This is a genomic window from Pedobacter nototheniae, assembly GCF_004335085.1.
GTDB lineage: Bacteria > Bacteroidota > Bacteroidia > Sphingobacteriales > Sphingobacteriaceae > Pedobacter > Pedobacter nototheniae.
On record NZ_RQRS01000003.1, the window covers coordinates 57,672 to 173,014 of the forward strand.

Consider the following 115,343-nt stretch of genomic DNA (forward strand, 5'->3'; position numbering starts at 1 on the left):
CTGGTTGGCATTGCTTTCATCATAATATTTAATGATGAACCTGAAGGCATTGCAGGCGTAATACCTACAATTTTTTTATTTGCTTCAGCCAATTCAACCATAGTATGGCCAAATACATCCTGGTATTTTGGTGGTTGTGGCTTATCTGGAATACTTTTTTTAATCTCGCCGGTAATTTTATCAAATAAACCTGGGGCGTGCCATTTGGTTTGATCTTTTTCTGCTAAAGCAAAGCCCTTTCCTTTTACGGTAACGCAATGTAATAGTTTTGGACCTGGAATGGCCGAAAGATCTTTTATAACTGAAGCCAGACGTTTTACATCATGTCCATCAACTGGACCAAAATATCTAAAGTTTAGTGCTTCAAATAAATTGCTTTGTTTTAAAAGTGTTCCTTTTATACTTTTCTCTATCTTTTTAACATACTTATGCGCATTAGGTCCTAATTTAGAAAGGCTTGTTAATACATTTGATATGTCATCCCGAAAACGGTTATAAGATTTAGAGGTTGTAATATTGGTTAAATATTCTTTTAATGCACCAACATTTGGATCGATAGACATGCAGTTATCATTTAAGATAACTAAAACATTGCTATTCTCGATTCCTGCGTGATTTAAGCCTTCAAAAGCTAATCCTGCCGTCATTGCACCATCGCCAATTACGGCAACATGCTGGCGATCGGTTTCGCCTTTAAGTTGCGACGCCACAGCCATACCCAATGCAGCAGAAATAGAAGTAGATGAGTGCCCTACGCCAAAAGTATCATATTCACTTTCAGAAATTTTCGGAAAGCCACTAATACCTTTATAAATGCGGTTTGTATGGAAAAGATCTCTTCTTCCTGTTAGGATTTTATGACCATAAGCTTGGTGCCCTACATCCCATACTAATTTATCATATGGAGTGTTTAAAGCATAGTGTAAAGCAACAGTAAGCTCTACAACGCCTAGGCTGGAGCCAAAATGCCCGCCATTTATACTTACTACATCAATAATGTATTGTCGTAATTCCTGGCTTATTTGCTCTAAGTCAGTTTCGCTAAACTGCTTTAAATCAGCAGGGTAGTTAATTTTAGATAATAGTGGACCAGCTTTTACTTGCATGCGGTATTTTGGTAAAAAACAAGGTACAAATTACGGTATTTTAGATTTAATATTGAAGAAAAATCGTCTAATAAGTGTAAAGTGATTATCAAAGTAAACAATTGTTTACGAGTAAAGTTGTTAAATAATACTATTTAAAATCAATATAAATCATTTAAGGCAGAAGATTATCTCTTGTTAAAAATTACTATGTTTGTTTTGACTGATGCAAGCTGAAAATTTTGAAATAAAACTTCCGGTATTCGAGGGCCCCTTCGATTTGTTGCTGTTTTTTATAGAACGGGACGAGCTTAATATTCAAGATGTTGAAATTGCAAAAATTACAAATGATTTTCTGGCGTATATCCATCGTTTATTGGCCTTAAATGTAGAAGTGGCGAGTGAATTTATTTTAGTGGCTGCTACTTTAATGCGCATTAAATCAAAAATGCTGCTACCAAGGATAGAAATTGATGAGGCAGGAAATGAAATTAATCCTGAATTAGATTTAATTGCTCGACTGATTGCCTATAAACAATTTAAATCCGCTGCTGAAGAACTTAAGGTTTTTGAAGATGCGAGGATGCAACAGGAACGCAGAGGAAATATTGAACATGATTTATCGCTTGCTGCAGAGTCATCTACCCACCAGGATGAGCTTTTATCTTTAGATTTGTACAAACTTTTGGTCGTTTATCATCGCACGATGCAAAAATATGAATTGCGAAGCGAAGAAGTAAAGCATACTGTTGTGCAATATCCATACACTATTGAGCAGCAAAAACACTTTATTGCGAACTTGCTGGATATTAATAAACAGATTGATTTTGCTCTGGTACTGAAAAACTCTGAAAATAAGGTTCATTTCGTGTATAATTTCCTGGCAATTTTAGAAATGCTGCAACAACAAATAGTAGAAATTACAATTGGTAGTGGTTATAATAACTTTAATGTAAAAGCTGTACATTAATTTTATAAAGTTTTATTCAAAATGTTGAATAGTAATAGTATTGTTTAATTCTATTGTCTATTCTTCTAATGGGTCTCTCAATAAAATTCTTTACTTTTGCCAAAAAATTAGAAACCAATATAGGATGAAACGCGACACCCAAATTTTTGAACTTATTGATAAAGAATTAAGCAGACAAGAGCACGGCTTAGAACTTATCGCATCAGAAAATTTTGTAAGCAAGCAGGTTATGGAAGCTGCTGGTTCAGTACTTACCAATAAATATGCAGAAGGCTTACCAGGAAAACGCTATTATGGTGGTTGCCAGGTGGTAGATGTGGTAGAGCAAATTGCAATTGATAGAGCTAAAGAATTATTTGGCGCTGCGTGGGTAAACGTTCAGCCACACTCAGGTGCACAAGCAAATGCGGCAGTTATGTTAGCAATTTTGCAACCTGGAGATAAAATTTTAGGATTTGATCTTTCTCATGGCGGACACTTAACGCACGGTTCTCCTGTTAATTTTTCTGGTAAACTTTATCAGCCTCTTTTTTATGGTGTAGAAAAAGAAACCGGACTTATTGATTATAAAAAATTAGAAGAAGTAGCTCTTGCTGAAAAACCAAAATTAATTATTTGTGGTGCTTCTGCTTATTCTCGTGAGTGGGATTATGCTTTTATTCGTTCAGTTGCTGATAAAATTGGTGCTTTAGTTTTAGCAGATATTTCTCACCCAGCTGGTTTAATTGCAAAAGGATTATTGGCTAACCCACTTCCTCATTGTCATATTGTAACTACTACTACCCACAAAACTTTACGTGGTCCACGTGGTGGGATGATTATGATGGGAAAAGATTTTGAAAATCCATGGGGATTAAAAACTCCAAAAGGCGAAACCCGTATGATGAGTAATTTACTTGATATGGCTGTTTTTCCAGGTACTCAAGGTGGTCCTTTAGAGCATATTATTGCAGCTAAGGCAATTGCTTTTGGCGAAGCTTTAACTGAGGAGTACGGAACTTATATTAAACAAGTTGCTGCAAATGCTCAGGCTATGGCTAAAGCTTTTGTTGCTAAAGGATACGGTATAATTTCTGGTGGCACCGATAACCACTTGATGTTGATCGATCTTCGTAATAAAAATATCACGGGTAAGGTTGCAGAAAATGCTTTAGAGAAAGCCGAAATTACCGTTAACAAAAACATGGTTCCTTTTGATGATAAATCACCATTTGTTACTTCGGGTATTCGTGTTGGTACTGCAGCAATTACAACTCGTGGTTTAAAAGAAGCTGAAATGGAAAAAATTGTTGAACTTATAGATCAGGTTTTAACAAACCCAGAAGATGAATCAAATTTAAACGCAGTTAAAGCTGAAGTTATTAAGTTGGTTAGTGCTTTTCCTTTATATAAATAGATTTTAAACTCCTTAGGGATATAATTGAAAAGAGCCTTGCATTAATTTGTAAGGCTCTTTTTGTGTAATAATTATCTGATAATTTTTTTGAACTTCTAGAAAGTAAAGGGCCGACAATCCTTTTCAGTATATGTCGACCCTTACCATCTAAATTAACGCTCTCGAATATATAAACGTAATTTGGCAGAAATAGTTTTTTAAAAATTGAAAAAAGTTAATAATTCTCGTAACAGCCTAAAGATGAGGGAAAAATTCTTGCTTTATCCAGTATGTCTTTGTTTAGGTGAAGATTAAAATAAGAATCAGAAGTTAAGTTAATACCCTTTTTTGAGGCAGGACTAGAATTTGATAATAGGAAATTATTATTTTTTGGGTTGACAAAAAGCGGATCATTGTTTAATATGTTGGCATTTGAACCAAAGCTGGTTGTACTCGTTTTAATTAGGTTATTAGCAATGTTTGTCTGTATAATCGTTTTTGATTTTTGTTGAATATCAATTTCGTTCACTAAACTTCCCCAAATAATATTATTCGTTAAGTTTATTTGCATTTTATTGTAAACCGAAGCCGATAAATAATCGGAAAAAGTTAATGCAGCCGTTTTCCGTGGTAAAGTTGGGTTATACCCTGCGAAAGTGTTTTGTTTTAAATTGTAGTTTCCGCCACCAATGCCATAAATAATATAATTACCGCAATTATATATCAGGTTATTAAACGCAATTAATTCAGAATGATAACCTATGTAGGCAGCCACTTGCATGTTTTTAATAATGCTATTGGTAATAATTAGTTTTGGGCTTGAATTTCCTGATAAAGAATCTGAAGTAATACCAACAGAGGCATTTTTAATAATTGCGTTTTTAATTAAGCCATTACCATTCGCTTTCAGGTATAAACCACTCCATTGGCCTGGTTCATCATTGTAAATATCTTCCAACCTATCACTGCAAAAAAGAATTGGTTCATTTAAAGTGCCTGAAGCATTTAAAAAGCCCTCTACATTCATTCTGCTATCTTTATGAAAGAAAATTTTAGTACCTGGAGCGATATTCAGAGTTGCACCGTTTTTAATAGTAAGTACATCATTTACAACATAAGGCAAAGTATTTGTCCAAGTCGTATTTGTATTTATAACCCCATTATTAATAAAAACTGCATTTTGTCCATAGGCTAAAAGCTGTATTACTTTTCGGTTTCCGTTAGTATTTAAAATTATAGAATCCTGAACCAAAAAGGGTAAGTTCGTTGCGTTTGGATTAATAGTTACCTTAATGAAAAGATTTAAAGAATCTTTACCATTAATTACTAGATTCATTTTTAGTGAAGTGTTTTCGCCGTTAATATTGATTTTGAATGGAGAATTCGTTCCTCCGGCAAGTTTAATTTCAGAAATGTTTAAGGCATCACTGTTTCGATTAAAAATTTTAATTCTAGATGTTGTAGAGCCAATTGAAGTAAAAACGGTATCAAAAAGAACGGTATCCTTTGAAAAGCTTAACCTGGCATTTGGATCAGAAGTAATGCGTTCATCTTTCCGGCAAGCCAGAATAAAAGTTGAAATAATTAACAAGCTACAAATTAACAAACGCATAAATCAAACTTAGATAAAATTGCGGAAGAGAACAATTATGCCATGAGTTATTAATCAGCAAAGGCTATAGCTGCAATACTTACTTTGGCTGCACCATTTGTTAATAAAATATTGGCACAAGCTTCTAAAGTTGCCCCGGTTGTAATTACATCATCAATTAGTAAAACATGTTTATTCAAAATATCTTTTGGGTTGCTAATGCTAAAAACCTCAAGCATATTTTCGTAACGGGAATAACGTCCTTTTTTTGTTTGACTTTCTGTTGCTACATTTCTTAATAACGCATTTTCTGTAAACGAGATATTCATTGTTTGAGATATACCTTCCGCGATAAATGTACATTGGTTATATCCTCTTAAACGAATTTTTTTACGATGTAAGGGAACGGGAATAATTAAATCTACATCCTGATAAATGGGGCTGGATTTTAACCTTTCTCCTAGCAAGTTTCCTAAAATAATGCCCACTTCAGTTTTGCTGTTATACTTTAAATTGTGGATTAAATTTTGAACTTTAGCTCCTTTTTTAAAATAGAGCATCGCCATTGCTGCGTGCAGAGGCACTCTACCCCAAAGCTGCCGGGCAACACGGTTTTCTGCGTGAATGTGGTAATCAGTAAAAGGTAAATCGTAAAGGCACTTAATGCAGATTTGGTTTTCGCTATGAACGAGCGGATTACCACAGGCATTGCATAAGTGCGGAAATAAAAGTCCGATTAAATCATCAAGCCATCGTTTTGCAGTAATCATTTTTGGAGCGTTTAGGCTAAGCTAAACAATTAATTCTGGTTTCGAATTGTATTTATTTTTTAGCCAAATATCAATAGCCCAAAGAATTAGTCCATAAATAATCCAAAATATTGGTAGCGTGAAAATGAAGAGGAATATATAGCCATGTTTATTTAACGAAATGTCGCCAAGTATCCAATCTATTAGCGAAAATGAAGAAAAGTAAACGGTGTAAAACAGAACAGGGACAAGGAATATTCCGATTGCTAAGGCCCAATTATATTTCTTTTTTAACGATTGCCTGTGGTTTTTTATCTGCTTGTAATGAAAAAAAGCAGTGGCTAAAGTAAAAATTAGAGCAATACCTAAAGGATCAATCGTTAGAAGTATTTTGGTAAAGAAAGGTAACTTTGGGTTTAATGAAATTTTAAGATCTTCATCAGGAATCTGGTTTAAAGTCCACGAGTATTTATTTTCATTTCGCTTTGGATTAGGTAGAGAAGAAGACCGCATTCTTAATTCCTCGGGTAAGTTAAGTTCTATTTGAATCGGACCAAAAGATTTCCAATATTTTGAAGGGAATAGTGCGTATTCCAGATCAAAATCTCTAACAAAACCAAAATTATTGCTTCCTAAAGCCGCATTATATTCTACAGTGATAAGGTTTTTGCCTGAAATAAGATTGGCATTGAAGTAAACTAAATCATCAAGGCTAACAATTTGAGATTCATCTTTTTTATAAAAAATGCGGACTTGATTTTTTTCATAAGGCTTTATAAAAGAATATTGTTCTAATGGATCTTTGCCATAATTTTTTTTAAGGTCTTCAATTTTAACAATTTTGCCGTTCAGTTTAATAATAGGATTACTTTCTAGATTTATGGCAATAAATAATAGTGGGAGAGATTGATTTTTACTTGCGTTAATCTCGTAGAAAATAGCGTAATGCGCTGAATAGTAATTGTATCCGTTGGTTGTATCTCTTAATATATTAATTTTAATAAACTCTTTAGTTACTTTAATTTCCTTATTAAAAAGAAGCATTGAGTGTTCTGAACCTTCATTATAAGGTTTAGCCATGTTTGCATGGCTGGCAATAAAGCTTATCGAAAAAATAATAATTAATAAGGTTTTAAGGCAGAAGAATCGTGATTTTAAACTGATCCTATTATTTATTGTTTTTATCATAAAACTCGAAAAAATCATTCAGCCTAAAAATTTTGGTTAAGAAGGAATAATCCTGATTCATGCTATTGTAGCTTTCTATGGATGGTTCTTTATCGTCTATATTACCCTTTCCTAAAGTTCTATCAGGAATAAATAAATCTGTAGTAACCTCTGGTGCGCCTAACAAAGAATAAATTTCGCGACCTTCTACTTGATAGGGTTTGAATTTTGATTTGAGGTCTTTTTCGGTGTAAATGATGTTGTAAATAACATATTTAGATTTGGTTGGATTAATTACGCCATACATCGTTGGATCCAATATTAATTTCTGATCTTTTAAATTGTATTTTTCGCAAGTTAATTTATGATCGCCTTCTGTTAATTCTACCTTTAAAAACTGTGCAGCCGGAATTTGATATAGCTTACCATCAATTGATACACTTATGGCTTCATTTGTAGGGTTATCAATAAGTGTGGAGCCATTAATTTTATTTTTTAGCACCAGTTCATAGTAACCGTAGCCTAACATGATTACTAGTAGGACGATAATTGGCAAAAATTTTTTCATCACTTTTGGCGGTTAATCCAAGCTTTCTTTTTAATTCATTTATTAGGAAATAAGCAATTTTGGCAACATTATTTATGCCTGAGATAAAACATATTTGGGCGTTAATATCCTTTGCGTTTAATTTCTTATTTCTAAATTAAGAAAAAAATAGTCATAACACTTCGATATAAACGAATGTTTTTCGGGTAATAAACTAATAAGGGGAAGTGAAATTTAATTTTTAGCTTCTTCTTTTACGGCTAGTTGTCCACAGGCTGCATCAATATCCTTACCTCTGCTGCGGCGAATGTTGGTGGTAATCCCCTGACCTTTCAAATAATTTGCAAAAGCATCAATTTTATCACCCTCAGCGTTTGTAAAATCAGCAAAGGAAATTGGATTATATTCAATCAGATTAACTTTACAAGGAATGTGTTTACAGAATTTTGCTAAATCCATCGCATCAGAAATCTCATCGTTAAAGTGATTGAAAACAATGTATTCGTACGTTACAGGATTTTTAGTTTTAGCGAAATAATATTTAAGCGCATCAGCCAATGCTTTTAATGAGTTTGCTTCGTTAATAGGCATAATTTCATTACGCTTTTTATCATCAGCAGCATGAAGGGAAAGGGCAAGGTTAAATTTTGCGCCATCATCTCCAAGTTTTTTAATCATTTTAGCAATTCCAGCTGTAGAAACCGTAATGCGTTTATAGCTCATGTTTAATCCATCAGGAGCAGTAATGCGTTCGATAGATTTTAAAACATTGGCATAATTTAATAAAGGCTCGCCCATACCCATATACACAATATTGGTTAATGGGTTATTGTAATTTTGCTTAGCTTGCTTATCAATTAAAACAACTTGATCATAAATCTCATCAGCATTTAAGTTGCGTTTGCGATCCATATAACCAGTAGCACAGAATTTACATGTTAAACTGCAGCCTACCTGAGAACTTACGCAGGCAGTCATTCTATCTTCCAAAGGAATTAAAACGCCTTCAACAATGTTTCCATCTGCTAAACGGAAGGTATTTTTAATGGTATGATCGTTACTAAATTGCGAATTATTAACTTGTACAGCATTAATGGCGAAACTTTCGTCTAAAGCTTTGCGCAAATCTTTTGATAGATTGCTCATATCCTCAAAACTCGTTGCCGATTTTTCCCAAAGCCATTGATACACCTGTTTAGCCCTATACGCGGGTTGTTGCATAGCAGTAAAATGCTGTTGCAGTTGCGGCAGATCTAATGCACGGATATCGGTTTTTTTTGCTGTTACCATTTGCCGCAAAGATACTTAAAAAAGGTGTAAGCCGAAAGATTGAAAGCTAATGTGTTGTTATGCAGTGTGTAAGATTACAATTGTTAAACAACTTAACGCTAAGTAAAGGCAAAGTGGACTATAAATTTTGCTATCGTTTTTGGCGAAAACAGTATCATGCACCTTTTTAAAAAAGCCAACGTACTTAAAATCACCAACTGACCTTAATAAAAATATACCAGCAATAAAGAAAACCATGTATTTTAAATATTGAACTGGAATGGAAAAAGAGATCAAATGATTTTGTAAATAAATAGTAAGTGCAAAAAATAATAAAACCAAGGCTACAATTGAAGTAGATAATTTACTTGGATTAAGCATGCACTTACCTTCTAAAGATGTTGGGATTACTTTTTCTGCTGCCCATTTACCGCCAAATACCCAATAAAAATGTAAAGCGGATAAAAACAGAAATATTATTGTATTAATGTAAATTAAGGTACTTTGCATGGCTACCTTTTATTGCGTGAATTCGGTTTGCCTGTTGGTTTGCCCTTTGCCGGTCTGGAATTTCTGCTATTGGAGTTTCCTTTTCCAGTAGGTTTTGTGGAATTTCCTGAAGATTTTTTGGCGCCACTTTTATGTGGAGCAGGTTTAGAAGGACGGAAAGATTTTTTAGGTTGCTCTTGCTTTAATTCAGGAATTTCTTCCCAAGAGTTTCCTTTTTTCTTGGCTGGCTTTTTAGCTTTGGTAACGCTTTCTGCTGAAGACGATTTTTCAATCATTTTCATTATACTTTCCATCTCCTCAGGATTAAATTCTCTCCATTCGCCCAAAGGAATACCTTTTAAATTAATGTTCATAATCCTAATGCGTTCCAATTTGGTTACTTCATAGCCAAAGTGCTCACACATACGACGAATTTGCCTATTTAAACCCTGAATTAACGTGATGTTAAAAACAAAGGTGCTAATTTGTTTCACCTTACATTTACGGGTATTTACACCTAAAATAGGCACTCCATTTGCCATTCCGTTAATAAAATCTTCTGTAATGGGCTTGTTGACAGAAACTATATATTCTTTTTCGTGCTTATTGCCAGCTCTTAAAATTTTGTTGACAATATCACCATTATTGGTTAGGAAAATTAATCCAGATGAATCTTTATCTAAACGGCCAATAGGAAAAATACGTTCGCTATGGTTTACATAATCAACAATATTATCTTTCACGTTGGATTCTGTTGTACTGGTGATGCCTACGGGTTTGTTAAAAGCTAACAATACAAAGTTTTCTTCTTCTTTGGGCTCAATGTTATGCCCGTTAACCATTACACGATCTCCTGCAAAAACCTGATCTCCAATTTTGGCCTTTTTGCCATTAATAAACACACTTCCACGCTCAATAAATTTATCTGCTTCACGACGGGAGCATAATCCACTTTCGCTAATGAATTTATTTAAACGGGTTGCAGAAGAGTTATTCATGCTGCAATTTTACGGAAATAAATTGTTTTTAGTTGTTAGTTATCTTTACCGCTTCAACAAAAAGGGCAATTTGAGTATTAAGTATTTCTAAGGTAGCTGCATCAGTTAGGTTAAACTGATCGTTTATTTTAGTTTTAGCGAAAGAAATTAATTGTGGAAATACTTCGGCCTCTATAACTGTTAAAATATCCTGTAAGGATTGAAATGCTTTTTCGCCTTGCGATGATGCTACAATGGCAAGGACAGGTTTTTTAGAGAAAGATGCACTGCTAACTGTCCAATCCAATAGATTTTTTAAAGAGCCCGGTAAACCCATTGCATATTCTGGTGTGCAGATTAAAATGCCTGGTGCCTGTTCAATTTTGGTTCTTAAATCTGTTATGCTTTGCGGAAAAGGCTCCAAATCTAAATCAGGATTAAAATGTGGAATGTCGGCAATTGAGGAAAGTATCTCGATTTTAAAACCAGCGGGAAGTAATTTAGCTACTGCTTTAATATATTGCTTGTTGGTTGAGGTTGCTTTGGTGCTGCCACAAATTGCAAAAATGGTTTTCATTTGCTAAAAGTAACAAAGCAATTGTAAAGGGAGAAGACACAAATTACATGCAGAATAGATTTTACATCTACATGTTGTTTGTGCCTTCAGTTTTTTAATTAAAATGATGGATCGTCAGCACTTGGGCCATAACTTCCAGGAATTGGGATGTTTAGCAAGCGCAAATAAACTCCAAGTTGTGCCCTGTGATGTGTAATTTGGCTAAAAACCTGACGGATCATTTCGTATTTTGTAACATCAGCCAGTATTTGCTCGCCATGCCTTAAAATCCATGATTTATTGAAATTTGAATCGGAAGCTTTTTCTAGATGTGATTTTCCATCTTCATAGCTTTTTTCAAAAAGAGCAATTAAGTCCTCATTATTTTCAACCTTAGCCTCTTCATAAGGTGTTGTTGCAAAATCCAACCCATCAGTGGTTAAAACTAGCGTAATCCAGGTTGATAATTCGGCAATATGAGAAGCAAGAGATTTCATTTTCATGCTTTTTTCATGGGGAGCCCAATCAAATTTCTCAGTAGGTACCAAGGCTAAAAACTTTTTAGTTGTTTTAGATTCTGCCTCTAATTCGGTCAATAATAATTTAATAATGTCCATATTTTCGTTTTGTTTTTATTCATTTATTAATGTTTAACAAAGAAAATAGGAGCGAGTGACAACCCTATGGCAGTCTAAAAAATAAGATGAAAATAAATTTAATAATTTACAGGAAGTACCTTCATATATTCGCTCAACGGCATGTGTTCGGGTTTCTTAAAAGGCATTCCTAAATTTTTGAGGCAAATAATTCGGGTAAGATTAAAATCACGGTATTGGTTACGAACATGGCACCAAGCAATAAGGTGCCAGCTAAAAGCATAAAAAATTAAGCCAATCGGTTCTACCTCACGCTTACTCACCTCTTCCTTTACATTTTTGTAATCGATTTCAATCAGGTTTTTTTCTGAAATGGCGTGCTGAATTAGAGAAATATATTCAAAATTGAAAGTCATCCGTTCAGGAATCTGAAGTTTAATATGCTGATTTAAACTTTCTAACTTTTCTTTCTGACTGGCCTTTAAAACAGCCTTTACTTTAGTTAATGCAGTTGCATAATGCTCATTAATAGATCGATCTGCAAAGCCAGAAACCAAACTTTCTACCAGTAATAAAGCATTTGCCTCTTCCATATTGAAAGAAACTGGTGGTAAAAAATAACCCTGCACAAGAAAATAGCCTTTATGCTGCTCAAAACTAACCGGGATTCCTTGTTCCTGGAGCGCTTTAATATCACGGTAAACGGTACGAACACTCATATTGAAACGTTCCGAAATTTTATCGGCAGTAATGTACTTTTTTGATTGTAACAGTGTTAAAATCCCAAAAAGACGGTCGATACGGTTCATAATGTTTGTTAAGCTGAGGGGGTAAAATTAAACAATTAATCCATCAATAAAATTTACTTCTGCGGACATAATATATGATGAGCTTTTCTAAAAATGTTTGGGTAGGAAGTTTATAAAAACTATGTGGTACGTTATTTGCGAACTATAAGCACATCCTTTTTCTTCAAAACTATCGTTAATAAATACTGTAAAGGGTGCACAATCAGAATTTAAATGGCGGCTGTAATTCAAAAGCGTTTTTTCAGGGCGGTAAAAAGTAAGGTAATTTTAGGGTTCCTATTTGCTTGTTTGGCACTACTGCTGGCTTGGGGAATCAGTAAATTCGCTTTTACACGCATGTTAAATACCGTTGAAGAAATTTCTGCACCAAATGATCGATTGAGAATTGTTAATGATTTATCGCATAAAATAGCCCGGTTGGATCAGCTGCAACGCGATGAAGCTTTTAATAAGCAAGGTGATTATAGTTTTTTAAGAGAATCAAGAAGATTAAGATCCAGTTTGGATACCCTTCGTAAACTATACGTTGGCGATTCTGCGCAGCTAGCGAGGATTAAATCAATAAAAAGTTTGTTGTTAGATCGTGATAAACAGTTTGTAAACTATTTAAAGGTTAGAGAAACACTGGTAAATACGAAATCATTTTCTGATGAGGTGCAGAAACTAAATGAGCTGGTTACTAAAAGATCAATGCAAACAGATAGTGCCGTTCTTACCACCGAGACTACAACATCAACCACAACTGTTGCGCCAGATGAAGAAGCAAAATCAAGAGGCTTTTTAAGTAAGCTTTTTGGCAAGAAAAAGGCTGATGTTTACAAAATTATTAATGAAGAATTTAAAGTAAAACGAGATACTCTAAATGCAAAGGCCGAGGATAGCATTATGAAAAGCATGACGGGTTCTTTGAAAAATATTGAACACGAACAACGACAAAAAAGCCAGAAATTTTTAAAGAAAGAAGCCGATTTATCGAGTGCTAGTAATGCATTAACGGCTCAAATGCTTCAAATTTTGCGTGAAGTAGAGGGCGAAGCCGTTGCACAAGTAGATTTAAACGGAATACAGGCCAAAGAAGTTGTAAACGATGGTATTACTCAAATTACAACTATTTTAATCGCATTTTTTTTATTGACTGTGATTTTGCTGTACTTAATATTATCCGATATTACCAAAAGTAACAAATATAGAAAAGAGCTTGAGGCCGCTAAGGATGAAGCAGAATATCATGGTAAGGCAAAACAGCGTTTTCTTTCTAATATGAGTCATGAAATACGAACGCCTTTGCAATCTATTTTAGGCTATGCAGAGCTGATTGCCCAACAAAATTCGCCGAGTAAAAAAGATGTAAATGCCATTTACCAATCGTCCATTCATTTATTGCAGATTGTAAATGAGGTTTTAGATTATAACCGGATTATATCAGGCGAATTTAGCTTTAATAATCAGGTTTTTGATGTGAAAAAGGTTCTTGATGAAGTGGTTTCAGTTATGCGCCCATTGGCAGAACAGAAATCACTTGCCTTAATTGTAGATTTAGATTTATCAGGAATTGAATTTGTAAGAGGAGACGCATTCCGATTGAAGCAAATTCTTTTTAATTTATTAGGCAACGCAGTAAAATTCACGTTGAAGGGCGAAATTACGCTCATGGCATCCTGCAAACGACAAGAAAATGATTTAAACTTTAATTTCACTATAAAGGATACGGGCATAGGTTTTGCCGAAACCGATATTAATAAAATATTTAAAGAGTTTGAGCAGATAGAAACACCCGAAAAACATTTAATTAATCAAACAGGAACAGGCTTAGGCTTAACAATTGTTAAATCTCTTATCGAAAACCAAGGTGGAAGGATTTATGTGAAAAGTAAACCAAGCGTTGGAACATCTTTTAATATTTACCTTAAATATGAATATACCGACGAAAAAGTAAATGATGCGCTTGATTTGGAACATTATGCTATTGTAAAACCTGGCGAAGTGTGGGTTATTGATGATGATAAGCTAATTTTAGATTTGTGTAGTTTGATTTTTGAAAAGAATAAAATTCCTTTTAAAAGTTTCAATCAAGTTGCGGGTATTCTGGGTGAAGAACCGAATGAAAATTTAAAATATGTTTTAATAGATATGCGCATGCCTGAAATGTCGGGTATTGAACTTTGCCATATTTTAAAGAAGAAATTGCCTGTAGATGTTAAGTTTTTTGCCATTACAGCTCAGGTTTTGCCGGAGGAAAGAGCAATTGTATTAAGCGAAGGTTTTGATGGGTTGATTATGAAGCCTTTCCGTATGGTTGATTTGCTCTCCATTTTTGAAAGGACTGAAATTTTAGCGGAGCAACCAGAGTTTGACTTTTCTTCTATTGAGAAAATGACTTTTGGAGATCAGCAATTGCTGGATAAAATATTGAATAGATTTAAATTGGATTGTAGAACGGATACAGTTGAGCTAAAAGAATCTGTGAATGAAAATGATGCAGAAAAAAGCCGTTTGCTGGTGCATCGCCTTGCGGGAAGAACTGCACAAATGGGTGCCAAAACATTAGCCGCTGCATTTAGAAATTTGGAAATTGAAATTGATGGCAACGGATTAACTACAGAAAATAGGCATAATGTTTCACTGGAACTTAAAAAACTTGAAAACCTAATTAATTTTATAGAAAAAATGGATCAGGTTTCTGTTTAGCTACCGTTAAAATTACACTTCTGGCATAAATTACTATTCAATACCGTAGCGTTCCATTTTGCTATATAAAGTCTTTCTATCGATATTTAAAAGTTTTGCAGCTTTGGATTTGTTATGTTTCACTTTAATCAGCGTTTCGGTAATTAAAGCTTTCTCATTAGATTCATTAACTGCTTTTAAATCTGAAGAACTGTTTTTAGGTGCTTGCTGATTGATGGAAATCATCATTTCATCTGGCAAAGCTTCAATTTGGGCAACTTCTCCAGGGCTTAGCAATACCATTCTTTTAACTACATTGCTTAACTCACGTAAGTTTCCGGGCCAATCGTATTGTAATAATAAAGCTTTGGCATCGGCCGAAATGCTTTTTACATTTCTACCTAAATCTCGGTTAGATAGTTGTACAAAATGATTTATAAATAATTCTAAATCGCCACCACGGTCTCTTAAAGCTGGCAGCTGTATTTTAAATTCGTTTAAACGGTGGTATAAATCTTCTCTAAATTCGCCCTGTTGCATGCTGTTGGCTAAATCATCATTTGTAGCCGTTATAATTCTAACATTAACAGGAATTTGCTTAGTGCTGCCAAGGGGCTGTATAACTCTTTCTTGTAGCGCACGTAGCAATTTAATTTGCACCTCATAACTCAGGTTACCAACTTCATCCAAAAATAAAGTGCCGCCATCAGCAGCCTCAAACTGACCTTTTTTATCATTTAAAGCGCCAGTAAAAGCACCTTTAACGTGCCCGAAAAGTTCGCTAGCGGCCAAATCTTTTGATAAGGCACCACAATCTATCGCAATAAAAGGTTTATTGGCTCTTTTGCTTTGTTTATGCAAGGTTCGGGCTGCATATTCTTTTCCAGTTCCACTTTCGCCTTGGATAATTACAGACATATCTGTTGGAGCTACCAAATTAATATGCTCATATAATTTATCCGCTATTGCGCTTTTACCTTTAATAAAATCGGTGTCCGTATCTTTCTGTTCGGTGGTTTTGCCCTCTTTTTTTAATAAGGAATTTTTAATCACCATTAAAAGTTCGTCGGGGTTTACCGGTTTGGTAATGTAATCAAAAGCACCAAGCTGAATGGATTTTACAGCAGTTCTAACATCGTTAAAACTGGTCATAATAATAATGGGAATAGATAAACCAAGATCTCTGGTATGCGTTAAAACCTCAAAGCCAGTTCCATCAGGTAGGCGGTAATCGATTAATAGTAAATCGAATTCCTGATTTTCAATCAATTTAAATGATTGACGGATGTGAGTTACAAGTGTAATCTCATGCTTGTTTTTAATTAAAAAACCTTCTAATAATTGAGCAAAAGTTGTATCGTCTTCTAAAATCAGGATTCTCGCCATATACAAAAATAACAAAAGCCAGATAAAATCCGGCTTTTGTTATTAAGGTAGATGTAATATTTAAGGGTTATTGTACTGGCTTACCATCTTTGTCAATTTTAACTGAACCTGTTTCAGCCTCTTTTTTAACATTGATGATGTAATATTCTTTAGTTCCTTCTTTAGCTAACCAAGCTTCAGTAGGCGTCCATCCTTTATAAGTATCACCTTTTAAGGCAGTTGTAACTGGCTCAGGTAATTCTTCCAATTTAACTGGAGTTTTGGTAACGCTATCTTGAACTGCAACAATTGCAGTAGTTTTAAAATCTTTAACTTCACTTGCTTGTACTGCTGTAAATCCTGCTACAGCTAATGCTGCTGATAAAATGAACTTTTTCATAACTTTATTTTTTTATTGCTCTCTTTTAAAGAGCTGTGAATAATTAATTTTTGTTAGAATAAAGCCGGTTTTACCCGACTTTATTTAATAAATAGATGATATTTAGTTTATTGAACTGGTTTTCCGTCTTTGTCAATTTTAACTGAACCTGTTTCAGCTTCTTTTTTAACGTTAATTAAATAATATTCCGCTGTTCCATCTTTTACTAGCCAAGCTTCAGTAGCTGTCCAACCTTTATAGGCATCACCTTTTAATGCGGTTGTAACTGGCTCAGGTAGCTCTTCTAATTTAACTGGAGTTTTAGTAACGCTATCTTGAACTGCTACAATTGCAGTAGTTTTAAAATCTTTAACTTCACTTGCCTGTACTGCTGTTAATCCTGCTACAGCTAATGCTGCTGATAAAATGAACTTTTTCATAGTATGATTTTTAAAATTTATATGTGTAACAATACTTGCTAAGGTTACATAATGATGCCAAAGCAGCATTTTTTATTTAAATGTTTAATTTTCAGTATTTTATATTTTTAGCGCCTAAAACAAATGTGTGGAGTTTCTCCACAAAATGGGGGTAAGGGCAACAGAAAAGCAGCTGAAAAAGGTTTGGTTTAAAAATGAGGAGATGGAGTGTGCCAAAAATTAGAAGCAATTCTTTTATTTAAAAACTTGAAATTTTATACAAGTCGCCTTATTAAATAAAATTGATATTCAATTATTTAGCGCTTTAAAGTAGGTTAACTGCGTTTATTGAGTAATAATAGGGGCGTAAAAATTTTAAATTTGAGTTTTAAAAAAGAAGTTTTTTTTCTATCATTGCAGAAAATTAAAAGCCTCCTTAGCTCAGCTGGTAGAGCAACTGACTTGTAATCAGTAGGTCATTGGTTCGATTCCGATAGGAGGCTCTTTTTTTCTTACAAAATCTCTTATTCTTTTCAATAATCCTCAGGAGATTCTTCAATAATATTTCAAGCAAAATACAGTACTCAAAAAATAAATTTTTTTGCTTGCCCTTATTCCCCTTAATTTGTGATTATGCTAAAATACTTTTCTGCCGATTGGGTTTTCCCCGTAAATCAGCCGCCAATTAAAAATGGAGTTGTAGTTGTAACTGCAGATGGGGAAATTAAAGAAGTTCTTACTGAAGACGAAGCTGTGAATCTCGATTTGCAAGGTATTACTAAACTTAAAGGTGCTTTAATACCAGGATTTATCAATACGCATTGCCATTTAGAACTATCAAACATGCTTGGGTTAATACCAGAGCGTACTGGTTTGGTAGAATTTGTACAATCTATTATAAAGAATAGGCAGGCTGATACAGATTTAATTGTAACTGCAATGGAAAGGGCAGATGAGCAAATGTTTGAAAATGGAATTGTTGCTGTTGGCGATATTTCTAACCAACCCATTTCTAAATCAATAAAGCAGAACAGTAAAATTTATTACTATACTTTTATTGAGGCGATGGGTTTTAATCCTGAAAGGGCAGAAGCAATTATGGATTATGCCAAAGGCGTAAAAGCACAGTTTGCACCGTTGCCATGTTCTATTGTTCCTCACGCACCTTATTCGGTATCCGAAAAACTATTTCAGCTTATTGATGATTATGCTCAAGATTCTTTTTTAAGTATCCATAATCAGGAAACAGCAGAGGAAAATACCTTTTTCGAAACAAAAACTGGTGGTTTCTTAAAGCTTTATGAATTTTTAAATCTCAATATAGATTTCTTTCAACCATCTGGTAAAACATCCCTACAAACATGGTTGCCTCATCTAAACCAAAAAACATTATTGGTTCATAATACATTTACCAATAAAACGGATTTGGAGTTTGCACAACAAAATAAAGCCGATTTGTATTGGTGCCTTTGTCCGCAAGCTAACCTTTATATAGAAAATAAACTTCCAAATGTAGATTTGTTAATGGATGAAAGTGTCAAAATAACGCTAGGAACGGATAGCTTAGCGAGTAATCATCAATTAAATATTTTGGCAGAAATGAAAATACTGCAAATTGAAAAGCACATTGGTTTTAATGATCTTTTGAAATGGGCTACAATAAATGGTGCCGAATTTTTAGAGCTAGATAAACAACTTGGAACTTTGGAGCCAGGCAAAAGACCAGGAATAAATTTAATTAACCTTTCGGATGATTTTATTATTGAAAATGATAATGTTCAAAGGATAATTTAATATGTAACGTAATGAAAATAGCCACATTAGTTGATTATCAGGATGCTGTAAAAACATTAAACTGCCTTCAGCAAATTAAAAATCATGATGTTTTAGTATTAAATAAAACGGAAAAAAATAACATTGCAAACCCCGAAACCATATCATAAACATGAACGCAATTTGTAAGCTATTCAATATTAAATATCCAATTATACAAGCTGGAATGATTTGGTGTAGCGGCTGGCGCTTGGCTTCAGCTGTATCCAACGCTGGTGGCTTAGGCATTATTGGTGCTGGCTCTATGTATCCTGAAGTGTTGCGCACTCATATTCAAAAGTGCAAGCAGGCAACTAATTTCCCTTTTGCGGTTAATGTTCCACTACTTTACCCAAATATTAGCGAGATTATAGATATTATAATAAAAGAAGACGTTAAAATTGTTTTCACCTCTGCAGGAAATCCTGCCACATGGACGGGCATTTTAAAAGAGCATGGAATTACAGTTGTCCATGTAATTGCAAATACAAAGTTTGCCCTAAAAGCTCAGGAGGCAGGCGCTGATGCTGTTGTAGCCGAAGGTTTTGAAGCTGGTGGGCATAATGGAAGAGAAGAAACCACTACGCTTTGCTTAATTCCGATGATTGCTGAAGCCTTAAAAATTCCAGTTATTGCAGCTGGAGGTATTGGTGGCGGTAAAGCAATGCTTGCGGCTTTTGCGCTTGGAGCCAAAGGTGTTCAAGTTGGGTCGGCCTTTGCCGTTGCTGAAGAATCATCAGCACACCCTGCATTTAAAAATAAAATAATTTCATCAGTTGAAGGCGATACCAAACTTGCCATGAAAAAATTGGTTCCTGTACGGTTATTAAAAAATGAATTTGCTAATGCTATTGCCCTAGCAGAAGCTGATGGCGCAGACAGAGAAAAATTAATGGAACTTTTAGGCAGGGCACGGGCAAAGTTGGGCATGTTTGAAGGCGATTTGGAAAATGGCGAACTTGAGATTGGGCAAGTAAGTACCATGCTTAAAGGAATAAAACCCGCAGCGGAGATTTTGAAAGATATTTGGAATGAATTTCTGGTTGAAAAGGAAAAAATTGCCGCGTTAAGTTTCTAAAAATTGTAGATTATATTTCAATATAAACTAAAAGATAGCCTAATTATTGGCTCAACTTATAACTTTGCATCATAACTAGCAAAAATGAGTGATCAATCATCAAAGGTAAAACACATTAATATAGTCGTTTCGGGCAAGGTTCAGGGCGTATTTTTTAGGGCAAGCACCAAGGCTGTTGCCGATCAAATGGGCATTAAAGGCTTTGTTAAAAATGAAAAAGATGGGTCGGTATATATTGAAGCAGAGGCAGAGCAATTTATATTAGATGCTTTTATAGACTGGTGTAAAGAAGGTCCAGAAAAATCTAAAGTAGAAAATGTGGAGGTAACTGATGGCGAATTTAAGAACTACCGCAATTTCGAGGTTGTAAAAAAGAATTTGTTATGGTAAACGGCATCATTAAACATTTTACCTTACCAATTTTACACTAAAATATGTCAGTATATAAAAAGTTTGCAGGTCAAACCTTAGTTTATGGGTTAAGCACTATTTTTTCAAGGCTCTTTAACTTTATTTTAACTCCAATTTATACAAGGGTTTATCCAACAAGTGTTTATGGTATTTTTACAAAGATGTTTAGCTATGCATCTATAATAAATCCCATTTTGGCGTTTGGAATGGAAACCACCTTTTTTAGGTATCTAAATAAACATGAAGATCGAAAGCAAGAAGTTTATAACAATAGCTTTTTAGTAATCGGTTTTATTTCTGTTTTATTCCTAATTACTGGGCATGTTTTTTCAGATTATCTTGCTCGTTTCACCTTAAACGGAAGCCTGGATCAACTAAACGATCAGAAATTATACATTAAGTTTTTCGTTTGGATTTTGTTTGTAGATGCCATTAGCGTAATTCCCTTTGCAAAGCTACGTGCTGATGGAAAGCCGATGAGATATAGTGTAATCCGTTTTTTAAATATTGGTGTATTTGTAGGCTTCAACCTGATTTTTATTTTCGTAATACCTTTTCTTATAAAACATCATGTAGTTAGCGATTGGTTATCATCGTGGTATAAAGGCCGTTGGGTTGGTTATGTTTTTGTATCTAATTTAATTGCAAGCGTTGTTACGCTGTTAATGCTTATTCCGCAGTTTCTCGAAATTCGTTTCAAGTTTAATAAAGCCTTATTTAGCAACATGTTTGGCTACAGTTGGCCCGTGCTAGTAGCAAATTTATCGTTTATTATTAACGAAAACCTTGATAAAATTTTATTAAGCAAGTACCTTCCTACAAACATCGCCGATCATGATATTGGTATTTACGGAGCTGTTTGTAAGCTGGCTATTTTTATCAGTATTTTTAATACGGCGTTTCGTTTAGGGGCAGAACCGTTTTTCTTTAGTCATGCTAAAAATAAAAATGCCAAAACAACTTACGCAACAATCTTATACTATTTTGTATTAGCCTTAACTATTTTATTCGTCGGTTTAACCGCTAATATTGAGATTATTAAACACTTTATATCAGATAAATATTGGGTTGGATTACCAGCGGTACCCTATTTACTGTTTGGATATGTTTGTTTAGGTATTTACATGAACTTGTCTATCTGGTATCGTTTATCAGATCAAACTAGGTATGGATTATACATTTCTTTAGTGGGCGCCATATTTACCATTGTAATGAACATTATTTTAATTCCGAAATTCAGCTACATGGGCTCAGCATGGGTATCAATGCTTGCTTATTTTATTATAATGGTTATTTCGTACGTTCTGGGGCAAAAGCATTATCCTATTCCATATAACTTAAAACGGATGGTAACTTACCTAATTGTTTCTATAGTATTGGTTTATCTATCTTTTGGAGTCTTCAAACAAAATATTTACATTGGTAATGGTCTGTTGATCGTATTTTTGATTGGTATATTTTACTTCGAGAAGGATAACCTGATGAAAATGCTGAAAAGGAATTAAGAATATGGAAATCAAAATTATTAATAAATCTGAACACCCATTACCACAATATGAAACTGCACATGCCGCAGGAATGGATTTGCGTGCTTTTACTGCAGAAGAAATTACCTTAAAACCTTTACAGCGTAAGCTTGTTCCCACAGGTTTACATATAGAGTTACCTATAGGTTACGAAGCCCAAATACGCCCCAGAAGTGGGTTGGCTTATAAACATGGAATTAGCATTGTAAACTCTCCAGGTACAATTGATGCCGATTACCGTGGTGAAATTAAGGTTTTGCTCGTTAATTTATCCGAAGCAGATTTTAAGATCAATAACGGAGATAGAATTGCACAAATGGTTATCGCAAAACATGAAACCGTTAGTTGGAATACTGTTGATGAGTTAACCGAAACCTCAAGAGGAGAAGGTGGTTATGGGCATACTGGAAAAGCCTAGTTTTGCGTTATTTGTGGAGCATATATCATGAAGTTTAAAAATAAATATTCCCTTTTGGCATTAAGTTTCATTAGTGTAAATGCTTTTGGACAAATAAATTCTGCAACTGGTGCAGCCGATAGCAATGTGGTAAAGCAACTGTTTTTTGCTGGCTTAAAGGAGAAAATGTCTGAAAACTATCCACTAGCTTCAACCAACTTTAATAAAATAGTAAATCTCGACCCTAATAATCACGCTGCTTACTTTGAATTAGCCAATGCAAATTACCGCATGGATAAACTTACCGATGCGGAGCAAAATATTAAGCAAGCCTTAAAAATAAATCCTGATAACCAATGGTATTGGCGTTTGCTAAGCGAAATTTATAAGCGCACAAACAAAATGACGGAGCTGGTTAATGTTTTTAACCAGTTAATTCGGATTCAGCCCGATAATGATGCCTATTATTTTGATAAAGCCAACGCACAATATTTAGCAAATCAACCCGAAGAATCAAAAAAAACTTATAACGATATTGAGCAAAAGTTTGGCCTATCGAAAGAATTAACAAGCGCCAGGCAGCGTTTCCAGCAAAGTGGAAGTGCTACAGAAAGTGATATTGTAAAGTTATTGGAAGGCAACCAGGCCGATGTTAAAAATTATTTATACGCTGCAGGTTTATTGTTGCAAAAAGATAATGATGTAGAAGCATTAAAGGTTTTAGAAAAAGCACAAAAATTAGAGCCGAATAACTATGAGGTTAATCTCGGTTTAGCCGATATTTATCGCAAGCAGAAAAAGGATGACGAAGCTTTCTCCGCCTTAAAACAGGCCTTTTTGAGTGATGAAATGCCACATAATGAAAAGGTGAAAATAATTGCCGCATTATTCTCTAAATTAAGTCAGCCGGTTGTAGCTAAAAATATAACAGAACTAAGCAGAATTGTTGCAGAAAAAAATCCAAATGATGTTAAAGCACTTTCACTTTATGGAGATGTTTTATATCAGCAAAATAAATTGAAAGAAGCATTGGTTCAATATCAGGCCGCTTTAAAACAAAGCCAGCAAATTTATGCAGTTTGGGAACAGGTAATTAACATTCAAACTTTGCTTGGCCATTATGAAGATGCTGTAAAAGTTGGTGATGAAGCGTTAAATATTTACCCAAATCAAGCCGGATTATATTATTACTTGGCTTATGCCTTATTTAAAACCGGAAAGCTGGATTTGGCTCAAAACAACCTGAAAACTGCTTTACAACTGGATGTGGATAATAAAAGTTTACAAGCCCAGGTTTATGCACTTCAGGGTGATATTTACATTAACCAAAATAATTTTAGTGCCGCAAAAGGCGCTTTTGAAAAGGCAATTGCTATGGAGCCAGATAATTATTTGATTATGAATAATTATGCCTATTACCTCGCTTTAAAAAACGATGACCTGAGTAAGGCTGCGAAATATGCAGAAACGGCAGCCAATGCAATGCCCAATAACTCATCAATAACAGATACCTATGCCTTTATTTTGTTTAAGCAACAAAAATATGCCTTAGCACAAACCTGGATAGAGAAAGCCTTGCAAAACAATAGTAACCGTAATGGTGTTTATTTGGAGCGTTACGGAGATATCCTTTATATGAAAGGCGAAAAGGATGCTGCATTATTACAGTGGCAAAAAGCTAAGGAAGCCGGTAATGGTTCTGAGATATTAAATAAGAAGATAAATGAAAAGAAATATTTTAAATAGCCTATTTGTAATTGCTGCAATAACTTTAGTTTCTGCATGTAAGCCAAAACGTGAAATTGTAGTTGCCCCACCAACTAAAGCAGAAATTAAAACCGACCACTCCAAAGAAGAGGCGCTAACACTGTTAAACAGCAAACAGCTTAAATTTAATACCTTATCATTAAAGGCTAAAGCTAATTTAGATATTGCAGGTGATGCTAATGATGTAACCATGAACTTTAGAATGAAAGATAAGGAAGTAATTTGGGTAAGTATTACAGCCTTAGGGGGCGCTTACGAACCTGCAAGAGCATTAATTACGCCAGATAGTATTAAAATTATGAATAGAGCCAAAAGTGAATACATTAAAAAACCTTTTAGCTACATTTATAATTTCACCAATAAGCAGATTAATTTTAATACCCTACAAGCCATTTTAACAGGTAACGCAATCGGCGATTATTTAAACAACCAATCTAATTTAAAAATGGATAATGGAGTATGGTCAGTTGCGGGTAGCAAAGATAATTTAGACTATAACTTTTTATTCAACACGTTATTTAAATTGTCTGAAACTAATTTAAATGATGCTAAAGCTGGTCAGGCATTAAAGGTAACTTATGATGGATATCAAAAAGTAAACGAATATTTGTTTCCAAGCGCTTTAAAAATCAACACCTTATCTAACGGAAAAAAGATTAATATCAATTTAGAATTTACAAAGATTGATGGCAATGTTCCTGTAGAATTTCCGTTTAATGTACCAAAGAGGTTTACAGTAGTAAAATAAGATTACACCAAATATTTACAAAATATTCAGCACCGTTTCTCCCTAAAAAAGATAGAGTTATGGTGCTGTTTGCTGTAATAAATTTTTCTTCGAGCATGAAGATTAAGTGAAGATGTTTTTACTATTGGCGCTTAAGTGCCCTGTATATCAATTTTAATATATTTTACTGTAAAATTTTTATACTTTTGGCTTAATGAAGCTACACAGACTCGTATTTATTCTTGTTTTTTGTGTTTTTGGTCTTTCGGCTACTGCACAAACCGCAAATGAACTTAAAAGGAAAAAGGAAGCTATTCAGCGTGAAATTGAGCAGTTGCAAAAAAACCTTAGCAAAACCGCTAATGGAAAAAAACTTACGTTACAGCAAATAAATGCCTTAAATGCTCAAATTCGCTTACGTCAGGATAAGATTGGAACCATCAATTCTGAAATAAAAAATTTAGATAACCAAATCTCTCAGAACACAAATACCGTACATACGTTGCAAGGTCAGTTAGGTGATCTTAAAAAAGAGTATGCAGCAATGATTCGTTTTGCACAACGCAACCGAAACTCGTACGATAAAATGATGTTTATTTTTGCAGCCCGAGATTTTAATCAGGCTTATAAAAGAATCAAATATTTACAACAATTTAGCCAATACCGTAAAAAACAAGCGGGTTATATAGAAAATACACAAAGAGACCTTAACGGTAAAATAGTGATTCTGGATAGAACACTGAAAGAAAAAAGTTCACTTTTAAAAGATCAGGAAAAAGAGAAAGAAAAGCTTGGTAAAGATAAAAATGAGCAATCTGTAGCCTTAAATCAACTTAGTAAGCAAGAAAAGCAGTTTAAAAGAGATATTGCAACTAAGAAAAAGCAAGAAGCGCAAATGGATAGAGCAATTAAACTAGCTATTCAAAAAGCAATTGAAGATGAAAGAAGGAGAGTGGCAGAAGAAGCTAGGAAAAAAGCAGCAGAAGAAGCTAGAATAGCCGCGGCAAAAGCTAAGGCAGAAAATAGACCAGCTCCAGTTGCTGCACCTGCTGCAAAAGCTAAATCAAATAGCGAATTGCTTACCGCTACGCCAGAATCTGCTAAACTATCAGCAGGTTTTGAAAATAATAGAGGACGTTTGCCTTATCCGGTTGCCACAGGAACAATTACACAGCGTTTTGGTGTATATAAAGTGGATCAGGCTTCAATGAATAACGAAGGCATTGACATTACAACTGCTGAAGGTTCTTCTGTTCGTGCGGTTTTTGAAGGCGATGTGTTTATGGTGAGTTTGATTTATGGGCAATATTTTATAGTAATTAAACATGGAGATTACTTCACTGTTTATAAAAATTTAAGGTCAGTAAGTGTAAATAAAGGCGACAAAGTAAGCACTAAACAAACCATAGGTACAGTAGCAAATACTGGTGATGTAGCAGAACTACATTTTGAGGTGATGAGAGGAATGAATAAGCTTAACCCGGAAGCTTGGATTAGTAAATAAAGAAGAGAGTTTTAAATTGTTTATATTTGTATAAATTATATTAGTGATGTATCAAGGCACGTTATTAGAGTTTTTGAACATGGGTGGGTCAGAGATCATACTCATTTTAGTAGTAGTACTTTTGTTATTCGGAGGTAAAAAATTACCAGAATTAGCAAGAGGATTGGGCAAGGGAATCAGGGAGTTTAAAGATGCTTCCGACGGAGTAAAGCGAGAGATTCACAGAAATATTAATGCCATGGATTTAGATAAAGAAATGGCAGAAGAAACAGTAAACAACAACAACAACGAACGTCATCACCCAACTGAAACAAGTCCGGTTGATGAAAAAGTATCATCAGATGTTCCTCATCCCTCGAGTACGCCCATAGATGAAAAAATTGTAACTGATAGTCAAAAAGTTTAAACAAAAAGTTATGTTAAATACAACAATAGCAGCAATGCTCGGTACACCTGAAATTGTGATTATTTTAGTCGTTGTGCTATTACTTTTCGGAGGTAAAAAAATCCCTGAACTTATGCGTGGTTTAGGTAAAGGTGTAAAAGAATTTAAAGATGGTAAAGACGGAACTGACGGAGATCAAGTAGATCCATCAAACAGAGATAAAACCGTTTAATCGTAATTAATTTTAAGTTTTGAAGAAATACAGCTCTCTCAAGGAGATACAAACGCTCATTTCGCAAAAGCAACTAACTTTACCGGATTTATTGGCTTATTATTTTAAGCAAATTAAGGATAATGAACACCTCAATGCATTTAATGAGGTGTTTTTTTATACGGCAGAAGTTCAGGCAAAAGCGGTACAACAAAAGATAGAAGAAGGTACTTCCGGTAAATTGGCCGGTATGGTTATCGGTATTAAAGATAATATCTGTTATCAGGATCATATTGTTACAGCATCATCAAAAATGCTCGATGGTTTTGTATCCCCTTATTCATCAACCGTTGTTAAACGCTTATTACAGGAAGATGCCGTAATTATCGGTCGTTTAAACTGTGATGAATTTGCAATGGGCGGTTCTAATGAAACTTCATACTTTGGTGCCGCAAAAAATGCAGCCAATCCAGAATTAGTTCCCGGAGGTTCTTCTGGCGGTTCGGCTGTAGCTGTACAGGCAGATATGTGTCTATCCGCCTTAGGTACAGATACTGGCGGTTCGGTTAGGCAACCAGCGGCTTTTTGTGGTCAAATTGGGCTAAAACCAACTTACGGTCGCATTTCCCGCTACGGTGTCATTGCGTATGCCTCTTCTTTCGATCAAGTTGGCCCCATTACCTCATCGGTAGAAGATGCCGCTCTATTGCTGCAGGTTTTAGCAGGAGCAGATGAAAATGATAGTACGGTTTCTCCATTGGCAGTGCCAGATTATCCTGCACATCTTCATAACCATTCAAAACAAAAAATTGCCGTATTAAAGGAAACTATAGAAAGTGATGCCCTTGACCCAGAAATTAAAGAGGCAATTTTAAAATCAATAGAAGATTTAAAAGCAAAAGGACATACAGTAGAATATGTATCGTTCGATTTGCTGGATTATCTTGTTCCTGCATATTATATTTTAACCACTGCTGAAGCTTCATCCAATCTATCCCGCTATGATGGCGTGCACTATGGGCATCGCAATACGGAAGCAAAATCTTTAAACGAACTGTATAAATTATCACGAGCTGAGGGCTTTGGCGAAGAAGTTAAACGCAGAATTTTACTTGGTACTTTTGTTTTAAGTGCAGGTTATTATGATGCTTATTACCAAAAAGCACAACAGGTGAGGCGGTTGATTAGAGAAAAATTAGATGAACTATTTCATAATTACGATTTGATTTTATCTCCGGTAGCACCTACGCCAGCATTTAAAATAGGCGATAATATGCAAGATCCGTTAGTAATGTACATGGCAGATATTTTTACTGTGCTACCATCATTGAGTGGAAACCCAGCCATTGCCTTGCCTTTGGGCAATAATGCCGAAGGTTTGCCGTTAAGTATTCAATTTACAGCCAAACATTTTGAGGAAGATAAGCTGCTGGCTTTTTCTCAGGCATTTTTATCATAAGTATTACCGTCATTGTAAGGTAGAGAACAATTTCTAAACGCGAAAGCAGGAAATTGTTGTACTCCGACCCATTTAATATGGGTTAATGGCATTTTTTAACTTACGGTCCAGTTAAATCCAATAGATGTTTTAAAGAAAATCTATAAATTTAACATGGCGGATTATTAAACAAATAGCCCATGATTAAAAAATTACTTTTTGTAACTCTTTGCGCATTATCAGGATTAATTACTCCAACCTTTGCACAACAAATTCTAAAATTAGACAGTCTTCATAAAGTTCAAAACAACATTTTCATTAACACAGATACAGTTGCAGTTCCGTTGCCAATTGAAAATCCGTTAATGTTAAACCAGAACTACATTTATAAACTCAGGTTAGATTCTATCGTTAAAACTATTCCATTGCCTTACAATGAATATGTGCAGCAGTACATTGATATTTATGCCAAGCGGAAGGATATGTTTGGTAAAATGTTGGGCTTATCTGGTTATTACTTTCCGATTTTTGATAAGGCATTAAAAGATTATAACCTGCCAACAGAAATAAAGTATTTAACGATTGTAGAATCTCAAATGAATCCACATGCTATTTCCAGGGTGGGCGCAACTGGTATTTGGCAATTTATGTTTGGCACGGGTAAGGCCTACGGCTTAAAGATGGATAATTTTGTTGATGAACGTAAAGATCCTATTCAGGCTAGTTATGCTGCTGCGGCTTATTTTAGAGATGCTTTTGATGAACTTGGCGATTGGCTACTGGCCATTGCAGCTTACAATTGTGGTAAAGGGAATGTAACCCGTGCAATGGATAAGGCAGGTTCCAGAGATTTTTGGGTAATTAGACAGTTTCTTCCAAAGGAAACCCGTAATTATGTGCCAGCTTTTATTGCTGCCATTTATGTAATGAATTACTCTAGCAAGCATCAAATAACGGCCCAGGCTTCTAACCTGTTTTTAAAAACGGATACCGTTCAGGTTAATCGCTTCGTTTCTTTGCCGCTACTGGCGAAAGCTTTAAATGTAGATGAAGAAATGTTGTGTGCCTTAAATCCATCGTATAAGAAAAAGATTGTAAACGGTACTGATGATGTACCTAGAAGGATTGTAATGCCTAAACTTAGGGATGTAGATTATGCTGGTATTTATGAGGTTTTAAACGCAGATTTAGATATTGATACCAGAGTTTATGAAGCCAGTACAGATGATGTACGAGATTTAAGAAAAAAGAAAACCGCAACTGTAGCGTCAAATAATGTGCTTTATCATAAAGTTACATCAGGACAAAGTTTAAATACAGTAGCCGATAAGTATGGTGTAGAAGTACAGGATTTAAGGGTTTGGAATGGTTTGAAAAGTAAAACCATTGTACCCGGACAAAAATTAAAGATTTATACTAAAACCCGTACAGTTTTAAAAGCTCCATCTTCTTACCTCAGTTATAAGGTTAAAATTGGCGATACCTTATCAGAAATTGCCGAAAAATTTGAAGGTGCAACCGTTTATCAAATTAAAAGAGATAATCGTTTAGCTAAAGCAGGGTTACAACCAGGTATGATTTTAAGAATTAGCAAAGGATAGGTTTTTGTCCCCAGCTTAAGAACGGCCTATTTACCCAACGAGGAGCATCATTTAACTGACGAGGAGCATCATTTACCCAACGAGGAGCATCATTTACCCAACGAGGAGCATCATTTAACTGACGAGGAGCATCATTTACCTAACGAGGAGCATCATTTAACTAACGAGGAGCATCATTTAACTAACGAGGGGCATCATTTAACTAATGAGGGGCATCATTTAACTAACGAGGAGCGTTATATAAGCGTCTGTTCAATAAACTGTGTAATTGCTTCAATTTTCAAGAATAAACTTCCAATCCAAACCCCATTCAATACCTTAAAAAGGATTTCTTAACATGTAACAATGCTGTAGATTAACATTTAGTTAATCTTAATTTTATTTGGATGAAATTATTTTGGACTAAACTTGTCTTAAATATTTTCTATACAAAACATGGATACCAGAAGAGAATTTCTCCGTAAATCTTTACTTCTTTCGGGCGCTGCAGGAGTAGCAACTGTAATGCCTTCATCAATACAAAAAGCGCTGGCTATAAACCCTGCGCCGGGCAGCACCTTTCTTGATGCAGAACATGTGGTTATCCTGATGCAAGAAAACCGCTCTTTCGATCACGCTTTTGGTACTTTGCAAGGGGTAAGAGGATTTAATGATCCACGAGCCATTCAGCTACCAAATAAAAAACCCGTTTGGTTTCAAACAGATGCTGTTGGCAATACATATGCGCCATTCAGATTAAATATAAAAGATTCTAAAGTTACCTGGATGGGCGATTTGCCACATTCACGTGCCAGCCAGGTTGATGCCTATAATAAAGGTAAACATGATAAATGGTTGCCGGCAAAACAATCTACCCATAGCAACTATGCTCACTTACCCTTAACATTAGGCCATTATACCCGAGAAGATCTTCCTTTTAATTACGCCCTAGCCGATGCATTTACGGTTTGCGATCAGAATTTTTGTTCGGCCATGACGAGTACAACACCTAATCGTTCTTTCTTCTGGACTGGAAAAATAACCCATCAGGAAGATGATTTGCCTAAGGCAAACATTAGAAATGATGATTATTCTTATGGTAAGCATACTTGGAAAACTTTTCCGGAGTTATTGGAAGAAAACAAAATCAACTGGAAATTTTATCAGAATGAAATTAGTTGTGGCGGTGGTTTTAAAGGAGAAGAACGTGCATGGCTTTCTAATTTTGGATGCAATCTGCTCGAATTTTTTAAAGCTTACAACGTCAAGTTTAAGGATACATATGTAGAAAATCTTCAAAAACAGGTAGAAACCTTACCTGGTGAGATTAATAAACTTCAGGAAGCAAAACCACTTACCGATGAAGCAGCAAAGAAAATCCAAAAAGACCTTAAAAATAAAATAAAAGCACTTGATACCGCTGCGGTGGAGCTTGAAGCCTGGAGTCAAAAAAACTTCGATAAGCTATCAGATCAGGAAAAGAATTTATTTTACCATGCCTTTGTTATCAATAAAAACGACCTTGATTATAGAAATATCTCCTCTTTGAAATATAATGATGAAGGTACGGAACGAGAAATGACGGTACCCCAGGGAGATGTTTTGCACCAATTTAGGGCTGATGTAAATAGCGGTAATTTGCCTACTGTTTCATGGCTTGCCGGGCCACAAAACTTTTCAGATCACCCGAGTGCACCGTGGTATGGCGCCTGGTATGTTTCTGAAGTGATGGATATTTTAACTAAAAATCCAGAAGTGTGGAAGAAAACCATTTTTATTGTTACTTATGATGAAAATGATGGTTATTACGATCACGTTCCGCCGTTTTCTATTCCAGATAATAAGCGGCCAGAAACAGGGAAAGTTTCAGATGGTATTGAAACGGAAATTGAGCACGTTAGGTTGGCGAACGAATTGAAGCAGGGTATTGCCGAAAAGCAAGCTCGTGAAGCACCAATTGGTTTAGGTTTTCGGGTACCAATGTTAATCGCCTCTCCGTGGAGCCGTGGTGGAAAGGTTTGCTCGCAAGTATTTGATCATACCTCAACACTACAGTTTTTAGAAGAATTTGTAAATAAGAAGTATAATAAAAAGCTGAAACTGGAGAATATTAGCCAATGGAGAAGAACAATTGCAGGAAATTTAACTTCAGCTTTTGCTCCATTTGATTCAAATGTAGATCCGCTTCCATTTTTAAAACGTAATCCCTTTGTGGAAACCATTTATAACGCCAAGTTTAAAGAGGAACCCGCAAGTTTTAAACAGATTACCGATGGTGATTTGAAAAATGCTGAAGGGGCTTATTCAAGTTTATTACCGCAACAAGAAAAGGGAATCCGGAAAGCATGTGCCCTGCCTTATCAATTAATAGCAGGTGGTATGCTATCTGATGATAAACAGAACTTCGAAATTAATATGGCTGCCCGCAATCAAATTTTTAATGAACAAACCGCCGGATCACCTTTTACTGTTTATGCACCAGGAAGTTTTAAAGCCGAAAAAGGTGCCGCAGAAGTGTGCAGAAACTGGTCGTTTGCCGTTAAAGCCAATGATGAACTTCGTTATAACTGGCCATTAAATGCTTTTGAGGATGGTAAATATCATTTGCGGTTAAATGGTCCTAACGGTTTTTATCGAGAATTTACTGGTACAGCCAACGATCCCCTTTTAACCATCATCGCCGAAACAGAAATAAACAGGTTAACTAAAGTTGCCACTGGAAATATAAAACTAACTGTAAAAAATGAAGGCAGTAGCACGTTAAATCTTCAATTGAGCGATTTGGGCTACAAAACAAATAACCTGCAGAAAATAATTAAGCCAAAAACAGAAGAAGTTCTTATACTCAATCTACAATCAAGTTATGGCTGGTACGATTTCGAAATTAAAACCATTACCAACAATGTATTTGCACAACGATTTGCAGGTAGGATAGAAACAGGTAAAGAAAGTTTTACAGATCCGGTAATGGGCAGGGTTTAAAATTTATAAGGTAAATGGGGCAAAATGAAAACTATTGAGCGATAAAAATTTGTTCAGTTTAGCCATTTTGCAAAATTTTTAATACTCGGTAATAAACATTTACCAACTTTAAGTGATGTTTTTGATAGGTATATTTATTTTCTGCCTCGTAAAAGAATTGTACCTTTGCGCCGTCACTAATAAGTTACGAAATGAGCAAAACCAATAGAAAGCAAGATGCGCTGGATTACCACTCGCAAGGCCGCCCGGGAAAGATACAAGTTGTACCGACTAAACCGACAAACTCGCAACGCGATTTAACCTTGGCTTATTCGCCAGGTGTAGCTGAGCCATGCTTAAAAATTGCAGAAAATAAAGAAGATGTTTATAAATATACCGCAAAAGGTAACCTTGTTGCGGTAATTAGTAATGGTACGGCCGTTTTAGGTTTAGGAGATATAGGTCCTGAAGCTGGTAAACCCGTAATGGAAGGTAAAGGATTACTTTTCAAAATTTTCGCCGATATCGATGTATTCGATTTAGAGCTGGATACTAAAAACGTTGATGATTTTGTTAAAATCGTTAAAGCTTTAGAGCCAACATTTGGTGGTGTAAACCTGGAAGATATTAAAGCTCCAGAGTGTTTCGAAATTGAGCGTCGCTTAAAAGAGGAGATGAACATTCCTGTAATGCACGACGATCAGCATGGTACCGCAATTATATCTGCAGCAGCATTAATAAATGCTTGCGAAATCCAGAAAAAGAAAATGGATAAGGTTAAAATTGTGGTTAATGGTGCTGGTGCTGCAGCAATTTCTTGTACCAAACTATACGTTTCTTTAGGTGCTAAGAAAGAAAACATCATCATGTGCGATCGTTCCGGCGTGATCCGTAAAGATCGTGAAGTACTAGATGATATTAAAGCTGAGTTTGCTACAGATAGAAAAATAAGCACGTTGGAAGAAGCATTGAAAGATGCAGATGTGTTTATTGGTTTATCATCTGCAGATTGTGTTACTGCACCAATGTTAAGCTCAATGGCTAAAAACCCTATCGTTTTTGCGATGGCAAACCCTAATCCGGAAATTGCTTATGAGCTAGCCATCAGTACCCGTAAGGATATTATTATGGCAACAGGCCGTTCTGATTATCCTAACCAGGTAAATAATGTTTTAGGTTTCCCGTATATTTTCCGTGGGGCTTTGGATGTTCGTGCAACTGGTATTAATGAGCCAATGAAAATTGCTGCGGTTAAAGCTATTGCAGAATTGGCCAAAAAATCAGTTCCTGAGGCTGTAAACTTGGCTTACAATGCACGTAACTTAAAATTTGGTAAAGATTATATCATTCCTAAACCAGTAGATTTTAGGCTAATAACCGAAGTATCAATCGCGGTTGCAAAAGCAGCTATTGAAAGTGGCGTTGCCCGTAAAATTATTACCGATTGGGATGCATATTCAGAAGAATTAAGAAAAAGATTAGGCTTAGATGATGCCATTATGCGTGCCATCACCATTAAAGCGAAATCTGACCCTAAACGTGTAGTTTTTGCTGAAGCTGATAATTACAAAATTTTAAAAGCTGCACAAATTGTAAATGACGATAATATCGCTATTCCTATCCTTTTAGGTAATAAAGAGAAAATTCAGGCCATTATAAATGAGCATGGATTAGAATTGGAAGGTGTTCAAATCATCGACCAAATGCAGGAGCCAGAAAAAACAAAGAAATATGCTGAGGCATTATTCAAAAAACGTCAACGCAAAGGAGTTTCATTAAATGATGCGACTAAATTATTGCGAGATCGTAACTATTTTGGCGCTTCAATGGTAGAGTTTGGCGAGGCTGATGCAATGATTTCTGGTTTAACTAAAAATTATGGCTCAACAATTAAACCAGCATTACATGTTATTGGTGTAGAACCTGGGGTTAAGCGTGTTGCAGGTATGTACATGATGATGACCAAAAAGGGGCCTGTTTTCTTTGGTGATACTACTGTAAACGTAGATCCAACTGCAGAGGAGCTGGTAGATATTACTTTATTGGTTGATAAATCTGTAAAGCAATTTAACATTAAGCCACGTATTGCATTGCTTTCTTATTCAAACTTTGGCTCAAACGATGGTGTAACGCCAAATAAAGTAAGAGAAACTGTAAAGCTTTTACACAAAAATCATCCTGAAGTAGTAGTAGATGGAGAAATGCAAGGAAACTTTGCCATTAATAACGAATTGTTAAAAGATAATTTTCCTTTTAGCACTTTGGCAGATGCACCTGCAAATACATTAATTTTTCCTAACTTAGAATCAGGCAATATTGCATACAAACTTTTACAAGAACTTGGCGGGGCAGAAGCTGTTGGTCCAATTTTATTGGGATTAAACAAACCTGTACATATAGTTCAGTTAGGAAGTTCGGTACGTGAAATTGTAAATATGGTTACCATTGCTGTTGTTGATGTACAAGCAAAAGAAGAAATTGCTGGAACATCAAAACGAAACGGTATATTTGGAAAAACAACTAAGAAATAATACAACATGTACGCCTATATCGATGGTAAATTAGTCTTCAAAAACCCTGCTTATGTTGTGGTGGAGGCCGGAGGTATAGGTTATCACATAAACATCTCTTTAAATACATATAGCAACCTTGGCGAATCAGAAAGGTGTAAGTTATATACTTGGTTGCATGTAAAAGAGGATGGACATACATTATATGGGTTCGCCGATGAGGGCGAACGCCGTTTATTTTTACATCTGATTTCGGTTTCGGGCATTGGCCCGAACACCGGTCGGATGATTTTATCATCAATTACCCCTGTAGAAATACAAAGTGCAATTGTGCATGCAGATCTTCCTTTAATTCAACGGATTAAGGGCTTGGGAGCAAAAACCGCACAACGCCTAGTTTTAGAGCTACAGGATAAGCTTAAAAAAGAGGGTGTGGATTCATTAATTTCTATGCCTCAACACAATACAATTAAAGACGAAGCGTTATCAGCACTGGTAATGCTCGGATTTGCCAAACAAACTGCCGAAAAAACTATAGACCAAATATTAAAAGTAACAGAAGGAACGCTTTCGGTAGAGCAACTAATAAAACAAGCTTTAAAAAAATTATAGAATTAACGGCCTTTGAAGAGAATATTTACACACCTATTTCTCATCCCAATTTTCTTATTTGCTACTCTCAACGCCCTCTCACAGGTTGTTCCCAGCAAAGCGGATACTACTATATCCAAAAATAACTTCAGTTTACGCGAAAAACAGCTTCTTGGGATAAGCTCATCTGCAAATGGATTTTACCCTTTGCCCAGCAACATGAAAAGAGTTGTTGAATATGATGCAAAAAATAAACGCTACGTTGTTAAAGAGTTAATCGGCGATAAATACGTAACCAAAACTCAATATTTAACTATTGATGAGTATCAACGCTTGGTTAATAGTGAAATTAAAAGAGAAAATTGGAGAAACATTTCCAATGCCGAGCTAAGTGATATTAGAACCACTGGCGTAATTCCTCAAATTCAGGTAAATAGTAAGTCTTTTGAAAAACTATTTGGTGGCACAACAATAGATATTCAACCTCGTGGCGAAGCTGAACTAACCTTTTTGGGAAGGGTTAATAAAAATGAAAATCCACTTTTTAATGAACGTCAGCGAGTACAAACCAATTTCGATTTTAATCAAAGGATTCAAATGGATTTGGTGGGTAATATTGGTACCAAATTAAAAATTAAGAGTAATTACAATACCGAAGCGCAGTTTGATTTCGAAAACCAGATTAAGTTAGAATACACTGGATCGCCTGATGAAATTATAAAGAAAATTGAAGTTGGTAATGTAAGTATGCCTTTAAACACCAGCTTAATTACTGGTACGCAGGCATTATTTGGTGTTAAAACACAATTGCAATTTGGTAAACTTAATGTAACAAGTGTTTACACGCAACAGAAATCACAATCGAAGCAAATTAACATCACAAATGGTTCTCAGCAAAATGATTTCAGAATTAGCGCCGATACCTACGAAGCAAATAGGCATTATTTCTTAGCTCAATATTTTCGCAACAACTATAATAAAAACCTAATTAATGCGCCAATCATAACCTCACCAATTCAAATTACAAAAATTGAGGTTTGGATTACTAATAAATCAGGAAGTACTACAGATTCTCGTGATGTATTGGGTTTATTGGATTTAGGAGAAAATGCACCATATAATCCAGGTATTCTTGGTGGTACATCCGTTTTACCTGCAGGAACAACCGTAACCGGATTTGGGCAACAATCTAATAACTTGATTCAAAACCTACCTGCAAATGCGAGATTTACAAATGATAATGCAATTATCTCTTACTTCCAGGCAACTGGTGGAGCAAGAGCTGGTACAGATAACTACGCAAAATTAACTTACGCCCGTAAACTAACAGAGCGTGAATATACATACCAACCGCAGTTGGGTTATATTTCATTAAATAATCCATTAAATGCTGATGAGGTTTTAGCCGTAGCCTATAGCTATACTTACAACGGTAAAGAATATCAAGTTGGGGAGTTTTCAACTGATATTACTTTTGATGCCAACAACCCAAAGGTTTTGTATGCTAAGTTGTTGAAAAACGAAACAACAAAAGTGAATTTGCCAACCTGGAATTTGATGATGAAAAATATCTATTCTATTGGCGGATATCAAATTAGCAGTCAGAATTTTAAATTGGACATTTATAGAATAGACAACCAAACGGGTGTTGAAACTCCAATTATGAACGAAGGGCAAAATATTGCCAATAAACAATGGATAAGTATTACCGAACTGGATCGTTTAAATCAACAAAATGAAAGAAAGCCCGATGGTGTTTTCGATTTTGTAACGGCAGGTAATGCCTTTGGTTCATTCTTTTCTTCTACCAATTCAAGTACAAATAATAATAACCTAAGCTCTGGTTTTTCTTCAAACGGTGTTTCTAATTTAATTAACAATACCAATACAGGGTATGTTACGATTGACCCAACAAGGGGCCGTATTATTTTTCCAATAATTGAGCCTTTTGGAAGAGATTTAGCATCCAAGTTTTTACCAAGTGAGCAGGCATTAATTGATAAGTATACTTTTACTGCCTTATACGATTCAACTCAAACAATAGCAAGACAGCTATTCCAAAACCAAAATAGATACGTTCTTAAAGGGAATTATCAATCTGAATTTTCTTCGGAGTTTAGCTTAAACTCAATCAATGTTCCGGCAGGATCTGTTAAGGTTTCAGCAGGAACCATTCCTTTAATTGAAGGAGTAGATTTTACTGTAGATTATCAGGGTGGTAGAGTAAGTATTATTAATCAAGCGCTTTTAAGTTCGGGCCAGCCCATTAATATTACAACAGAAAACAACGAACTTTTCGGTTTACAACAGCGATCTTTATTTGGAACACGATTGGATTATCGGGTAAATAATAAACTGAATATAGGTGGTACTATTATGAACTTAACGGAAAAACCACTTACTCAGAAAGTAAATTTAGGAGAAGAGCCAATTTCAAATACCATCTGGGGAGCAGATATAAACTATAGTTCTCCATCAAGATTTTTAACTAAGTTAGTTGATAAAATTCCTTTAATTTCAACTAAAGCGCCATCAAGTGTTACTTTTTATGGAGAATTTGCACAGCTTATTCCAGGGCACCCGAATGCATTGAATTTTGCAGGAAGTAAAAATGGAGTAAGTTATTTGGATGACTTTGAAGCCTCAAGATCTGTAATAGATTTGAAGAGTGCAATTTCGTGGCAGTTATCAGGTACTCCACAATTATTTGGAGAGTCAGCATTGGTAAATGATCTTGCCTATGGGTATAATCGTGCAAGAATTGCATTTTATAATATCGATCCAACGTTTTATAATTCATCAGCATCAACTACGCCGGCAAATATCAGAAACAATAAGAACGAATTATCAAACCATTACGTAAGGGAAGTAATAGAGCAAGAGGTTTTTCCATTTAAGGAAACTGCAACTGGGCAAGCCTTAAATATTACAACGCTAGATGTGGCCTATTACCCAACAGTTCGTGGTCCTTATAATTACCGTCCTTTTGGTTTCAAACCTGATGGTTCTCTTTTACAACCACAAAATAATTGGGGAGGTTTCCAACGTAAAATTGAAACCAACGATTTCGAGGCACTAAATATTGGCTTTATAGAATTTTGGGTGATGGACCCTTTTATCTACAAACAAAATTCTGCTGGTGGTGATGTTTACTTCAATCTTGGAAATATATCAGAAGATATTTTAAAAGATGGGCGTAAATCTTTAGAAAATGGATTGCCGGGTAACGATGATCCAAGTCAATATGATGAAACAAACTGGGGGCGTGTACCAAAATTACAACCCGTTGTACAAGCTTTTGATAATAATCCAAATACAAGAAAAGCACAAGATGTTGGTTTAGATGGTTTATCAGATGCTAATGAAAGGACAAAATTTGCTGCACAAATTAACCAAATCAAAGGGCAGTTAAATGCAACGGCAGCATCTGCCTTGGATGCCGATCCATCATCTGATAATTATTCTTATTTCAGAGGACCAGCCTTAGATCAAATTAATGCAGGCATTTTAAAACGTTACGAACGTTATAATGGAACAGAAGGTAACTCTAAAACATCGCAACAATCACAAGATGAATTAGGGATTGAAAATTCGGCCTCCACTTCACTGCCAGATGGTGAAGACATTAACCGCGATAATAACATGACGCAGAGCGATGAATACTTCCAGTATAAAGTATCTATGCGCCCAGCTGATTTAGTGGTTGGTCAAAATTTTATTACCGATAAAGTTACTTCACAAGTTAAATTAGCTAACGGAAATACACAGGCCGTTTCTTGGTATCAATTTAGGGTGCCAATTGGTTCTTACCAACAAAAGGTAGGGAATATTCAGGATTTTAAGTCGATCCGTTTTTTCAGAATGTTTATGACCAATTTTGCTGATACAGCTGTAATGCGTTTTGCAAAATTACAATTGATTAGAGGAGAGTGGAGAGAGTATAACGTAAAAAATGTAGCTCAAGAAATTATCGTTGATCCTGCTTTGCCAGTTTTAACACCAGATAATTCAACAATTGAAGTAGCAACAGTAAACATTGAAGAAAACGGAAAAAGAAGTCCTATTCCATATGTAACCCCTCCAGGAATTTTAAGAGAGAGAGATTACAGTAACTATCGTGGAGATACCCGATTAAATGAACAATCTTTATCGGTAACGGTCAAAAACCTGAGAGATGGTTACGGTAGAGCAGCTTTTAAAACGGCTTATAGTGATTTTAGGTCGTACAAGCACCTAGAAATGTTTATCCACGCTGAGGCTGTAAATAATTTGGTAATTAATAACAATGATGTTGCCGCATTTTTAAGGATAGGAACGGATAATCAGGATAACTATTACGAATATAATTTACCGCTAAAAATAACACCGCCAGGAACAAGTGATCCTGATGCCATTTGGCCTGAGGATAACAGAATGGATATTGAACTAAAACTTTTCCAGAATGCTAAACTTGCCCGTAATGTTGCCAAACTTCCTAACGGACAACCTTGGCCAATAAATATTCCATTTACATATTCTGATGGGGTTAGAACCATTATTGTAAAAGGACAGCCAGATATGAGTAAGGTTAGGGTGTACATGCTTGGGGTTAAAAATCAATTACGAGATTTAACCAATCCAGAATCTGAAGCACAGGATAAAAGTGTTACAGTTTGGTTTAATGAGTTGCGCTTAACAGAGTTTGATGAAAGAGGCGGTTGGGCGGCAACAGGAAGATTAAACCTTAAACTGGCAGATTTTGCAGATGTAAATATTTCAGCAAGTAAATCTACAATCGGTTTTGGTTCGATAGATTCAAAAGTTAGTGAAAGAAACCGTGCCGATAATGTATTGTTTGATGTTTCATCAGCAGTGGAATTAGGTAAGTTTTTGCCGCAAAAATCTGGTGTTAAAATCCCAATGTTTGTAAGTTACTCAAAGCAGGTTTCTACACCACAGTACAACCCACGTACGCCTGATATTGAGTTAAAAAATGCATTGGATCAATCCACCAAAGCACAAAAGGATTCTATCTTAAACTTCGCTCAAGATTATACCGTTAGAAGAAGTATAAACTTTACCAACGTAAGGAAAGAGCGCACAAATAATACGAAGCCCGTACATTTGTGGGATATAGAAAACTTTGCCGCTAGTTATGCTTATACGCAATACAACCACCGCGATTTTATAAATCAAAGCAGTATACAAAATACTTACAGGGCATCTTTACAATATAATTATTCAAAAGAAGCCAAATCGATCGCACCTTTCGAGAAGATTATTAAATCTAACATGCTTGCCCTGTTAAAGGATTTTAACATCAGTTTGTTTCCAAGTGCCATTAACTTTAGAGTGGATGTAGATCGTTTATATTCTGAAAATACATTGAGGAATAATGATCCATTGAATACGCTTCCGCAATACCGAAACGGATACGGAACTACGTATAACAAAAACTTTAGAATGAGCAGAATTTATGGCGTAGCCTGGAATTTAACACGCTCACTACAGCTGGATTTTAATGCTACAAATTATTCCATTATTGATGAACCAGATGGAAGAATCCAAGGTTCTAAACGGGATACCGTTTGGCAAAATTTAATTCGTTTAGGTCGTACAACAGATTATAACCATAACCTTAACGTTACTTATAATTTGCCAATTGATAAAATACCAGGCTTAAACTGGATTAATGTAAAAACCAGATACGGAACAAACTTTAACTGGCAAACAGAACCGCTTTCTACTCTTTTGGATCCTACAATTAATTTAGGAAATACAATACAAAATAGTAGAAACCTTCAAATTAATCCAACTTTAAACTTAACAACACTTTACAATAAGTTTGGGTTTATTAGAAATGCAGGCAATAACCAGGACGGAGGCAAAGCGAAGAATTTCTTTATTAATTTATTAACCAGCTTAAAGAATATTAATGCTGCTTATACGCAAACAAAAGGTATTTACTTGCCAGGTTATTTACCTAAAACAAGATTCTTTGGTCTTGATAATTTCGGTGCACCCGGTTTAGGTTTTGTATTTGGAAGCCAAAGGGATATTAGAGAAATAGCAGTAAGCAATGGTTGGCTAACTACAGATACCTTGCAAACCAATTTGTATATAAATACAATGCGTGAGGATTTAAATATTACTGGCCAACTAGAACCAATCCGCGATTTAAGAATTACGTTACGAGCAAATAAAATACAGTCTAAAAATTATTCTTCAAACTTTAGATATATTTCCAGTGCTGCATCTTTTGAGAATCTGAGTGGAGTTACCACCGGAGATTACAGTGTATCTTATATTGCAATTGGTACTTCTTTTAAAGAAAATAATTCGAGCGTAATCTCAACTTTGTTTAACCAGTTTATGGCAAACAGAATTATCATATCTAAAAGGTTGGGTGCAAGAAACCCCAACTCTTCAGGTATTGGCGCAGGTGGTTATGCCGATGGTTACGGTAAGGAAAGCCAGGATGTTTTAGTTGCCGCTTTTATGGCAGCTTATACTGGAAAAGATGCTAATTCATCGAAATTAAGCTCATTTCCTAGCATTCCTTTGCCAAACTGGAATTTAACTTATAGCGGCTTAACACGCATTCCGTTTATTGCCGATAAATTATCATCAGTTGATATTAGACATGGCTACCGTTCTACCTATAACATTAATGGCTTTAGATCTTTATTGCGTTATGATGAAAATAACGGTTTTGCAAACATCAGGGACCCTAACCAAAACTTTTTACCAGAATACCAGTTTGCGCAAGTAACCATATCAGAGTATTTTTCGCCTTTAATTGGAATTGATACCAGGTTTAAAAATAACATTACCGCAACTTTCGAGTTAAATAGATCGAGATTGTTGGGTTTAAGTTTAGCAAATAGTCAGCTGGCTCAGTTATCAGAAAATAATATGGTATTTGGTTTAGGTTATCGTACTAATAAATTCCGTTTCCCATTTGGATGGTTTAAAAGCGTAAAAATGGATAACAATATGGACTTTAAATTAGATGTGGCTATCCGTGATAATAAAACGGTTATTTACCGTGCCGATGTAACAACATCGGAAGTATCATCAGGGGCTAAAAACATTACATTAAGGCCAAGTGTTGATTATGTACTGAATCAGAAATTCAATATTAAATTGTTTTATGATTCTAATATCACTAAGCCATATACATCGCAAACATTTAATACATCATTTAGCAATTTTGGATTTAGTTTAAGATTTACCTTTAATTAAGGAGATAAAGAAGGGTGGAAAAAAGAAGAATCTTAAATCCAATTCAAAATATTATTTAACTTTGGCATAAAACTAATAAAGAACAAATGAATTTTCCATCAGAATTAAAATACACTAAAGACCACGAATGGGTTAAGGTAGAAGGTAACGAAGCATTTATTGGCATTACTGATTTTGCACAACGCGAATTAGGCGATATCGTTTACATCGACATTAACTCGGTTGGTGAAGAAGTAGCTAAAGAAGAAGTTTTTGGAACAGTTGAAGCTGTAAAAACTGTATCTGATTTATTTATGCCTGTTACAGGAAGTATATTAGAGGTTAATTCAGAATTGAATGATAACCCTGAATTGGTAAACTCTGATCCATACGGTAAAGGCTGGATGGTAAAAGTATCATTAAGCGATTTAGCTGAAGTTGAAGGCCTACTAACTGCTGAAGCTTACCAAGCTTTAGTTGGCGCATAAAAATACATGTACAAAGCACTAAAACAACAAAAGTGGGCTATATTTTGGACCATAGTTATTTTAGTGCTTTGTAATATGAAAATGCCTGAAACCAAAGGCAGCGGTTTTTTCTTTCAGGGATTTGATAAGATGGCCCATTTGGGTTTCTTTTTTATACTTTCAGTGCTGCTTTTTTATGGTAAGATAAATTATCAGCATAGTTTTGGTTTTAGAACTTTAACGATTTTTAAAATATTACTCATCAATGCCTTAATTGGCGGAGGAATAGAATTATTACAATGGAAGGTTTTTACCTACCGATCTGCCGAGTGGTGGGATTTTGCATGTGATATGATTGGTGCCTGCATGGCCGTTTTTAGTTACGTTTTATTGCATAAATTAAATTTTAATGAGAAAAATACTTAGTTTAATTTGCTTAATTATAGTAATTGGCCTTAGTGGATGCGGTATTTTTAAAAAAGGCTGTAACTGCCCCAAGGTATATTACCAAAGCTATCCTGCTCAACGCAAATAACAAACTTTAAACCTCCTATTTTCTACAGATGCAGCCATCCCAATAAGCTGTATTTAAAATGTTACCTTACTTTTAACATTCGCCACCAAACCTTTATGCTTTATAGCAGTCTGATAGCATAGTTTTGTAAATAGTATATCTAAATTTTTTTGATGAAAAAGAACTTTCAAAGAGCAATATTACTTGTTCTTATATTTTGTGGCTATGTAGCGCACGCTCAAAATACTGGTGCCGTAAGTGGTAGATTAGTAAACGCTAAAGATAAAAAGCCAATAGATTTTGCCACCGTGGCTGTTAAAAGCTTAAAGGATTCTAGTGTGGTAGCTTCAGGACAAACAAATCCTGATGGAACTTTTTCATTTAAAAGTATTCCTACTGGTAGATATAGAATTATTGGAGCCTACCTGGGTTTAAAAACTACAACAAAAGATGTTGAAGTAGCTAAAACTGCTGTTAATGTTGGCGATATAGTTATGGCTGATGATGGTGTAGATTTAAACACAGTAAACGTAGTTGGGCAAGTGCCAACTGTAGTGGTTAAAAAAGATACCTTGGAATATGATGCGAAATCTGTTAAGGTAAGAGAAAATGCAGTTGTTGAAGATGTTTTAAAGAAGTTACCTGGTGTAGAAGTTGCAAAAGATGGTAGCATTAAAGCGCAGGGCGAAACCATTACTAAAGTTAAGGTAGATGGTAAAGAGTTTTTTGGAAGCGACCCTTTATTGGCAACCAAGAATTTGCCAGCTGATATGGTAGATAAAATTCAGGTGGTTGATGAGCTTTCTGATCAAGCGCAATTTACAGGTATAGATGATGGTACAAGAACCAAAATTTTAAATATCACTACAAAAAGTGGTATGAAAAAAGGTTATTTTGGAAATAGTACTGTCGGTTATGGTTCTAATGATCGTTATGATGCCAGTTTAAACGTAAATAAATTTAATAACGATCAGCAATTTAGTTTTATTGGACAGTTTAACAACGTAAACAAACAAAACTTTGGAGGTGGCGGCGGTGCAGGCAATGGTTTTGGAGGTGGTGGCGGCGGCGGTCGTGGCGGCTTTGGTGGTGGTGGAGGAAACTCCAGTTCAGCAAGTGGCGGTATTACCACAACTAATGCTGCAGGTTTAAACTTTGGCGATACTTATAAAGATGGAACTCAAATTCAAGGCAGTTATTTCTTTAATAAATCTTCTGTTTTTAACGAGCAAACCAGTTTAACTCAAACCTTATTGGGTGGTAACACTCAAAATGTAAACAATTACTTAAACAGCAATACCGATAAAACCAATCATAGATTAAACTTTATGATTGATACCAAATTGGATTCTACTACAAGCATTAAAATACAGCCAAACATTGCTTATACAGAAAATAGCGGTTTAAGCTTAAATAGCTACACCAGGAACAACATTGTAGCGGCAGGGGTTTCGAGTACAGTTGGTAATCAAAGTTACACCACAAATAGTTCTACCCCGGTTATTAGCAACAATATTTTGGTTAGAAAGAAATTTAAACGTAGAGGGCGTACTTTATCATTAAATATAAATACATCAATTAATGATAGCGATGCATCCAATCTGAATTACATTTTAGATAAGAACACCGTTAATGGGGTAACTACACCAAAATTAACAAATCAGTTAAATGATTTAAACAGCAACAGCATTGTAAACAATACAAGAGTGGTGTATACTGAGCCCTTATCTAAAACCACAAGTTTAGAGTTTAACTATCAAAACGGAATTAACAATAGTAACTCTGAACGTAACATTTATAATTTTAACAGTGCAACAGGTGAGTTTGATATAAAAGATAATACCTACTCAAACAGTTTTGAAAACCAAACTTTAACCAATGCAGTAGGAATGAGCTTTACAACCAATGAGAAGAAATACAACTGGAACATTGGTATAGCCGGACAACAAACTCACAGAGAAAATACCAATTTAACTACTGGTAATGTGTTCACTCAAAACTTTGTGAATTTAACACCATCAGCACAATTTAGATATAACTTTAGCAACAGTAAAAGATTGGTTATTAATTATAGAGGAACAACACAACAGCCAACAATTGATCAAATTCAACCTATTCTGGATAATACCAATACACAATCGGTTATTTTAGGTAATCCTGATTTAAAGCCTGCATTTAATAATACTTTAACGGTAAGGTATAATAATTTTGCCTTCGCGAAAATGCGCTTCTTTGCGGTGTTTCTTAATTTAACACAAACATTTAACGCATTTGCATCAAGCCAAAGTCCAATTTCAGATCCAAATGATATTAATTATGGTAAAATTGCCTCAAAATACATTAACGTAGATGGTAACTATAGCGGTAATGCAAACATTGTTTTAGGTCAACCAATTTTACCAAACAATAAATTAAACTTAAATGCAAGTTTAAGCGGTAGCTACTCAAAAGGAACAAATATTACCAGCAATATTACTAATATTACCAACAACTGGAGTTTAACCAATACCTATAAATTTGTAACCAATTTAGATAAGTTGGATTTAACTGCAGGTATCAGCGGTTCTATTAGTAGAGCTACATATTCTGCACAAACAGATTTAAATACGAGATATTTTACGGTAAACCCTAGCTTTGATGTAAGTTATATGTTTCCAGGAAATATCCGTTTAGCAATTGATTTAGATTATATTAAAAATACCGGTAGAGGTGATGATTTTAACACAGATTATACCTTAATTAATTCTTACATCAGTCGTCAATTCTTTAAAAATCGTGGAACCTTTAAAATTGCTGTTAATGATGCATTAAATCAAAATCAAGGAATTAGCCGTACATCAACAAGCAATACCATCGCCGATTTAAATTACAACGTACTTAAACGATACTATATGTTCTCGTTCACTTATTCGTTAACCCGCATTGGCGGTCGTAACATAGGTAATGATGTTCAAATGCCTAATCAGCCAGGTGGCGGTGGTATGCGCATGAGAATGTAATCACGAACATTAAAAGATTAAAAGGTCTCGATTTTATCGGGACCTTTTTTTTGCCCCATTAATTTTTGTATTCCAAATGTTACTTCATAAAAACAAACCTTTTATTTAACATCAAGTCATAAATACCAACACGCATTAATTAACCAAATGAAGAAACTTTTTACGCTCCTGCTTGTCCTGTCATGTTTTGTTGTTTACGCTCAGAAAACAGGGTCGGTTACTGGACGAATTATTCAATCAAAAGATAAGCAACCTATAGATTATGCCTCGGTAGCTTTAAAAAACATGAAAGACTCTAGTGTGGTTAGCGCAAATACTACTGCAGCAGACGGAAAATTTATTTTTAAAAATTTACTTCCCGGAAATTACCGTTTATATGCAGCTTTTATAGGGTTAAAAAATGCCAACAAAGATTTCGCCATTACAGCAGATAAAACCGAAATTAACGTGGGAGATATTGTTCTTGATGGTGAAAGTATAGATTTACAAACAGTAGAAATAAAAGCAGAAGCAGCACCAATTATTGTTAAAAAAGATACTTTAGAATTTAATGCAAGTTCTTTTAAAGTAGTCGAAAATGCAGTTGTAGAAGATTTGTTGAAAAAATTACCCGGCGTAGAAGTTGATAAAGCAGGTACGGTAAAAGCGCAAGGCGAAACCATTACTAAAGTTAAAGTGGATGGGAAAGAATTTTTTAGTAACGATCCGTTGCTAGCTACAAAAAACTTACCGGCTGATATGATCGATAAAATTCAAATTATTGATGAGCTTTCTGATCAAGCAAAATTTACTGGAATTGATGATGGAACAAGAACAAAAATCATCAACATTACCACAAAAAAAGATAAGAAAAACGGCTATTTCGGTAATACCAGTGTTGGTTATGGATCAGATGATCGCTATGACGTAAATGCAAATATTAATCGCTTTAACCAAGACCAGCAAATGAGCGTAGTTGCTCAGTTTAACAATGTAAATAAACAAAACTTTGGCGGCGGTTTGGCAGGTAACTCAGGAGGAAATACAAGTAAACTGGGGATTACCAATACAAATGCTGGTGGTTTTAATTTTGCCGATCGCTATGCAGATGAAACTGAAATTAACATGAGTTATTTTTATAACAAATCAGAAAATTTGATTTTAAAAAATAGTGTAACTCAAAATCTACTAGGTTCTACAACAACGATTTTTACCAACAACCAAAACAATACTTCAGAGAGGTTAAACCACCGACTTAATTTTATGGTCGATACTAAAATCGATTCATTAATATCGTTACGTGTGCAGCCAACATTAAGTTACACCGATAACGAAAGTATTAACAATAGCGTTTATACAAGAGATTATAACTTGTACAAAGTTGATGGAAACCAGCAATTAAATAATCATAATACAGCGCCATCTATAAATAATAATATTCTTTTACGTAAAAAGTTTATGCGCAGAGGGAGAACTTTATCCTTTAATTTTAATACCAGCATAAACAATAATGATGCTAATAACTATAATAACATTACCGATAATAACACTGAAGATGGGGTAAAAACTCAAAAGATTACCAATCAGTTTAACGATCAGCAAAGCGAATCACTAAACCAGGTAACCAGAATTGTTTATACTGAACCGATTTCCAATACATTAAGTATTGAGCTTAATTACCAAAATGGATATAACCACAATAAATCAAATCGCTTTACTTATAACTTTAATCCATTAACATTGGCATATGACCTACTGGATTTAACATTTAGTAATGCTTATGAAAATACGATATTAACCAATGCCGCCGGATTTAGCTTTACTAAAACTGCAAAAAAATACAATTGGAATGTGGGTTTGGCCTTTCAAAATACCGATAGAACCAATGATAATATAAGCAGGGGTATTTTATTAAAACAAAATATTAATAATTATACGCCTTCAGCAATGTTTAGGTACAATTTTAGTAATAGCAAACGCCTTGTTATTAATTATAGAGGGAGTACTAACCAGCCTACAATACAGCAGCTGCAACCTATACCGAATAATACCAATACACAAAGCATTCCTGTGGGTAATCCAGATTTAAAGCCAGAGTTTAACAATACTTTGCGCATTGCTTACAACACGTTCACCGTAGGTAAAAACAGATCTTTATTCGTGAATTTAAATTTAAGACAAACCACAAATAAAATTGCCAATAGTAGTAGTTTAATCCAAAGTGGAAAGGATGAAGGGAAGCTAGCTATTTTACCAGTGAATGTAAATGGATCTTATTCCGGTTCAATTTCCTCATCCTTAAGCTTGCCCCTTATGCCCGAAAATAAACTTAATTTTCACATCAATTTAAGTGGTAATTACGATAGAGATGTAAACTTTACAAACTCCTTAAAAAATATCACAAACAGCTGGTCTATCAGCAATGGCTATAGATTGGTATCGAATTTGGATAAGCTTGATTTAGTAGCAGGAATAAACGGATCTATTAATCGGGCAACCTATTCAGTGCTGCCAAATTCAAACACTCAATATTATACCTTTAGTCCAAATGTTAGTGTAAGCTATTTATTCCCAGGAGAAATAAGATGGGCGGTAGATGTAGATTACAATCAAAATACTGGTAGGGGTGAAGGTTTTAATACTCATTTTACGCTTATAAACTCTTACCTGAGCAAACAGTTTTTTAAAAATCGTGGAACTTTTAAAGCTGCCGTAAACGATCTTTTGAACGAAAATCAAGGAGTAACGAGAACAGCAGATAACAATACCATACAAGATATTAATTATAATGTTTTGCAAAGATATTTCATGTTTTCTTTCACCTATTCTCTAAATAGAATGGGTGGCAAAAATAGAATTATGCAAGGAGAAGGTAGACAAAGAAATGGTGGAGGCTTTGGCGGAGGGAGAAAAAATAACTAGCTGGCGACAACAAATTCTTCCGCTTTTAAGGAAATCTTAATTTAAGATGATTTATCTTATTTGGAATAAATCTAAAGAAAGGTTAACTTGCGCCAAATTTAGCACATGAAACTTTCGCATTTAAAGGTTGGGCAAAAAGGAACAATAGTGGCATTTACAGATTTGGAAATGTCTGTTAAGCTTATGGAAATGGGCTGCTTACCTGGCGAAATTGTAGAAGTAGAGCGTTTCGCTCCACTCGGCGACCCAATGGCTATTCGTGTAGCAGGTTATCAGCTTTGTTTACGTAAAAGTGAAGCTGAAGTTATTATCATTCAATAAATAAGCTGGTTTGGATATTAAAGTTGCGTTAGTTGGAAATCCCAATACAGGTAAATCTACTCTTTTTAACCGTTTAACAGGGTTAAATCAAAAAATTGGAAACTTTCCGGGAATTACTGTAGATAAGAAAACAGGTTTTGCCAAACTTGTAGAAGGTAGAGAAGCAGAAATTATAGATTTACCTGGTACATACAGTTTGTATCCTAAAAGTAATGATGAGAGCATTGTTTTTCAGGTTTTAGCTGATAAAAACAATAACAGCCATCCTGATGTAATCGTATTGGTTACAGATGCATCCAACCTAAAGCGTAACATGCTTTTGTATTCTCAGGTTGCAGATTTAGGTATTCCAATGATTTTAGCCTTAAACATGGTCGATTTGTCGGCAAAGCAAGGTATTGAAATTGATGCTAATAAATTGGCAACAAAATTAGGTATTCAGGTTGTTTCTATTTCAGCACGTAATAATATTGGCATTGATAAATTAAAAAGTGCCGTTGCCAATACTACAAAAATAGCAACTCAAGTTAATGATGTAGATCTTCACTTCCTTGCCCCGGATGCAATTGAGGCTATAAAACAAAGAATAAATACCGATAATAATTACTATGCTTTACAGGTTTTGCACCAACATGAGCATTTAACATTTTTTAGCGAACAAGATCAAATTGAAATTGAAGAAATAGAACAATCCAATAAATTTGAATCTTCAAAAGCTCAGGCGGCAGAAACCATTGCCCGATATAAACATTTAAGTACAATTCTATCAGATGTTGTAGTAGATACAGGAACAGCCCAAAAGTTCTCTTTCAGCGATAAGCTTGATTCTATTTTAACGCATAAAATTTGGGGTTTTGGTATTTTCCTACTGATACTATTTGTAATCTTTAACGCCATATTTGCTTGGTCATCATATCCCATGGCATGGATTGAAACCACATTTGGCTGGATTACAGAATATGGACATGAATATTTGCCTGCTGGAATGTTAACCGATCTTTTGTTGGACGGTGTGGTAGCCGGTTTAGGTGGTATTTTCGTGTTTATCCCCCAAATTGCCATATTATTTGCCTTTATTTCAATTCTGGAAGATACTGGTTATATGGCAAGGGTTACCTTTATGATGGATAAAATCATGAGTAAGGTTGGTTTAAACGGTAAATCTGTAGTGCCTATGATTGGCGGTTTAGCTTGTGCTGTGCCATCTATTATGGCTGCCAGAAATATCGAAAACTGGAAAGACAGGATGATTACCATAATGGTTACACCTTTAATAAGCTGCTCTGCACGATTACCAGTTTATATTTTACTGATTTCGATTATTATCCCCTCAAAAAATGTACTAGGGATCATTAATATGCAAGGTTTAGCATTAATGGTTATGTACATAATTAGTTTTGTGGCAGCAGTTGTTGTGGCTTGGGTAATGAAAATTATAATTAAATCAAAAGAGAAATCATATTTCATCATGGAGCTACCAGTATATCGTATGCCAAGATGGAAAAACGTGCTCTATACCATGTACGAAAAATCAAAAACATTTGTTTTCGAAGCTGGTAAGGTTATTATTGCCATCTCAATTATCCTTTGGGTAATGGCATCATTCGGTCCTGGAAACCGCTTTGAAAATATTGACAAGAAATATGAGTCTGCTTTGGCTGATACCACAAAAAATACAGATCACATTAAAACTTTGGTAGCAACAGAGAAATTAGAAAACTCTTATGTAGGTATTCTAGGGCATTTTATTGAGCCTGCAATTCGTCCATTAGGATACGATTGGAAAATAGGTATCGGCTTAATAACCTCATTTGCTGCCCGCGAAGCCTTTGTAGGTACAATGGCGACCATTTACAGTGTAGATGGTGGCGAAGAAGATAGTAGTACCATAAGAGAGCGGATGAGTGCTTCTATCAATAGCAAAACGGGTTTGCCTGTTTATACATTTGCGACAGGTATTTCACTTATGCTTTTTTATGCCTTCGCCATGCAATGTATGAGTACCGTTGCAATTGTATATCGTGAAACAAAAGGATGGAAATGGCCAGTTATTCAGCTTGGATATATGACGGCTATGGCTTATGTAGCAGCGCTGATTGCCTATCAGTTGCTAAAATAATCCATCAAAATAATTGCAAATTACATTTAACGCAGATACTTAATAAGAGAGTATAATACTCCAATTATTAATGTTTGTTACTATTTCATACTATATCCCCGATTAAAAAATCGGGGAATGCCATTTCAATTAGGTTTAAAAGCTAGAATGTTATCTGCAGGGCATCAACCTTTAGTAATTAACCCAGTTCTATTTGCCTTTTAATACTTTCTTCTAGTGAAATTAAGGTTTCAGTACGCTGAATGCCATTAACAGCTTGTATTTCCTCATTTAGTACATGGCGTAAATGGTTTGTATCTCTACAAATAATTTTAGCAAACATACTATATGCTCCAGTGGTGTAATGTAATTCTACTACTTCTTTAATTTTACTTAATTGAGCAACCGCATCTTTATATTGAATTCCTTTTTCTAAATAAATGCCCAAAAAGGCACAAATATCATAACCAGCCTTTTGTGGATCAATTATTAAATGCGAACCTTTTATAATGCCCATTTCTTGCAATTTTTTCATTCTTACGTGAATTGTACCACCCGAAACAATCAAATCTTTTGCTATTTCTGTATAAGGTTTAGTGGCATCCTGCATTAATTGTTTCAATATGTCAATGTCTAGGTTGTCAATTTCTAAATTGGAATTGTCTTTTTTAAGCATATTTTTTGATTTTGATAATCAAATTTAAAATAATTTATTAATATTACAAAAATAAAATTAAATGTTTAAAATATTTGTAAGATAATGCTTGTTCCTTTACATTTGTATTAAGCAAATAACAAAAAGGAACGTTCTTTTAAATGCTGAACATACTGTAGGGTGGTGAAACAGGCAGACACACCTCCTTGTCTCGGTGGCGGAGAATATGGGAAACCAGTAATGGCTAACCACTCCTTGAAGGTTCGATTCCTTCCCCTACAGCTGTTTAATTTGCAGTTTCAAGTATACAGTAGTAACTGAAAATTGGAAACTGCTTATTAACACTAATTGAAATGTTGGGTGGTGAAATTGGCAGACACGCCTCCTTGTCTCGGTGGTGGGGAATAATGGGACAAACGCAGTTTATTGGGTTGACCACAATTAATTTTTTGAACTGTAGCTAACTACCCCTTGAAGGTTCGACTCCTTCCCCAACAGCATTTTTTATGAATAATAAGTTAGTTAATCGAGCAATCTGGATGGGTTGCTCTTTTTATTTCCGTCATTTATTCTGTAAAAACTATTTAACTTTTCTTAGCAATGCAATTAGGCACTGCAAATAAATCATTATATTTCCCTCCAAATCCATTAAAATTCTGGATCAGTAGTAAATGAAAGAGAAAATTCTAATTAAAGATATAGCAAGTCAGTTAAATGTTTCTATCACCACGGTATCTTTTGTGATTAATGGAAAAGCGAAGGAAAAGAACATTAGTGATGCCTTGGCAAAAAGAGTTATGGATTTGGTGGAGAAACTCGATTATCAGCCAAATGCGCTTGCAAAGAGTTTAAGAACTGGTAAAACAAAGATTTTAGGTTTCTTAGTAGATGATATTTCTGAGCCCTTTTTCTCCGGAATTGCACGTTTTATTGATGAAAAGGCTTCGGAAATGGGCTATAAAATTCTATTTAGCAGCACCAGAAACGATAAAAAAAAGGCTATTGAATTACTTCAAATTTTTAAAGACAGGCATGTTGATGGTTATATTATAGCATTGCCAGAAGGATTAGAAGAGGAGATTAGTAAACTAATTCAATCCAATCACCCTGTTGTATTATTTGATCGCTACGTACCCGAATTAAAAAGCGATTATGTGGTAATTGATAATCAAGGGAGCACTTACGAAGCTACTCAGCATTTGATATTTAACGGCTATAAAAATATTGGCTTTATTACCATTGATACTGAACAACAGCAAATGATTGATCGCCTGGCAGGCTACGAACAGGCAATTAATGAGAATAAATTAACTCTACATACTAAAAAGTTAAATTATGTAGATTCTGCTGATTCAATTAAGCAAATGACACAGTTTTTTAATACTGAAGAAGGGTTGGACGCCGTTATTTTTGCCGCTAACTACATTTGCATGGATGGGTTGAGAACCTTTAAACAAATGGAAATTAATATTCTGGAAGATCTTGCAGTTGTATCTTTTGATGATTTTGAATTACTTGAATTTTGCAATCCACCGGTTACGGCAATAGCTCAGCCTGTAAAGGCCATTGCAGAAAGGATTATGAAAACGTTATTGTCAAAACTCAATGCAGAAAAACGGAGCACTGATTATATGGAATCTGTTTTGCCAGCTATCCTGAATATTAGAGGATCTAGTGCCAGAAAAATAAATTAATATAAAATAAAAAAAGGGATCAAATTAATCTGATCCCTTTCAAAATATTTAGTTTTCTGTTGATTTAAACAGTCATAACATCTTTTTCTTTCGCTTCTGCGTGCTTATCAACCTTAATAATGTAGGCATCAGTTAATTTTTGTACTTCAGCTTCTCCTGTCTTAATTTCATCATCAGAAACGCTTTCGCCTTTTAACTTTTTAATCTTTTCGTTGGCATCTTTACGGATATTACGAACAGTAATTCGGCCGCGTTCTGCTTCTTCCTTAACTTTTTTAACTAAATCTTTACGACGTTCTTCTGTTAAAGGAGGTACAACCAAACGGATTACAATACCATCATTTTGAGGATTGATTCCAATATTAGCCTCTTGTATTGCTCTTTCAATAGGCACTAAAAGAGATTTTTCCCAAGGTTGGATAATTAATGTTCTAGCATCAGGCGTGTTAATACTTGCCACTTGAGAAAGGGCAGTAGATGCACCGTAATAATCTACAAAAATGCCATCAAGCATTCCTGCAGAAGCTTTTCCAGCTCTAATTTTAGTTAATTCAGATTCACAATGATCAATAGCTTTATCCATTGAAGATTGAGCATCCAGTAATTGTAACTTTATGAGGTCATTCATAATTGCGTGTATTTCTACAAAAATATAAATATTATTTATCTATTTCGATAGGTGTATAGGCTTGTAAACAGGTTTATGATAAAATAGAAAAATGATCGTTTTTAAATTTATCTTACTAAAGTTCCGATAGGTTCTCCGTTGGCAATTTTCATGAAATTACCATGTTTATTCATGTCGAATACAATTATTGGAACCTGATTTTCTTCACAAAGAGTAAAAGCGGTCATATCCATTACATTTAAACCTTTAGCATAAACTTCTTTAAAAGAAATTTGCTCGTATTTAGTTGCATTTGGGTCTTTTTCAGGGTCAGCAGTATAAATACCATCAACACGTGTGCCTTTTAAAACTGCATCAGCTTTAATTTCAATTGCACGTAATGCTGCGGCAGAATCTGTTGTAAAATATGGATTACCAGTACCTGCACCAAAAATAACAATACGACCTTTTTCTAAGTGACGAACAGCTCTTCTACGTATAAATGGCTCACAAATTTGCTCCATTTTAATAGCAGTTAGTAATCTTGTTTTTAAACCTACTTTCTCCAAAGCATCTTGTAAAGCCATTGAATTGATTACGGTAGCAAGCATTCCCATGTAATCTGCCTGTGCTCTGTCCATTCCACTTTTTTCAGCACTTAAACCTCTGAAAATATTTCCACCGCCAATTACGATTGCGATTTCAAGGCCTTTGTCGTGTACGGCTTTTATGTCTTCAGCATATTGCTTAACACGCTCATTATCAATCCCATATTGTTTCTCGCCCATTAGCGACTCGCCGCTAAGTTTTAGTAGAATGCGTTTGTACTTCATGACCTCAAAAATATTAACAATTTTTTACTTACAGGCTATGGTTTTTAACAATTGATGTAAATATTTAATTAGGTTAATTTTGAACAATAAAAAGGGGTTTAGCATAAACAATTTTATTTATGCTAAACCCCACATTAAATTGTTTATTGAGCTTTAGCAAGCCATAATGATGCATTTAAATGCAAGGCTGGATGAGAAGTATACCCGGATGGGACATCGCCAGACCAGCCATTAAATAAATTATCATTGGTATCCCCAGTTCCATCATCGGATGCCGAACTATCTCCAACAAATGCTACTCTACCACTACCATAAGTCGAAATTAATGCCATAACACCATTATTGCCACCTAATGTGCTACTCATTTTCCAAAATAATCCTTGAACAGCAGCATTTTGCAGTGGAAATAAGGTTGCGGTTGTGCCATTATAGAAGGCTAACTTTGAAGCATTTCCAGCAGCTCCATTTAAAACTATATTGGCACTAGTATTTGTTCCAGTATAAACGTTGGTACTTGGCTTTTCGCTGATGTCAACATAATCCACATTAAAACCGAAAGGTTTATTATTGTTAATGCCGTTATTGCTCATTAAATCATTCCAAACTCTTGGGGAATCGTAACCATCTCCATCTCTATCTGAAGGATTATATCCATTGGCATCTGCTCCAGCAGTACTTGCAGCAGTATGATCGGCTACCATCATTAAGCCACCACCATTAGCCACAAAATTCATAATAGCAGCTTTTTCTGAGGTAGTGAATAGTTTATTTGGTTCGATAACAACATAAACGTCGTAATTTTTTAAATCCTGTGGATTAGATGTATCGCCATAAGTGATGGCGGTACCAACAGGTAATGTTTCTACTAATTCGCCGCGTTTTACCAGTTCTACTGCCCAGGCAGACATGGCGCCTTTCCAATATGTTTCTGGAGTTGATGCAGTTATGCCTGTGTATGATGGAGTTGGAAATCTTTGTGCCGCAAGTTCAGAAGTTGTTCCACCGGTGTAGCTTGGTACCTTTTCTGTTCCATCCGCGTCTATTTGCCAATCTGCGCTACCTGCATTTTCCAGTTTTGAAGCATCAAATAGAAACTTTTTTCCAGTAATTACAGGATTTGTTCCGGGATTAGTGCCACCATCACTATTTCCAATGGTAATATCATCAAAGTTAATCCTGTTTGAGGCACCAGAAAGTTTTCTAATTTCTAAACGAACATTTCCGGTAAGGTTTAAAGTGAATAATTGAGTTTGCATGGTTGATGTACTGGTTATATTAACGCCAGATTGTGTCCAGCTACTTCCGCTGTTGGTTGAGTACCATAAACCCCATTGGCTATCAGTATTGTTGCCATAAGTAGCGTGTTGGATACTTACTGTATTAATGCCTGTTGTGATGTCAAATTGCATGGTAATTTTTCCAGAGTTGCGAACACGGGCAGACCATGAGCCATTTTTTTTATCTGCATCAAGATTTCCAATTAACGCATCGAATAAATTCCATGATTTGCCGTTAAGTGTAACGTCATCTCCACCTGCCGAGCCTGCCGGAGAAACATCATAAGCAGTTTTTGGGCTGATTGCGCCAACTTCAAAATTTTCTACAGTTTGTACCGTTAGTGCTACATTGGTAGATGTAAGTCCTAGTGATTTTGCCTTTAGGGAAGCGCTTTGAGTAGTTTCAACTTCTTGTTTTTTACAGCTATTAAAACTTAGTAATGTTACAAATACAGTTACCGCTGTGACCGTAAATTTTAATTGGTTTTTCATAATAATTGGTAGGTTTAAAATGTTTTTCTTAAACCTACCTTAACTATGTTAAACAATTGTTGCCCTCTCATTACTTTTTAGATTAAGCTTTTTAATAAAAAAATAGCTAGGTTAATTGTGTTAACCTAGCTATTTCTAATTGCTTATTTTGTTTTAAAAGATTATTGATTAAATCTATATTTTAATCCTAATTGAATTCTCCAGCGAGCAGTTTCATCAATGCTACTTGAAAATGTATTCACTAAAGGCACATTGTTTTCTGCATTTAAATAAGGGAAAGAAAATGTAGGTTTACCTGATGCGGCATCCACTCCCTTAAAATTAAGAAGCCCATTGCTTCTGTTGCTAATTTTCGGAACTCCCCATGTTTTATTAATCATGTTTCCGAAGTTGAAAATATCAAAAGTAAATTGAAGAGAGTGTTTTTTGTTTTTTACATTAGCGAACAAATCCTGTGCAAGGCGAATATCGAGTGTGCCAATTACATTTCCAACAAGGCCATTTCTTTCTGCATATTTACCCCTTCTTTTATTCAAATAGCTATCTTGAGAAATATAGCTATTTAACTGCGCCCAAAGCTGATCAGGTGTGCGGGTATCGCCTGTATTTTCTGGAACTAAGATAATATCAGATTTGTTTTCTGGAACAAAAATTAAGTCGTTACCACTTAAACCATCATTATTTAAATCGCTTCCATAGGTATAAGAATATCTAAGCCCATCTTGTAATTGGTAGAACATAGAGAATGTTGTGCCTAGGTGGTTGATGTATTCTTTTCTATAAACAACGGATGCAATAAAACGATTTTTAACCATGTAACTCGAATATGAAAGTGCATCTGTGTTTGGACTACCTGAAACCTGACGATCTCTCCACATAGATTGAGCAATAGAGCCACCATCATTAACCGATCTAGAATCTGTATAAGTGTAGCCCATGGTTGCAAAAAGACCACCAGCAAATTCTTTTGATAATGTTCCAGTGATGGATAAGCTATGCCCTTTATTGGTATTGGTCATTACAATTGCGTCAGAAATATTTGGATTTGCTGGGGTAGGTGTTGCAGATCCATAAATTTTCGTGCTGGTGTATCTCGGGCGATTATCTGCGCCTTTTAACAGCGTATATGACGAAGTATTTAAGTTCGCATTGCGGAAATAGACAGAATTAATATCTTTTGAATATAGTGCTTCGATGGTTCCAGTAACACCGCCAGGTAATTTCTGATCGATAGCTAAATTAGAGCGCCAAACTTGCATAAATTTAAAATCCTGTTGAGTTACAGCAAGATTGTACGCTGTGTTATTTGCTGCAGTTGCTTTGTTTACGTTTCTATAAGCATCAACATTAGGATTAAATGGTCTGTTTGTTGGGCTGTTTATAGATTCTGCACCAAACTGAACTCCATTATTACTAGCTTGGTTTGATATCCACACCAAAGGAGGTCTGCCGGTAAATAATCCTGTACCACCGCGTACCTGTGTTTTTCCAGCATTATTTACATCCCAGTTAAAGCCTAAGCGTGGCGACCATAAAATAGAACTTTTAGGAAATCTGCCAACGTCGATTTTTTCTCCATTTTCGAAAGTCAAATTTGCCACATTTGGATTGCTTAATAATGCTGGCGAAGAAACATTAGTTAAATCGGCACGTAAACCAGCTGTTATTTTTAACTGATCGCTAACGGTAAAAGCGTCCTGTACATACAAACCATACATATTCGATTGAATTTCTGCATATGGGAATGATCCATCAGGCATAACCGAGTATTGAATCTGATATTTTGTTGCATTGGATACACCGTTTTGCGCACTATTATAAAAATCGGCAAGATTGTTAAAGGTATAGGCACCATAATAGTTAGGCGCAAAACCATTAAGCGTTCTGTAGCCTTCATAATTGGCTCCCAATGTTATTTCATGGCGACCTGCATAAATATTAAAGTTGTCTGTAATCTGATAAACTTTTGTTTTTAAGGTGTTAAAAGCGGTAAAAGGCTCATAACCAAAAGCGGTGTAAGAACTTCCATCAGGATTCATAATATCAACAAGGGGAAATGGTTTATTTCCTTTAGATTCCCTGAAATCGTTCATATTATTATAACCAACGGTTAATTGATTAGAGAATTTATTGTTAAAACGCGTTCTGAATTCCAGGTTAACATTGTCCATGTTGTTATTAATACCGTATCCAGCTGATTGAAACGGAAGTCCAAGTTGCGAAGGCTGACGGTTGGCTTTTGGTGCACCGCTATTACTTGGTAAAATATCTTTATAGGATCTGAAATAGAAATATTTTAAACTTAATGTGTTTTTATCATCAATGTTATAATCTAATTTGGCTGATAATTTATCACTTCTCGTTTTTAAAGCGTAGTTTTCATAAGCACCTGGCTCATAACCAATGGTTTGTAAGAAAGAACTTAATTTGTCTAAGTCTTCTCCTTTTGCCTGAGAAATATTTGGACCCGTGCTTCCACCTCTTGAGGCTGAAAAACCTGTACCAGGATCTGATCTTCTTTCCAATTCTCCACTAACAAAAAAGAATAATTTATTTTTAATAATTGGACCACCCAATGTAAAGCCATATCCCTTAAGGCTAAAATTATTTACAGGTACTTTTAACCCTGCATAATTGTAGTCACTTACCAAATCTTGATCTCTATAGTAAGTATTTAATGAACCTTGAAATTCATTTGTGCCACTTCTGGTTACTGCATTTATTGCTGCGCCTGTAAAACCACTTTGACGAATATCATATGGAGCAATATTTACAGTAATTTCTTCAAAAGCATCCATGTTAATTGGTTGAGAATTTGTTTGACTACCAATTGTGCCTTGTAAACCAAAAGCATTGTTAAATAAGGCTCCATCTACAGTAAAATTGTTCGCCAAATTACTTCTACCAGCAAAACTCGGACTTCCAAATTGTAAAGAGAATTGGGGAGTAAGTTTAACAAAATCAGTAAAACTCCTATTTAAAGTTGGTAAATTTTGAATTGCTGTTCTGGAAATATTTTGAGAAGCCCCTGTTCTACCAGAGTTAAAAACTTTGCTCTGCTTTCCTGATACGGTAACCTCTGATAAATTATTGGCATCTTCATTAAGCATTACATTTAAAGTGGAGTTTTGGCCAAGGGCTAATTTTTCAATACGCTGTGTTTGATTTTTAAATCCAATAAATGATACAGTAATTGAATATGGTCCACCGATGCGCATAGCTGGTAAATTGTAACGACCATCCAATCGGGTAGAGGTGGCATATCTTGATCCTGATGGTTCATGTATGGCAATAACAGTAGCACCGCTAATTGATCCTTTTGAATCAGTAACCATTCCATTTATAGAAGCTGTTGTTTCGTTTTGTGCTACGGCATCTATCTTTAAGAGAATTAAAAATAGAAAGAGTATAAGCAGATGTAAGTTTTTTTTCATAAGTAGTTTTTTAGTAAAAGTACTCTGCCTTACAGTAGAAAATGTTCTGCTTATATTAATTTATTGTTAACTGTTTCCCCTGAACAGGGAATACCAAATTTAAATTTAATGTATTTTCCGAAACCAGTTGTTGTTTTATTTTCTCAGCATTCTGCTGCGGAGGTTTAATGTGGGTTATGATAAAAGAAACTTTTTTAAAGGCTTTTGCATTTGTTAAATCCTTAAGCTTGCTAAGCTCATTGAAAAAAAGTTTTGGAGTAAGATGACCGAATAATTGATTTTCAGGTTGCTCATTTGGAAAAGATACTTCAAGGAATATTGCTTTCAGCTGGCCTGCATTGATAAGTGGAGCCACCGTTTGCCACAATTTTATCAGTTTATCAGATTTCTCAATTTCGTCTGCACCTGTATCTCCAAGGTACAAAATATAACTATTGCCTGCTTGAACTAAAAAGGCTGTGCTTTTATAAGGCTTACTATGGCTAAGCTCGTAAGCTTGCACTTTCATTTCTGTTTCTGCTAGCGGATAAACAATTCCTTCTTCAAGCGAAGTATAAGTGTATTTTTTTAATTGTGGTTTTTCGCCTTCGTTTCCAAAGTTTGCCCATGCATCCCAAGTAAAATATTTATCTCTAAGAATATTTAATACTGATGACATGCCGTAGATGTTTTTAGCAGTATCTGCCGGGGAATTGATAATTAATCCTGCAACGTGATCTAGGTGTGCGTGTGATATTAAATAACCTTTTATTTGCTTACGTTGAATTTCTTCGCTAATGCCTTTAAATGTTTTTTGTTCAATCGCTTTCTGGATCCCTGCATTTATAGTGCCTGCATCTAAACAAATATAGTTTTCGCTACCTTTTGGAGCAATCATATAGGCTGATAAATTACTTTCATCATCTCCGCCTTTAACTCCAAGTGGGATTATTTTAAATGCAGTACTGCTTTGTTGCGACCAGCCTTGGGTGATACAAATAAATATTAGAAGAATAATTGAACTAATCTTTTTTAACATGATCAATTTGGTTTGAGTATTACTTTTAAATTATTTTACCCTTAAAAATTACCTTTTTTAAATTCAATTGCTCATCCAAAATAACAAGATTAGCCTGATGCCCTGTTTCAATGATTCCTGTTAAATTTTCTATTCCAATTAGTTTTGCCGGGTAAAGAGTCCCCATCTTTAATGCTGTAGGTAATGCGATATCGCATTTGGTAACACAGTTTTTAATAGCTTGTGGCATCGTTAAAGACGATCCTGAGAGTGTTCCGTCTGGCATTACATATTTGTCGCCTTTGCGAATATGTTGATATGGGCCAGAAAAACATTCGGTAACAGCATCAGTAACTATGAATAGTCGTTCCTTTAAAAGCTTTTGGGCAAACTTAACAACTTCGAAATCCACATGTTGTCCATCAGGGATAATACTAGCCATTGCTTTATCGTGATTAAAAACTGCAGTAGGGATACCGGGTTCGCGATGATGAATAGGACTCATTGCATTAAATAAATGAGTGGTGGTTTGAACGCCTTTATTATAGGCTGTGGTAGCTTCATTAAAATTAGCATTGCTATGGCCTAAAGAAACTACTACGCCATTATCAAGTAAATATTGAATTACGTTATCATCGTTTACCTCAGGTGCAATTGTCATCATTTTAATTACGCCATCGCCAAAGTCTATTAATTCTTTAATTTCATCCAATGTTGCTTTGCGAACAAACTCAGGAATGTGTGCACCCAAACGTTTTGGATTTAAAAAAGGACCTTCAAGGTGTAAACCTAAGCAGTTTTTTGCATTTGAACGATGTTCCTTTGCCGCTTTTATGCAAGCATTAAAAACTTGGGGAGTATTTGTTGCTATGCATGCAAGGAAACCAGTTGTTCCTTTTTTAAGCAAATCATCTTCAATTAATGTTAATGATTCTATAGTAGGCTCAGCAGAAAATAACCGATCACCAGCGCCATAAATTTGAAGGTCTATAAAGCCTGGGACTAAAAAACCATTGTCAGCACTGATAACATCGAAATTATCATTTGGGTTATCTGTAATGGAAGATATCTTATCCTGATCGATTAGAATTGTTTTTCCTTCGATAAGTGTTTCGTCCTGATAAAATCTAGAGTTAATAATTGCTAACATATGCGTTTAAATTAAAAATATACTTAACGAGGGCAAATATAAGGCAAAAAAAAAGGTCCCTTTTGCAAGGAACCTTTTTTAATATTTAATAATGCTTATGCACCTAATTGTACACGTTTGAAAGCAGATACTGTTAAGCCTTTAGAAGTGTTATCTAAAAATTTACGAACATCTACTGAACTATCTTTAACAAACTCTTGGTTTAATAAAGTACTGTCTTTGTAGAATTTATTCAATTTACCAGCAGCAATTTTTTCAACCATTTCTTCTGGTTTGCCTTCTTGACGGATTACATCTTTAGCAATTTCGATTTCACGTTCAATAGTAGCAGGATCAACACCATCTTTATCAACAGCAACAGGATTCATTGCTGCAATTTGCATTGCAACATCTTTACCAGCTTCAGTAATATCAGCGCCATTAGCACCTTCAAATACCACTAAAACGCCCATTTTACCATTTGAGTGGATGTAAGAAACGATTTTTTCGCCAGATACATTTGCGTACTCTTGAATAACTATTTTCTCACCGATTTTACCAGTTAGTTCAGTTATGGTTTCTGCAACAGTGCGTCCGTCTTCCAAAACAATTGCAGATAATTCTTCGATAGAAGCTGGATTGTTTGCAACCGCAGCTGCTAAAACAGCTTGTGCTAGATTACGGAAATCTTCAACTTTAGAAACTGGCTCAGTTTCACAAGCTAAAGCAACTAATTTACCGTTTGTACCATCAGCTGATACATTGATTGATACAAGACCTTCAGAAGTAGCATTTCCAGAACGGGCAGCAGATACTTTTTGACCTTTTTTGCGCAATAAATCAACCGCAGCTTCGAAATCGCCGTTAGCTTCTACTAAAGCTTTTTTGCAATCCATCATACCAGCACCAGTTTGTTGGCGTAGTTTATTTACATCTGCGGCAGTAATTTGTACTGTAGACATTTTATTTCCTTTTTAAATTTTATAATCTTGTTTATAACAATTACAGGTTACAAGTTACAAGCCGAAAGTTAAACTCATGTTAAGCCAACTTAAAACCTGAAACCAGTAACCTGCAATAAAAAATATTACTATTCTTCTGTTTTAGTTTCTTCTGATGAAGATGCTTCAACTTCAGCTTCAGCAGTTTTTTTACGTCTTGGTTCTTTAACCTCTGGCGCATCAGCTGCAGCTTTAACAGCTACTGCTTCTTTTTCTGCTTCATCATCTTTTTCGCGTTTGCGCTCATCTAAACCTTCTTCAATAGCTTTGATAATTACATCAGTAATTAAAGAGATTGATTTTGTAGCATCATCATTCGCTGGGATAGGGAAATCGATGTTAGAAGGATCAGAGTTTGTATCAACCATCGCAAAAGTTGGGATGTTTAATTTTAATGCTTCAGTTACAGCTATGTGTTCTTTCTTAACATCAATTAAGAATAAAGCTGCTGGTAAACGGTTTAAATCAGCGATACCACCTAAAAGTGATTCTAATTTAATACGCTCACGTTGAATCATTAAACGCTCTTTTTTAGATAAAATCGCATAAGTACCGTCTTTAGTCATTTTATCGATGTTAGACATCTTTTTGATTGACTTACGAACAGTAGCAAAGTTAGTTAACATACCACCTAACCAACGCTCGGTTACGAAAGGCATATTTACTTTTTTAGCTTGTTCAGCTACGATTCCTTTAGCTTGTTTCTTTGTAGAAACGAATAAAACTTTACGTCCTGATTTCACGATTTGTTTAATCGCAGCCGCAGCTTCTTCAGTTTTAGTTAAAGTTTTATTTAAATCTATAATGTGAATTCCATTACGCTCCATGAAAATGTAAGGAGCCATTTTTGGATTCCATTTACGGGTAAGGTGACCAAAGTGTACACCTGCATCCAATAAGTCTTGATAAGTTGTTCTTGCCATTGTCTTTGCCTCCTGTGATTAACGTTTACTGAATTGGAATTTCTTACGAGCTTTAGCACGTCCTGGTTTCTTACGCTCAACCATACGCATATCACGCGTCATTAGGCCTTTAGCACGTAATGCAGGTTTTTTCTCCGCATCTAGTTCAACAATCGCTTTAGCAATAGCTAAACGAACAGCTTCTGCTTGTCCTTTGATACCACCACCTTGTACATTTACATTGATATCATAACGACCAACAAGCTCAGAAACTTCTAAACTTTGGTTTACGATATATTGTAGAGGTAAAGTAGGGAAATATACTTTGTGATCTTTTCCGTTAACGGTAATTGCGCCAGCACCATCTTTTAAGTAGATACGTGCAACAGCTGTTTTTCTTCTTCCTGAAGTGTTAGTAACTGACATTTCTTAAAGTTTAATGGTTTTTGGAGATTGAGCTGCATGCGGATGAGTTTCACCAGCATAAACAAAAAGATTGGTGTACAATTTTTTGCCCAATTTAGTTTTAGGTAACATACCTCTTACTGCTTTTTCAATTACACGTTGAGGGTGTTTCGCCATTAACTCCTTAGGAGAAATAAAACGTTGACCACCTGGATAACCAGTATAAGAAACATATTGCTTTTCGCTGAATTTGTTTCCTGTCAATTTAACCTTGTCTGCATTAATAACGATAACGTTATCTCCGCAATCTACGTGTGGGGTGTACTCAGGCTTGTTTTTACCACGGATGATCATAGCGATCTTCGATGACAAGCGCCCCAAAATCTCGCCTTGCGCATCAACAACAATCCACTGTTTGTTTACAGTTTTAGCATTGGCCGAGACAGTTTTGTAACTTAACGTATTCACTTGCTTGTATTTAATTTATTAAACAATTATTTATTACCCCGCAAAATTCGGGACTGCAAAGATAGATAGAATACTTTTATTATCAAATAGTTGATTGAAAAAAGTTTACAGTTTAAGATTACCAGTCATGTAGTTTTAAAAATAACCTTAATTACTAGTGGATAGTACAAGCGAAGTTAAGTGTGCATCTGTATAATGTTGACTAAAAAAATGCGATCAATAAATAAATATAATTCGTCAACTTGGGTTGTTTTTAGTGTTTATTTAGTTGTAATTCATGCGGTTATATGAAAATTAATTCCTTTTTATGCTAGGTTTATCCAATTAGATTTATTAAATTTAATTATGAAGAAATTAGTTATATTTCTTGGTTTTCTATTTATAACTATTTATTCTGTACAGGCGCAAACTTATACGGGTTGTGTACTTGTAAATAATGGAGGTTTGGAACTTCCACTAATTACGCCAGTATATAGCACACCTACTGGTGCAACTGTTCCTAATACAACATTATACTGTAATCCTAATAATACTGTAGGCACAACAATACCTGTATATGGTTCGCCAATTGCCGGCTCTATTCCTGGCTTAAGGTGTTTCAGTACATCAATAAACCCACCATATACCTATAGAAATTGTTATGTTAGTGGTTCTTGTGGTATTATTATGTCGGTAACAATTATAAGTTGCCCAATTGATAGTTATGTATGGCTGATCTGTTTTATTATAGGAATAATTGGTTTCATATCTATTAAAAAGGAAATAACCTAAATTATCGGCCTTATTTAAGGGGCTTAACAAAACCCTTCAGCTTCTAGTATCAAACAATCCTAATGAGCATTTGTTAATAAAAGGTCTATAGTCATTTCTATTTTTTACCAACCCTTTTATTGATGCAGTATTTAGATCAAGCTTTTGGTTACACAATTCCTTTGTTTTTAAAGAATTTTCTTATAGCAGGTATTGCCGTTTTTGCTGGGATTTTGATAACCTATATTATTCATAAAATCTTTCTTGTTCTTTCTAAATGGTGGGATTTCATTCTTATTAAATCTACTATTAAACATTTGAGAGGGCCATTTAGCATTTTTATTCCACTGTTATTACTCAACTTTTCTCTATCATTTATGGATCTGCAAACTATTTTTAGAAATCCGCTTTCGAAAATAGTTGAGGTGGCGCTTACCATTACGTTTGCTTATATTTTGATTCGCATTATTAATGTTTTTGAGGATTATTTTTATCTCAAATATGATTTGAATAAGGAGAATAATTTGAAGGAACGTAAAATAAGGACGCAAATGCAGTTTATCCGCAGAATTATTGTTTCGTTAATTATTCTGGTTACCATTTCTATTATTTTATTAAGCTTTGAAAGTATGCGTAAAATAGGCGCAGGCTTGCTAACTGGAGTGGGTATAGGTGGAATTATTATCGGTTTCGCTGCCCAAAAATCATTGGGTAATTTGCTAGCTGGCTTTCAGATCGCTTTTACACAACCAATACGAATTGACGATGTTTTAATCGTTGAAGGAGAATGGGGGAGGGTGGAAGAAATTACATTAACATACGTTGTTGTAAGTATTTGGGACCAAAGAAGGTTAATTTTGCCTATAACTTATTTTATAGAAAAACCTTTTCAAAATTGGACGCGTGTATCTGCGGATTTGTTGGGTACTGTATTTCTATATCTGGATTATACCATTCCGATAGAGCCTTTAAGGCAAGAGTTAACCCGATTGCTTACTACAAATTCACTTTGGGATAAAAGAGTAAATGTAGTTCAGGTTACGGATAGCAATAAAGATGGATCAATTGAAGTGCGTTTTTTGATGAGTGCGGCAAACTCATCAAGGGCTTTTGATTTACGCTGTTATGTTAGAGAGCAGATGATTGCTTTTATTCAAACCAATTATCCTCAGGGTTTACCAAAGAAAAGATTGGAGTTTAAAGAAAATATCCAGTCACCAAATATGTTTTAGTGACTGGATATTTATTTTATTTAAACATTCCTTTAAGCTTAGCTAGTTTTTCTTGCAAATCGCCATCTGCATCTTTAGTTTCGTGTTTAGGCTTAAAGTTTGATTTATTGTTGTTTTTAAAATCTTGTTTAGGTCTATTATCTCTTTGTTTTTCTCTTTCAGCCTTTGGTTTAGGAGTTTCTTCAGTTTTCATTGATAAAGAAATTCGCTTACGAGCCTCGTCAACTTCCATAACGGTTACCTCTACTTTTTGGTGCACCTTAACCACATCATTTGGGTTTGCAATAAAGCGATTGGCTAGCTGGCTTGTGTGTACAAGGCCATCCTGATGAACGCCTATATCAACAAAGGCACCAAAATTGGTGATATTGGTTACAATACCAGGTAATTTCATTCCTATTCTTAAATCCGAAATCGCATTTACACCATCAGTAAAGCTGAAAGCTTCAAACTGCTCACGGGGATCTCGACCTGGTTTTGCAAGTTCTTTTAAAATATCTGTTAAGGTTGGCAAACCAATCTCGCTCGTTACATACTGCTGAGGCTTAATTTGTTTTTGCAGTTGTGTATCTTTCATTAAAGCAGAAACAGTTGTGCCTAAATCTTTCGCCATTTTATCTACTACAGCATAGCGCTCTGGGTGAACTCCACTAGTATCTAAAACATTTTCTGCATTGCGAATACGTAAGAAGCCTGCCGCTTGTTCATATGCTTTATCCCCTAGACGAGGAACTTTTTTCAAGCTTTCACGGTTTTTAAATGCTCCGTTTGTGTTTCTGTAATCCACAATATTTTGCGCCAATGTTGGTCCTAAGCCAGAAACGTAAGCTAAAATTTGCTTCGATGCTGTGTTTAATTCCACACCAACTGCATTTACAGCACTAATAACTGTATCATCCAAACTCTGTTGTAATTTATTTTGATCCACATCATGCTGATATTGACCTACACCAATAGATTTCGGATCAATTTTTACCAATTCGGCTAATGGATCCATTAAACGGCGACCAATAGAAACCGCACCACGAACGGTAATATCTTGAGTTGGGAATTCTTCGCGGGCAACTTCCGAAGCTGAATAAATTGATGCACCACTTTCATTTACCATTACGATGGTAACATTAGGCAAATTTAAACTGCGTACAAAAGATTCTGTTTCTCTACCTGCAGTTCCATTTCCGATGGCAATGGCTTCCACATCATATTTTTTGCAAAGTTCCTCTATCGTAAATTCAGCATTTTTAACGTTGCCTTGTCCGGTATGCGGATAAATGGCAGTGTTTTCTAAAAGCTGACCTTGTTTATCCAAACAAACTACTTTGCAGCCTGTACGGAAACCTGGATCTATTGCCAACACATTTTTTTGTCCCATGGGAGCTGCTAACAATAGCTGGCGGGCATTTTCAGCGAAGACACGAATAGCTTCTTCATCTGCCTTTTGTTTAGTTAAAACACGAAGCTCTGTTTCCATTGCAGGTTCTAGCAAACGTTTATAACCATCTTCTAAAGCCTGCTGAACTTGTTTTGATGCAGCATTGTTAGCTGTAATGAATTGGTTTTCTAAAATAGCAATTGCATCTTCTTGCGGAGGTAAGGCATCAAGACGTAAAATTAATTCCTTTTCGCCGCGGCGCATGGCCAAAACACGGTGTGAAGCAGCCGTTTTTACAGGCTCATTCCATTCAAAGTAATCCTTGTATTTTATGCCCTCTTCTTCTTTGCCTTTAATTACTTCGGCCTTAAACTCTGCCTTTTCCTGAAAATAATGGCGCATTTTGGTACGAGCTTCAGCATTTTCTGAAATCATTTCGGCAATAATATCTCTGGCACCGGCCAATGCTTCATCAAAAGAATTTACACCTTTTTCAGTATCAATAAATTTATCAGCTGCAGCTTCCAGATCGAAACCATTTTGCTCAAAAATTTGTAAAGCCAAAGGTTCCAGTCCTTTTTCTTTCGCCATACTTGCTCTTGTTTTGCGCTTTGGCTTGTATGGTAAATAAATATCTTCAAGCAGCGAAATAGTTTCTGCTTCGTTTATTTGTTTTTCTAATTCTGGGGTTAATTTACCCAAATCGGTCATAGATTTTAAAATCGCTTCGCGGCGTTTATCTAAGTCCCGTAGTTGCTGCATTCTATCACGGATTGCGGCAACTTGTACTTCATCCAAACTTCCTGTTAACTCTTTACGGTAGCGGGAAATGAAAGGCACAGTTGCACCTTCATCTAATAAATCGATGGTTGCGGTTACTTGTTTTTCCGCAACTTTTAATTCAGATGCGATGGTTTTATGGTGAGCTTGCATTTTTCTTTTCTAAAATTAAGGGAGGCAAATCTAATCAGGATTTATGATAATTAGGGATTTTTAAAATGAAGTTTTCCACCGATTTTTGTGAGTAAATTGTTAAACTAAATAAAGTTGATAACAAGGTTTTGCTATAGGTTATTGACTCTTTTAGCTTCTTTAGTTAGGTCTTCTTTCATTCTGAACTTAACAATTTTAGCAATTAAGGCTAATGGCATTGGTTTATCTATTGGGAATTGTACTGCTCCTTTTGATGATTTATAATTAGAAAGATCTTCTTTAAAAGCAATTAATGAAGCGGGCATCGGATAGAAACCTATGTGTTTTTTATAAGCTGCGAAATAGACTAAAATTCCATTTTGTTTAAAAGCTGGCATGCCATAACTGATTACTTCTTCGGCATTTGGAGCAGCTTTTTTAATCGCTGTACGCACTTGATCCAATATAACCTGAGTTTCTATTGGAAACTGGAAAACGTATTCTTCAAAATTTTTAGGCTTTGCAGCAAGCATTTTGTTCTGTTTTTTATCTAATATAAAATATTTGCCTGAGATCTGGGTTATGGGAAGAAGCCGAATTAACTAAACCCGACAGAAATGGAAATCCTTTTTGGTAATTTTTCAGAAATAAATTAGAGGTGATTACCAAAAAGATTGCAGTGTACGGCGGGACTAACCGACGCTAAAAATCACTGAAAGTGCTTTACTGATTAATAATAGAAAGATTGCCAACAGCTAACTTACCTGTGTTAACGAAAAAATCCTCTAAGATTTAACTTAGAGGATTTTTAATATTTAAGTCTTAGACAAGCTTAGACTGACAGTCGAATTAATGACAATTATTTTTTAACGTACATAGATTCTTTTACAGCTTTAACTACACGCTCTGCATTTGGTAAACTTGCTGCAATTAAAGTTGGAGAATATGGAAGTGGTACATCTGCACAAGTGATACGCAATACCGGTGCATCTAAATAATCGAATGCATTTTTTTGTACGTTGAAAGCGATTTCACCAGAAAGTGAAGCCAATGGCCATGCTTCTTCAACAACAACTAAACGGTTGGTTTTCTTAACAGATTCGATAATTGTTGCATAATCAATAGGACGTACGGTACGTAAATCGATTACTTCAACGTTGATTCCTTCTTTAGCTAATTCTTCAACCGCTGGATTTACAACACGGGTTAACATTTTACCGAAAGTTACAATTGTAACGTCAGTTCCTTGTTTTACAACGTTTGCTTTACCTAACTCGATGTAGTATTCGCCTTCAGGTACATCACCTTTATCGCCATACATTACCTCAGATTCCATGAAAATAACTGGATCTGGATCAATGATAGATTGTTTTAATAAACCTTTTGCATCGTAAGGAGTAGCTGGAACAACAACTTTTAATCCTGGAGTATTTGCATACCAGTTTTCGAAGTTTTGTGAGTGTTGCGCACCTAACTGGCCTGCGTTACCTGTTGGGCCACGAAATACCATAGGGCAAGAAAACTGACCGCCACTCATTGATAAAATTTTAGCTGCACCATTGATAATCTGATCGATAGCTACCAATGAGAAGTTAAATGTCATAAACTCTACAATTGGAATAAGGCCAGCTGTTGCGGCACCAGTTGCTATACCTGCAAAACCTAATTCGGCAATTGGGGTATCAATAATTCGTTTAGCACCAAATTCATCAAGCATGCCTTGACTTACTTTGTATGCTCCGTTATATTCTGCTACTTCTTCACCTAATAAAAAAACGCGGTCATCTTTGCGCATTTCTTCACTCATGGCTTCGCGTAGTGCTTCTCTAAATTGGATTTCTCTCATTGTAAATTTTAATAACAGCGGCAAATATAATTATTAATCGCTTTGAAACCAAAGGCAATAATGCGTGTGTTTTGTAATAATTATGCTTAGTTAAAAAGATTTTTGGTTGGTTTTAAGAGTGATAATTGTTGAATATTTAGTGAACTGTAAAATTAAATTGGGAAATTATATTTTTGAAGTAGCGTTTGTATTAAAGCTTAAGCTTTTTGCGAAATATCTTCTCCAAAATGGATAATATTACCATTGTTATCTAAAATAGAAAACTGACGCATTCCCCAAGGCATATCTTTTAATTTTCCGTTGGGATGTACCACCTCTTGTTTTTGATATTCAACATAAAGTTTATTCACTTCGGTTACATAAATGTAGCACCCAGTATTTTTAGGTACAGTTTCATCATCGGTTGGCCAAAGGTGAATGCCAATTTCATCTTTACTAAAAATTAAATAACCATCCCAATTATTGTGAAAAGTGAAACCTAGTTTCTCGGTATAAAATTTAATAGTTTCTTCGGCATTTAGCGAGGCGAGAATTGGTGTTGCAGTTTTAAGCATAGTTTTAAATCTTATTCTAAATTTAGTGATTTGGATTTAACAAGCCATAAATTTCACTATCTAAAAATTGTCCTCTAAAATAAAAATCCTCTTTAAAATAAGCTTCCTTAACAAAGCCGTGTTTCTTTAAAATTTGTCTGGATGCATCATTTTCAGGGTTAATATTCGCTTTTATAGAATGGAGATTAATATTTTCAAAGCCAAAGGCGATTGTTTTAATAAGTGCTTCTGATATGATTCCTTTTCTCCAATAATCAGGTTGTAACATATAACCAATTTCTGCCCTGTGGTTGGCGTAATCTGTTCTCCAATAGCCTATAGAGCCAATCATTTGCTCGGGGTTTTCTTTTAAAGCAATTACCCAAGCCAAATTTTCTCCCTTTTCAAAACCTTCATTAAATGAGGTAATAAAAGTTTTTATTTCAAAGAGATCTTTTGGTCTTTCTCTATCAATATACTGCATTATGGTTTCGTTTGTTCGCATTGCAAATAGCATATCGGCATCTGTTAGTGCATGCTCACGAAGTATTAATCTGTCGGTTTCTAAGTGTGGAAACTTGGTGAAATTAAGGTTTAGCATAATGAATCTTTTATAAGCACAAATTTATATTTATCTACTTCGATTTTGATATTGTAAAGCTTACTTTCCAAACAAGGTTTTATAGATAGAATATTTATAATTATCAGGCACCTCGCTAGCTTTGAAATATGGCGAGCCAAAAAGTTCGGCTAGTTTTTCTCTTAGTCGAGTTAAAAATTGAGGTTTAATTTCTTCAAGGAAATCTCCCGATAAATTCTGTCTACCAGTTTTAAACCAAATACCATCTTTATTCATTGTTTTCACAATATATAAGTTTGGTTCTACACAGGTTTTGCCCGAAAATTGTTCGTAAGCATAGGTATATAGAAGCGTTTGAATTAATGCCTTATTAATATGTTTTCCGTCCGAATTAAATAGCTCATCTATGTCTTTAAAAGCCAATTTATCGCTTCCGGTTTTATAATCAATAATTTTTGTAATGCCATCTTTAACATCTACTCTATCAATATAGCCGAATATTTTTACACTTTCTTCCTTACCATTTAATGGAAAACTGATTTCTGCTTCCACTTTTTGTTCCAAACTAATAATATTAAATGGCGTTTGTGAAATATCCTGATTCAGAATAATATTTACATAGGCATCCACAATTGATAGAATAACCTTTTGCATGCCTTTATACTCAATAACTTTGTTTGGATTATTAAACATAACCGAGTTAAAAGCTTTCTGAATTAATTCAGGTACTTTTTTCTTGTGCTCTTTTATTTTTTCTGCAGTAATTTCAGCAGCTCTTAAATCCTGATAGAAATATTCCATCACTTTGTGTAAAATAGAGCCAATTTCATTTGCTTCTACAACGGCGCTAATTTCTTTGGGTTCCTTAATTCCGGCGATATAATTGAAGAAAAAATCAATGGGATTTGAAATGTATTGTGTTAAAGCCGATGGTGAAAGTATTTTTTTCTTATCAAGGTATTTTTGTAAAGTTTCCTGAATAAAAGCATTTCCAGTTTTCTCAATTTGAACATCTCTGAATTGTTCCGTTTTAATATCAAGGCTCAACTCATTATACGTAAAATCAAAGCCACTTTCATATTCCAATTGCTTTAAAATTCTACTGGCCTCGCCAGATGTTGATTCGTCGGTTAAACTATTGTAAACGAAGTTGATATTTTTTGCCCGTTGCATTAAGCGGTAAACCATGTAGGCCGAAATGGCATCGAGATTTTCTAAAACAGGTAAGCCATAAACACGGCGAATGGAATCGGGAATAAAGCTATTGCCAATAGATGATTTTGGAATAATCCCTTCATTAAAGCCTAAAATAACAACCTTATTGAAGTTTAAATTTCTGGTTTCAAGCAAACCCATTACTTGAATGCCATTAAGTGGATCGCCAGAAAGTGGGACTGCAATAGCTTGCAACGATTTTTGAACAAGATAAATTACAAATGGAATTTCTTCTTTACCAATGTGTTTACCAAAAGTATCGTGCAATCGGTTTAATTCCTGGATGGTTTTTACAAACAATTCAGCATCGATTTTTTTAAGTGTTTTCGCATTCGATAATCTTGTTAAAACGAAATCGAGAATATCTGATAAGTAGGTAACAACATTTTCTGGTTGATCTATTTTTTTATAGAAAACCTCAAATAATCCGCTTTGTCTTAGTAACCTTTGATGATCAATTTCTACTTCATTTTCATTTAGCAGGGCGGTTTGAATTTTATCCCGCATCTTTTGGCTTAACCCAGCTAATGGATGCGTTAAAAAAGCTTCCACATTTTTATATGAAACCTTATCGTGGTGTAGAATTTCGAGCTGGCTACTTAACCATAAATCTGCGAGGCCGAAAATACTCGATGTTCCTAATGCAAAACCCATGGTTACATTTAAATCAATCTCTTTGCCTTTGTACGAAGTTGGAATGGTTTGCAAAGTTGGGATTAGCAAACTTTCATCTGCTAGCACAACCACCGTTTTTCCAATAGTTTCGGCATCAGTATAATCTTCTTCTAAAATATTGTTGAGGATTTTTGCTTGTGCAGATTGTCCTTGTACCTTAAAAACATTTACATGGTGTGGAGCAGATTTAATTAAGCTTTCATGCCCTTCAAACACGTTTTTTAAGCCAAGCTGATTAATGTTTTTTCTTAAGAATAAACCAGCTTCCTGCGCCAAATCATCTAGGTAATAACTGTCGGTATCAAAATAGAAAATTGCTTTACCGGCTTCCTGTAATTGAGTAAATATTTTTGCTTCGGCACTACTCAAAGCATTAAAACCAACGAAAATTATTTTGCCTTTATCAAAATTTGAAAGAAACTCCTGGTGATTGTTAATATCATCAGCCAAATGGCGATAAACAGAACCGTTAGTTAAATACCCTTGCTCTTTTAATGCTGAGTGAAATTTATGGTAAAGTTTGGGCATCCGGCGCCACATTTTTATAAATAATTCTTGCTGTTTTTTGTGCTTCCCTTCAGAATAGGAGGTCCAAAATTGAGAAAGAAATTCATACTGTTCGGGGCTTAGGTAGTCAAATTCGTTATTGATAACAGAAATATCTTCTAAATCGCGATACAGTTTTCCCGCATCAACCAAATCGCTATCAATTTGATTAAAATCGCTTAGAATAATTTTAGCAAGTGGAAAAAATTTATGACTTGAAATGGTTTCTAATTTCTCTTCTGTTAAAAGCTGATTATAAATTTTGTGCAGCGTGAAAAACTGAAGATAGAAATCAGCAATTTTAAAATGTGTTGAATTGGCAAAAAACTCTTGTATGGTATAAATAGATGGACTGAAAAAGGGTTTCTGTATAATATCAGCCAAGTGCTTTTGTAAATATGCAGAAGGGCGTTTATTATTAAAAACAATGGCACAGTTTTGTAATTGACCACTAAATTTGGCTATTAAATCTTCAGCAACTTCTTGTAAAAATGGTTTCATGTTTAGATTAAGGAATTTGAGTCGTTATCTTTTCGTTGCAATTCAATAATTGCTTTATCGTGTTCAATCCAATCTGCCAATTGTTTTTCTGTAGGTAAATACATTTGATATTTAGATGCGAATAATTGTTTACTATCTTTCAACATCGAATATTTAACAACCGTTTCTTCTTTATCGGTACAAAGTATAATGCCAATTGTTGGATTGTCGCTTTCTTGTTTTTTTAAATCATCAAACATTTTAATATACATATCCATTTGACCAATATCTTGGTGAGATAGTTTAGTGGTTTTTAAATCAAATAGAACAAAACATTTTAGGATATAATTATAAAAAACCAAATCAATATAAAAGTGACTCGTTTCTGTACTTATTCTAAACTGTCTTCCAACAAATGAAAACCCTTTTCCCAGTTCTAGTAAAAATTGTTGTAAATGATCAATTATTCTAGCTTCTATTTCTTTCTCATTTAATGTGAATGGTTGTTCAACATTGAGGAATTCTAAAACATAAGGGTCTTTAATGAAATTATGTGAATGTTGATCGACACTATCTAATTCTTTCAATTCTTTTTGATTAGACAAGACTCTTTGAAAATATGATGAATTAATATTTCTTTCTAGTTCTCTTGAACTCCATTGCTGGTTTTCTGCTTCACTCAAATAATATGCCCTCGCCTGTATATCATCAACCCTCATAATCAAGCGGTGATGTGTCCAGCTCAAATTGCTACGCAGTGCATACGATATTTCATTTGATTGATTATCAGTTGTTTCCAATTTCCTACGCAGTGCGTAGGAAATTGGATTATTGATGTTTTCAATATCTGAATAGATAATATAAAATTTCCTAAAACTTTCTAGAGTTGCCACAGAGAAGCCTTTGCCAAATTCTGAAGATAATTTTTTTGACAATGTTTTAATAACTTCTTTTCCATAAGTCGCTTTTACATTTCCTCCCTGCTCGTTTTCAACTATTTCTTTGCCGATTTGCCAATAAGAAATTACCATAGCTGTGTTAACTGCTTTGTAAGCATCGGCTCTATATCTTTTCAGTATATTTAATACGTTGCCGTATAAATCGTTTGCTTTTTCCATATTATACTAATTTCAACCTCCCGCTAACTGCATAAAACAAATAAGATTTTATATTGCTATAACCCATTTCGGCCAATAGGTTTTTATAATTTTCAACCTGCTCAATGTGTTTTTTACTTTCTTCCAGTGTAAATTTATAATCCAGAATAATCACTTCATCAGCATTAATTAAAACCCGGTCTGGACGGTGTAATTTGCCTTGAGTATCAATTATGCTTTTTTCGGTAATACTTTCTGTTGCACTTTGCAAAATCACTTTTAAATCTTCGTGGTTTAGCACTTCCATTACAGATTCCTTTAAAGCAGATTTCTCCTCCTCTTTTATAATTCCTTGTAAAACCAGATTGATAATGTAATCATCTACTTCTTTTTCAGTACTGGCATTTGCTAAAATATCATGAAGTAAAGAACCCTTTCTTCCAGATTTTTCGATGTTAACCAAATGTTTTAAATGCTTTTCTTCTGATGGAATATAAAGCTCGGATAAACGCGTAGTTGTGGGGTAACTTTTTAAATTAATGAAATTCGAATCCTCGGTTTTACTGTCAACAGCAACATAATCAACAATTTCGTAAACGCCATTTTCATCAAATTCATTATCGAAAGTTAAATTAATTACATCGCCCATGTTTGATAATTTCAGCTCTTTTTTGCCCATTGTAGCAATGTATAAATAATCTTTAGAGCGTGTGGTTGCTACGTAAAGCATATTTAAGGCATCCATATTATTGTAAAGCAATTCTTCATAATACGCTTTTGCAATTGCAGAATCTGCCAATTCTTCATTGTATTTTAATGGTATCCCCCTAAGTTCTTTATAAACTGTATCTTCTGATGAAACCCAAAATGTTGAATTTGCTTTCCCTTTAATTTCCCAATTACAAAAAGGAACAAAAACAGCTCTAAAAGCTAGTCCTTTGGATTTGTGAATGGTTATAATTTGAATAGCATCAGCTCCTTCGGGCGAGGGCAATGATTTTCTCACTCCATCTTCATCCCACCAGGTTAGGAAAGCAATAATGCCTTTTTCTCCAAGTTTTCCGGCATTGGCGGTTAAATCTCTAAAAGCTAATAAATATGGTAAGTGCTGGGTAAGTTCTTTCAAGCCATATACTTCAATTAAAATTTCAACCAATTCTGGTAATGGCAATTGCAACCATGATTGCCAGTTTTCGCAAAGCGATTGTGGTAATACAGCTATTAAAGTGCTTAAAGAAACATTATTAAGGTTTAAATAATGATTTGCGTTTGCCTCTTTATTGTGAAGTGAGTGATATAATGCAATACAATTTGCTTTATAAAGTGCTGTTTGCGCATCTAAACCGATTAAGGTTTTTAAAGTATTTATAATTAATTGAACGGCAGAATTATTTGATATAAGTAAGGCATCTCCAGATAATACGGGTAACTTTTGCTCCATTAATTTTTGTACCGTCAATAATGCCTCACTGTTTGAACGAACCAAAATTGCAATATCTTTCAATGCATAGTTTTGTTGATCCTTTAAGTAAAAAATTTCTTTTATAAGGTCATCTAAAGCAATATCTCTGAAAACCGTTTCGGTAAAACGAGCTTCGTTTGGTGCATGCTCTTTACCAAATTTCTTGATTTTTATAGTTCCGCCCTTTAATGTGTTTGTAGCAAAATTTTGTGTTGAACCTGCATAAATATCGGTGATTATCTGTTCATAATTTTGCTCATTCCACCAGTTAGAAATGCTTTCTGGCTTACCTGCTAAATTTTGATTTAACTCATTTTGCAAGGTGAGAGGAATAGAGCGATAAAGGAAATTGTTAAAAGTGATGATATTTTCAGCACTGCGATAATTTTCTTCCAAACTTTCTTCAACAACATTATGTGCTCCAACATCAAGCTTGGCATGTTTGTGCAAAATATTCCAATCGCCATTGCGCCATCTGTAAATAGATTGTTTGGTGTCGCCCACGATTAAATGGTCTATTAAATCCTGGCTTGGTGTTGCAATAGCGTTGGTTAAAAGTGATTTGAAACTTCCCCATTGACTGGTTGAAGTATCTTGAAATTCATCAAATAAAAAATTGCGGTATCGGTTGCCAACTTTTTCCCATATAAAAGATGGATTATCTCCAGCATCATCAGTAATTCCGGAAATTAATTTTTGTGCATCGCTGATTAAAAGATTATCATTTTCTGCTCTATATTCTTTTAATAATACAGCAATTTCCTGCATTAACCTTAAATAATATAGGTTTTTGTTAAAAGCAATGGCTAAACTATAATTTGGCAGATAATCTAAATAATGGGTTTTTATCTGTTTTAAAATAGGATTTACAATTTCGAAAGCTTCAGGAAAGCTTACGTTTTTTTGGAACCATTCTTCAGGTTCATCAATGTAATTAAAGAGTGGTTCAATTTTCGAAAAATCTCCTCGTGCAACTAAAATAATCTTTGCTAAGGCACTTCTTGATTTTCCTTTTAGATGTTCATTTTCTACACCTAAAACACTTAATGCATCATGTGCATCAGTTGCTAACTGGATAATTTTTTCTTCGAAATTTTTAATCTCATCTTTTGTAACACTGATGTATTTCTTAAAAAGTTCATCTATATTTTCAAGTCCCAATTCTTCCACCGCGGATTCAAAAACCTGAAAGCGTTCTGAAAAAATTTCTCCAATTAAGTTATAAAGTTCAATTTTATAGTTCCAACTTTTATTATCGCCAATGCGCTCAATGGCTAAATCAATAATCCATTGTAAAAGCTGCTTATTATCGTTAAGTGCTTCATCAAGTTTATTAACCAAATCATCCTTAACCTTGTCATAATTCATTTCTAAATTATAATCAGCATTTAAGCCCAGTTCAAAGGCAAAGCCACGAATTACTTTTTGTACAAAACCATCAATAGTACTTACGGAGAAACGGCTATAATCGTGAAGGATTTTACGGTAAATTTTATCTGCTTTAAATTGCAATTCCTGTGCGCTTAAATTAGGATATGCAATTAGGATTAATTTCCTATAATCATCTATTTTTTTTGAAGGATTTCCTTTTGCTAAGCCTACTAAAACCTCTAAAATTCGTGATTTCATTTCTTCGGTAGCCTTATTGGTAAAGGTTACGGCTAAAATTTCTCGGTATTTATTTTCTCCACTAAAAAGCAAAGTAAGGTAATGTGCGGTAAGACTGAATGTTTTACCTGAACCGGCAGAAGCTTGAAGAATTTTTAGGGGTTGGGGCATAAAATGATTTCGTTTCGGAAATTTAAACTTACAACAATTTAAAATTTTCCCGAAATCATGATTTCAACAATGTGTTGATGAACTTAAGTGCTCTTCTTTTTCTTTTTGGCTAAAACTTTATGACTAATCCGGGCTGGGCGTTCGGCCATTTCAATGGGTAAGCCCAATAAATCTCGCACAACAACAGATGCGCAAGCACCACCAAATGCAGCAGGCAAATAAGAAACCGTGCCATAAGCAGAACGTTTAAAATTACTACCATCGGTCATAATCATAGAATTTTTATCCATTTCCTCCGTAGAAAATACTGCTTTAATTTTTCCGGCATTTGCTAATTTATTTAACCTTTTACGCACATAACTTGCAAAAACACATTGATAGGTATCAGGAAGTAAGGTAATACGTAATCTGGTTGGATCCATTTTACCACCAGCGCCCATAGAACTTACAATTGGAATATTTTTTTCTAATGCTGTTGAAAGTAGTGTGATTTTTGGCATCACACTGTCAATACAATCCATCACATAATCGTATTTGGTTTCTAAAATTTCCCTGCATTTTTCGGGAGTAAGAAAGGCATTTACCACATGTAATTTCAATTCTGGGTTAATGGCCAATAAACGTTCCTGCATAATCTGTGCTTTGCTAACACCATGATTGGTTGCAAGCGCAGGTAATTGCCTATTTCTGTTACTTGGATCAACAACATCGCCATCAACAATTGTCATTTCTCCAATCCCTGAGCGACAAATAAATTCGGCGGCAAAAGAACCTACACCACCTAATCCAATCACTAAAACGTGTTTGCCTTGTAATTTTTCAATTCCGGCGTCGCCAATAAGTAGGGCAGAGCGTGATAGCCAGCTAACATCAGACATAAAATATTTTGGGTATTTTGATTATCCTTCGACGGGCTCAGGATCACATAAAACTTAAATTAACTTTTTCCAGTCGGCAAAAATACGAGCTTTCAGTGCTTCTACACTACACTTTTTTAAATTTGCGGCAGTTTCATAAATTTCTTCAATAGAAATTTCTTCATCATCTGTTTCTAAAAAGAAATAATCTGTATTGGCAACAATTTGTGCTGCTCCTGATTCGGGATTTAAAATTGCTTTACCAAATGATAGAAAAAAGCCCTTAGCAATTAACTGTTTACCCATTTCTTCATTTTTATTGAACCCGTGAATAATCATTGGCACTTTTACTTTAAGCCTATCTTTAATTTCTATTAACTCGGCAAAAGATTTCACACAATGAAGAATAATCGGTTTATTTAACATTTGCGCAATGGCAATTTGTTGTTCCAAAATTAGAATTTGGCTTTCCAGACTTTCCCCTCTCAGTTTATCCAAACCGCATTCGCCAATCATTTTTACATTGCTTTGTTTTGCTAAAACCATCAAATACTTAAGTTGTGTTTCCATTTTATCAATTGTTGCATACCACGGATGCAAACCGATGGAAATTGGTTTAGTTTTGGGCATCGCAAGAAATATATCGCTGGTTAGCGACAGGCTTTGAATGCTGATTACGCCTTTTTTTTGAGCAGATTTATGGGTGTGTATATCTAAGAAATCCATTGAGATACAAAGATAAGCTTTTGAAAAAATGTATTCACTCTGTAAAGAATTTGCGAATAATCTATAAAAATAGTGGTCTTTATTACATTTGTATAATCATTTTATAAAATTATGAAAACGATATTAACTTTATTGGCTGCGGTATTTATTTCTACTGCATCATTTGGACAGGCGAAAAAGGATGCCGTTCATATTTATAATCCACAAGCCAATGCCAAAGCTGATATAGCAGCAGCGGTTGCAAAAGCGGCTAAAGAAAACAAGCACGTTTTAGTGCAGGTTGGCGGCAACTGGTGTGTTTGGTGTATTGCTTTCCATAATTTGGTGGATAGTACAGCTACTTTGAAAAAATACATTAACGATAATTTCGAAACCGTTTTAGTAAATTATAGCCCAGAGAATAAAAACGAAAGCGTTTTAGCGGATTTAGGTTATCCTCAACGTTTTGGCTTCCCCGTATTTTTAGTTTTAGATGGCAAAGGAAAAGTGCTGCACATCGAAAATTCATCTTACCTAGAAAGTGAAGAAGTTGCCGCAAATGGCAAAAGAAAAGTTGGGCATGATGTTAAAAAGATTACCGCATTTTTGAAAGGTTGGACAACCACAGCGGTTAATCCTGAAACTTATAAAGCAAAAGCGAGTAAATAGAAATATCAGAAAATAAAAAAGCCGCAGATTAATATTAATCTGCGGCTTTTTTATTAGTCGTTTGAGTCATCATCATCCAAATCTAATTCGTATGATGGTCTGGATGCTTCATCGGCTTGTTCAAGCATATCTTTATCATGTTCTATGCTTACATCATCGCCGCTAATTTCCTCAATCCCATCAACACCATCTTCTCTGCGTAAAGCATCATTCGGATCGTCCGAATAGTTATCTTTTGGGTCTATCATAACATTTATATTTTATTTAACATAAGTGTTTTAAACTCGAAATTGTTTTAGAAAACGTTATAAACCATCACCAAATTTATAATATGGAGCAATACTAACTGGCAACTTTCCTGATGGCACCAATCTATTATTAATTACTGCGGCAGCGGATATTTGCATGTAGTCTTCTTTTTGGTAGGCTACAACCAAGCCTTTACTTTTTTCTAATCCTGGTAAACTCGCTAAATTATAAGGATTAGCAAATAATGCGAAAACAGCTTTTTTTCCTGCTAATTCAGTAATGAAGTTTTTAACCCCAGCGTTTAAAGGGATATTGTTTGCAGGCCTCGATCGGCTATCGTGAATCCCTACGATAACTTGATCAAATGCACCAATTTCTCTTGCTATATTAGAAATTTGGCTTGCGGTAGCATCTTTATCTAATACATAATAAACGGAATTGTAATAACCTTTTGATATTTCTTTCTGGAAAAGCGTTACCGATGGTACACCAATGCTAATAATAGCCGTTCTTCTAATCGGGATCAGGTTTTTAATATAATCCTTACCTTTTAATAAAGTAACAGAAGCATTTGCAAGTTCTTGTACAAGTGCGTTGCTGGCTTTACGATTAACATCTGCAACTACATTTTGTGTAACTACTGTATCTCTTTTGTATAATCCTGCCCAATATTTAGCTGTTAAAATTTTACGTACGCTGGCATCAATCACTTTCATGTCAATTCTATCTTGTCTTACAGCTTTACGCACAAGCTTAATAGCTCTTTCGCTGTTTTCAGAAAGCTCCAAAATATCATTGCCTGCAATAATTCCCATTAAATCCGCTTCGCCATCTTTAAAGTATTTTACTACGCCTTTCATATCCATAGCATCAGAAATAATTAACCCTTTAAAACCTAATTTCTCTTTTAAAATGCCAGTAATAATCGGTTTAGATAGGGTTGAAGGCAAGTTTGGTGTATTATCTAAGGCAGGAATATTCATATGTGCTACCATAATACCTGATGCACCTTGCTTAATTAATTCTTTAAATGGGTACATTTCTAAAGTATCCAAACGGGTTGCACTAAAATTTAGTTGTGGTAAGTCGTAATGCGAATCTACATCTGTATCGCCATGCCCAGGAAAATGTTTAAGAGTGGTTAATAAGCCTCCATCTTGCATGCCTTTCATGTAAGCGCCAACTTTTGCAGCCACATTGTATTTATTTTCTCCGAAAGAGCGGTAGTTAATCACCGGGTTTTTTGGATTATTATTTACATCAGCATCAGGTGCTAAATTCATTTGCATCCCCATACGCTTGTAATCTTTGGCAACTTCAAGCCCCATTTTATAAAGAAGTTCTTTATTTTGAATGGCTCCCAATGTCATTTGGTAAGGAAAAGAAATGGTACTATCCAAACGCATACCCAATCCCCATTCTCCATCATTTGAAATAATTAAGGGCACACGACTTACTTTTTGGTACGCATTTGTTACTGCTGCCTGCCTGCCTGGCCCACCTTGGAAAAATACAACTCCCCCAAGTTGTTCCTTTTTAATAACTAACCCAACGGAGTCAGCGTATTTTTTGCCCAGATTGGTATGCGCTCGTACAAAAAACATTTGTGCAATACGCTCTCTTCGGTTTAATTTATTAAAAACAGAATCAACCCACTTAGGTTGATTGGCTAACATTTCTAAATACGTTTTTTGCTGTGCAATGCCCGAAAAAGCGGCAGAGCATAAAATAACAAGGATAATTAAGTTTTTTCTCACGTGTGTTTTGTTGTCTATCTGATGTGCTAAATTAGTAATCAAAAGCTCAATTAAACAAAAACCAGTCCATGTAATTAATTTTATACATTAAAATCTTGAAATTATAAGCTCAAAAGGTCAGATAAAAGAAAATAAAAACATAATGCTCCAACCTATGGTTGTATAATAAAGCGCTCCTTGTAATTCAGTATTAAATTAAATTATAAAGCCATGAAAAACACAACCACACCAAAAAACAACCCTACAACCCAGGGCAGTTCAATAGCTGATAGAGCCAATCATGATGTAAAAACAGATAAAAAAATTCAGGGTATTACTAATGGCGGCGGACAGCGTTCTGATCAAACTTCGAATAAAGATAACGAGCGGAAACGCGAAAATAAAAATTAGAAAAATTGCCTCCTGAACTTGGTGGATGACTCAGATGATTTCATTTCGACAAGTTCAGGAGATAAAAAACTATTTCAATATTATCTGGCATTTACATTGTAATAATTATAATCCGTCATTGGAGCTCCCACAATGCCTAAATTGTGGCAAATTGTAATAACCTGCCCGCGGTGGTAAGTGCTGTGATTAAAAACCTGCATTACATATTCAAAGTTTTGAAAGTTAGAGTGGAACCAAGGGCTTTGAACAAAAACATTTTCCTCGAGCGCTACGGTTTCCATATCGTGGATATAATTAGCTAATGTTTCGGATTGTTGAAGTAGTAAGTCAAATATTTCTTCCACATCGCATTTGTAATCTATTCTTAAAAAATCTGTTTTACTAATTACAGAAAACCAAAATTCTTGAGTTTGCAAAATATGAATTAAGGTTGCCTTAACGCTTTTAAAACTCGATTTTACTTCTTGTTCTAATAAGACTAAAGATTGCTTTTTAAGCCAATTTACAAGCGTCATATTTGCCCAAAAATTATAATTGGCGTAATTCTTCATTAATTCAGTAATGGCATCTCTTTTAAATAGAGTTGTTGATTGTAATTGTTCCTGTATCATAGTTTTTATTTGTTTCTACAAAATAACTACAGGCAACTGACAACCCTATGGCAGTCTGAAATAGAATAGAAAAATTAATTTTAACTATGCTTTCGCCATTGCAATAATGTCATTCCCTTCTAAAATCCGTCTTTCATTTTTACGGTCAAGTGTATTAATCATTGCTAAACTTAATTCTTCCATGGTACAAAAACCCTTAGGATATATTGCCCTTCCAATAGGAAATAACCAAGTAATATATTTATAGAATTTGTGCGTATGTTTTAATCCTTTAGTAGGTTTAATAAAGCCAGGGCGGAAATTAAATACTTGTTCAAGGGGTAATTTCATTAAATCATTTTCTGTTTTGCCCTTTACGCGTGCCCAGGCAGTTCTTCCTTTTTCGGTACTATCTGTGCCACCTCCGGATATATAACAAAAAGTCATATCTTCATTTAACCTGCTTAAAGTTTTGGCTACATGCATGGTTAAAGTGTAGGTCATTTTATAATATTCATCTTCAGCAACTCCAACGGAGGTTATTCCTAAACAGAAAAAACAGGCATTATATCCAATAAGATCTTTTTCAATGGGTGAAAAATCAAAAAAATCAGCATGAATAACTTCCTTCAATTTGGGGTGGCTATAACCCGAGGGCTTACGATTAATTATTAGAACACTATCTATTTTTGGGTTTTGTAAGCATTCATGAAGCACGCCTTCGCCAACCATTCCAGTGGTGCCGGTAATAATTACATTTTTTCCTGTCATATTCGATTTTAATAACTAATCAGGCTTTTTAAATTCTGTGAAGCTCTGTTTTATATAGGTCATAATTTCATAGTCATTCATTTTCCTGATTTCTGAAACTGTTGGTCTATATTTCTGTATGAAATTTTTGAGTGCATCTCCTTTCAGCCCCGTAATTGAAGTAACGGTTTCTGCCGAAAAATGCTTTTCAATATACTGTTGATCTTCGAGAATTTTTTGAGTTTTTTGAAGAGTTGTAGAGTCCGTTTTTTTAGTTTTAAATAAGTTTACCACTCTTAATAAATCTACAGTAGCAATGCTAGAAGTGGAGTTGGAAACTAGCCCAGCAAAGTCAGACTTATCACGTAATCCCTTTTCAACAAGAACATTTCCAAGGATAGGCTTTTCGTACGTTTCCATATCTGCATATTCTTTTTGCAGTTTCTGGATAGCTTTTGTATAATCCTTGCGTGCGCTAACGGTTACATCACTTAAATCTATAGAAATTGGAGTAAGATAAATCAAAACTGAATCGCCCTGACCAGGCATAATTTCATAAGGTTGATACCCCATATGCCTGATTATAATTTTTTCGGTACCCTTAATTCTGGTTAACTTAAACTTGCCATTCATAGCTGTTTGGGTGCGTTGGTTGCCATAAATAACAACTGCATTTACTGCAGGCTGTTTTGTAAAACGATCCAATGCTTGTCCGTTTAGTTGCTGTGCATAAGCCTGAACAGAAAAGATAGTTATTGCGAGTGATAAAAGATATTTCATGGCGACAAGATGTTAAACGAAGTTACATTATAAAAAATTGGCAATCATAAATTTAACAGAACTTAACGCAATATGTTTTAATGCGATAATGGTATATTCATTAAGTAGCTCGTTAGCTTTGATATTAATCCATTTTCCATTTCAAATACATCGCAAAATACAAGCTTAATTACCTCTCCATCCTTCTTTTTTGTTACAACACGGCCTTCAGCAATTACAACATTATTACTTTCTGTTAATCTGCTTACTGTTATTTCTGGCGGGCTAATAAAAAGTTCATTTTCAATTTCCTGATCGAAGGCTTCTTTACCCGTTTTTAAATAAACCCCCGGGAGTTCCCAAATTACATTATCGGTAAGACAGGCTAAAATTTTTGAGTGATTATTGGTGTTAAATCCATCAATATATTTATTTACTGTTTCCTTATTGGAGCTCATAGCGTGCTGTAATTTAATTCATTATATAAATATATCGTTTTACAAACTAATATTATGCAAGAAACGCTTTACAGTATTTCTATAAATCCATCGGTGCCATTTACCCTGATGTGTTGCCCATCTTTTATAAGTTTTGTTGCATTTTCTACCCCAACAACTGCAGCTAAACCATATTCTCGAGCTATAACCGCACCATGAGTCATCAATCCGCCAACTTCGGTAACCAATCCTTTTATGGATACAAACAAAGGTGTCCAGCTTGGGTCGGTAAATGAAGTAACTAATATATCGCCATGCTCCAAGTTAGCATCTTCCATGTTTAAAATAACACGAGCTCGTCCTTCTATAATTCCTGATGAAACCGCTAAACCTACGAGAGCACCTTCAGGAAGGTTTTCTTTTTTATAACGACCGGTAATAATTTCGCCTTCGGATGTAATTACACGGGGCGGAGTTAATTTTTTATAAAACTTATAATCTTCTTTTCGTTTGTTTATGATGTTATAATCAACTTTTTTCGAGCCCACGGCTGCACGAAACTCCTCAAAAGTGAGGTAGTGGATGTCTTCTTTTTCAATAAGTACATTCGCTGCAACCAAGTTTTCGGCCTCTTTTAATAATGCATGTTTATAAATTAGGTATCGGTTAACTAATCCATATTTCGGATATTCACGATAACCTGAAAAATTACGAATCAGATCTATCTTCTCCTTTGTTTCTTTAACTTTTTGCTCACCATCTGGTAACTGAGCCAACCGATTTAATAAATTTTGCTCTTTTTTGAAAGCCTCCAGTTTACCCTGTTCAAATTTTTTGGTGCTTGTATTCACTTCAAAATTTTTAACATTATTGAGAATTAAAGGCAAGAGTAACGATGGTTTTTCACTCCAACGGGTTTTGGTAATATCAATTTCCCCGGCACACCGCATTCCGTATTTATTTAAATAAGCACGAATGGCATTTTTTGCCGCATGCCCTCCTTCAAATTTATCGAGGTCATTTAAAAAATTATCATCTTTTACATGCTTCAAGTGCTCAACTAATTTAGGGTAGGGGCGAATTACATCAGCCACATCTAAAAGTTGTAACCCCATTTCTGAAGTAATGTTGTTGGCTACAGATTGAGAAAGCGTATCGGCTGCATTTTTTTCGCCCAACCATTCGTTCATCTTTTCATTAACCCATGCCGAAGCATTCATCGCCGCCATAATTACTGCCAAACTTTGTGCATTAAACAAAGCCTTTTTTAACTCCGGAATATCTTCCAGTATAAAGTCAAATACTTCGGGTCCAGTTTTAGTTTGAATATTTTGACGTAAATTTTCTATAGATTTCTGACTATTATTAATTAATTCAGCAATAATTGCCGGATCATTTTCGATTACATTTGGACTTACTTTACTTTCTTTTTTACATTTAACTAAAAAGAAGGGGAAACTATCTTCAATTTCAGCAATTTCAAATAAGCCACTTTTTCCAAATTCAGCGGTAACAGATTCTCGATCATAAAAAAACATTTTTACACCATCTAATATTTCATAACGATCTTTGCTTATAAACTTCCCTTTTCCATAAGTTTCAGCTTTTTTAGAAATCACAGAAAAAATCATGCAACCGCCTTCTGCAAGCTGGTTGTAACAGTTAGCAATAAGCTTCTGCCTTTCGCTACCATCCAACAAATGAATCAGCGCATGGCAAAATATTCCATCATACAGCACCTTATCGAAAGGCATATCCGTTACAGATCCGTGGTAGATAATCATATCCGATCCATAATGCTTTCTTGCCATTTGAATCGCTGTTTTTGAGATCTCAATCCCAGTTACTATTATTCCATTATCTGTAAAAATTTTTGCATTTCGCCCATAACCAAAACCAGGAATAAGAAGGTTTTTTACCTTTTTTTGAATGAAAAAATCTTTAGCTAATACAGCAGAAGCTGATGGCTCAAACCCCCACATTTCTTGTTTTTCAATGAAATTAGTTTCCCAGAATTCTGGTTTTTCCAACTGGTTTATTGCAGTGTTTTTATCATTATCCACGAATGGCTTTATAAAATTTTCTCGCTCTGCGATGGTAATCAGAGCATCTTTTATCAGTAAATCTGAATGTCCGAAAGTTTCTATTAATTTTTTTTTACTCTCCGGAGCGGAAAGTTGCTGGGTTACATCAACAAATAATCTTCCACCTGCAATATGCATTTTGGCGGGCGTAGTGAGCAAGAAAAAAGATAATCCCAATGGTTTCATCGCATCAGTCATCATTTGATTATGGCCAACCGAAACATAAACGTGATTTTCATTATCGTTAGATTCAGGGATTGGAAACAAAGTTGTAATTGGACGGCTTTGCACAATGTAAATTTCATCATCTGCCAAACACCACTCAATATCCTGCGGACAGCCGAAATTTGCTTCAATTTGTTTTCCTATTTGCGCAAGTTTTAAAATTTGAACATCTGTTAATACCTGGTTTGCTTGTTGATTCAATTCAATTTCTTGGGTTATGATGCCTCCATCTTTTACAGGATATATTGCTAGTTTTTTAGAGGCAATTTTCTTTTCAATAATTTTATCATCAATTACTTTATAGAAATCGGTATTTACCAAACCTGAAACCATGGCTTCGCCAAGCCCAAAACCAGCATCAATTGATAATATTTTTCGATTAGAGGTAATTGGATCAGCAGTAAATAAAATTCCTGCCGACTGTGGGAAAACCATTTTTTGAACTATAACAGATAGCTGAACTTTACGATGATCGAAATCGTTTTGAATCCGGTAAGTTATGGCTCGCTCAGTAAATAATGAAGCCCAGCATTTGCTAATATGTTTCAGGATTGATTCTTCGCCAATAATGTTTAAATAAGTGTCTTGTTGACCAGCAAAAGAGGCTGATGGTAAATCTTCTGCAGTAGCACTGGAACGAACCGCAAAGGCATCGTTTTTATTAAATTTTGAGAGGGAAGATCTAATATCTTCTATTATTTCATTAGGGATGAGAGCGTTTTCTATAATTGAACGTATTTTTAAACTTATCTCACTAATGCTTTCCCTATCGTAGACTTTAATATTTGACAGTTTATCCAATAAATCACCAAGCTCAGGCTTATTATTAGTGATTTTCTTGTAGGCATCAATAGTAATGCAAAAACCTTCTGGCACTTGTATCTCTTTAATTTTAGAAAGTTCGCTCAGATTATTGCCTTTACCTCCAACAAGCATAAAGTTAGATTTGTCAATCTCCTGAAAATGGATAGCATAAGGGTTCATATAGATGGCTTTAGCAGATGTGTAAAGCCAAAAGTATATGGATTAAACTATCAAAACAACGTTTTAAAACTATATTTTTCCGTAGATACTAATAGTTTAAAACTGAACGTTATCCATACAATGAATGTCGAATAATTAAATCATTTTCAAACGTTCCTCTTCTAAATCAATCTGGTATAACTGGTTCCTGATTATTTCTTTATTTATAGCCAGATATTAGTAGGTTCTGCGGAGTCGTATAATCATGTCTTCCCAGGAATATAATAACTGGTATGGCAAATTCTTTGTGCTTTTACAATCTATATTTAAAAATTCAGCAATTATTTTTCTAAGATAAAGAGATACCCACTACCTATAGCTTCAGTGATAAGAGCACTAAGGAACAGGCTAACATCCATTATCCCTGTTCTAATCCTCATCTTGTTTAGAAATTATATTTGTTGTATGAAATCCATTTTTTAAATTTGTGAAGTGGTTAACCCAAATTTTTCTTTAAACGAAGTATAGAAATGAGAAATGTTTTCGAAGCCTAAATCCAAATAAAAATTGGTTGGTTTCTGTTTTTTTTGTTTGATTAAATAATGGGCTTCATCCAAACGTTTTGCCAGCAACCATTGTTTTGGCGATATGTTGAATGTTTTAGTAAAATCACGTTTAAAACCCGAAAGACTTCTGCCAGTAAGCTTTGCAAAGGATTCTACCGTTATATTAAACATATAATTTTTGTTCATAAATTCCTCCAAATCCATTTTGTAAGGTTCAGAAAAATCGAATAATATTTGTTTAAAATTAGGATTGTACTGTAGTAATAATTCTATCGCTTCCCTGATTTTTAAATCTGCCAATCTTGCTGTTGCCTCTTTTTTCTTGTTGATGTAGGGTGCTAGTGAAACGAAATAATTTTGCAGAAAATCGTCGGGTTCAAAAATTAATTTCTCTTTATCGACATATTTTTTATCAACCACGATTTTATTTTCCAAGGCATATTGTTGCAAGGTGTCCTTATCTAATGTAATCGATAATAACTGGTATTTCCCTGATTTTGAAGGATATTTAATTGTTCTTACCAATTGATTTTTCTGAACCAATACGATGGTATTTTCAGGAATGACCATATTTCCATCTGCGTTGAAAGCGTGTGTTTCTCCAGACAATTGAAATACTAAAAAATGCTCGGGGGTAAATTCTTCAGTTCCTCTGTGCTTTTCAAAAGCACAGGAATAGACCAACTTATCAAAAATAATTTCACGCATTGTTTCCATATTACAAATATCTTAAATTTTAATTGAGTACAATGGCTCCTGCGGTTGCAATTTCTTTGTCTTGCTCTGGCGAACCGCCCGAAGATCCGATGGCTCCAATGATATTGCCTTCTCTATTTTTAATGACGACACCACCTGCAATGGTCAATAATCCGTCGTTTGAATTTAACATTCCGTAACCGTGCATGTTTGCTCCAGAAACGATGGTTCCCACTATGTCACTATCTGCACCAAACATTACGGCAGTTTTGGCTTTTTTTTCGGCAAATTCTATCACGCCAAAAACGCTGTCTAATCTTGCAAATGCAACCAAATGTCCACCTGCATCTACCACGGCAATGCTTACAGGAATGTTTAACGCTTTTGCTTTTTCTATGGAAGCACTTAATGCTTTTGTTGCTTCGTTATAATTGATGTTCATCTTTTTTTAAATTTTAATTTTACCGATTTCTTGAATTTATTTGAATTAAATTTTTGACAGCAAATTTCTCGCAGCCCGATATGAACGTAGCTCTTTTATGAGGAACCCTTCGACAAGCTCAGGATAAATTCTAGGTGGAAAAGTTGCCCAAATTGCTTGATTAAAAAAAAAGTACAGTCTTCTGAACTGCACTTTCTGAAATTTTATTTAGCTTTTTGCCGTCCAAGCGTCTGCCTGCAAATGTTTTACAAAATCTTCGGTTTCTTTAGGATGTACATTTCTGAAGTTTGGATTTTCGTCCAAAACCACATCAACAATACAATCTGCCATAGATTGTGGGTCTAACTGGTTCGCCAAAGCTTCGGCAGCTCCGTCAAAAACAGACGAGGGAGTGAAATTGATCTCAGGATTGTACCAACGGCTGGCAGTATCCGCACCACGGTCGTTAAAGCCAGTCCCAAAAACGCCCGGATTACAAGTTGCGATCTTGATGTTGAATGATGCTAATTCTGCTTTCAAACCTTCGGCGATTGAACCCATTGCGTGTTTGGATGCACAATAAGCGGCACAATAAGGAACCGTCCATAATTCGCCCATAGAAGTTGTGAATACGATTTTGCCCGGTCTTTTTTCATCAATAAATTTCTTGATGAAACCTTGTGCCAACTGCAATCCACCGAAAACATTTACGTCAAACATCGAACGTATTAAATCTAAAGGTTGCTCCGCAACTGGACCAGCTTCCATAATTCCGGCGTTGCTGATTAGAATATCGATGTCGTATTTTTGGGTGATGTAAGCGATGTCTCTGGCATTGGTTACATCCAATTTATCCACAGTCAATTCTATTCCTTGCTCTTTGGCTTCCCTTATCAAGCCGCTCATTTGCGGATAAACTTGTGCCGTTGCAATTACTTTGTGTCCTCGTTTTGCTAAATCAAAAGCGACGATTTTTCCAAATCCACTTGCAGCTCCTGTAATTAAAATTCTCTTACTCATATTTTTATATTTAAAACTTATAGTACGAATATAGACTATATAGCCATAGAATTAGTTGGTAGGAGGCTCAATTTTAGGTTGGTAGGAGGCTCAGTGTGTTTATTGAATAGGTTGAGATTTGACAGGGTGCATCTTGTCAACTTGTTTTTGGATGAGCGTTTTGTTACAATTACAGCTAACTCGGAAATATACCAAATAAAAAAAATACGTTATTGAAAAACTACATTTATTTGCATTTAAGTAATGTTTGCTAATTTCTAGACTTGCATTTTTAAGTAGGCATTTCGGCAAAAATGACCGCCCACTCCGCATTTAAACTGTCACCCAGTTTCGCTTTAAAGTGACCACCTGTTCCGGGACAAACCGACCGTTCTGATCTTTCGATAAGCTTTTTTCACGACTGGTTTCAGGGACAATTTTTCAATTTCTGCATAAAATTAAGACTCTTGGGAGCATATCTATAATTCGGAGTGGCTATGGTCGTTTCGCTATTTTGTAGGAATTATGGCGTTTTTTTTTGAGCGTTCCAGTACCTGCGAATGGATTTTGATCTTTAGGAAGATCTGAATTATCAGCCTACGGATATTTCATATCAATACTTCGCTAAAACCCTCAAGCTTCAATCTTTCCAAAATCAAGGAATTGCTTTATTTTGCTTAAGTTGCGGGTTTAACGTTACAGGAATGCCTCAATAGTCGACAGTGTTCTTTCCCGTAAAGACCCACGCAAAATCCTTTGGTTTTGCAGACCACAAATGAGTGGGAGAGAAATATGGTAATACTAGATATGAACAATTGGTGTTGTTTCGAGGTTTATTGTGTGAGCAAGAAAGGGCAAACAGAAGAAATTTTCGTTTGCCCTTTCTTTTTTTACCACTAATTGACTGTTAATTAGTATTGGATGTCGTAAATTGATTCTCTTTTGGAGGAAAGATACCTTAAACCAATACGGCGCCACCATCAACAACAATGATTTGACCGGTACTGAATCCTTCGTTCATCAAATAGAGATAGGTTTTCGCAATATCTTCCGCTTCACCTACACGTTGTACAGGAAGCGAGCGAGCTACTTGTTGATACATTGTCTCCCTGTCTCTGGCAGTCATATCCGACCAAAGATTTGTCTTGACAAAACCTGGTGATACCGCATTTACACGTATAGGTGCTAGTTCTACTGCTAAAGCACGGGTTAGCGATTCCATTGCACCACAAATACTGGCACCTACTGCCCAACCCGCCTGCGGCCGCAAACCTGCAATGCCAGTCGTTAGTACCACAGAGCCACCAGGTAATATGTTTTTACTACCATACTTAACAGCATTTAAAGCGCCAAAAAAACGGAGTTGAAAAGCTTCGTTTGCATCATTACTGCTGAGGTCCGCCAATTTCCCTATAAGCAACTTTTCTCCGGCTGTAAATATCAAGTGATCAAAGAAGCCAATCTGCTTAAAGAGATCGCTCACAGCCGTTTCATTGGCCAGATTAATGGCGTAACCTTGCGAGTTACCGGGCAATACTGCTAAGGCTTTATTTACTCTTTTCTGGTTACTGGAAACAACAACTACAGTTGCGCCTTCACTAGCGGCTGCTTTTGCAGTAGCTAGTCCAATACCTGAAGTGCCGCCCAAAACCACTATCTTTTTACCAATTAAATTCGCACTCATAATTAACTATTTTTGAATTACAAAACTCGTTATCAGTTAGGAGTACACATTTACCAAATGGTAAAAAATACTAAACGAAGAAATTTTTCCTGATTCGACTCAATGATTGTTGTGTGACTCCAAGATAAGAAGCTATGTCGCTCAGTGATACACGTAAGGCAATTTCCGGATGATGCAATAAAAAATTCCGATAACGGGCAGTAGCATCCTGACCCATAAAAATATTACGGGTGGTGATTTTATTCAACAGTGCTTGCTGTACGATGTTTCCGATTAGTTGGCGGAGATAAGGTAACTTTTCGTATAAACGGAACAATTTGTCTTTTGTTAATATAATCAAATCTGTATCACAGGCTGCCTGTAAACTTTCTGTAGTAGGTGTGTTATTAGTAAAGCTATCGAGAAAAGTACAGAAGCTATTTTCTTTCAGAAAGAAAATAGTAACATCATTTCCATTTTCAGTATGTTTTATAATACGCAACACACCATTTCGCACGAAAAACATCTCCTTAGCAATTTTACCTGCCTGCAATAATTTCTCACCTTCCTCTACTCTTCGTAAGTCTAGGTTGGCTTTTATCAGCTCCCAGTCCTCTACTGGAATTGAGCGAAATAACTGTAGATAATTATAAAGCGGTTGAAAATCCTCCATATTTGTATTGATTTTTTATTTAGTGTCATCTAGATACTTTTCTGCTATCGCTGCCTTCAACTAGTTACTCGGGTAGCCAGCGAATTGCTCAACTTTTGTTTTTACGTTTTAGTGGCAAAAGCTTTATAAAAATACTATTTCCTTCAATCTTTTTAGCCTTTCTAGTCATTGTTCTAGCTTTTGTAGATGTTTCCGCATAGTCGTTTCCTTCTTACACGAATTGAAGAATAGACTGCTATGTAAAGTGCATAATATTAATTTTCTTTTCAATTTATAGAAGTGCTAAATTTCAAATGACATTACTATTTCGACTATTACTGGGGCACCTTATACTGCGAAAAATTGTAGGATTTTACTAGGGACTATAAACAAAAAACGCCTTAAACATAAGTTTAAAGCGTTTTTATGTATTTTGATTATACATTCGCGGAGAGAGCGGGATTCGAACCCGCGGTACCTTGCAGTACACACGCTTTCCAAGCGTGCTCGATCGACCACTCTGACACCTCTCCGGTTGTGGCTTGCAAAAATATAGTTTTATATCGCTTTAACAACAAAGCCCCTAACAAAAAAGTTAAGGGCTTCTATTTTAATACAGAATAAACTGTTATTAGTCTACTACAGTGATTTTTAACATGTTGGTTTTACCTTTAACTTCCATTGGAATGGCAGCCGTATTGATGATAATATCACCTTGTTTAACCAGTTTTTTGCTTTTTAAGAATTCGTTAACCTCAATAATCGTGTTATCGGTGCTTTCAAATTTATCGTAGAAAAAGCCTCTAACACCCCAAAGTAAACTCACAGTATTTAGTAATGCTCTGTTACTTGTAAAAATAAAAGTTAAAGCTTCAGGTCGGTGACTTGAAATTTCGAAGGCAGTATAACCACTTAAAGTCATTGAAACAATCCCTACAGCATTAGTTTGTTTTGCTAAAAAGCAAGCCGAATCACAAATTGCATCACTTAAGAAAGATGGTGATTTTGGTTTTAAAAACTTATCAGGATTGAAAGGATAGTTGTTTACTTCAATGTTTTGAATAATTTTTTGCATCGTTTCAATAACGATTAAAGGAAATTCTCCAACTGAAGTTTCGCCACTTAACATTACCGCATCAGCACCATCCAAAACAGAGTTGGCTACGTCATTTACCTCAGCACGTGTTGGGCGAGGAGTGGTAATCATACTTTCCAACATCTGTGTAGCAATGATTACTGGTTTAGAAGCCGCACGACATTTAGCAACGATCATTTTTTGTAATAATGGAACCTCTTCCATCGGACATTCAACACCCAAATCACCACGGGCAACCATAATACCATCGGTTACAGCAATAATTTCATCAATGTTTGCAATAGCTTCTGGCTTTTCAATTTTTGCAATTACACGAGCAGTTTTGCCACGCTCAGCAATTATTTTTTTAAGCTCTATAATATCTTCAGCCTTACGAACGAAAGATAAACCAATCCATTCCACATCATTTTGAAGAACAAATTCTAGGTTTTCACGATCTTCTGGAGTTAAAGAAGGGATAGAAACTTTAGTATTTGGAAGATTTACACCTTTTCTTGAAGTTAAAATACCACCGTGAACAATTTCACAAACTACTTCATCTTTTAAGTTAGTTTCTAAAACTTTCATTTGCAGTTTTCCATCATCCAAAAGGATAATTTCACCCGCTTGTACATCCTGAGGGAAGTTTTGGTAAGTGATATAAATACGCTCCTCATTACCAATACATTCTTTGGTGGTAATGATGGTAGTTTTGCCATTAATTAGGTTGATACCGCCTTCTTTTACTAAACCAATACGGATTTTAGGCCCTTGTAAATCGGCAAGGATACCAACATTATAATCGTATTTTTTGTTTAGATCGCGAATAGTATCTAAAACCGCCTGATGATCTGCCTGTGAACCGTGTGAAAAATTTAAACGGCAAACATCCAATCCGGCATTAAACATACTATATAAAACTTCTGGTTTAGCGGAGGCAGGCCCAAGAGTGGCAACAATTTTAGTTCTTGAATGAAAAGGTTTCATTTATTAATTGATTTTAACAATGCAGTTTCGATAACGCTAATTAATTATCTAAATTAATTAAACTGCATCAAATTTTATGTATTAATTGTTTTGTTCTTTTATAACCCTCAAATATAGTGTATTTAATACACCAAGTATATAATTTTTATATTACCAAATTCTCTTTACTCTTAAGTTTGGTAGGTTCTATTCTTGCAGCTACTTGTATATCAGGTAGTTTGTTTAATCCGTTTATTAAATAATTTAGATCTTCTTTATCTATAAACTCTCTTATAATGATAAAAAAGTCTACGTTGCTCATTTCCGGCACCAGTAAACCATCGCTACTTTTGTTACTTAAAAGGTAATATTCCACCTCCCCTTGCTCCACAAAAAAGTAATATTTCGAAAAAGACCAGGCTGGTTCATCGATATTAAAAAAAATTTCATGGTCTTCAACTTTTTCAAATTGCGTACCCAACCTCGTATTAATTTTGTGGCATAACACATAGTCTTTTAGGGGCGCAGTGATCGCAATTAGTATAAAATCAAGGTCTAAGGTTAACTTTAGATAAGTTTTATTCAAAGCAAAATAAATTATTAACAGGGCAAAATTAAAAAACTAATTCTATATTCGCCTTGTTATTTGGATACCGAAATTCAGTGTCGAAATAAAAACATTTGAAAATTGTAAGAATTTATTTTTCTTTGCACAGAATTATTTAACCATTAAATTATAAAATTATGTCTGATATTGCTTCAAGAGTTAAGGCTATTATCGTAGAAAAACTAGGTGTTGACGAAAGTGAAGTTACGCCAGAGGCTTCATTCACTAACGATTTGGGTGCAGATTCTTTAGATACCGTAGAATTAATTATGGAATTTGAAAAAGAATTTAATGTAGCTATTCCTGATGATCAAGCTGAAACCATCGGTACTGTTGGTCAGGCAATCGCTTATTTGGAAAAAAACGTTAAGTAAGAAACACGCTTTCAGTATAAATGGGATTAAAAAGAGTAGTAGTAACAGGGTTGGGTGCGCTCACTCCTATAGGCAATAATGTTCCTGATTTTTGGGAAGGATTGACTAACGGGGTGAGTGGCGCTGCTCCTATTAAGGGTTTTGATACTGAGAAGTTTAAAACCAAATTCGCTTGCGAGGTAAAAAACTTCAATCCGGAAGATTTTTTGGAAAAAAAGGAAGCTCGTAAGCTAGATCCTTTTGTACAATATGCTTTAGTCGCAACAGACGAAGCCGTAAAGGATGGTGGATTTGATTTTTCGAAATTAGACACTAATCGAATCGGTGTAATTTGGGGCGCTGGCATAGGCGGATTGAAAACCTTTTTAGATGAGGTGACCAATTTTGCCAAAGGAGATGGTACCCCACGGTACAATCCGTTTTTTATTCCAAAAATGATTATTGATATCGCTCCAGGGCATATCTCAATCAAGTATGGCTTACGCGGGCCAAATTTTGCAACGGTTTCGGCATGTGCTTCTTCAACAAACGCAATGATCGATGCATTTAACTATATCCGTTTGGGTATGGCCGATGTAATCATCAGCGGTGGTTCTGAAGCAATTATTAACGAAGCTGGAATGGGTGGCTTTAACGCCATGCATGCATTATCTACGCGAAATGATGATCCTTCTACAGCATCTCGTCCTTTTGATAAAGATCGTGATGGTTTTGTTGCAGGTGAGGGTGCAGGAACAATTATTTTGGAAGAGCTTGAACACGCTAAAGCAAGAGGAGCAAAAATTTATGCAGAACTTGTTGGTGGTGGAATGAGTGCCGATGCTAATCACATCACAGCACCACATCCTGAGGGTTTAGGAGCCAGAATGGTTATGACAAATGCCCTTAAAGATGCAGGTTTAAGTACTTCTGATATCGATTATATCAATGTTCACGGAACTTCTACACCGCTTGGTGATATTAGTGAAACCAAGGCCATTGCAGATTTATTCGGAGAAGATGCATATAAACTGAACATCAGCTCAACAAAATCAATGACTGGCCACCTTTTAGGGGCAGCTGGAGCCATTGAAGCGATTGCAGCAATTCTTTCTGTACAAAATGATATTGTTCCTCCAACAATTAATCACTTTACAGATGACCCTGCTTTTGATCCTAAATTGAATTTTACCTTTAATAAAGCTCAAAAACGTACAGTTAGAGCCGCTTTAAGTAATACTTTCGGTTTTGGTGGTCACAATGCTTCAGTGATTTTCAAAAAATACGAAGATTAAAATTAAACAGTCTTGTTATATAATTTTGGATGCTGGTTAAAAATGGATAACTTAGTTAAATATGCTATTTAGCCGTTAATTGTGTTATTTCTTTAATGCCGATATTAAGATTATATAAACTTTATCTTTCTCCTGAAAAGGAGTTTGTTAAAAAGCTGAAAAATATTTTAGGTTTTGTTCCGGGGAATGTTACGCTATATAAAATGGCTTTCAGGCACCGGTCCATGGCTAAAGTTTTAAAGAACGGAAGCCGAAGCAGCAACGAACGCTTAGAATTTTTAGGTGATGCTGTTTTGGGTTCTGTAATTGCCGAATTGCTTTTTAAACATTATCCATATAAGGAAGAAGGCTTTTTGACTGAAATGCGTTCGAAAATAGTAAACCGGGCAAATTTAAATCAACTGGCAAAAAAAATAGGCTTTGATAAATTAATTCAGTTCGATCAACGTTCTGTAAGCATTCAAACTAAGCATAACTCTATGCTTGGCGATGCTTTTGAAGCCATTATAGGTGCTATTTATTTGGATAAGGGTTACAACTTTACCAAAGAATTTTTATTACGTAGAATCGTAAAACCTCATATCGATATTCACACACTTGAGCTTACCGAAACCAATTTTAAAAGTAAATTAATTGAATGGTGCCAACGTCATGGTAAAGATGTAATGTTTGAGCTAACCGAAAATGGAGAGGGCGAAAGCACTAAATTATTTACCATTAATGCAGTAGTAGACGGTGAAACTTTTGGCATGGGACGTGATTACAATAAGAAAAATGCCGAAAAATTAGCTGCAGAAAAAGCTTGCGAAGTTTTATCTATCTAAGCTAAAAATTCTAATACTTTAATCTTTAAAATTAATTAACCGTTAGCTATTTATCTTTTCCTAAGGTATCTAAATATTTTTTAGAAGACTCTTTAATGTATTTAATATAGTCGTAGCTATTCCAGTGTTGGGCTTTATCAAAGGATGGACGGTAATTTAGCATATAGTTTTCCAAATCTTGTCCTGTTAGCGTTGTGTTATTTTTTATAATCGTTGTGTTAAAATACTGGTCAATTTGACTTTGTTTAATTTCATTATCGGCATATCTTCCAAACCTGCGTGCATTTTTTGGATCTTTACCAATTAAATTATACAACCCATTTAAAGGGTTAAAAATTGAAGATAGAAGTGATGACTTGCCTCCATTATAAACGCCTTTGTTTTTAAATTCGCGTTTAATTTCATCCAAATCCTGTTTTTTAGTATTTCCTCTGATGGTTATTTCATCAAGCATGGTACTTGCTCTAACCAAGTAAATAATAATATCCTGTGGGCCATGAATAACGATTTGCTGATCTGTTAAATCTCTTTTGGTAATTAAAAGTGTATCGCCAACTGCAGCCTTAATTTGAAAAAGACCAAGATCATTGCTGCCAACGCCTAAACCTGTGCGTTTGTTAGTTATTTCTGCCAGTGCGACCCTTATTTTAGTCCCTTTTTCAATTACAACACCTTTAATAAGCTGTTCTTGTGCTTTTAAAGTTAAAGCACAGCAAAAAAAAGTAAGTATGGAGGCGAAGATAATTTTTTTCATATTTTAAATTTTCGCAGGCTTTTTAAGTGTATCAGTGTAGTTTTTTGCTGATTCCTTAATATATTTCACTGCATCATAATTTGTCCATTTCTGAACCTTTTCATAGTTGGGGCTGTAATCCAACATAAATTTATTCAATTCTTCGCCCTTTAAATGTGTGTTATTGCTAATTAATGTCTTATTAAAATACTGATCGATCTGCAATTGTTTTATTTCAGCATTATAATATTTATTAAATCGACGTGCTCTACGAGGTGTTTTTCCAAAAAGTTCATAGAAAAATGTAAGCGGAGCTCCTCCAAATGGATTTAATAAGGCTAGCGGAGGTTTCCCGGCATAAAATGAACCCTGTCTTTTAAATTCTCTTTGAATCTCATCTAGTTCTTGCTTTCTGGTTTGTCCAACTATTGTTACCTCACTTAACTCATTAGTCTCTCTGATTAGATTAACAATTACATCGCTTGTTCCATAAATTACGATGGCCTGATTGAGAAAATTCCTCTTTTTAAAAAGTAAAGTATCTCCAGGTATCGTTTTTATTTGAAAGAACCCTAAATCATTGCTTCCCACTGTAACTTTTGTACGTTTATTGGTTACTTCAGCTAGTGCAATTCTAATTTTTGTTCCTTTCTCAAAAATTACACCTTTTAAAGGAAATTCCTGAGCATAACCGTAAGAACATGCAAACAAGAGAAAAGATAAAAACAGAAAAGGCAAATGATTAGCTTTCATCCTGTATGGATTATTTTTTGTAAAATTAACAATTGTTAACCAAGTAATCTGTTAAAAAAACGTTAATACAAATGCGTAGGCTTGTTGGAGCGATTTATTTATTGTATTCGGCACTTATATTTTTTGTGCTCATGTTGTTGGTTTGTCCTTTTATAATTTTGGTAACCACGATTTTAAAAGAAAAATTAGGAAAAAGTATTTCATTTATCTTTCTTAAATTTTGGGCATGGAGCTTTAGTTTGTTTACATTCTTGTGGTTTAAAAGTTATGGTAAAGCGAAAATAGATACCTCTAAATCTTATATCTATGTTGGCAATCACAGCTCCTTTTTGGATGCCATTGCAATTGTTATTTCTATTCCTCAAGCTTTTAGTCCGTTGGGTAAGATAGAAATGCTTAAAGTTCCTGTATTTGGGTGGATTTATAAAAGCTTGGTTGTAGTAATAGACCGAAGCAGTCGGGAAAGTCGAGATCACTCTGTGGTAGCGCTTAGAAAAGACCTCACCGAAGGACAATCTATATTAATCTTTCCTGAGGGAACAATGAATAAAGGTAGCGCTCAATTAAATCCATTTTTTGATGGTGCTTTTAGATTAGCCATTGAAACGCAGACACCAATTTTGCCCTTTGCAATTATAAATAGTAAAGAACATTTGCCTCGAATAAATCCTTTAATGCTTAAGCCAGGAGTTATAAAAACTCGGTTTGGAGCAGTAATTGAAGTAAGCGGTTTAGTGGCAGATGATTTGGAAATGCTGAAAGAGAAAACCTACAATTCCATCCTTGCTTTGCTCAAGCCAGTGTCACAATGAGGGAATTATAAAAACTCTAAAGTAAATTTTCTATCTTTGCACATGATTAAATCCATGACGGGATACGGCCTTGCAACAGCAGACTATGCGAATGCAAAATACAGTGTCGAAATAAAATCGCTCAACAGTAAATTTCTTGAGCTAAATTTAAAATATCCTAAAGCCTTTTCTGATAAAGAAATAATTCTCCGCAATGTTTGTAGTAAAGATATTGAACGTGGAAAAGTTGCTTTAAGCATAAATGTTGAGCGTTCTGCCGCAGAAGTTACTGGCGCTACCATTAATACAGCGTTGCTTGCCCATTATTATAACCAATTAACAGCCGTTAATGATGAATTAAATGCCAATAGCAGTAATTTATTGCAAACAGCTTTAACTTTTCCTGATGTAATAAATTATAAAGAGGAAAGTGTTAGTGAGGACGAATGGAACCATTTATATCAGATATTTAATGAGGCTCTTTCTAATTTCAATAAATTTAGAGAAGATGAAGGCAAGGTTTTAAAAACAGACCTTGAATTAAGAATTAAAAATATCCTTTCTTATTTTAAATCGGTTGAAGAGCTTGAGCCAAGACGATTAACAGCTATCCGCGAAAAATTCAGTCAGTTTTTGGATGATGCAGTTGGTAAAGTTAACATTGATCAAAATCGTTTTGAGCAGGAGTTGATTTATTATATTGATAAAATCGACATTACAGAAGAAAAAACCCGTTTAAAAAGCCATTGTGATTACTTTTTACAAACATTAACCAGCAAAGAGGCAAACGGTAAAAAATTAGGTTTTATTTCTCAGGAAATTGGCCGTGAAATAAACACCATGGGCGCAAAAGCAAATGATGCGCAAATACAGCAGTTTGTGGTGGGCATGAAAGAAGAATTAGAAAAAATAAAAGAACAACTATTAAACGTGTTGTAATGCTTAAGGTTGAAAGCTTGTAGTTATTGCAAGTTTCTAATTTTAACTTTCCAACCTTCCATATTTAAAGAATGCAGGGTAAATTAATTATATTTTCAGCACCATCAGGAGCAGGTAAAACCACTATTGTACACCATTTATTAAAAAAGTTTCCTGAACTGAGCTTTTCTATTTCCGCAACCACGCGTGAGTTAAGAGGTGCAGAAACACATGAAAACGATTACTATTTTATTAGTAAGGAAGAGTTTTTACATAAAGTTGCCCGTCAGGAATTTGTAGAGTTTGAAGAAGTTTATAACGGAACTTTCTATGGTACATTACGTTCGGAAATTGAACGCATATGGAATGAAGGAAAACACGTAATTTTCGATATTGATGTTGAAGGTGGCATTCGTTTAAAAAGAAAATATGAGGAAGATGCCTTAGCTATTTTTGTACAACCACCATCATTAGAAGTTTTAAAGGAACGTTTAAGCGGCAGAGGTACTGATAGCCAGGAAAAACTACAGGAACGTTTTATAAAGGCGGAAAAAGAGTTGCTTTATGCTGATAAGTTTGATGTAATTTTAAAAAACTATGATTTGGCTACGGCTTGTGCTGAAGCTGAAAAATTAGTTGGCGATTTTATCAATAGTTAAGAATTCAGAAGTTCTTAATTTGGAGATGTACTCATTAACAGACCAAATAAGAAGATCATCCAGATCTGCTTGCTATATTAAATGAACTGTAAATTTGCAACTGAAAATTGAAAACTACAAATTCTAAAACCGGCTTATTTTTCGGATCATATAATCCAATTCATACCGGACATTTAATTATTGCCAATTATATGGCCAACCATACCGAACTTGATGAGGTATGGTTGGTTGTTTCTCCCCACAATCCGCTAAAAGATAAAAGTGGATTAACCAATATGTATGATCGTTTGGAGATGGCAAAACTGGCTACAGAAAATGCTGAAAATATCCGCGTAAGTGATATTGAATTTGCTTTACCACAACCATCTTATACCATAGATACCCTTACTTATCTGCATGAAAAGTACCCTGAAAAGGAATTTGTACTAATTATGGGAGCAGATAATCTGGTATCGTTTAAGAAGTGGAAAAACTATGAAGTGCTGCTTAAAAACTATCAAATTTTTGTTTACCCCCGCCCAGGTGCAAATGTTGATGAATGGAAAAGCCATCCTTCAATAACTTTTACCTCTACTCCTTTAATGGAAATATCTTCTACGTTTATTCGTAAATCAATTAAAGAAAAAAAGAATGTACAGTTCTTCCTGCCCGATAAAGTTGTTGATTTTATCGAAGGTAAAGGAATGTACAAATAGAGTTAAGCTACAAAGGAAATCGATGATTTATCGGTCCTTATTCATTAAAGTTGTCGTAATAAGTAAAATCCTGGGTAATCAAGCCATTTTCTAGCGTGAAAATTGTACATATTGGCAATTCAAATTTTGAATGATCTGGAGCTGTTCCTGTAGATAAAAATTCTACAATAATATGCTTATCTCCCGAAGGATAAACTTTTAATACTTTATCCTTAACATCCGGGAAAGTTGTACTTAGTTCTTGATATTTTTTTATAATCTGAGCTCTACTTTGCTTAACAATTCCTTGTCCTAATGAGGGGTCTTTAAAATCTGCTGTTTCAGTGTACATAGCAGCCATTTTAGCCCAATCGTGCTTATTAAAATGTTCGAAATACTGCTTAATTAAATCTTCATTTTTAGTGGTGTCCATAGCTTGTTGTTTAGTATTATCGCAAGCGGACAGAAGAACCACTACAGATAAGAGAAGGATGATTTTTTTCATGATTTTGAGAGATTAGTTAGTACAGAACTTTTTATGATTCTATATTAACTAATTTATGAAAAAATATCCAGTTTATGCTATCACATAAAAATTGGCAGGAAATAGCATTAAGCATCGAACAGATTAATGATTTAATAAAATGAATATAACCATTATTTATTTACCCATTCTTCCTTGAGTACAGAATAAAGTACTAAATCAAGGAAGTTGTTGTTCACAATCTCTGCTTGTCTTAAAATTCCTTCCTTTACAAAATTTAGTTTTTCGGGTATTGCCTGACTTTTAAAGTTTTGAGTTGCTGCTCTAATTTCTATTCTGTTTAATCCCAAAACATCAAAACCATAATCGAGTAGTTTTTTACAAGAATTAATAATGATGCCTTTGCCAACAGCTTCTTCTGCTAACCAGTAACCGATAGCCGCACTTTTGTTTAAACTATTAATATGGTGCAAGCCAACTCTGCCAACAATTTTGCCTGCATAAATAATTACAAAGCTAACTTCTTTGCCAGCGTTAAATAATTGGGTGCAAGTTTCGATGTAATTTCGGGCATCTTCAACAGTTTTCATATGATCCACCCACGATAAAAATTTGGATATATGATCTCTGTTTTCATCTATAGCGGCAAATAAACCTTCAGCATGAACATCATGAGTTAATTCAAGATGAATGTTATGATCGATCTGAAAGTTTAATTGCTCTCGCATAGTTTACGCTAATAAAAAGATGGTTGGTTTTTTATGCAAATCAATTTCTTCCTTGCGCCAATTGTAAATACTTTGCGTTTTAATAAATTCGTCCTCGCCAGTTAAATTGCTTGCAATACAAAGTTGAGTACTAGGCTTGCAGCTTTTTAAAATCTCCTCCAGCATTTGGTTGTTCCTGAAAGGCGTTTCAATAAACATTTGGGTTTGCTTATAACGAGTACCAGATAATTCCAAATCTTTAATGCGTTTGCTGCGTTGTTCTTTATCAATCGGAAGATATCCCCAAAATGTAAAACTTTGTCCGTTAAAACCCGAAGCCATTAAAGCAAGTAAAATAGAACTTGGGCCAACTAAGGGAACTACTTTAATTCCACGTTTGTGAGCTTCGGCTACAATATCTGCACCTGGATCGGCAATGCCCGGGCACCCAGCTTCACTCATTAAACCAACGTCCTTACCTTCTAAAAGTTCTTTAAAAAAAGGAACTAAACTGGTATTGCGGTTATGTTTGTCATAATCGTGAACGATTAAATCTTTTTGAGGTGTTTTTAACCCTGCCTCTTTTAAAAATCTACGAGCAGTTTTACTGTTTTCAACAATATAAGTATCAATTTGGTTAATGGTATCAACCAGGTAAGGGGTAAAGGTTTTATGTGCTGCTTCCTCTGCAAGAGGTACAGGAATAAGGTATAAGGTGCCGTTCTGCATAATGCAAAAATACTTACAAATTAGCTAACTTATGTTTTAAAGTTTAATCATTGTACAGTATATTCTATTTTATATCCATATGTGTAGCAAATTTTATTTCTAAATGACTTATTTTCTGCACAATTAAATTTAATGTAAAACGTTAAAAATAAGTTAAAAAGGCGTTGGAACACAATAATTAAAGGAAATTGCTAAAACTATGCAAGCATATTAAACCTTAATTGATTTTGGTTCTCTAATTGATACACACACAATGTTAGGTTAATATAAACACACAAATGAAAACACTTAAATCTACGGCACTTGTGCTGGGGCTCTTTGGGCTCCTTGCCGGAACCACAACCCTTGTCAGGGCACAAGACTATCAGAACAGTTACCAGGATGATGGATACAGCACCGGGAATGTTTCTTTGCAAACCTTTTATGATGAACTTTCTCCATATGGCACCTGGATTCAGGATCCTCAATATGGTTATGTTTGGCGCCCAGATGTAGATCAGAGTGATTTTCGCCCTTACTATACAAATGGAAGGTGGGCTATGACCGAATATGGTAATACATGGGTTTCTAATTATGATTGGGGATGGGCTCCATTTCACTATGGCCGCTGGGTAATTAATAGTTATAGACAATGGATTTGGTTGCCAGATACTAACTGGGGGCCAGCATGGGTAGATTGGAGAAGCGGAGATGGTTATTACGGATGGGCGCCAATGGCACCAAGCATTAGCATTAACTTAAGCTTTGGTCGTCGCTATTCTGTACCCGAGTTTTGCTGGAACTTTATTCCTCAATCCAATATTTATATTAATACCTTCCCAAGGTATGATTATGGACGTAACAACGTTTACATCCGTAATACTACGATCATAAATAATACTTATGTGTATAACAGAAGAACTTATTATGGTGGCCCAAGAATAGAAGATATTAGAAGGGCAACAAATAGAGATGTTAGGGTTTATCGTTTTGATCAAAGCAACAGGCCAGGCGCAAGTCGTGTAAGTGGTAGAGATGTTTCTATTTACAGGCCAAGACCTGATAGAAATGTAGATAATCGTAGTGCTGCGCCAAGAAAATTTGAACAAGGCAATGCAGGTTTCAACAGAAATGGAAGAAATGCAGATAACAGCAACCGTGACTCTAGAATTAATGATAATAATAGATTTGAACAGAGAAATGACGGACGTACACCACAAGCAGGAAGTAGAACCGAAGTAAATGGAAGTCGTGGTGATAATAACTCTGGAACAAATAGAGGCGATGTATTTAACAGAAGTACTAATGGTAGGTCAGATCGCTTAGGTCAAACCGGTGGTGATGCAAACCAAAGGAGCAGAGAGGCATTAGGCCGTGGTAACGATCAGCGTACACAAGTTGATCAGAGTAGTCAGCGTAACCCAGGCGATCGTTCTGCGCAAACAGATGAACAAAGACAGCAACGTTCGCAACAAGCAGATCAAGTTAGGCAGCAACGCGATGCTCAAGTTCAACAGCAAAGGGCGCAGCAAAATCAGCAGCAGCAACAAGATCGTAATGTTCAAATGGAGCAGCAAAGAGCACAACGTACTCAGCAAATCCAGGAAGCTCAGCAACAACGTGCACAACGCGATGCTCAGGCTCAACAGCAGCGTAGTCAACAAGCCGATCAGCAACGTGCACAAATGGAACAACAACAAAGGCAACAGCGTGATGCTCAAATGCAACAGCAACGCTCGCAGGCAGAGCAACAACAACGTGCTCAGCGTGACGCCCAAGCTCAACAACAACGTCAGCAGCAGCAGCAACAACAGCAGCAACAGCGTATGGAAAGAACCAGAACTGAGTCTGCTCCACCACAACAGCAACAACAAAATCGTGGTGGTGGTGAAAGAAGTAGTTCTGAAGGCGGCCGAGCATCAAGAAGCGGAAGAGGATAAATGAAAAAGTCCCGATGAAAATCGGGACTTTTTTTGTGTTTTACTGTCGAGCTACATCGTGGAGATTGCTTAAATCTTTTCCTCTAAATGTTGTTTTTGCATTTGGATATAGGTTATCAGGATCTAAAAGAAAAGTTTCTATTCCCAGCTCTAACGCAAATTTTATTTCTGATTCAGCATCGTCTCCTATTACTAAAATCTCTTCAGGATTTAGCCTATGTTTTTCAATCAAGGTTTTGAAAGCATCTTTTTTATTTTGATTTGAAGTTGTGGCATCCACTACATAAACTTCTTCAAAATCATCAGCAATGCCTAACATTTTAACTTTTGTAGTTTGCTTTTTAAAGAAACCTGCCGTTACAATAAATTTTCTTCCTTTTAGTTTTTTTATAAAATGATAATCGGCAGATGGAGTCAAAGGCTCTGTAACTTCGCCGTTTATTAAAAATTTTATAGCTTGGTCTACTGCTTTTTGCTTAAATCCGAACTTAGTAGCTACTTTTTGAAATGGAGTTCTCAGCATTTCAGCTTTTGCAAGTTGAAATTGTTCTGCTGAAATACCTAAATCTTCATTTTCGAGCAAATTATATAAGCCGCTCATCAATTGCTTTTCGTTAGGCTTTGTAAAATATATGGTGTTATCTAAATCAATAAAAAATACGGTTTTCATTAATGGAATGATTTATGTTATGAATATTTAAGAAAACAACAATGCCAATTTAATGTTTATTAATAAAAGTATTTAAGTTATGACAAAGGAAACGAAAATTATAGTAGGTGTATTAGCTGGTGCTGCACTAGGTGCAACAATTGCTTTGGCTTTATCTTCTGATTCTACAGATGATATAAAAGGTAAAGTATCTGATTGGTTTTGCGACCTATTGGATTCGTCAAAAGATAAGTTGGCAGGTTTAGCAGATAAAGCATCTGGAGTAGCAGATAAGGTTAAAGATAAAATAGCTGAAATAAAAGCTTAAATAATTGAAAATGCCGGATTTTTCCGGCATTTTTATTAAATATATAATTTCTAACCTTAATAAATGAAAATCGCTTTTCACGGCGCTGCTCGTACCGTTACAGGCAGCAAGCACCTAATAACACTCAAAAACGAAACACAAATTTTATTGGATTGTGGCCTTTTTCAAGGCATGGGACGTATTACTGATAAATTAAATGGTTACTTCGGGTTTAATCCCGAAAAGGTAACGTATTTAGTTTTGTCTCACGCTCATATAGATCATTGTGGTTTATTGCCACGCTTGGTTGCTGAAGGTTTTAAAGGTAAAATATTTTGTACCTCAGCTACGATGGATTTAGCCAGAATTTTAATGATGGATTCTGCTAAAATACAAATGCAGGATGCTGAATATGCAAACCGGCATTTACGCGAGGGCGAGAAAAAAGAAGAACCTCTTTATACTGATGATGATGTAATTCAAACGGTAAGCCAAATGAAGATTGTGGAATATGAAGAAGATTTCGAAATTGAACCCAGTATTCGTCTTAAGTTTACAGATGCAGGCCATATTCTTGGTAGTGCGGCAGTACATTTAACTATCACCGAAGACGGTAAACAAAACCGTATTACTTTTAGTGGCGATGTTGGTCGTTATGGGGATTTACTTTTGAAGAGCCCACAACAATTCGATCAGGCAGATTATATTTTAATGGAATCTACGTATGGCGATTCTTTGCATAAAGATCTTGATCCGATTGAGGATATGCTGCTAGAAATTATCAGCAATACTTGCAACATTAAAAAAGGAAAGGTAATTATTCCAGCTTTTAGCGTTGGGCGTACGCAAGAACTTTTGTATGCCTTAAATGGATTGGAACTGAAAAATAAGTTGCCTGATGTACCTTATTATGTGGATAGCCCCTTATCTACACAAGCGACAGAAATTTTAAAAAATCATCCTGAGGTTTACAATAATGGTGTTAAAGAAACTTTAAAAGTAGATCATGATGTATTTGCTTTCAAAGGATTAAAATTTATTGAAAGCGTAGAAGAATCGAAGGCTTTAAACGAAGATCCGCGACCATGCGTAATCATATCAGCATCAGGAATGGCCGAAGCGGGAAGAGTAAAACACCACATTAAAAATAATATTGGCAACCAGAAAAATACAATTTTAATGGTTGGCTATTGCGAACCTTCGTCTTTAGGTGGCAGATTAATGGCTGGGCAAAAGGTAGTTGATATTTTCCGCGAGGATTATGAGGTTAAAGCCGAAGTAAGATCAATAAGATCCATGAGTGCACACGGTGATTACGAAGATTTACTACACTTTTTATCAGGACAGAATCCAGAATTAGTTAAACAGTTATTTTTAGTGCATGGAGAATATGAAGTGCAGCAACATTTTGCAACACGATTAAAAGATCAAGGCTTTAAACACGTTGCCATTCCTGAATATCATCAGGAGTTTGAATTGGAATAAATATAACAATCGCTATTGCAAATGGCTTTAAGCTTATTGCAATAGCGGTAATTGATAAAATCTCCCTGAGCCATCTTCCATTTTTTCTATCTTTGTAATATGGATGTTTTTGGTAAAGCTTTAACCGATATTTATAGAACTGGCGAAGCCGACGTACTTTGGTTACATAATTCTTATGGAGAACCTGAAGAAATGCCGCTTGAGTTTTTCTTCAGAGATGATGAAGACATGCCTGTGCTCGAACTGCAAGCTTTGCATTTGTGTAAGGGTAAAGTTTTAGATATTGGCGCAGGTGTTGGTAGCCATGCCTTACTTTTACAAGCTTTTAATATCGATGTAACGGCCATTGATGTATCAGAAGCTGCGGTGAACATTATGAAAGATCGTGGAGTAAAAAAAGCATTCTTACAAGATATTCATACCTATAATGAAAAGTTCGACAGTATTATTATGCTGATGAATGGCATTGGTTTAACTGGTACATTACCAGGTTTTAAAACTTTTTTGATGGATGTTAAAAGGCTTTTAAATCCTGACGGACAATTAATTTTCGATTCTTCGGATATTGCTTATTTGTACGAAGATATGCCGAAGCCGCAAAACCAATATTATGGGGAGGTATCTTATCAATATGAATACAAAGGCGAAAAGGGTAACTGGTTTAACTGGCTTTATATTGATGAAGAAACCATTAAAACCATTGCTAAAGAAACTGGCTGGAATTGCGAATTAATTTTTGATGATGGTGAAGATCAATATTTAGTCAAATTAACATTAGCGCAATAATCTAAAAGTCATAAAGGCTAAACCCGTACTTTTTTAAATCTGTAGGCTCATAAATTTGTTTTTAACATATGAGCATATCAAAAATTAAGTTAAGCGTATTAGATCAGTCGCCGGTAAGAAAAGGTGTAACAGCCCGTAGAGCGATTGAGGAAACTACATTATTGGCGCAAGAAACGGAAAGATTGGGTTATCATCGTTTCTGGGTTTCAGAGCACCACAATACAACCAGTTTAGCTGGCTCAACTCCAGAAATTTTAATTGCCCATTTGGCAAATCATACCAAAACATTAAGGATAGGTTCTGGAGGGATTATGTTACCTAATCATAGCGCCTTAAAAGTTGCCGAAAGCTTCCGTTTGTTAGAAGTTATGCATCCTGGCAGGATCGATTTAGGCATGGGTAGAGCACCTGGTACGGATAGAATAACCGCTTCCATGCTTAACCCGTCGAATAACTTTAGCGAACAGGATTTTGTTATTCAACTTCAGGATTTGCATAATTACCTACACGATTCTCCTGAAGAAGGAACCATTCAAACCAAAATAAAAGCCATTCCTATTGCGGAAACGGTACCACCACAATGGTTATTGAGCAGTAGCGGTCAAAGCGCCTTATTTGCTTCTCATTTTGGAATGGGTTTTTCTTTCGCACATTTTATAAATCCACACGGCGGTCCTCAAGCCGTTCAATATTATCGCGAGCATTTTAAGCCTTCAATTGATTTAGCCAAACCCGTAGAAAATGTGGCATTTTTTGTTTTCTGCTCAGAAGATGAAGAAAAAGTAAAACAGCAGGAAGCTTTAATGTCTTATCGTTTTTTACAATTAGAAAAGGGTGGAGGTTTAACTTCTGTGGGCTGGGACGACATTAAAAATGTAACTTATAACTTTGCAGAGCAAGATAGAATAGATGCCAATAAGCCAAGGATGATTTACGGAACGCCCGATGTAATTAAAGAAAAACTTACAAAGCTGGCCGCAGATTATGATGTAAATGAGTTGATGGCGGTAACGATTACCGAACATTTTGAAGATCGGATAAAATCGTATCAGTTGTTGGCTGATTTATTTTTATAAACGAACGTTAGTAGTTTTTGGCCTGTGCAATCCTGCCCTTTGCTAAATCCCGATAGAAAAAATCGGGATACCGCTGGCGGTTTATTTAACAAGGGCAGCAAGAAATTTATTAAATCAAGCGTACAAACATTGTATCTAAACCAGATTGAAACGGCATCCCGATTTTTTCTATCGGGATATAGTGTAAAGCGGGACTATCATTGCCACGTTCAAAGAACCGCTCATTTTCAGCTCATTAAATTAACTTGCCGAAGTTTTTAATACCTCCGGCAAGCCAAAAGAAAATCATTTAAAAGTTAAAGAAAGTTTGTCTGCCGCCTACTTTTTGTCCAAAGTTTTGGATATTATAAGTAACGGTTAACATTCCATATCTACCCAAACTATTACTTTGAGTGTCGATAACACTGTTGCCAGTAATTTGGACGTATCGTTTTACGTTACTTTGCAAAATATCATTTACAGCAAGCTTTAACTGCAAGCGATCATTTTTCATGAGCAGATAAGTTAGGGCAGCATTCCATAATTTAATATTATTGTTGTAACCATTAATATTCTGATTGTTTATTGTTGTGGCATAATTTGTTTCAAAAACCAATTTTTTAGGGTATCTAATTACTAATTCTGATGAGCTTTGGTAAGTGTTATAGCTTAAATTAGTATAGAAACTATCCTGATATTTACTTCGGTTAAAGTTAACTGAGTACGATTGATTAATTTCGACAATATCATTAAGATTTAAGCGGGCGCTACCATTTGGACCGATATAAAAAACATTAGCATTGCTTTTTATATTATTTACAATTACTGGCGAGTGATTGAAGTTCATCCAGAAACCTACTCCAAGTTTTAAGGTATTTTTATCTCTTTTAAAATCTTTAGAAATATTTGCGCCACCATTAAAACTATAAATTCCGCTGGCATTAATTGGGTTTACAGTTTGCACGCCGTTGCTAATGGTTGTGGTATTTATTACGCCATTTTTAGTAAAGTTTCCATATCCATAAAGATTGTAGTTAATTAAACTTTTAGGATCATATTTATACATGTTCATACTAAAATTTTGAGTTCTGGCGGGTAATAAATCAGGATTTCCATTTCTGATATATAATGCATTTGTATTATCGGCAACAGGCTGTAAGTAGCTAACATCGGGCTCAGCGAACCTAGCCGAATATGTGAAGCGGAATATTTTGTATCTTAATTGAAACGTTGGCCAAATAAAATTATAACGCTGATCTATATTTGCACTGTTGCTAAAACTATTATTTAAGGAGATGTAGTTGTAAACTAAACCAGGTTGAAGGCTAAAATCTTTTGTAATTTTATAAATAAGACTT

The 115,343-nt window shown here is 35.1% G+C and carries 99 protein-coding genes and 4 tRNA genes (2 of these 103 cut by a window edge); 46 read left to right on the forward strand and 57 right to left on the reverse strand.

From position 1 onward, the window contains the following. Positions 1–1,106 carry the 5' portion of a 1-deoxy-D-xylulose-5-phosphate synthase gene (dxs, locus tag EHC72_RS03775; RefSeq protein ID WP_131536279.1) on the reverse strand. 823 nt of this gene lie to the left of the window's left edge, so 1,106 of the gene's 1,929 nt are visible here — the first part of the coding sequence; it begins with the start codon at positions 1,104–1,106; its stop codon lies beyond the left edge, outside the window. Positions 1,107–1,311: 205 nt separating this feature from the next. On the opposite strand from dxs, the gene EHC72_RS03780 reads away from it, so the two are divergent. Beyond that, positions 1,312–2,055 carry a segregation and condensation protein A gene (locus EHC72_RS03780; RefSeq protein ID WP_131536281.1) on the forward strand — a complete coding sequence of 248 codons (744 nt, stop codon included), beginning with the start codon at positions 1,312–1,314 and terminating at the stop codon, positions 2,053–2,055. A gap of 124 nt (positions 2,056–2,179) precedes the next feature. Beyond that, the gene (glyA, locus tag EHC72_RS03785; RefSeq protein WP_131536283.1) at positions 2,180–3,451 is read left to right on the forward strand and encodes a serine hydroxymethyltransferase; all 1,272 of its coding nucleotides are present in this window, start codon (positions 2,180–2,182) and stop codon (positions 3,449–3,451) included. 214 nt (positions 3,452–3,665) lie between these two features. On the opposite strand, the gene EHC72_RS03790 is transcribed toward glyA, so the two are convergent. The 10 genes from EHC72_RS03790 to EHC72_RS03835 all read right to left on the reverse strand — a co-directional run bounded on the left by EHC72_RS03790 (position 3,666) and on the right by EHC72_RS03835 (position 12,180). After that, entirely contained in the window at positions 3,666–5,042 is a 1,377-nt protein-coding gene (locus EHC72_RS03790; protein ID WP_131536285.1) for a hypothetical protein, read from the reverse strand. A gap of 50 nt (positions 5,043–5,092) precedes the next feature. Then, positions 5,093–5,791, reverse strand: coding sequence for a ComF family protein (locus EHC72_RS03795; RefSeq protein ID WP_131536287.1), 699 nt, complete (start codon positions 5,789–5,791; stop codon positions 5,093–5,095). Between the two features lie 21 nt (positions 5,792–5,812). After that, positions 5,813–6,850: a hypothetical protein gene (locus tag EHC72_RS03800; protein WP_131536289.1), complete on the reverse strand. Its 1,038-nt coding sequence runs from the start codon at positions 6,848–6,850 to the stop codon at positions 5,813–5,815. Positions 6,851–6,938: 88 nt separating this feature from the next. Further along, positions 6,939–7,505, reverse strand: coding sequence for a hypothetical protein (locus EHC72_RS03805; protein WP_131536291.1), 567 nt, complete (start codon positions 7,503–7,505; stop codon positions 6,939–6,941). Positions 7,506–7,718: 213 nt separating this feature from the next. Further along, entirely contained in the window at positions 7,719–8,774 is a 1,056-nt protein-coding gene (gene rlmN / locus EHC72_RS03810) for a 23S rRNA (adenine(2503)-C(2))-methyltransferase RlmN (RefSeq protein WP_131536293.1), read from the reverse strand. A gap of 57 nt (positions 8,775–8,831) precedes the next feature. Further along, positions 8,832–9,263, reverse strand: a complete 432-nt coding sequence (locus tag EHC72_RS03815) for a DUF3995 domain-containing protein (protein ID WP_131536295.1) — start codon at positions 9,261–9,263, stop codon at positions 8,832–8,834. 2 nt (positions 9,264–9,265) lie between these two features. Further along, positions 9,266–10,240, reverse strand: coding sequence for a 23S rRNA pseudouridine(2604) synthase RluF (gene rluF, locus EHC72_RS03820; RefSeq protein WP_131536297.1), 975 nt, complete (start codon positions 10,238–10,240; stop codon positions 9,266–9,268). A 28-nt stretch (positions 10,241–10,268) separates the two neighbouring features. After that, the gene (locus tag EHC72_RS03825; RefSeq protein WP_131536299.1) at positions 10,269–10,796 is read right to left on the reverse strand and encodes an NADPH-dependent FMN reductase; all 528 of its coding nucleotides are present in this window, start codon (positions 10,794–10,796) and stop codon (positions 10,269–10,271) included. A 98-nt stretch (positions 10,797–10,894) separates the two neighbouring features. Then, positions 10,895–11,392: a DinB family protein gene (locus EHC72_RS03830; RefSeq protein ID WP_131536300.1), complete on the reverse strand. Its 498-nt coding sequence runs from the start codon at positions 11,390–11,392 to the stop codon at positions 10,895–10,897. Positions 11,393–11,490: 98 nt separating this feature from the next. Next, a complete protein-coding gene (locus tag EHC72_RS03835; protein WP_131536301.1) occupies positions 11,491–12,180 on the reverse strand; it encodes a helix-turn-helix transcriptional regulator in 690 nt (229 codons plus the stop codon). A 213-nt stretch (positions 12,181–12,393) separates the two neighbouring features. Between EHC72_RS03835 and EHC72_RS03840 the strand changes: the two genes are divergently transcribed. Then, positions 12,394–14,868 (forward strand): hybrid sensor histidine kinase/response regulator, encoded by a 2,475-nt coding sequence (locus tag EHC72_RS03840; protein ID WP_131536302.1) that lies wholly within the window; start codon positions 12,394–12,396, stop codon positions 14,866–14,868. A 33-nt stretch (positions 14,869–14,901) separates the two neighbouring features. Here the strand turns inward: EHC72_RS03840 and EHC72_RS03845 are convergent, their stop codons facing one another. The 3 genes from EHC72_RS03845 to EHC72_RS03855 form a co-directional block, all read right to left on the reverse strand. Next, on the reverse strand, positions 14,902–16,233 hold the full coding sequence (locus EHC72_RS03845; protein WP_131536303.1) for a sigma-54-dependent transcriptional regulator: 1,332 nt from the start codon (positions 16,231–16,233) through the stop codon (positions 14,902–14,904). 67 nt (positions 16,234–16,300) lie between these two features. After that, a complete protein-coding gene (locus tag EHC72_RS03850; protein WP_131536304.1) occupies positions 16,301–16,612 on the reverse strand; it encodes a hypothetical protein in 312 nt (103 codons plus the stop codon). Between the two features lie 107 nt (positions 16,613–16,719). Continuing rightward, on the reverse strand, positions 16,720–17,031 hold the full coding sequence (locus EHC72_RS03855) for a hypothetical protein (protein ID WP_131536305.1): 312 nt from the start codon (positions 17,029–17,031) through the stop codon (positions 16,720–16,722). Between the two features lie 409 nt (positions 17,032–17,440). On the opposite strand from EHC72_RS03855, the gene EHC72_RS03860 reads away from it, so the two are divergent. From EHC72_RS03860 to feoB, 24 genes are all read left to right on the forward strand, one after another. Beyond that, a tRNA-Thr gene (locus EHC72_RS03860) sits at positions 17,441–17,513 on the forward strand. Positions 17,514–17,643: 130 nt separating this feature from the next. Beyond that, positions 17,644–18,804 (forward strand): amidohydrolase family protein, encoded by a 1,161-nt coding sequence (locus EHC72_RS03865; RefSeq protein WP_131536306.1) that lies wholly within the window; start codon positions 17,644–17,646, stop codon positions 18,802–18,804. Positions 18,805–18,815: 11 nt separating this feature from the next. Further along, positions 18,816–18,953 carry a hypothetical protein gene (locus EHC72_RS22600; protein ID WP_165585759.1) on the forward strand — a complete coding sequence of 46 codons (138 nt, stop codon included), beginning with the start codon at positions 18,816–18,818 and terminating at the stop codon, positions 18,951–18,953. 2 nt (positions 18,954–18,955) lie between these two features. Beyond that, positions 18,956–19,900, forward strand: a complete 945-nt coding sequence (locus tag EHC72_RS03870) for an NAD(P)H-dependent flavin oxidoreductase (protein ID WP_131536307.1) — start codon at positions 18,956–18,958, stop codon at positions 19,898–19,900. An 84-nt stretch (positions 19,901–19,984) separates the two neighbouring features. Then, positions 19,985–20,290 (forward strand): acylphosphatase, encoded by a 306-nt coding sequence (locus EHC72_RS03875; RefSeq protein ID WP_131536308.1) that lies wholly within the window; start codon positions 19,985–19,987, stop codon positions 20,288–20,290. Positions 20,291–20,334: 44 nt separating this feature from the next. Then, positions 20,335–21,816: a lipopolysaccharide biosynthesis protein gene (locus EHC72_RS03880; RefSeq protein WP_131536309.1), complete on the forward strand. Its 1,482-nt coding sequence runs from the start codon at positions 20,335–20,337 to the stop codon at positions 21,814–21,816. A 4-nt stretch (positions 21,817–21,820) separates the two neighbouring features. Then, positions 21,821–22,255, forward strand: a complete 435-nt coding sequence (gene dut, locus EHC72_RS03885; RefSeq protein WP_131536310.1) for a dUTP diphosphatase — start codon at positions 21,821–21,823, stop codon at positions 22,253–22,255. Positions 22,256–22,282: 27 nt separating this feature from the next. Next, complete coding sequence (locus EHC72_RS03890; protein WP_131536311.1) at positions 22,283–23,980, forward strand: tetratricopeptide repeat protein; 1,698 nt, start codon at positions 22,283–22,285, stop codon at positions 23,978–23,980. Continuing rightward, a complete protein-coding gene (locus EHC72_RS03895; protein WP_131536313.1) occupies positions 23,958–24,749 on the forward strand; it encodes a DUF4292 domain-containing protein in 792 nt (263 codons plus the stop codon). The genes EHC72_RS03890 and EHC72_RS03895 overlap by 23 nt, the downstream gene beginning before the upstream one ends. A gap of 193 nt (positions 24,750–24,942) precedes the next feature. Then, positions 24,943–26,232, forward strand: coding sequence for a murein hydrolase activator EnvC family protein (locus tag EHC72_RS03900; protein ID WP_131536315.1), 1,290 nt, complete (start codon positions 24,943–24,945; stop codon positions 26,230–26,232). 46 nt (positions 26,233–26,278) lie between these two features. Further along, positions 26,279–26,638, forward strand: a complete 360-nt coding sequence (locus EHC72_RS23225; protein ID WP_131536317.1) for a Sec-independent protein translocase subunit TatA/TatB — start codon at positions 26,279–26,281, stop codon at positions 26,636–26,638. Positions 26,639–26,648: 10 nt separating this feature from the next. Then, positions 26,649–26,849, forward strand: a complete 201-nt coding sequence (gene tatA, locus EHC72_RS03910; RefSeq protein WP_170311711.1) for a twin-arginine translocase TatA/TatE family subunit — start codon at positions 26,649–26,651, stop codon at positions 26,847–26,849. A 19-nt stretch (positions 26,850–26,868) separates the two neighbouring features. After that, positions 26,869–28,287, forward strand: a complete 1,419-nt coding sequence (gene gatA / locus EHC72_RS03915; protein ID WP_131536319.1) for an Asp-tRNA(Asn)/Glu-tRNA(Gln) amidotransferase subunit GatA — start codon at positions 26,869–26,871, stop codon at positions 28,285–28,287. Positions 28,288–28,466: 179 nt separating this feature from the next. Next, positions 28,467–29,867 carry a lytic transglycosylase domain-containing protein gene (locus EHC72_RS03920; protein WP_131536321.1) on the forward strand — a complete coding sequence of 467 codons (1,401 nt, stop codon included), beginning with the start codon at positions 28,467–28,469 and terminating at the stop codon, positions 29,865–29,867. Positions 29,868–30,302: 435 nt separating this feature from the next. Further along, positions 30,303–32,828 (forward strand): phosphocholine-specific phospholipase C, encoded by a 2,526-nt coding sequence (locus EHC72_RS03925; protein ID WP_131536323.1) that lies wholly within the window; start codon positions 30,303–30,305, stop codon positions 32,826–32,828. A gap of 191 nt (positions 32,829–33,019) precedes the next feature. After that, positions 33,020–35,338: an NADP-dependent malic enzyme gene (locus EHC72_RS03930; protein WP_131536325.1), complete on the forward strand. Its 2,319-nt coding sequence runs from the start codon at positions 33,020–33,022 to the stop codon at positions 35,336–35,338. Between the two features lie 6 nt (positions 35,339–35,344). Next, positions 35,345–35,929, forward strand: a complete 585-nt coding sequence (gene ruvA / locus EHC72_RS03935) for a Holliday junction branch migration protein RuvA (protein ID WP_131536327.1) — start codon at positions 35,345–35,347, stop codon at positions 35,927–35,929. Between the two features lie 12 nt (positions 35,930–35,941). Beyond that, a complete protein-coding gene (gene sov, locus EHC72_RS03940) occupies positions 35,942–43,132 on the forward strand; it encodes a T9SS outer membrane translocon Sov/SprA (RefSeq protein ID WP_131536328.1) in 7,191 nt (2,396 codons plus the stop codon). An 86-nt stretch (positions 43,133–43,218) separates the two neighbouring features. Next, positions 43,219–43,599, forward strand: a complete 381-nt coding sequence (gene gcvH, locus EHC72_RS03945; protein WP_131536330.1) for a glycine cleavage system protein GcvH — start codon at positions 43,219–43,221, stop codon at positions 43,597–43,599. A 6-nt stretch (positions 43,600–43,605) separates the two neighbouring features. Continuing rightward, positions 43,606–44,004 (forward strand): VanZ family protein, encoded by a 399-nt coding sequence (locus tag EHC72_RS03950; RefSeq protein WP_131536332.1) that lies wholly within the window; start codon positions 43,606–43,608, stop codon positions 44,002–44,004. 261 nt (positions 44,005–44,265) lie between these two features. After that, positions 44,266–47,091, forward strand: coding sequence for an outer membrane beta-barrel family protein (locus EHC72_RS03955; protein ID WP_131536334.1), 2,826 nt, complete (start codon positions 44,266–44,268; stop codon positions 47,089–47,091). A gap of 147 nt (positions 47,092–47,238) precedes the next feature. Continuing rightward, positions 47,239–49,992, forward strand: a complete 2,754-nt coding sequence (locus EHC72_RS03960) for an outer membrane beta-barrel family protein (protein ID WP_131536336.1) — start codon at positions 47,239–47,241, stop codon at positions 49,990–49,992. A 105-nt stretch (positions 49,993–50,097) separates the two neighbouring features. Further along, positions 50,098–50,313: a FeoA family protein gene (locus EHC72_RS03965; RefSeq protein ID WP_131536338.1), complete on the forward strand. Its 216-nt coding sequence runs from the start codon at positions 50,098–50,100 to the stop codon at positions 50,311–50,313. Positions 50,314–50,323: 10 nt separating this feature from the next. Beyond that, positions 50,324–52,432, forward strand: a complete 2,109-nt coding sequence (feoB, locus tag EHC72_RS03970; RefSeq protein WP_131536340.1) for a ferrous iron transport protein B — start codon at positions 50,324–50,326, stop codon at positions 52,430–52,432. Between the two features lie 178 nt (positions 52,433–52,610). On the opposite strand, the gene EHC72_RS03975 is transcribed toward feoB, so the two are convergent. Beyond that, positions 52,611–53,087 (reverse strand): Lrp/AsnC ligand binding domain-containing protein, encoded by a 477-nt coding sequence (locus EHC72_RS03975; protein ID WP_025145395.1) that lies wholly within the window; start codon positions 53,085–53,087, stop codon positions 52,611–52,613. 153 nt (positions 53,088–53,240) lie between these two features. Here EHC72_RS03975 and EHC72_RS22605 point away from each other — a divergent pair. The 3 genes from EHC72_RS22605 (at position 53,241) to EHC72_RS03980 (ending at position 54,760) form a co-directional block, all read left to right on the forward strand. After that, a tRNA-Asp gene (locus EHC72_RS22605) sits at positions 53,241–53,348 on the forward strand. A 72-nt stretch (positions 53,349–53,420) separates the two neighbouring features. Continuing rightward, a tRNA-Asp gene (locus EHC72_RS22610) sits at positions 53,421–53,564 on the forward strand. Positions 53,565–53,737: 173 nt separating this feature from the next. After that, complete coding sequence (locus EHC72_RS03980) at positions 53,738–54,760, forward strand: LacI family DNA-binding transcriptional regulator (RefSeq protein WP_131536342.1); 1,023 nt, start codon at positions 53,738–53,740, stop codon at positions 54,758–54,760. A gap of 64 nt (positions 54,761–54,824) precedes the next feature. Here the strand turns inward: EHC72_RS03980 and frr are convergent, their stop codons facing one another. From frr to rplM, 10 genes are all read right to left on the reverse strand, one after another. Beyond that, complete coding sequence (gene frr / locus EHC72_RS03985; protein ID WP_131536344.1) at positions 54,825–55,388, reverse strand: ribosome recycling factor; 564 nt, start codon at positions 55,386–55,388, stop codon at positions 54,825–54,827. A gap of 107 nt (positions 55,389–55,495) precedes the next feature. Continuing rightward, the gene (gene pyrH / locus EHC72_RS03990; protein WP_131536346.1) at positions 55,496–56,200 is read right to left on the reverse strand and encodes a UMP kinase; all 705 of its coding nucleotides are present in this window, start codon (positions 56,198–56,200) and stop codon (positions 55,496–55,498) included. Positions 56,201–56,343: 143 nt separating this feature from the next. Then, entirely contained in the window at positions 56,344–57,969 is a 1,626-nt protein-coding gene (locus EHC72_RS03995) for a hypothetical protein (protein ID WP_211660274.1), read from the reverse strand. Between the two features lie 161 nt (positions 57,970–58,130). Beyond that, positions 58,131–61,403 (reverse strand): TonB-dependent receptor, encoded by a 3,273-nt coding sequence (locus EHC72_RS04000; RefSeq protein WP_131536348.1) that lies wholly within the window; start codon positions 61,401–61,403, stop codon positions 58,131–58,133. A gap of 55 nt (positions 61,404–61,458) precedes the next feature. Next, entirely contained in the window at positions 61,459–62,421 is a 963-nt protein-coding gene (locus EHC72_RS04005) for an MBL fold metallo-hydrolase (RefSeq protein ID WP_131536350.1), read from the reverse strand. Between the two features lie 25 nt (positions 62,422–62,446). Continuing rightward, a complete protein-coding gene (nagA, locus tag EHC72_RS04010; RefSeq protein WP_131536351.1) occupies positions 62,447–63,550 on the reverse strand; it encodes an N-acetylglucosamine-6-phosphate deacetylase in 1,104 nt (367 codons plus the stop codon). 95 nt (positions 63,551–63,645) lie between these two features. After that, positions 63,646–64,491: a translation elongation factor Ts gene (tsf, locus tag EHC72_RS04015; RefSeq protein ID WP_131536353.1), complete on the reverse strand. Its 846-nt coding sequence runs from the start codon at positions 64,489–64,491 to the stop codon at positions 63,646–63,648. A gap of 128 nt (positions 64,492–64,619) precedes the next feature. After that, positions 64,620–65,453 (reverse strand): 30S ribosomal protein S2, encoded by an 834-nt coding sequence (gene rpsB / locus EHC72_RS04020; protein WP_131536355.1) that lies wholly within the window; start codon positions 65,451–65,453, stop codon positions 64,620–64,622. 18 nt (positions 65,454–65,471) lie between these two features. Continuing rightward, positions 65,472–65,858, reverse strand: a complete 387-nt coding sequence (gene rpsI, locus EHC72_RS04025; protein ID WP_131536357.1) for a 30S ribosomal protein S9 — start codon at positions 65,856–65,858, stop codon at positions 65,472–65,474. A 3-nt stretch (positions 65,859–65,861) separates the two neighbouring features. Beyond that, the gene (gene rplM / locus EHC72_RS04030; protein ID WP_010602007.1) at positions 65,862–66,305 is read right to left on the reverse strand and encodes a 50S ribosomal protein L13; all 444 of its coding nucleotides are present in this window, start codon (positions 66,303–66,305) and stop codon (positions 65,862–65,864) included. 345 nt (positions 66,306–66,650) lie between these two features. On the opposite strand from rplM, the gene EHC72_RS04035 reads away from it, so the two are divergent. Then, positions 66,651–67,076 (forward strand): hypothetical protein, encoded by a 426-nt coding sequence (locus tag EHC72_RS04035; RefSeq protein ID WP_131536359.1) that lies wholly within the window; start codon positions 66,651–66,653, stop codon positions 67,074–67,076. Positions 67,077–67,198: 122 nt separating this feature from the next. Then, complete coding sequence (locus EHC72_RS04040; protein WP_131536361.1) at positions 67,199–68,287, forward strand: mechanosensitive ion channel family protein; 1,089 nt, start codon at positions 67,199–67,201, stop codon at positions 68,285–68,287. Positions 68,288–68,303: 16 nt separating this feature from the next. Here the strand turns inward: EHC72_RS04040 and EHC72_RS04045 are convergent, their stop codons facing one another. The 10 genes from EHC72_RS04045 to EHC72_RS04090 form a co-directional block, all read right to left on the reverse strand. After that, complete coding sequence (locus EHC72_RS04045; protein WP_131536363.1) at positions 68,304–70,592, reverse strand: Tex family protein; 2,289 nt, start codon at positions 70,590–70,592, stop codon at positions 68,304–68,306. Positions 70,593–70,723: 131 nt separating this feature from the next. Continuing rightward, positions 70,724–71,104, reverse strand: coding sequence for an iron chaperone (locus EHC72_RS04050; RefSeq protein ID WP_131536365.1), 381 nt, complete (start codon positions 71,102–71,104; stop codon positions 70,724–70,726). Positions 71,105–71,430: 326 nt separating this feature from the next. After that, entirely contained in the window at positions 71,431–72,417 is a 987-nt protein-coding gene (locus EHC72_RS04055) for a pyruvate dehydrogenase complex E1 component subunit beta (protein WP_131536367.1), read from the reverse strand. 197 nt (positions 72,418–72,614) lie between these two features. After that, a complete protein-coding gene (locus tag EHC72_RS04060) occupies positions 72,615–72,971 on the reverse strand; it encodes a bleomycin resistance protein (RefSeq protein WP_131536369.1) in 357 nt (118 codons plus the stop codon). Between the two features lie 22 nt (positions 72,972–72,993). Then, complete coding sequence (locus tag EHC72_RS04065) at positions 72,994–73,551, reverse strand: GNAT family N-acetyltransferase (RefSeq protein ID WP_131536371.1); 558 nt, start codon at positions 73,549–73,551, stop codon at positions 72,994–72,996. A gap of 60 nt (positions 73,552–73,611) precedes the next feature. Next, positions 73,612–76,467 carry a PD-(D/E)XK nuclease family protein gene (locus EHC72_RS04070; protein ID WP_131536373.1) on the reverse strand — a complete coding sequence of 952 codons (2,856 nt, stop codon included), beginning with the start codon at positions 76,465–76,467 and terminating at the stop codon, positions 73,612–73,614. 2 nt (positions 76,468–76,469) lie between these two features. After that, the gene (locus EHC72_RS04075; protein WP_131536375.1) at positions 76,470–77,564 is read right to left on the reverse strand and encodes a PDDEXK nuclease domain-containing protein; all 1,095 of its coding nucleotides are present in this window, start codon (positions 77,562–77,564) and stop codon (positions 76,470–76,472) included. A gap of 1 nt (position 77,565) precedes the next feature. Beyond that, a complete protein-coding gene (locus EHC72_RS04080; RefSeq protein WP_131536377.1) occupies positions 77,566–80,784 on the reverse strand; it encodes a UvrD-helicase domain-containing protein in 3,219 nt (1,072 codons plus the stop codon). 83 nt (positions 80,785–80,867) lie between these two features. Next, a complete protein-coding gene (locus EHC72_RS04085; RefSeq protein WP_131536379.1) occupies positions 80,868–81,662 on the reverse strand; it encodes a tRNA threonylcarbamoyladenosine dehydratase in 795 nt (264 codons plus the stop codon). 54 nt (positions 81,663–81,716) lie between these two features. After that, the gene (locus EHC72_RS04090) at positions 81,717–82,367 is read right to left on the reverse strand and encodes a TatD family hydrolase (protein WP_131536381.1); all 651 of its coding nucleotides are present in this window, start codon (positions 82,365–82,367) and stop codon (positions 81,717–81,719) included. Positions 82,368–82,478: 111 nt separating this feature from the next. On the opposite strand from EHC72_RS04090, the gene EHC72_RS04095 reads away from it, so the two are divergent. Continuing rightward, on the forward strand, positions 82,479–83,015 hold the full coding sequence (locus EHC72_RS04095; protein ID WP_131536383.1) for a thioredoxin family protein: 537 nt from the start codon (positions 82,479–82,481) through the stop codon (positions 83,013–83,015). A 53-nt stretch (positions 83,016–83,068) separates the two neighbouring features. On the opposite strand, the gene EHC72_RS04100 is transcribed toward EHC72_RS04095, so the two are convergent. After that, positions 83,069–83,263, reverse strand: a complete 195-nt coding sequence (locus EHC72_RS04100; protein ID WP_131536385.1) for a hypothetical protein — start codon at positions 83,261–83,263, stop codon at positions 83,069–83,071. 57 nt (positions 83,264–83,320) lie between these two features. Beyond that, entirely contained in the window at positions 83,321–85,021 is a 1,701-nt protein-coding gene (locus EHC72_RS04105; RefSeq protein WP_131536556.1) for a glycoside hydrolase family 3 protein, read from the reverse strand. A gap of 210 nt (positions 85,022–85,231) precedes the next feature. Here EHC72_RS04105 and EHC72_RS04110 point away from each other — a divergent pair, with 210 nt between their 5' ends. Further along, positions 85,232–85,411, forward strand: coding sequence for a hypothetical protein (locus EHC72_RS04110; RefSeq protein WP_131536387.1), 180 nt, complete (start codon positions 85,232–85,234; stop codon positions 85,409–85,411). Positions 85,412–85,491: 80 nt separating this feature from the next. Here the strand turns inward: EHC72_RS04110 and EHC72_RS04115 are convergent, their stop codons facing one another. From EHC72_RS04115 to EHC72_RS04180, 13 genes are all read right to left on the reverse strand, one after another. Then, positions 85,492–86,022 (reverse strand): DinB family protein, encoded by a 531-nt coding sequence (locus tag EHC72_RS04115; RefSeq protein ID WP_131536389.1) that lies wholly within the window; start codon positions 86,020–86,022, stop codon positions 85,492–85,494. Between the two features lie 84 nt (positions 86,023–86,106). After that, positions 86,107–86,772 (reverse strand): Rossmann-fold NAD(P)-binding domain-containing protein, encoded by a 666-nt coding sequence (locus EHC72_RS04120; protein ID WP_131536391.1) that lies wholly within the window; start codon positions 86,770–86,772, stop codon positions 86,107–86,109. Positions 86,773–86,787: 15 nt separating this feature from the next. Further along, positions 86,788–87,531 (reverse strand): peptidase associated/transthyretin-like domain-containing protein, encoded by a 744-nt coding sequence (locus EHC72_RS04125; RefSeq protein WP_131536393.1) that lies wholly within the window; start codon positions 87,529–87,531, stop codon positions 86,788–86,790. 77 nt (positions 87,532–87,608) lie between these two features. Beyond that, positions 87,609–87,968 (reverse strand): nuclear transport factor 2 family protein, encoded by a 360-nt coding sequence (locus EHC72_RS04130; RefSeq protein WP_131536395.1) that lies wholly within the window; start codon positions 87,966–87,968, stop codon positions 87,609–87,611. Between the two features lie 68 nt (positions 87,969–88,036). Then, on the reverse strand, positions 88,037–91,240 hold the full coding sequence (locus tag EHC72_RS22935; RefSeq protein WP_211660275.1) for a PEP/pyruvate-binding domain-containing protein: 3,204 nt from the start codon (positions 91,238–91,240) through the stop codon (positions 88,037–88,039). A 458-nt stretch (positions 91,241–91,698) separates the two neighbouring features. Then, the gene (locus EHC72_RS04145) at positions 91,699–92,493 is read right to left on the reverse strand and encodes a helix-turn-helix domain-containing protein (RefSeq protein WP_211660276.1); all 795 of its coding nucleotides are present in this window, start codon (positions 92,491–92,493) and stop codon (positions 91,699–91,701) included. Between the two features lie 28 nt (positions 92,494–92,521). Further along, a complete protein-coding gene (locus tag EHC72_RS04150) occupies positions 92,522–92,923 on the reverse strand; it encodes a GlcG/HbpS family heme-binding protein (RefSeq protein WP_131536399.1) in 402 nt (133 codons plus the stop codon). Positions 92,924–93,130: 207 nt separating this feature from the next. Next, positions 93,131–93,922, reverse strand: a complete 792-nt coding sequence (locus EHC72_RS04155; RefSeq protein WP_131536401.1) for an SDR family oxidoreductase — start codon at positions 93,920–93,922, stop codon at positions 93,131–93,133. 937 nt (positions 93,923–94,859) lie between these two features. Next, a complete protein-coding gene (locus EHC72_RS04160) occupies positions 94,860–95,585 on the reverse strand; it encodes an SDR family oxidoreductase (protein ID WP_131536403.1) in 726 nt (241 codons plus the stop codon). Between the two features lie 70 nt (positions 95,586–95,655). After that, entirely contained in the window at positions 95,656–96,237 is a 582-nt protein-coding gene (locus EHC72_RS04165) for a Crp/Fnr family transcriptional regulator (protein WP_131536405.1), read from the reverse strand. A gap of 427 nt (positions 96,238–96,664) precedes the next feature. Further along, positions 96,665–96,749: transfer RNA gene (locus EHC72_RS04170), tRNA-Ser, on the reverse strand. A gap of 98 nt (positions 96,750–96,847) precedes the next feature. Beyond that, positions 96,848–98,278, reverse strand: coding sequence for a pyruvate kinase (gene pyk, locus EHC72_RS04175; protein WP_131536407.1), 1,431 nt, complete (start codon positions 98,276–98,278; stop codon positions 96,848–96,850). A gap of 145 nt (positions 98,279–98,423) precedes the next feature. Further along, positions 98,424–98,843, reverse strand: coding sequence for an IPExxxVDY family protein (locus EHC72_RS04180; RefSeq protein WP_131536409.1), 420 nt, complete (start codon positions 98,841–98,843; stop codon positions 98,424–98,426). Between the two features lie 158 nt (positions 98,844–99,001). Between EHC72_RS04180 and EHC72_RS04185 the strand changes: the two genes are divergently transcribed. From EHC72_RS04185 to rnc, 3 genes are all read left to right on the forward strand, one after another. Beyond that, the gene (locus EHC72_RS04185; RefSeq protein ID WP_008508386.1) at positions 99,002–99,238 is read left to right on the forward strand and encodes an acyl carrier protein; all 237 of its coding nucleotides are present in this window, start codon (positions 99,002–99,004) and stop codon (positions 99,236–99,238) included. Between the two features lie 20 nt (positions 99,239–99,258). Then, positions 99,259–100,512: a beta-ketoacyl-ACP synthase II gene (fabF, locus tag EHC72_RS04190; protein ID WP_131536411.1), complete on the forward strand. Its 1,254-nt coding sequence runs from the start codon at positions 99,259–99,261 to the stop codon at positions 100,510–100,512. A gap of 95 nt (positions 100,513–100,607) precedes the next feature. After that, positions 100,608–101,336: a ribonuclease III gene (gene rnc, locus EHC72_RS04195; protein ID WP_131536413.1), complete on the forward strand. Its 729-nt coding sequence runs from the start codon at positions 100,608–100,610 to the stop codon at positions 101,334–101,336. A 46-nt stretch (positions 101,337–101,382) separates the two neighbouring features. Here the strand turns inward: rnc and EHC72_RS04200 are convergent, their stop codons facing one another. Continuing rightward, positions 101,383–102,090 carry a hypothetical protein gene (locus EHC72_RS04200; RefSeq protein WP_131536414.1) on the reverse strand — a complete coding sequence of 236 codons (708 nt, stop codon included), beginning with the start codon at positions 102,088–102,090 and terminating at the stop codon, positions 101,383–101,385. 3 nt (positions 102,091–102,093) lie between these two features. Beyond that, the gene (locus EHC72_RS04205; protein ID WP_131536415.1) at positions 102,094–102,822 is read right to left on the reverse strand and encodes a hypothetical protein; all 729 of its coding nucleotides are present in this window, start codon (positions 102,820–102,822) and stop codon (positions 102,094–102,096) included. Between the two features lie 71 nt (positions 102,823–102,893). On the opposite strand from EHC72_RS04205, the gene EHC72_RS04210 reads away from it, so the two are divergent. The 4 genes from EHC72_RS04210 (at position 102,894) to nadD (ending at position 105,885) form a co-directional block, all read left to right on the forward strand. Next, positions 102,894–103,634 carry a lysophospholipid acyltransferase family protein gene (locus EHC72_RS04210; RefSeq protein ID WP_131536416.1) on the forward strand — a complete coding sequence of 247 codons (741 nt, stop codon included), beginning with the start codon at positions 102,894–102,896 and terminating at the stop codon, positions 103,632–103,634. Between the two features lie 54 nt (positions 103,635–103,688). Beyond that, on the forward strand, positions 103,689–104,552 hold the full coding sequence (locus EHC72_RS04215; protein WP_131536417.1) for a YicC/YloC family endoribonuclease: 864 nt from the start codon (positions 103,689–103,691) through the stop codon (positions 104,550–104,552). A 71-nt stretch (positions 104,553–104,623) separates the two neighbouring features. Further along, positions 104,624–105,190, forward strand: coding sequence for a guanylate kinase (gene gmk / locus EHC72_RS04220; RefSeq protein ID WP_131536418.1), 567 nt, complete (start codon positions 104,624–104,626; stop codon positions 105,188–105,190). A 107-nt stretch (positions 105,191–105,297) separates the two neighbouring features. Further along, entirely contained in the window at positions 105,298–105,885 is a 588-nt protein-coding gene (nadD, locus tag EHC72_RS04225; RefSeq protein ID WP_131536419.1) for a nicotinate (nicotinamide) nucleotide adenylyltransferase, read from the forward strand. Positions 105,886–105,922: 37 nt separating this feature from the next. Here nadD and EHC72_RS04230 read toward each other — a convergent pair whose 3' ends face one another. From EHC72_RS04230 to EHC72_RS04240, 3 genes are all read right to left on the reverse strand, one after another. Continuing rightward, a complete protein-coding gene (locus EHC72_RS04230; protein WP_131536420.1) occupies positions 105,923–106,369 on the reverse strand; it encodes a nuclear transport factor 2 family protein in 447 nt (148 codons plus the stop codon). 152 nt (positions 106,370–106,521) lie between these two features. Beyond that, positions 106,522–107,076, reverse strand: a complete 555-nt coding sequence (locus EHC72_RS04235) for a GNAT family N-acetyltransferase (RefSeq protein ID WP_131536421.1) — start codon at positions 107,074–107,076, stop codon at positions 106,522–106,524. Between the two features lie 3 nt (positions 107,077–107,079). Then, entirely contained in the window at positions 107,080–107,784 is a 705-nt protein-coding gene (locus tag EHC72_RS04240; protein WP_131536422.1) for an SAM-dependent methyltransferase, read from the reverse strand. Between the two features lie 278 nt (positions 107,785–108,062). Here EHC72_RS04240 and EHC72_RS04245 point away from each other — a divergent pair, with 278 nt between their 5' ends. Beyond that, positions 108,063–109,703: a DUF6600 domain-containing protein gene (locus EHC72_RS04245; protein ID WP_131536423.1), complete on the forward strand. Its 1,641-nt coding sequence runs from the start codon at positions 108,063–108,065 to the stop codon at positions 109,701–109,703. A gap of 40 nt (positions 109,704–109,743) precedes the next feature. On the opposite strand, the gene EHC72_RS04250 is transcribed toward EHC72_RS04245, so the two are convergent. Next, positions 109,744–110,373, reverse strand: coding sequence for an HAD family hydrolase (locus EHC72_RS04250; RefSeq protein ID WP_131536424.1), 630 nt, complete (start codon positions 110,371–110,373; stop codon positions 109,744–109,746). 79 nt (positions 110,374–110,452) lie between these two features. On the opposite strand from EHC72_RS04250, the gene EHC72_RS04255 reads away from it, so the two are divergent. From EHC72_RS04255 to EHC72_RS04270, 4 genes are all read left to right on the forward strand, one after another. Beyond that, complete coding sequence (locus EHC72_RS04255) at positions 110,453–110,680, forward strand: YtxH domain-containing protein (RefSeq protein WP_131536425.1); 228 nt, start codon at positions 110,453–110,455, stop codon at positions 110,678–110,680. 63 nt (positions 110,681–110,743) lie between these two features. After that, positions 110,744–112,144: an MBL fold metallo-hydrolase RNA specificity domain-containing protein gene (locus tag EHC72_RS04260; protein WP_131536426.1), complete on the forward strand. Its 1,401-nt coding sequence runs from the start codon at positions 110,744–110,746 to the stop codon at positions 112,142–112,144. A gap of 99 nt (positions 112,145–112,243) precedes the next feature. Then, positions 112,244–112,930 (forward strand): class I SAM-dependent methyltransferase, encoded by a 687-nt coding sequence (locus EHC72_RS04265; protein ID WP_131536427.1) that lies wholly within the window; start codon positions 112,244–112,246, stop codon positions 112,928–112,930. A gap of 68 nt (positions 112,931–112,998) precedes the next feature. Next, on the forward strand, positions 112,999–114,006 hold the full coding sequence (locus EHC72_RS04270) for an LLM class flavin-dependent oxidoreductase (RefSeq protein ID WP_131536428.1): 1,008 nt from the start codon (positions 112,999–113,001) through the stop codon (positions 114,004–114,006). Between the two features lie 289 nt (positions 114,007–114,295). Here EHC72_RS04270 and EHC72_RS04275 read toward each other — a convergent pair whose 3' ends face one another. Further along, on the reverse strand, positions 114,296–115,343 hold the final stretch of the coding sequence (locus EHC72_RS04275) for an outer membrane beta-barrel protein (protein WP_131536429.1). 1,727 nt of this gene lie beyond the right edge of the window; 1,048 of the gene's 2,775 nt are visible here — the last part of the coding sequence; its start codon lies off the right edge, out of view — the gene reads right to left on this strand; its stop codon occupies positions 114,296–114,298.

What these genes read in the sequence shown, in the direction of transcription:
- EHC72_RS03780 (WP_131536281.1), top strand. Translation starts at nt 1,312, where the DNA reads ATGCAAGCTGAAAATTTTGAAATAAAACTTCCGGTATTCGAGGGCCCC.
- glyA (WP_131536283.1), top strand. Translation starts at nt 2,180, where the DNA reads ATGAAACGCGACACCCAAATTTTTGAACTTATTGATAAAGAATTAAGC.
- EHC72_RS03790 (WP_131536285.1), bottom strand. Translation starts at nt 5,042, where the DNA reads ATGCGTTTGTTAATTTGTAGCTTGTTAATTATTTCAACTTTTATTCTG.
- EHC72_RS03795 (WP_131536287.1), bottom strand. Translation starts at nt 5,791, where the DNA reads ATGATTACTGCAAAACGATGGCTTGATGATTTAATCGGACTTTTATTT.
- EHC72_RS03800 (WP_131536289.1), bottom strand. Translation starts at nt 6,850, where the DNA reads ATGGCTAAACCTTATAATGAAGGTTCAGAACACTCAATGCTTCTTTTT.
- EHC72_RS03805 (WP_131536291.1), bottom strand. Translation starts at nt 7,505, where the DNA reads ATGAAAAAATTTTTGCCAATTATCGTCCTACTAGTAATCATGTTAGGC.
- rlmN (WP_131536293.1), bottom strand. Translation starts at nt 8,774, where the DNA reads ATGGTAACAGCAAAAAAAACCGATATCCGTGCATTAGATCTGCCGCAA.
- EHC72_RS03815 (WP_131536295.1), bottom strand. Translation starts at nt 9,263, where the DNA reads ATGCAAAGTACCTTAATTTACATTAATACAATAATATTTCTGTTTTTA.
- rluF (WP_131536297.1), bottom strand. Translation starts at nt 10,240, where the DNA reads ATGAATAACTCTTCTGCAACCCGTTTAAATAAATTCATTAGCGAAAGT.
- EHC72_RS03825 (WP_131536299.1), bottom strand. Translation starts at nt 10,796, where the DNA reads ATGAAAACCATTTTTGCAATTTGTGGCAGCACCAAAGCAACCTCAACC.
- EHC72_RS03830 (WP_131536300.1), bottom strand. Translation starts at nt 11,392, where the DNA reads ATGGACATTATTAAATTATTATTGACCGAATTAGAGGCAGAATCTAAA.
- EHC72_RS03835 (WP_131536301.1), bottom strand. Translation starts at nt 12,180, where the DNA reads ATGAACCGTATCGACCGTCTTTTTGGGATTTTAACACTGTTACAATCA.
- EHC72_RS03840 (WP_131536302.1), top strand. Translation starts at nt 12,394, where the DNA reads ATGGCGGCTGTAATTCAAAAGCGTTTTTTCAGGGCGGTAAAAAGTAAG.
- EHC72_RS03845 (WP_131536303.1), bottom strand. Translation starts at nt 16,233, where the DNA reads ATGGCGAGAATCCTGATTTTAGAAGACGATACAACTTTTGCTCAATTA.
- EHC72_RS03850 (WP_131536304.1), bottom strand. Translation starts at nt 16,612, where the DNA reads ATGAAAAAGTTCATTTTATCAGCAGCATTAGCTGTAGCAGGATTTACA.
- EHC72_RS03855 (WP_131536305.1), bottom strand. Translation starts at nt 17,031, where the DNA reads ATGAAAAAGTTCATTTTATCAGCAGCATTAGCTGTAGCAGGATTAACA.
- EHC72_RS03865 (WP_131536306.1), top strand. Translation starts at nt 17,644, where the DNA reads ATGCTAAAATACTTTTCTGCCGATTGGGTTTTCCCCGTAAATCAGCCG.
- EHC72_RS22600 (WP_165585759.1), top strand. Translation starts at nt 18,816, where the DNA reads ATGAAAATAGCCACATTAGTTGATTATCAGGATGCTGTAAAAACATTA.
- EHC72_RS03870 (WP_131536307.1), top strand. Translation starts at nt 18,956, where the DNA reads ATGAACGCAATTTGTAAGCTATTCAATATTAAATATCCAATTATACAA.
- EHC72_RS03875 (WP_131536308.1), top strand. Translation starts at nt 19,985, where the DNA reads ATGAGTGATCAATCATCAAAGGTAAAACACATTAATATAGTCGTTTCG.
- EHC72_RS03880 (WP_131536309.1), top strand. Translation starts at nt 20,335, where the DNA reads ATGTCAGTATATAAAAAGTTTGCAGGTCAAACCTTAGTTTATGGGTTA.
- dut (WP_131536310.1), top strand. Translation starts at nt 21,821, where the DNA reads ATGGAAATCAAAATTATTAATAAATCTGAACACCCATTACCACAATAT.
- EHC72_RS03890 (WP_131536311.1), top strand. Translation starts at nt 22,283, where the DNA reads ATGAAGTTTAAAAATAAATATTCCCTTTTGGCATTAAGTTTCATTAGT.
- EHC72_RS03895 (WP_131536313.1), top strand. Translation starts at nt 23,958, where the DNA reads ATGAAAAGAAATATTTTAAATAGCCTATTTGTAATTGCTGCAATAACT.
- EHC72_RS03900 (WP_131536315.1), top strand. Translation starts at nt 24,943, where the DNA reads ATGAAGCTACACAGACTCGTATTTATTCTTGTTTTTTGTGTTTTTGGT.
- EHC72_RS23225 (WP_131536317.1), top strand. Translation starts at nt 26,279, where the DNA reads ATGTATCAAGGCACGTTATTAGAGTTTTTGAACATGGGTGGGTCAGAG.
- tatA (WP_170311711.1), top strand. Translation starts at nt 26,649, where the DNA reads ATGTTAAATACAACAATAGCAGCAATGCTCGGTACACCTGAAATTGTG.
- EHC72_RS03920 (WP_131536321.1), top strand. Translation starts at nt 28,467, where the DNA reads ATGATTAAAAAATTACTTTTTGTAACTCTTTGCGCATTATCAGGATTA.
- EHC72_RS03925 (WP_131536323.1), top strand. Translation starts at nt 30,303, where the DNA reads ATGGATACCAGAAGAGAATTTCTCCGTAAATCTTTACTTCTTTCGGGC.
- EHC72_RS03930 (WP_131536325.1), top strand. Translation starts at nt 33,020, where the DNA reads ATGAGCAAAACCAATAGAAAGCAAGATGCGCTGGATTACCACTCGCAA.
- ruvA (WP_131536327.1), top strand. Translation starts at nt 35,345, where the DNA reads ATGTACGCCTATATCGATGGTAAATTAGTCTTCAAAAACCCTGCTTAT.
- gcvH (WP_131536330.1), top strand. Translation starts at nt 43,219, where the DNA reads ATGAATTTTCCATCAGAATTAAAATACACTAAAGACCACGAATGGGTT.
- EHC72_RS03950 (WP_131536332.1), top strand. Translation starts at nt 43,606, where the DNA reads ATGTACAAAGCACTAAAACAACAAAAGTGGGCTATATTTTGGACCATA.
- EHC72_RS03955 (WP_131536334.1), top strand. Translation starts at nt 44,266, where the DNA reads ATGAAAAAGAACTTTCAAAGAGCAATATTACTTGTTCTTATATTTTGT.
- EHC72_RS03960 (WP_131536336.1), top strand. Translation starts at nt 47,239, where the DNA reads ATGAAGAAACTTTTTACGCTCCTGCTTGTCCTGTCATGTTTTGTTGTT.
- EHC72_RS03965 (WP_131536338.1), top strand. Translation starts at nt 50,098, where the DNA reads ATGAAACTTTCGCATTTAAAGGTTGGGCAAAAAGGAACAATAGTGGCA.
- EHC72_RS03975 (WP_025145395.1), bottom strand. Translation starts at nt 53,087, where the DNA reads ATGCTTAAAAAAGACAATTCCAATTTAGAAATTGACAACCTAGACATT.
- EHC72_RS03980 (WP_131536342.1), top strand. Translation starts at nt 53,738, where the DNA reads ATGAAAGAGAAAATTCTAATTAAAGATATAGCAAGTCAGTTAAATGTT.
- frr (WP_131536344.1), bottom strand. Translation starts at nt 55,388, where the DNA reads ATGAATGACCTCATAAAGTTACAATTACTGGATGCTCAATCTTCAATG.
- pyrH (WP_131536346.1), bottom strand. Translation starts at nt 56,200, where the DNA reads ATGAAGTACAAACGCATTCTACTAAAACTTAGCGGCGAGTCGCTAATG.
- EHC72_RS03995 (WP_211660274.1), bottom strand. Translation starts at nt 57,969, where the DNA reads ATGAAAAACCAATTAAAATTTACGGTCACAGCGGTAACTGTATTTGTA.
- EHC72_RS04000 (WP_131536348.1), bottom strand. Translation starts at nt 61,403, where the DNA reads ATGAAAAAAAACTTACATCTGCTTATACTCTTTCTATTTTTAATTCTC.
- EHC72_RS04005 (WP_131536350.1), bottom strand. Translation starts at nt 62,421, where the DNA reads ATGTTAAAAAAGATTAGTTCAATTATTCTTCTAATATTTATTTGTATC.
- nagA (WP_131536351.1), bottom strand. Translation starts at nt 63,550, where the DNA reads ATGTTAGCAATTATTAACTCTAGATTTTATCAGGACGAAACACTTATC.
- tsf (WP_131536353.1), bottom strand. Translation starts at nt 64,491, where the DNA reads ATGTCTACAGTACAAATTACTGCCGCAGATGTAAATAAACTACGCCAA.
- rpsB (WP_131536355.1), bottom strand. Translation starts at nt 65,453, where the DNA reads ATGGCAAGAACAACTTATCAAGACTTATTGGATGCAGGTGTACACTTT.
- rpsI (WP_131536357.1), bottom strand. Translation starts at nt 65,858, where the DNA reads ATGTCAGTTACTAACACTTCAGGAAGAAGAAAAACAGCTGTTGCACGT.
- EHC72_RS04035 (WP_131536359.1), top strand. Translation starts at nt 66,651, where the DNA reads ATGAAGAAATTAGTTATATTTCTTGGTTTTCTATTTATAACTATTTAT.
- EHC72_RS04040 (WP_131536361.1), top strand. Translation starts at nt 67,199, where the DNA reads ATGCAGTATTTAGATCAAGCTTTTGGTTACACAATTCCTTTGTTTTTA.
- EHC72_RS04045 (WP_131536363.1), bottom strand. Translation starts at nt 70,592, where the DNA reads ATGCAAGCTCACCATAAAACCATCGCATCTGAATTAAAAGTTGCGGAA.
- EHC72_RS04050 (WP_131536365.1), bottom strand. Translation starts at nt 71,104, where the DNA reads ATGCTTGCTGCAAAGCCTAAAAATTTTGAAGAATACGTTTTCCAGTTT.
- EHC72_RS04055 (WP_131536367.1), bottom strand. Translation starts at nt 72,417, where the DNA reads ATGAGAGAAATCCAATTTAGAGAAGCACTACGCGAAGCCATGAGTGAA.
- EHC72_RS04060 (WP_131536369.1), bottom strand. Translation starts at nt 72,971, where the DNA reads ATGCTTAAAACTGCAACACCAATTCTCGCCTCGCTAAATGCCGAAGAA.
- EHC72_RS04065 (WP_131536371.1), bottom strand. Translation starts at nt 73,551, where the DNA reads ATGCTAAACCTTAATTTCACCAAGTTTCCACACTTAGAAACCGACAGA.
- EHC72_RS04070 (WP_131536373.1), bottom strand. Translation starts at nt 76,467, where the DNA reads ATGAAACCATTTTTACAAGAAGTTGCTGAAGATTTAATAGCCAAATTT.
- EHC72_RS04075 (WP_131536375.1), bottom strand. Translation starts at nt 77,564, where the DNA reads ATGGAAAAAGCAAACGATTTATACGGCAACGTATTAAATATACTGAAA.
- EHC72_RS04080 (WP_131536377.1), bottom strand. Translation starts at nt 80,784, where the DNA reads ATGCCCCAACCCCTAAAAATTCTTCAAGCTTCTGCCGGTTCAGGTAAA.
- EHC72_RS04085 (WP_131536379.1), bottom strand. Translation starts at nt 81,662, where the DNA reads ATGTCTGATGTTAGCTGGCTATCACGCTCTGCCCTACTTATTGGCGAC.
- EHC72_RS04090 (WP_131536381.1), bottom strand. Translation starts at nt 82,367, where the DNA reads ATGGATTTCTTAGATATACACACCCATAAATCTGCTCAAAAAAAAGGC.
- EHC72_RS04095 (WP_131536383.1), top strand. Translation starts at nt 82,479, where the DNA reads ATGAAAACGATATTAACTTTATTGGCTGCGGTATTTATTTCTACTGCA.
- EHC72_RS04100 (WP_131536385.1), bottom strand. Translation starts at nt 83,263, where the DNA reads ATGATAGACCCAAAAGATAACTATTCGGACGATCCGAATGATGCTTTA.
- EHC72_RS04110 (WP_131536387.1), top strand. Translation starts at nt 85,232, where the DNA reads ATGAAAAACACAACCACACCAAAAAACAACCCTACAACCCAGGGCAGT.
- EHC72_RS04115 (WP_131536389.1), bottom strand. Translation starts at nt 86,022, where the DNA reads ATGATACAGGAACAATTACAATCAACAACTCTATTTAAAAGAGATGCC.
- EHC72_RS04120 (WP_131536391.1), bottom strand. Translation starts at nt 86,772, where the DNA reads ATGACAGGAAAAAATGTAATTATTACCGGCACCACTGGAATGGTTGGC.
- EHC72_RS04125 (WP_131536393.1), bottom strand. Translation starts at nt 87,531, where the DNA reads ATGAAATATCTTTTATCACTCGCAATAACTATCTTTTCTGTTCAGGCT.
- EHC72_RS04130 (WP_131536395.1), bottom strand. Translation starts at nt 87,968, where the DNA reads ATGAGCTCCAATAAGGAAACAGTAAATAAATATATTGATGGATTTAAC.
- EHC72_RS22935 (WP_211660275.1), bottom strand. Translation starts at nt 91,240, where the DNA reads ATGAACCCTTATGCTATCCATTTTCAGGAGATTGACAAATCTAACTTT.
- EHC72_RS04145 (WP_211660276.1), bottom strand. Translation starts at nt 92,493, where the DNA reads ATGCGTGAAATTATTTTTGATAAGTTGGTCTATTCCTGTGCTTTTGAA.
- EHC72_RS04150 (WP_131536399.1), bottom strand. Translation starts at nt 92,923, where the DNA reads ATGAACATCAATTATAACGAAGCAACAAAAGCATTAAGTGCTTCCATA.
- EHC72_RS04155 (WP_131536401.1), bottom strand. Translation starts at nt 93,922, where the DNA reads ATGAGTAAGAGAATTTTAATTACAGGAGCTGCAAGTGGATTTGGAAAA.
- EHC72_RS04160 (WP_131536403.1), bottom strand. Translation starts at nt 95,585, where the DNA reads ATGAGTGCGAATTTAATTGGTAAAAAGATAGTGGTTTTGGGCGGCACT.
- EHC72_RS04165 (WP_131536405.1), bottom strand. Translation starts at nt 96,237, where the DNA reads ATGGAGGATTTTCAACCGCTTTATAATTATCTACAGTTATTTCGCTCA.
- pyk (WP_131536407.1), bottom strand. Translation starts at nt 98,278, where the DNA reads ATGAAACCTTTTCATTCAAGAACTAAAATTGTTGCCACTCTTGGGCCT.
- EHC72_RS04185 (WP_008508386.1), top strand. Translation starts at nt 99,002, where the DNA reads ATGTCTGATATTGCTTCAAGAGTTAAGGCTATTATCGTAGAAAAACTA.
- fabF (WP_131536411.1), top strand. Translation starts at nt 99,259, where the DNA reads ATGGGATTAAAAAGAGTAGTAGTAACAGGGTTGGGTGCGCTCACTCCT.
- rnc (WP_131536413.1), top strand. Translation starts at nt 100,608, where the DNA reads ATGCCGATATTAAGATTATATAAACTTTATCTTTCTCCTGAAAAGGAG.
- EHC72_RS04200 (WP_131536414.1), bottom strand. Translation starts at nt 102,090, where the DNA reads ATGAAAAAAATTATCTTCGCCTCCATACTTACTTTTTTTTGCTGTGCT.
- EHC72_RS04205 (WP_131536415.1), bottom strand. Translation starts at nt 102,822, where the DNA reads ATGAAAGCTAATCATTTGCCTTTTCTGTTTTTATCTTTTCTCTTGTTT.
- EHC72_RS04210 (WP_131536416.1), top strand. Translation starts at nt 102,894, where the DNA reads ATGCGTAGGCTTGTTGGAGCGATTTATTTATTGTATTCGGCACTTATA.
- EHC72_RS04215 (WP_131536417.1), top strand. Translation starts at nt 103,689, where the DNA reads ATGACGGGATACGGCCTTGCAACAGCAGACTATGCGAATGCAAAATAC.
- gmk (WP_131536418.1), top strand. Translation starts at nt 104,624, where the DNA reads ATGCAGGGTAAATTAATTATATTTTCAGCACCATCAGGAGCAGGTAAA.
- EHC72_RS04230 (WP_131536420.1), bottom strand. Translation starts at nt 106,369, where the DNA reads ATGAAAAAAATCATCCTTCTCTTATCTGTAGTGGTTCTTCTGTCCGCT.
- EHC72_RS04235 (WP_131536421.1), bottom strand. Translation starts at nt 107,076, where the DNA reads ATGCGAGAGCAATTAAACTTTCAGATCGATCATAACATTCATCTTGAA.
- EHC72_RS04240 (WP_131536422.1), bottom strand. Translation starts at nt 107,784, where the DNA reads ATGCAGAACGGCACCTTATACCTTATTCCTGTACCTCTTGCAGAGGAA.
- EHC72_RS04245 (WP_131536423.1), top strand. Translation starts at nt 108,063, where the DNA reads ATGAAAACACTTAAATCTACGGCACTTGTGCTGGGGCTCTTTGGGCTC.
- EHC72_RS04250 (WP_131536424.1), bottom strand. Translation starts at nt 110,373, where the DNA reads ATGAAAACCGTATTTTTTATTGATTTAGATAACACCATATATTTTACA.
- EHC72_RS04255 (WP_131536425.1), top strand. Translation starts at nt 110,453, where the DNA reads ATGACAAAGGAAACGAAAATTATAGTAGGTGTATTAGCTGGTGCTGCA.
- EHC72_RS04260 (WP_131536426.1), top strand. Translation starts at nt 110,744, where the DNA reads ATGAAAATCGCTTTTCACGGCGCTGCTCGTACCGTTACAGGCAGCAAG.
- EHC72_RS04265 (WP_131536427.1), top strand. Translation starts at nt 112,244, where the DNA reads ATGGATGTTTTTGGTAAAGCTTTAACCGATATTTATAGAACTGGCGAA.
- EHC72_RS04270 (WP_131536428.1), top strand. Translation starts at nt 112,999, where the DNA reads ATGAGCATATCAAAAATTAAGTTAAGCGTATTAGATCAGTCGCCGGTA.